116 protein-coding genes, 1 tRNA gene and 1 riboswitch (2 of these 118 only partly in view) are annotated in these 111,492 nt (G+C 56.9%); of the genes, 59 read left to right on the plus strand and 58 right to left on the minus strand.

Annotation, left to right across the window (positions count from 1 at the left end):
* From BFG58_RS13160 to BFG58_RS13200, 9 genes are all read right to left on the minus strand, one after another.
* Positions 1 to 28, minus strand: the 5' end (the start) of a protein-coding gene (locus BFG58_RS13160; RefSeq protein ID WP_023309292.1) for a DoxX family protein. The gene continues 365 nt to the left of window position 1, outside the view; only the first 28 of its 393 coding nucleotides appear in the window; it begins with the start codon at positions 26 to 28; its stop codon lies beyond the left edge, outside the window.
* A gap of 252 nt (positions 29 to 280) precedes the next feature.
* The gene (locus BFG58_RS13165) at positions 281 to 577 is read right to left on the minus strand and encodes a YqjK-like family protein (protein ID WP_008503139.1); all 297 of its coding nucleotides are present in this window, start codon (positions 575 to 577) and stop codon (positions 281 to 283) included.
* On the minus strand, positions 574 to 972 hold the full coding sequence (locus BFG58_RS13170; RefSeq protein ID WP_014885329.1) for a phage holin family protein: 399 nt from the start codon (positions 970 to 972) through the stop codon (positions 574 to 576). Before BFG58_RS13170 ends, BFG58_RS13165 begins: the two co-directional genes overlap by 4 nt.
* A gap of 1 nt (position 973) precedes the next feature.
* Entirely contained in the window at positions 974 to 1,279 is a 306-nt protein-coding gene (locus BFG58_RS13175) for a YqjD family protein (protein ID WP_008503141.1), read from the minus strand.
* 29 nt (positions 1,280 to 1,308) lie between these two features.
* A complete protein-coding gene (locus tag BFG58_RS13180; protein WP_008503142.1) occupies positions 1,309 to 1,677 on the minus strand; it encodes a DUF1090 domain-containing protein in 369 nt (122 codons plus the stop codon).
* 143 nt (positions 1,678 to 1,820) lie between these two features.
* Positions 1,821 to 2,204 carry an EnvZ/OmpR regulon moderator MzrA gene (gene mzrA / locus BFG58_RS13185; protein WP_045910066.1) on the minus strand — a complete coding sequence of 128 codons (384 nt, stop codon included), beginning with the start codon at positions 2,202 to 2,204 and terminating at the stop codon, positions 1,821 to 1,823.
* Between the two features lie 2 nt (positions 2,205 to 2,206).
* Positions 2,207 to 2,869: a DedA family general envelope maintenance protein YqjA gene (gene yqjA / locus BFG58_RS13190; RefSeq protein WP_023309289.1), complete on the minus strand. Its 663-nt coding sequence runs from the start codon at positions 2,867 to 2,869 to the stop codon at positions 2,207 to 2,209.
* A 344-nt stretch (positions 2,870 to 3,213) separates the two neighbouring features.
* Complete coding sequence (exuR, locus tag BFG58_RS13195) at positions 3,214 to 3,990, minus strand: transcriptional regulator ExuR (RefSeq protein ID WP_023615584.1); 777 nt, start codon at positions 3,988 to 3,990, stop codon at positions 3,214 to 3,216.
* Between the two features lie 183 nt (positions 3,991 to 4,173).
* On the minus strand, positions 4,174 to 5,472 hold the full coding sequence (locus BFG58_RS13200) for an MFS transporter (protein WP_045910065.1): 1,299 nt from the start codon (positions 5,470 to 5,472) through the stop codon (positions 4,174 to 4,176).
* A 476-nt stretch (positions 5,473 to 5,948) separates the two neighbouring features.
* Between BFG58_RS13200 and uxaC the strand changes: the two genes are divergently transcribed.
* On the plus strand, positions 5,949 to 7,361 hold the full coding sequence (uxaC, locus tag BFG58_RS13205; RefSeq protein ID WP_048225037.1) for a glucuronate isomerase: 1,413 nt from the start codon (positions 5,949 to 5,951) through the stop codon (positions 7,359 to 7,361).
* Between the two features lie 17 nt (positions 7,362 to 7,378).
* Positions 7,379 to 8,866 carry a UxaA family hydrolase gene (locus tag BFG58_RS13210; RefSeq protein WP_069719926.1) on the plus strand — a complete coding sequence of 496 codons (1,488 nt, stop codon included), beginning with the start codon at positions 7,379 to 7,381 and terminating at the stop codon, positions 8,864 to 8,866.
* An 86-nt stretch (positions 8,867 to 8,952) separates the two neighbouring features.
* On the opposite strand, the gene sstT is transcribed toward BFG58_RS13210, so the two are convergent.
* The 4 genes from sstT to BFG58_RS13230 form a co-directional block, all read right to left on the minus strand.
* Positions 8,953 to 10,194 carry a serine/threonine transporter SstT gene (gene sstT, locus BFG58_RS13215; protein WP_048225031.1) on the minus strand — a complete coding sequence of 414 codons (1,242 nt, stop codon included), beginning with the start codon at positions 10,192 to 10,194 and terminating at the stop codon, positions 8,953 to 8,955.
* 255 nt (positions 10,195 to 10,449) lie between these two features.
* Positions 10,450 to 11,415 carry a TerC family protein gene (locus tag BFG58_RS13220; RefSeq protein ID WP_021242367.1) on the minus strand — a complete coding sequence of 322 codons (966 nt, stop codon included), beginning with the start codon at positions 11,413 to 11,415 and terminating at the stop codon, positions 10,450 to 10,452.
* 251 nt (positions 11,416 to 11,666) lie between these two features.
* Positions 11,667 to 12,665 carry a Gfo/Idh/MocA family protein gene (locus BFG58_RS13225; RefSeq protein ID WP_069719927.1) on the minus strand — a complete coding sequence of 333 codons (999 nt, stop codon included), beginning with the start codon at positions 12,663 to 12,665 and terminating at the stop codon, positions 11,667 to 11,669.
* 70 nt (positions 12,666 to 12,735) lie between these two features.
* Positions 12,736 to 13,239, minus strand: a complete 504-nt coding sequence (locus BFG58_RS13230) for a YgjP-like metallopeptidase domain-containing protein (protein ID WP_048225025.1) — start codon at positions 13,237 to 13,239, stop codon at positions 12,736 to 12,738.
* Between the two features lie 83 nt (positions 13,240 to 13,322).
* Here BFG58_RS13230 and rlmG point away from each other — a divergent pair, with 83 nt between their 5' ends.
* Positions 13,323 to 14,459 carry a 23S rRNA (guanine(1835)-N(2))-methyltransferase RlmG gene (rlmG, locus tag BFG58_RS13235; RefSeq protein WP_063622490.1) on the plus strand — a complete coding sequence of 379 codons (1,137 nt, stop codon included), beginning with the start codon at positions 13,323 to 13,325 and terminating at the stop codon, positions 14,457 to 14,459.
* A 90-nt stretch (positions 14,460 to 14,549) separates the two neighbouring features.
* On the opposite strand, the gene BFG58_RS13240 is transcribed toward rlmG, so the two are convergent.
* The 3 genes from BFG58_RS13240 to lsrR form a co-directional block, all read right to left on the minus strand.
* Positions 14,550 to 16,571, minus strand: coding sequence for an NADPH-dependent 2,4-dienoyl-CoA reductase (locus BFG58_RS13240; protein ID WP_069719928.1), 2,022 nt, complete (start codon positions 16,569 to 16,571; stop codon positions 14,550 to 14,552).
* Between the two features lie 175 nt (positions 16,572 to 16,746).
* A complete protein-coding gene (lsrK, locus tag BFG58_RS13245) occupies positions 16,747 to 18,363 on the minus strand; it encodes an autoinducer-2 kinase (protein ID WP_063622486.1) in 1,617 nt (538 codons plus the stop codon).
* A gap of 33 nt (positions 18,364 to 18,396) precedes the next feature.
* The gene (lsrR, locus tag BFG58_RS13250) at positions 18,397 to 19,368 is read right to left on the minus strand and encodes a transcriptional regulator LsrR (protein ID WP_003862617.1); all 972 of its coding nucleotides are present in this window, start codon (positions 19,366 to 19,368) and stop codon (positions 18,397 to 18,399) included.
* 215 nt (positions 19,369 to 19,583) lie between these two features.
* Here lsrR and lsrA point away from each other — a divergent pair, with 215 nt between their 5' ends.
* The 6 genes from lsrA to lsrG are packed head-to-tail and all read left to right on the plus strand — an operon-like array spanning position 19,584 to position 25,269.
* Positions 19,584 to 21,071 carry an autoinducer 2 ABC transporter ATP-binding protein LsrA gene (lsrA, locus tag BFG58_RS13255; protein ID WP_069719929.1) on the plus strand — a complete coding sequence of 496 codons (1,488 nt, stop codon included), beginning with the start codon at positions 19,584 to 19,586 and terminating at the stop codon, positions 21,069 to 21,071.
* Positions 21,068 to 22,099, plus strand: a complete 1,032-nt coding sequence (gene lsrC / locus BFG58_RS13260; protein ID WP_069719930.1) for an autoinducer 2 ABC transporter permease LsrC — start codon at positions 21,068 to 21,070, stop codon at positions 22,097 to 22,099. Before lsrA ends, lsrC begins: the two co-directional genes overlap by 4 nt.
* A complete protein-coding gene (gene lsrD / locus BFG58_RS13265; RefSeq protein WP_069719931.1) occupies positions 22,100 to 23,077 on the plus strand; it encodes an autoinducer 2 ABC transporter permease LsrD in 978 nt (325 codons plus the stop codon). It begins immediately after the preceding gene.
* A 1-nt stretch (position 23,078) separates the two neighbouring features.
* Positions 23,079 to 24,080, plus strand: a complete 1,002-nt coding sequence (lsrB, locus tag BFG58_RS13270; protein ID WP_069719932.1) for an autoinducer 2 ABC transporter substrate-binding protein LsrB — start codon at positions 23,079 to 23,081, stop codon at positions 24,078 to 24,080.
* An 11-nt stretch (positions 24,081 to 24,091) separates the two neighbouring features.
* Positions 24,092 to 24,979 (plus strand): 3-hydroxy-5-phosphonooxypentane-2,4-dione thiolase, encoded by an 888-nt coding sequence (lsrF, locus tag BFG58_RS13275; protein ID WP_069719933.1) that lies wholly within the window; start codon positions 24,092 to 24,094, stop codon positions 24,977 to 24,979.
* Positions 24,976 to 25,269, plus strand: a complete 294-nt coding sequence (gene lsrG / locus BFG58_RS13280) for a (4S)-4-hydroxy-5-phosphonooxypentane-2,3-dione isomerase (RefSeq protein ID WP_069719934.1) — start codon at positions 24,976 to 24,978, stop codon at positions 25,267 to 25,269. Before lsrF ends, lsrG begins: the two co-directional genes overlap by 4 nt.
* A 53-nt stretch (positions 25,270 to 25,322) precedes the next feature.
* Here lsrG and BFG58_RS13285 read toward each other — a convergent pair whose 3' ends face one another.
* The 9 genes from BFG58_RS13285 to ygjG form a co-directional block, all read right to left on the minus strand.
* Positions 25,323 to 25,949: a hypothetical protein gene (locus tag BFG58_RS13285; RefSeq protein ID WP_069719935.1), complete on the minus strand. Its 627-nt coding sequence runs from the start codon at positions 25,947 to 25,949 to the stop codon at positions 25,323 to 25,325.
* 32 nt (positions 25,950 to 25,981) lie between these two features.
* Positions 25,982 to 26,719 carry a molecular chaperone gene (locus BFG58_RS13290; protein ID WP_254665202.1) on the minus strand — a complete coding sequence of 246 codons (738 nt, stop codon included), beginning with the start codon at positions 26,717 to 26,719 and terminating at the stop codon, positions 25,982 to 25,984.
* Complete coding sequence (locus BFG58_RS13295) at positions 26,685 to 27,215, minus strand: fimbrial protein (RefSeq protein ID WP_080474243.1); 531 nt, start codon at positions 27,213 to 27,215, stop codon at positions 26,685 to 26,687. Before BFG58_RS13295 ends, BFG58_RS13290 begins: the two co-directional genes overlap by 35 nt.
* Positions 27,216 to 27,224: 9 nt before the next feature.
* Positions 27,225 to 27,767, minus strand: a complete 543-nt coding sequence (locus tag BFG58_RS13300; RefSeq protein ID WP_069719937.1) for a fimbrial protein — start codon at positions 27,765 to 27,767, stop codon at positions 27,225 to 27,227.
* Positions 27,768 to 27,777: 10 nt separating this feature from the next.
* Positions 27,778 to 28,794 carry a fimbrial protein gene (locus BFG58_RS13305; RefSeq protein WP_045910051.1) on the minus strand — a complete coding sequence of 339 codons (1,017 nt, stop codon included), beginning with the start codon at positions 28,792 to 28,794 and terminating at the stop codon, positions 27,778 to 27,780.
* On the minus strand, positions 28,795 to 31,413 hold the full coding sequence (locus tag BFG58_RS13310; RefSeq protein ID WP_045910050.1) for a fimbrial biogenesis usher protein: 2,619 nt from the start codon (positions 31,411 to 31,413) through the stop codon (positions 28,795 to 28,797).
* A gap of 47 nt (positions 31,414 to 31,460) precedes the next feature.
* A complete protein-coding gene (locus BFG58_RS13315) occupies positions 31,461 to 32,099 on the minus strand; it encodes a fimbria/pilus periplasmic chaperone (protein WP_223540593.1) in 639 nt (212 codons plus the stop codon).
* A gap of 223 nt (positions 32,100 to 32,322) precedes the next feature.
* The gene (locus tag BFG58_RS13320; RefSeq protein WP_048028925.1) at positions 32,323 to 32,871 is read right to left on the minus strand and encodes a fimbrial protein BcfA; all 549 of its coding nucleotides are present in this window, start codon (positions 32,869 to 32,871) and stop codon (positions 32,323 to 32,325) included.
* A gap of 546 nt (positions 32,872 to 33,417) precedes the next feature.
* A complete protein-coding gene (gene ygjG, locus BFG58_RS13325; RefSeq protein WP_048224989.1) occupies positions 33,418 to 34,797 on the minus strand; it encodes a putrescine aminotransferase in 1,380 nt (459 codons plus the stop codon).
* 435 nt (positions 34,798 to 35,232) lie between these two features.
* Here ygjG and BFG58_RS13330 point away from each other — a divergent pair, with 435 nt between their 5' ends.
* Both BFG58_RS13330 and BFG58_RS13335 read left to right on the plus strand, forming a co-directional pair.
* On the plus strand, positions 35,233 to 36,753 hold the full coding sequence (locus tag BFG58_RS13330; RefSeq protein WP_047072884.1) for a PAS domain-containing methyl-accepting chemotaxis protein: 1,521 nt from the start codon (positions 35,233 to 35,235) through the stop codon (positions 36,751 to 36,753).
* A 337-nt stretch (positions 36,754 to 37,090) separates the two neighbouring features.
* Entirely contained in the window at positions 37,091 to 38,650 is a 1,560-nt protein-coding gene (locus BFG58_RS13335) for a methyl-accepting chemotaxis protein (RefSeq protein ID WP_045910045.1), read from the plus strand.
* On the opposite strand, the gene BFG58_RS13340 is transcribed toward BFG58_RS13335, so the two are convergent.
* Positions 38,647 to 39,141, minus strand: coding sequence for a PadR family transcriptional regulator (locus BFG58_RS13340; RefSeq protein WP_045910044.1), 495 nt, complete (start codon positions 39,139 to 39,141; stop codon positions 38,647 to 38,649). The two genes, BFG58_RS13335 and BFG58_RS13340, sit on opposite strands and share 4 nt — an antisense overlap.
* Positions 39,142 to 39,288: 147 nt before the next feature.
* On the opposite strand from BFG58_RS13340, the gene BFG58_RS13345 reads away from it, so the two are divergent.
* On the plus strand, positions 39,289 to 40,053 hold the full coding sequence (locus BFG58_RS13345) for a siderophore-interacting protein (protein WP_069719938.1): 765 nt from the start codon (positions 39,289 to 39,291) through the stop codon (positions 40,051 to 40,053).
* Here BFG58_RS13345 and BFG58_RS13350 read toward each other — a convergent pair whose 3' ends face one another.
* Positions 40,054 to 41,223 carry a DNA repair protein gene (locus tag BFG58_RS13350; protein WP_045910042.1) on the minus strand — a complete coding sequence of 390 codons (1,170 nt, stop codon included), beginning with the start codon at positions 41,221 to 41,223 and terminating at the stop codon, positions 40,054 to 40,056.
* 397 nt (positions 41,224 to 41,620) lie between these two features.
* Between BFG58_RS13350 and BFG58_RS13355 the strand changes: the two genes are divergently transcribed.
* Both BFG58_RS13355 and BFG58_RS13360 read left to right on the plus strand, forming a co-directional pair.
* Positions 41,621 to 42,124: a hypothetical protein gene (locus BFG58_RS13355; protein WP_080347321.1), complete on the plus strand. Its 504-nt coding sequence runs from the start codon at positions 41,621 to 41,623 to the stop codon at positions 42,122 to 42,124.
* Positions 42,121 to 42,468: a hypothetical protein gene (locus BFG58_RS13360; protein WP_048028933.1), complete on the plus strand. Its 348-nt coding sequence runs from the start codon at positions 42,121 to 42,123 to the stop codon at positions 42,466 to 42,468. The genes BFG58_RS13355 and BFG58_RS13360 overlap by 4 nt, the downstream gene beginning before the upstream one ends.
* Positions 42,469 to 42,523: 55 nt before the next feature.
* Here BFG58_RS13360 and BFG58_RS13365 read toward each other — a convergent pair whose 3' ends face one another.
* Entirely contained in the window at positions 42,524 to 43,099 is a 576-nt protein-coding gene (locus tag BFG58_RS13365; RefSeq protein WP_045910040.1) for a phage repressor protein CI, read from the minus strand.
* A gap of 227 nt (positions 43,100 to 43,326) precedes the next feature.
* Between BFG58_RS13365 and BFG58_RS13370 the strand changes: the two genes are divergently transcribed.
* The 25 genes from BFG58_RS13370 (at position 43,327) to BFG58_RS13485 (ending at position 60,292) form a co-directional block, all read left to right on the plus strand.
* Positions 43,327 to 43,665: a DUF5347 domain-containing protein gene (locus BFG58_RS13370; protein WP_023616298.1), complete on the plus strand. Its 339-nt coding sequence runs from the start codon at positions 43,327 to 43,329 to the stop codon at positions 43,663 to 43,665.
* Between the two features lie 68 nt (positions 43,666 to 43,733).
* Positions 43,734 to 43,961 carry a DUF2732 family protein gene (locus BFG58_RS13375; RefSeq protein ID WP_023616297.1) on the plus strand — a complete coding sequence of 76 codons (228 nt, stop codon included), beginning with the start codon at positions 43,734 to 43,736 and terminating at the stop codon, positions 43,959 to 43,961.
* Positions 43,961 to 44,182: a TraR/DksA family transcriptional regulator gene (locus BFG58_RS13380; RefSeq protein WP_048028939.1), complete on the plus strand. Its 222-nt coding sequence runs from the start codon at positions 43,961 to 43,963 to the stop codon at positions 44,180 to 44,182. Before BFG58_RS13375 ends, BFG58_RS13380 begins: the two co-directional genes overlap by 1 nt.
* A 1-nt stretch (position 44,183) precedes the next feature.
* Entirely contained in the window at positions 44,184 to 46,373 is a 2,190-nt protein-coding gene (locus tag BFG58_RS13385) for a replication endonuclease (protein ID WP_069719939.1), read from the plus strand.
* 109 nt (positions 46,374 to 46,482) lie between these two features.
* Positions 46,483 to 46,923, plus strand: coding sequence for a DinI-like family protein (locus BFG58_RS13390; RefSeq protein WP_023616189.1), 441 nt, complete (start codon positions 46,483 to 46,485; stop codon positions 46,921 to 46,923).
* Between the two features lie 178 nt (positions 46,924 to 47,101).
* The gene (locus BFG58_RS13395) at positions 47,102 to 47,305 is read left to right on the plus strand and encodes a tail protein X (RefSeq protein ID WP_024906438.1); all 204 of its coding nucleotides are present in this window, start codon (positions 47,102 to 47,104) and stop codon (positions 47,303 to 47,305) included.
* On the plus strand, positions 47,296 to 47,517 hold the full coding sequence (locus tag BFG58_RS13400; protein WP_023616187.1) for an HP1 family phage holin: 222 nt from the start codon (positions 47,296 to 47,298) through the stop codon (positions 47,515 to 47,517). The genes BFG58_RS13395 and BFG58_RS13400 overlap by 10 nt, the downstream gene beginning before the upstream one ends.
* Positions 47,501 to 48,010 carry a lysozyme gene (locus BFG58_RS13405; protein WP_045910035.1) on the plus strand — a complete coding sequence of 170 codons (510 nt, stop codon included), beginning with the start codon at positions 47,501 to 47,503 and terminating at the stop codon, positions 48,008 to 48,010. Before BFG58_RS13400 ends, BFG58_RS13405 begins: the two co-directional genes overlap by 17 nt.
* Positions 48,007 to 48,432, plus strand: a complete 426-nt coding sequence (gene lysB, locus BFG58_RS24335; protein WP_069719940.1) for an Rz-like lysis system protein LysB — start codon at positions 48,007 to 48,009, stop codon at positions 48,430 to 48,432. The genes BFG58_RS13405 and lysB overlap by 4 nt, the downstream gene beginning before the upstream one ends.
* Positions 48,320 to 48,565 carry an Rz1-like lysis system protein LysC gene (gene lysC, locus BFG58_RS24200; RefSeq protein WP_229226321.1) on the plus strand — a complete coding sequence of 82 codons (246 nt, stop codon included), beginning with the start codon at positions 48,320 to 48,322 and terminating at the stop codon, positions 48,563 to 48,565. The genes lysB and lysC overlap by 113 nt, the downstream gene beginning before the upstream one ends.
* The gene (locus BFG58_RS13415) at positions 48,528 to 48,995 is read left to right on the plus strand and encodes a phage tail protein (protein WP_069719941.1); all 468 of its coding nucleotides are present in this window, start codon (positions 48,528 to 48,530) and stop codon (positions 48,993 to 48,995) included. Before lysC ends, BFG58_RS13415 begins: the two co-directional genes overlap by 38 nt.
* 112 nt (positions 48,996 to 49,107) lie before the next feature.
* Positions 49,108 to 49,749: a phage baseplate assembly protein V gene (locus tag BFG58_RS13420; protein WP_069719942.1), complete on the plus strand. Its 642-nt coding sequence runs from the start codon at positions 49,108 to 49,110 to the stop codon at positions 49,747 to 49,749.
* The gene (locus BFG58_RS13425; RefSeq protein ID WP_069719943.1) at positions 49,746 to 50,096 is read left to right on the plus strand and encodes a GPW/gp25 family protein; all 351 of its coding nucleotides are present in this window, start codon (positions 49,746 to 49,748) and stop codon (positions 50,094 to 50,096) included. The genes BFG58_RS13420 and BFG58_RS13425 overlap by 4 nt, the downstream gene beginning before the upstream one ends.
* 5 nt (positions 50,097 to 50,101) lie before the next feature.
* Complete coding sequence (locus tag BFG58_RS13430) at positions 50,102 to 51,010, plus strand: baseplate assembly protein (RefSeq protein ID WP_048224966.1); 909 nt, start codon at positions 50,102 to 50,104, stop codon at positions 51,008 to 51,010.
* Positions 51,003 to 51,533: a phage tail protein I gene (locus BFG58_RS13435; protein WP_023616181.1), complete on the plus strand. Its 531-nt coding sequence runs from the start codon at positions 51,003 to 51,005 to the stop codon at positions 51,531 to 51,533. The genes BFG58_RS13430 and BFG58_RS13435 overlap by 8 nt, the downstream gene beginning before the upstream one ends.
* Positions 51,534 to 51,544: 11 nt before the next feature.
* A complete protein-coding gene (locus BFG58_RS24340) occupies positions 51,545 to 53,272 on the plus strand; it encodes a phage tail protein (RefSeq protein WP_254665203.1) in 1,728 nt (575 codons plus the stop codon).
* The gene (locus BFG58_RS13445) at positions 53,269 to 53,790 is read left to right on the plus strand and encodes a tail fiber assembly protein (RefSeq protein WP_063439547.1); all 522 of its coding nucleotides are present in this window, start codon (positions 53,269 to 53,271) and stop codon (positions 53,788 to 53,790) included. Before BFG58_RS24340 ends, BFG58_RS13445 begins: the two co-directional genes overlap by 4 nt.
* Positions 53,791 to 53,914: 124 nt before the next feature.
* Positions 53,915 to 55,102: a phage tail sheath protein gene (locus BFG58_RS13450; RefSeq protein ID WP_069719944.1), complete on the plus strand. Its 1,188-nt coding sequence runs from the start codon at positions 53,915 to 53,917 to the stop codon at positions 55,100 to 55,102.
* Between the two features lie 11 nt (positions 55,103 to 55,113).
* Positions 55,114 to 55,632, plus strand: a complete 519-nt coding sequence (locus BFG58_RS13455; protein ID WP_045910027.1) for a phage major tail tube protein — start codon at positions 55,114 to 55,116, stop codon at positions 55,630 to 55,632.
* A gap of 56 nt (positions 55,633 to 55,688) precedes the next feature.
* Positions 55,689 to 55,991 carry a phage tail assembly protein gene (locus tag BFG58_RS13460; protein ID WP_023616177.1) on the plus strand — a complete coding sequence of 101 codons (303 nt, stop codon included), beginning with the start codon at positions 55,689 to 55,691 and terminating at the stop codon, positions 55,989 to 55,991.
* A gap of 32 nt (positions 55,992 to 56,023) precedes the next feature.
* Entirely contained in the window at positions 56,024 to 56,143 is a 120-nt protein-coding gene (locus BFG58_RS13465) for a GpE family phage tail protein (RefSeq protein ID WP_023616176.1), read from the plus strand.
* Entirely contained in the window at positions 56,136 to 58,397 is a 2,262-nt protein-coding gene (locus tag BFG58_RS13470; RefSeq protein WP_069719945.1) for a phage tail tape measure protein, read from the plus strand. The genes BFG58_RS13465 and BFG58_RS13470 overlap by 8 nt, the downstream gene beginning before the upstream one ends.
* An 11-nt stretch (positions 58,398 to 58,408) precedes the next feature.
* A complete protein-coding gene (locus tag BFG58_RS13475; RefSeq protein ID WP_045910024.1) occupies positions 58,409 to 58,873 on the plus strand; it encodes a phage tail protein in 465 nt (154 codons plus the stop codon).
* On the plus strand, positions 58,870 to 60,024 hold the full coding sequence (locus BFG58_RS13480; RefSeq protein WP_069719946.1) for a phage late control D family protein: 1,155 nt from the start codon (positions 58,870 to 58,872) through the stop codon (positions 60,022 to 60,024). The genes BFG58_RS13475 and BFG58_RS13480 overlap by 4 nt, the downstream gene beginning before the upstream one ends.
* A gap of 67 nt (positions 60,025 to 60,091) precedes the next feature.
* A complete protein-coding gene (locus tag BFG58_RS13485; protein ID WP_048224951.1) occupies positions 60,092 to 60,292 on the plus strand; it encodes an ogr/Delta-like zinc finger family protein in 201 nt (66 codons plus the stop codon).
* 71 nt (positions 60,293 to 60,363) lie between these two features.
* Here the strand turns inward: BFG58_RS13485 and BFG58_RS13490 are convergent.
* Positions 60,364 to 60,439: transfer RNA gene (locus tag BFG58_RS13490), tRNA-Ile, on the minus strand.
* A gap of 124 nt (positions 60,440 to 60,563) precedes the next feature.
* Here BFG58_RS13490 and mug point away from each other — a divergent pair.
* Positions 60,564 to 61,070, plus strand: coding sequence for a G/U mismatch-specific DNA glycosylase (gene mug / locus BFG58_RS13495; protein WP_008503183.1), 507 nt, complete (start codon positions 60,564 to 60,566; stop codon positions 61,068 to 61,070).
* Positions 61,071 to 61,508: 438 nt separating this feature from the next.
* On the opposite strand, the gene rpoD is transcribed toward mug, so the two are convergent.
* The 3 genes from rpoD to rpsU form a co-directional block, all read right to left on the minus strand.
* Positions 61,509 to 63,356, minus strand: a complete 1,848-nt coding sequence (gene rpoD / locus BFG58_RS13500; RefSeq protein WP_025758549.1) for an RNA polymerase sigma factor RpoD — start codon at positions 63,354 to 63,356, stop codon at positions 61,509 to 61,511.
* 274 nt (positions 63,357 to 63,630) lie between these two features.
* Positions 63,631 to 65,376 (minus strand): DNA primase, encoded by a 1,746-nt coding sequence (gene dnaG / locus BFG58_RS13505; protein WP_048028960.1) that lies wholly within the window; start codon positions 65,374 to 65,376, stop codon positions 63,631 to 63,633.
* A gap of 114 nt (positions 65,377 to 65,490) precedes the next feature.
* Positions 65,491 to 65,706 carry a 30S ribosomal protein S21 gene (rpsU, locus tag BFG58_RS13510; RefSeq protein ID WP_001144069.1) on the minus strand — a complete coding sequence of 72 codons (216 nt, stop codon included), beginning with the start codon at positions 65,704 to 65,706 and terminating at the stop codon, positions 65,491 to 65,493.
* 236 nt (positions 65,707 to 65,942) lie between these two features.
* Here rpsU and tsaD point away from each other — a divergent pair, with 236 nt between their 5' ends.
* Positions 65,943 to 66,956 (plus strand): tRNA (adenosine(37)-N6)-threonylcarbamoyltransferase complex transferase subunit TsaD, encoded by a 1,014-nt coding sequence (gene tsaD / locus BFG58_RS13515; RefSeq protein WP_045909996.1) that lies wholly within the window; start codon positions 65,943 to 65,945, stop codon positions 66,954 to 66,956.
* Positions 66,957 to 67,041: 85 nt separating this feature from the next.
* Here tsaD and ureG read toward each other — a convergent pair whose 3' ends face one another.
* The 9 genes from ureG to BFG58_RS13560 all read right to left on the minus strand — a co-directional run bounded on the left by ureG (position 67,042) and on the right by BFG58_RS13560 (position 73,688).
* Entirely contained in the window at positions 67,042 to 67,659 is a 618-nt protein-coding gene (ureG, locus tag BFG58_RS13520) for an urease accessory protein UreG (RefSeq protein WP_069719947.1), read from the minus strand.
* A 9-nt stretch (positions 67,660 to 67,668) separates the two neighbouring features.
* Complete coding sequence (locus tag BFG58_RS13525) at positions 67,669 to 68,343, minus strand: urease accessory protein UreF (RefSeq protein ID WP_024906474.1); 675 nt, start codon at positions 68,341 to 68,343, stop codon at positions 67,669 to 67,671.
* The gene (locus tag BFG58_RS13530; RefSeq protein ID WP_069719948.1) at positions 68,343 to 68,882 is read right to left on the minus strand and encodes a HupE/UreJ family protein; all 540 of its coding nucleotides are present in this window, start codon (positions 68,880 to 68,882) and stop codon (positions 68,343 to 68,345) included. Before BFG58_RS13530 ends, BFG58_RS13525 begins: the two co-directional genes overlap by 1 nt.
* Positions 68,883 to 68,891: 9 nt before the next feature.
* Positions 68,892 to 69,356 carry an urease accessory protein UreE gene (gene ureE, locus BFG58_RS13535; protein ID WP_045909994.1) on the minus strand — a complete coding sequence of 155 codons (465 nt, stop codon included), beginning with the start codon at positions 69,354 to 69,356 and terminating at the stop codon, positions 68,892 to 68,894.
* A 9-nt stretch (positions 69,357 to 69,365) separates the two neighbouring features.
* The gene (ureC, locus tag BFG58_RS13540; protein WP_024906477.1) at positions 69,366 to 71,069 is read right to left on the minus strand and encodes an urease subunit alpha; all 1,704 of its coding nucleotides are present in this window, start codon (positions 71,067 to 71,069) and stop codon (positions 69,366 to 69,368) included.
* Complete coding sequence (locus BFG58_RS13545; RefSeq protein ID WP_069719949.1) at positions 71,062 to 71,376, minus strand: urease subunit beta; 315 nt, start codon at positions 71,374 to 71,376, stop codon at positions 71,062 to 71,064. Before BFG58_RS13545 ends, ureC begins: the two co-directional genes overlap by 8 nt.
* A gap of 10 nt (positions 71,377 to 71,386) precedes the next feature.
* On the minus strand, positions 71,387 to 71,689 hold the full coding sequence (locus BFG58_RS13550) for an urease subunit gamma (RefSeq protein WP_003862556.1): 303 nt from the start codon (positions 71,687 to 71,689) through the stop codon (positions 71,387 to 71,389).
* A gap of 10 nt (positions 71,690 to 71,699) precedes the next feature.
* Positions 71,700 to 72,527, minus strand: a complete 828-nt coding sequence (locus tag BFG58_RS13555; RefSeq protein WP_069719950.1) for an urease accessory protein UreD — start codon at positions 72,525 to 72,527, stop codon at positions 71,700 to 71,702.
* 147 nt (positions 72,528 to 72,674) lie between these two features.
* Entirely contained in the window at positions 72,675 to 73,688 is a 1,014-nt protein-coding gene (locus BFG58_RS13560) for an alpha/beta hydrolase (RefSeq protein WP_023617354.1), read from the minus strand.
* Between the two features lie 148 nt (positions 73,689 to 73,836).
* Between BFG58_RS13560 and BFG58_RS13565 the strand changes: the two genes are divergently transcribed.
* Positions 73,837 to 74,259 carry a MarR family winged helix-turn-helix transcriptional regulator gene (locus BFG58_RS13565; protein WP_023617355.1) on the plus strand — a complete coding sequence of 141 codons (423 nt, stop codon included), beginning with the start codon at positions 73,837 to 73,839 and terminating at the stop codon, positions 74,257 to 74,259.
* Positions 74,260 to 74,297: 38 nt separating this feature from the next.
* Here the strand turns inward: BFG58_RS13565 and BFG58_RS13570 are convergent, their stop codons facing one another.
* Positions 74,298 to 75,764 (minus strand): MFS transporter, encoded by a 1,467-nt coding sequence (locus BFG58_RS13570; protein ID WP_045909990.1) that lies wholly within the window; start codon positions 75,762 to 75,764, stop codon positions 74,298 to 74,300.
* Positions 75,765 to 75,854: 90 nt separating this feature from the next.
* Positions 75,855 to 76,469 carry a glycerol-3-phosphate 1-O-acyltransferase PlsY gene (gene plsY / locus BFG58_RS13575; protein ID WP_008502955.1) on the minus strand — a complete coding sequence of 205 codons (615 nt, stop codon included), beginning with the start codon at positions 76,467 to 76,469 and terminating at the stop codon, positions 75,855 to 75,857.
* A 107-nt stretch (positions 76,470 to 76,576) separates the two neighbouring features.
* Here plsY and folB point away from each other — a divergent pair, with 107 nt between their 5' ends.
* Both folB and bacA read left to right on the plus strand, forming a co-directional pair.
* A complete protein-coding gene (folB, locus tag BFG58_RS13580) occupies positions 76,577 to 76,945 on the plus strand; it encodes a bifunctional dihydroneopterin aldolase/7,8-dihydroneopterin epimerase (protein WP_023309215.1) in 369 nt (122 codons plus the stop codon).
* 106 nt (positions 76,946 to 77,051) lie between these two features.
* Positions 77,052 to 77,873, plus strand: coding sequence for an undecaprenyl-diphosphate phosphatase (bacA, locus tag BFG58_RS13585; protein WP_023617357.1), 822 nt, complete (start codon positions 77,052 to 77,054; stop codon positions 77,871 to 77,873).
* A gap of 10 nt (positions 77,874 to 77,883) precedes the next feature.
* Here bacA and BFG58_RS13590 read toward each other — a convergent pair whose 3' ends face one another.
* On the minus strand, positions 77,884 to 79,125 hold the full coding sequence (locus BFG58_RS13590; protein ID WP_063622599.1) for a multifunctional CCA addition/repair protein: 1,242 nt from the start codon (positions 79,123 to 79,125) through the stop codon (positions 77,884 to 77,886).
* A 60-nt stretch (positions 79,126 to 79,185) separates the two neighbouring features.
* Entirely contained in the window at positions 79,186 to 79,806 is a 621-nt protein-coding gene (locus tag BFG58_RS13595; protein ID WP_025912514.1) for a TIGR04211 family SH3 domain-containing protein, read from the minus strand.
* Positions 79,807 to 80,035: 229 nt separating this feature from the next.
* Here BFG58_RS13595 and BFG58_RS13600 point away from each other — a divergent pair, with 229 nt between their 5' ends.
* The 3 genes from BFG58_RS13600 to hldE are packed head-to-tail and all read left to right on the plus strand — an operon-like array spanning position 80,036 to position 85,685.
* On the plus strand, positions 80,036 to 81,337 hold the full coding sequence (locus tag BFG58_RS13600; protein ID WP_069719951.1) for an inorganic triphosphatase: 1,302 nt from the start codon (positions 80,036 to 80,038) through the stop codon (positions 81,335 to 81,337).
* 21 nt (positions 81,338 to 81,358) lie between these two features.
* Entirely contained in the window at positions 81,359 to 84,214 is a 2,856-nt protein-coding gene (gene glnE, locus BFG58_RS13605; protein ID WP_069719952.1) for a bifunctional [glutamate--ammonia ligase]-adenylyl-L-tyrosine phosphorylase/[glutamate--ammonia-ligase] adenylyltransferase, read from the plus strand.
* Between the two features lie 40 nt (positions 84,215 to 84,254).
* Positions 84,255 to 85,685 (plus strand): bifunctional D-glycero-beta-D-manno-heptose-7-phosphate kinase/D-glycero-beta-D-manno-heptose 1-phosphate adenylyltransferase HldE, encoded by a 1,431-nt coding sequence (gene hldE / locus BFG58_RS13610; protein ID WP_048028982.1) that lies wholly within the window; start codon positions 84,255 to 84,257, stop codon positions 85,683 to 85,685.
* A 117-nt stretch (positions 85,686 to 85,802) separates the two neighbouring features.
* On the opposite strand, the gene ubiK is transcribed toward hldE, so the two are convergent.
* The gene (gene ubiK / locus BFG58_RS13615; protein WP_014071796.1) at positions 85,803 to 86,099 is read right to left on the minus strand and encodes a ubiquinone biosynthesis accessory factor UbiK; all 297 of its coding nucleotides are present in this window, start codon (positions 86,097 to 86,099) and stop codon (positions 85,803 to 85,805) included.
* 119 nt (positions 86,100 to 86,218) lie between these two features.
* A riboswitch (FMN riboswitch) is annotated at positions 86,219 to 86,369 on the plus strand.
* A 106-nt stretch (positions 86,370 to 86,475) separates the two neighbouring features.
* On the opposite strand from ubiK, the gene ribB reads away from it, so the two are divergent.
* Positions 86,476 to 87,129, plus strand: a complete 654-nt coding sequence (gene ribB / locus BFG58_RS13620) for a 3,4-dihydroxy-2-butanone-4-phosphate synthase (RefSeq protein ID WP_028017147.1) — start codon at positions 86,476 to 86,478, stop codon at positions 87,127 to 87,129.
* Positions 87,130 to 87,173: 44 nt separating this feature from the next.
* On the opposite strand, the gene BFG58_RS13625 is transcribed toward ribB, so the two are convergent.
* The 5 genes from BFG58_RS13625 to zupT form a co-directional block, all read right to left on the minus strand.
* Entirely contained in the window at positions 87,174 to 88,235 is a 1,062-nt protein-coding gene (locus BFG58_RS13625) for a type 1 fimbrial protein (protein ID WP_069719953.1), read from the minus strand.
* Positions 88,219 to 88,977: a molecular chaperone gene (locus BFG58_RS13630; RefSeq protein ID WP_069719954.1), complete on the minus strand. Its 759-nt coding sequence runs from the start codon at positions 88,975 to 88,977 to the stop codon at positions 88,219 to 88,221. The genes BFG58_RS13625 and BFG58_RS13630 overlap by 17 nt, the downstream gene beginning before the upstream one ends.
* A 9-nt stretch (positions 88,978 to 88,986) precedes the next feature.
* On the minus strand, positions 88,987 to 91,428 hold the full coding sequence (locus BFG58_RS13635; protein ID WP_069720041.1) for a fimbria/pilus outer membrane usher protein: 2,442 nt from the start codon (positions 91,426 to 91,428) through the stop codon (positions 88,987 to 88,989).
* Between the two features lie 77 nt (positions 91,429 to 91,505).
* On the minus strand, positions 91,506 to 92,066 hold the full coding sequence (locus tag BFG58_RS13640) for a fimbrial protein (protein WP_045909983.1): 561 nt from the start codon (positions 92,064 to 92,066) through the stop codon (positions 91,506 to 91,508).
* Between the two features lie 331 nt (positions 92,067 to 92,397).
* Positions 92,398 to 93,171 (minus strand): zinc transporter ZupT, encoded by a 774-nt coding sequence (zupT, locus tag BFG58_RS13645; RefSeq protein WP_045909982.1) that lies wholly within the window; start codon positions 93,169 to 93,171, stop codon positions 92,398 to 92,400.
* A 196-nt stretch (positions 93,172 to 93,367) separates the two neighbouring features.
* On the opposite strand from zupT, the gene ygiD reads away from it, so the two are divergent.
* Positions 93,368 to 94,156 (plus strand): 4,5-DOPA dioxygenase extradiol, encoded by a 789-nt coding sequence (ygiD, locus tag BFG58_RS13650; RefSeq protein WP_032653440.1) that lies wholly within the window; start codon positions 93,368 to 93,370, stop codon positions 94,154 to 94,156.
* 79 nt (positions 94,157 to 94,235) lie between these two features.
* Here the strand turns inward: ygiD and BFG58_RS13655 are convergent, their stop codons facing one another.
* From BFG58_RS13655 to tolC, 3 genes are all read right to left on the minus strand, one after another.
* Positions 94,236 to 95,396, minus strand: coding sequence for a glutathionylspermidine synthase family protein (locus BFG58_RS13655; RefSeq protein WP_069719955.1), 1,161 nt, complete (start codon positions 95,394 to 95,396; stop codon positions 94,236 to 94,238).
* A gap of 2 nt (positions 95,397 to 95,398) precedes the next feature.
* On the minus strand, positions 95,399 to 96,067 hold the full coding sequence (locus BFG58_RS13660) for a DUF1190 family protein (RefSeq protein WP_069719956.1): 669 nt from the start codon (positions 96,065 to 96,067) through the stop codon (positions 95,399 to 95,401).
* Positions 96,068 to 96,261: 194 nt separating this feature from the next.
* Positions 96,262 to 97,749, minus strand: coding sequence for an outer membrane channel protein TolC (tolC, locus tag BFG58_RS13665; RefSeq protein WP_069719957.1), 1,488 nt, complete (start codon positions 97,747 to 97,749; stop codon positions 96,262 to 96,264).
* Positions 97,750 to 97,953: 204 nt separating this feature from the next.
* On the opposite strand from tolC, the gene nudF reads away from it, so the two are divergent.
* From nudF to parE, 5 genes are read left to right on the plus strand one after another with little or no spacing between them, the layout of a single operon-like run.
* Entirely contained in the window at positions 97,954 to 98,586 is a 633-nt protein-coding gene (gene nudF / locus BFG58_RS13670; RefSeq protein ID WP_024906492.1) for an ADP-ribose diphosphatase, read from the plus strand.
* A complete protein-coding gene (locus BFG58_RS13675) occupies positions 98,583 to 99,005 on the plus strand; it encodes a DUF1249 family protein (protein WP_003862516.1) in 423 nt (140 codons plus the stop codon). The genes nudF and BFG58_RS13675 overlap by 4 nt, the downstream gene beginning before the upstream one ends.
* A 27-nt stretch (positions 99,006 to 99,032) precedes the next feature.
* Positions 99,033 to 99,860, plus strand: a complete 828-nt coding sequence (gene cpdA / locus BFG58_RS13680) for a 3',5'-cyclic-AMP phosphodiesterase (protein WP_045909978.1) — start codon at positions 99,033 to 99,035, stop codon at positions 99,858 to 99,860.
* Positions 99,860 to 100,441, plus strand: a complete 582-nt coding sequence (gene yqiA / locus BFG58_RS13685; RefSeq protein ID WP_008502976.1) for an esterase YqiA — start codon at positions 99,860 to 99,862, stop codon at positions 100,439 to 100,441. Before cpdA ends, yqiA begins: the two co-directional genes overlap by 1 nt.
* A 28-nt stretch (positions 100,442 to 100,469) precedes the next feature.
* Positions 100,470 to 102,362: a DNA topoisomerase IV subunit B gene (gene parE, locus BFG58_RS13690; protein WP_014833290.1), complete on the plus strand. Its 1,893-nt coding sequence runs from the start codon at positions 100,470 to 100,472 to the stop codon at positions 102,360 to 102,362.
* 126 nt (positions 102,363 to 102,488) lie between these two features.
* Here the strand turns inward: parE and BFG58_RS13695 are convergent, their stop codons facing one another.
* Positions 102,489 to 104,630 (minus strand): TonB-dependent siderophore receptor, encoded by a 2,142-nt coding sequence (locus BFG58_RS13695; RefSeq protein WP_069719958.1) that lies wholly within the window; start codon positions 104,628 to 104,630, stop codon positions 102,489 to 102,491.
* Between the two features lie 382 nt (positions 104,631 to 105,012).
* Here BFG58_RS13695 and BFG58_RS13700 point away from each other — a divergent pair, with 382 nt between their 5' ends.
* The 5 genes from BFG58_RS13700 to BFG58_RS13720 are packed head-to-tail and all read left to right on the plus strand — an operon-like array spanning position 105,013 to position 109,686.
* Positions 105,013 to 105,825 (plus strand): ABC transporter ATP-binding protein, encoded by an 813-nt coding sequence (locus BFG58_RS13700; RefSeq protein ID WP_069720042.1) that lies wholly within the window; start codon positions 105,013 to 105,015, stop codon positions 105,823 to 105,825.
* Entirely contained in the window at positions 105,822 to 106,805 is a 984-nt protein-coding gene (locus BFG58_RS13705; protein ID WP_069719959.1) for an iron ABC transporter permease, read from the plus strand. Before BFG58_RS13700 ends, BFG58_RS13705 begins: the two co-directional genes overlap by 4 nt.
* Positions 106,802 to 107,842, plus strand: coding sequence for an iron ABC transporter permease (locus tag BFG58_RS13710; RefSeq protein WP_032675504.1), 1,041 nt, complete (start codon positions 106,802 to 106,804; stop codon positions 107,840 to 107,842). Before BFG58_RS13705 ends, BFG58_RS13710 begins: the two co-directional genes overlap by 4 nt.
* A 9-nt stretch (positions 107,843 to 107,851) precedes the next feature.
* Positions 107,852 to 108,802, plus strand: a complete 951-nt coding sequence (locus tag BFG58_RS13715) for an iron-siderophore ABC transporter substrate-binding protein (protein WP_063622595.1) — start codon at positions 107,852 to 107,854, stop codon at positions 108,800 to 108,802.
* Complete coding sequence (locus tag BFG58_RS13720; protein ID WP_039025548.1) at positions 108,799 to 109,686, plus strand: MurR/RpiR family transcriptional regulator; 888 nt, start codon at positions 108,799 to 108,801, stop codon at positions 109,684 to 109,686. The genes BFG58_RS13715 and BFG58_RS13720 overlap by 4 nt, the downstream gene beginning before the upstream one ends.
* Positions 109,687 to 109,782: 96 nt before the next feature.
* Here the strand turns inward: BFG58_RS13720 and BFG58_RS13725 are convergent, their stop codons facing one another.
* The 3 genes from BFG58_RS13725 to qseC all read right to left on the minus strand — a co-directional run.
* Positions 109,783 to 110,097 carry a putative quinol monooxygenase gene (locus BFG58_RS13725; protein WP_008502984.1) on the minus strand — a complete coding sequence of 105 codons (315 nt, stop codon included), beginning with the start codon at positions 110,095 to 110,097 and terminating at the stop codon, positions 109,783 to 109,785.
* 31 nt (positions 110,098 to 110,128) lie between these two features.
* Complete coding sequence (locus tag BFG58_RS13730; RefSeq protein WP_024906501.1) at positions 110,129 to 110,710, minus strand: NAD(P)H-dependent oxidoreductase; 582 nt, start codon at positions 110,708 to 110,710, stop codon at positions 110,129 to 110,131.
* A gap of 105 nt (positions 110,711 to 110,815) precedes the next feature.
* A protein-coding gene (gene qseC, locus BFG58_RS13735) for a quorum sensing histidine kinase QseC (RefSeq protein ID WP_069719960.1) crosses the window boundary here: on the minus strand, positions 110,816 to 111,492 show its 3' portion. Its footprint extends 673 nt past the window's final position; only the last 677 of its 1,350 coding nucleotides appear in the window; the start codon falls outside the window, past its right edge; it ends in the stop codon at positions 110,816 to 110,818.

A 111,492-nucleotide genomic window follows, 5' to 3' on the forward strand; every position in this document is an offset into this window, starting at 1 on the left:
GTACACCAACATCTTCTAATTTTTTCATTTTACTCTCCAGGAAACCACATCAGCGGCTGAACGTTATTTGTCTGCAATTCCGGGTAGATACCGCGTCGTTGCTGTCGATGGAGAGCATCATAAACGTGACGGTGGGCGATTGTTAGCAAGGAAAACTGTCAATCTTCTTCAAAGATATTGAGTAAGGGAGGGGAGAGGATTTTGCCGGGAGGCGCTGCGCTTACCCGGCCTACGCGTGCAAGTAGGCCGGGTAAGGCGTAGCCGCCACCCGGCGAGAAGGCTACCGCAACTGCTGCTGACGAATCGTGGCTTTCACCAGACGCCAGGCGCTCCAGGCACCAAATCCACGGCGCGCCCAGCGGATCAGCATATTTGGATGACGAACCGTCCAGATAGCCATCACGCTGCTGCCGACCAGCGCCCATGAACGCAGGCTCAGGAAGGTGTTCCAGCCCCGGTCAAACCGTCGCGTCGCGTCAATCCAGTCGCGGCGGCTCGCCGACAGATCCAGCCGTTGCTGCTGGATCTGGCTTAGCAGGTACGCTTTTCGCTTTTGACGTTCGGCTTTACCGCTCACGGCTTGTCATCCTCCAGCAGGGCGCGATCGTTAGCCAGCTCCTGACGCGTATGACGCAGGAACGTGGATTTACGCGCTTTCCGCAGCGTCCAGATACCGCCAATCAACGCGGCGACCAGCAGAACGACGGTGGTGGCAATCATCGCGTTAAGACGATACTGCGGGTCAATGGCCCAGATGATTAACACCATCAGGCTCATCAGACCAAACGCGGCGAAGAGCATGGTAAGTCCGAGCATCAGCAGCATCTGGAAGAGGTTGGCTTTCTCCTCTTCCAGCTCGACCACTGCCAGCCGGACGCGCGTTTCGGCAATCCCGACCAGCGTCGTTAAAATACGCTGGCCGATGCCGAGGACGTTGTTAGCAGGCCCTTGTGCGTGACGAGGATCTTCCATATCAACGACGCGTCAGCAGGACACCCAGTACCACACCGACTGCGGCACCAATCCCTACGCCTGTCCATGGATTATCACGCACGTATTCGTCCGCACGCGCGGCCGCTTCGCGGGTCTGTTTTGCCAGTGCATCACCGGTTTCACCCAGGCGATAGCGGCTCTCTTTCAGCGCCTGCTCCGCTTTGCTGCGCAGCTTGCTGACCTCTTCTTTTGACTTGTCAGCAGAGGAGTTCAGCACCTCTTCAAGGGTATCGGCCAGGGATTTCAGTTCAGCGCGCAGATGTTCAGACGTCGTATCTTTTGACATGATTCTCTCCTGTTGAGATTTCCGTTAACTCAATAATCGCGAGCTTCCAGCGCTTTCAGGTCGTCCTGCGCTTCTTTCAACTTCTTCTCGCGCTTAGCAATTTTTTCCGCATCCCCTTTCTCTTTCGCTTCCTGCAGGTCGCGACGGCGCTCGGCTATCTCGTCCTTCTGTTCAGCGATTTTCTTCTGGTGGTCGGCACGAAGCTTGCTGTCTGAACAGTTCGCTTTCACTTCGCTCAGCGCTTTTTTGAGACCATCAACACGGTGCTGATTGTTATGCTTTTCGGCATAACCGATCTCACGCTGAATATCCTGTTCTTTCTCCTGACAGAGAGAATTGGCGAAGGATGCTGTGCTTAAAGAAAAAAGGGCCAGAGCCAGAGTCATGCGGAATTTCATTATCGAAACCTTCCATTGTGTTGCGGCGTAAGCCGCTATCCAAAGTTATGCGGAGTACAGTCGAGGGGTGCTCCGCGTACTTAAGCATAGTAAGTAAACGGGGGATTCACCAAAGTGAGTGAAAAGATTCGGAATCCTGGTAATTATCCAAATCGATGCGACGTATCGCGAATCAGCGACAGCCAGGCTGCTGGCTGGCTGTCATCTTCCTGCTGAGCAATGATATAACCCTGCGGCAGCGTACGGTCGAGAACCACTTTTGCGGCGGCACTTTGCGCACGGGAATCAAACTTGATCAGTAAAACATCGTCCTGCGGGGTGATGCTCTTAAAACGTATCCCGTTCGCATCCAGATGATGCCAGACAGAAAAACCGTCAGGCACGCTGGCACCCTGGTTCACCGGGCGAATGGCCAGCGTGGATTCCTGGTGCGAAAGCGCGCTCCATACCAGCAGCATGGCGCTGAGCACCACCAGCGTCATCACGGCACAGGCAAAACGGCGCAGGGCGAGCGGTGAGATAGCCATCGTTAGCCTCTGGCTCCGTATTTCTTTTTCCACAGCACGACCAGGGAGCCGATCAGGCCGAAGACCAGCAGCACAACGGGCAGCAGCATCAGGCAGGACATCAGTTGGTCTTCATATTTCATAAAGACCGGCGTTTTACCCAGGGCATAGCCGAGCGTTGTCAGAATAAGCACCCATAACAGACCGCTCATCCAGTTAAAGAACTGGAAGCGCGCGCTGCTCAGCCCCGACAGACCGGCAATGGTCGGCAACAGGGTACGTACAAACGCGATAAAGCGACCAATCAGCAGGGCGGAAAGCCCGTGCTTATGGAAAAGGTGGTGCGCCCGCTGATGATAATGTGCAGGCAGGTGCGAGAGCCAGTTCTGGACGATCCGGGTATTGCCCAGCCATCTTCCCTGTATGTAGCTCACCCAGCAGCCGAGGCTGGCTGCGACGGTCAGTAATAAAATGGTGTGCGGAAACGCCATCGCCCCTTTGGCACACAGCACGCCGACGAGCACCAGCAAACTGTCACCGGGCAGGAAGGCTGCAGGCAGCAAACCGTTCTCAAGGAACAGGATCATAAACAAGACGAAATAGAGCATGCCAATCATGGAAGGGTTGGCCAGCGTTTCAAAGTCCTGCGCCCAGAGGGCATGCAGTAGTTGGGTCAAAAGTTCCATTCAGTGTTCCTGGAAATCGGTTAACGTCACGCCTGTTATCCGGGGCAAACAGCACGGCGACATTGTTGTGATTTCATTATGGTCGCTCGCGGACACATTGCGGTGTGGCCAACACGGTTCCCTGTTAATTGGCTGGTTAGCAAGCACTAACTTACAAAATAACGAAGTGAATCCAATTGTAACAAAGCCCAACGTTCTGCGTCACAGAATTTGCAGGCGTGAGTTGATTTTGGCGTAAGCCCAGGAAGTGAGCGAGGGGATTTACAAAGGCTGACACTATATATGTTTTGCTTACCCACTGAAGCCAGAAGGCGCAGCGAGGCGCCTGCCAGCGGGAAGGTCATCTATTTTGCGGCACTGGGGGCCGTATCGAGATGAACAACGGGATTATCGGCGAAAAGATAGCGGTCAGCGTTAAATTCGAAGTCGTCACTGGTTTCATTGAACAGCATCTGCTTGGTGTTCTCCAGGTGCTGCCACATCGCCAGTTTAGCGGCATGCGGATCTTTACGAATCAGCGCCTTAAGGATTTGGTCGTGATCGTCACACCAGTTGTCGACGGTTCGGGAATCGATATGGTCGTGCAGTTTTTTCCAGTACGGGTTGTGAACGCGCTGAGTCCACATTTTCTCAACGATTGCCGCCAGCGCCGTATTCTGGGTTGCCAGGGCGACCTGGACGTGGAACTGCAGATCCCACTCTGAATCGCGGAAACATTTTTCCTTCCGGGCATTCTCCTGGATTTCCATCAGCTTCATGATGTCCTGCTTGGTCACCTGCGTCGCCGCAAATTCGGCAATGTTGCTTTCAATCAGCTGGCGAGCCTGGAGCAGCTCAAACGGACCATAGCTGGCAAATTCCAGACTTTCGTCCGCGACGGGCGAGTGTTTCGGCAGATTGGAAATGACGTGAATGCCGGAGCCTTTGCGTACCTCAACGTAGCCTTCCACTTCCAGCATGATGATCGCTTCGCGCACCACGGTGCGGCTGACGCTTTTTTCATCCGCGATGAAGCGCTCGGCGGGCAGTTTATCACCGACAAGATAGACCCCTTGCTCGATGCGATCTTTCAGCTCCGCAGCAAGTTGTTGATATAAACGACGTGGTTCGGTGATTTCCATATGCGCTCCAGGCAGGGTACGGCAGATGATTTGTTATACCACTTTTGCGTGCCACTCTCCAGATTTGCCATTAAAAAAGCCGCTACTGAGCGGCCTTTAAATGCCCGGCGGCGCTTCGCTTGCACGGGCCTACGGGTTTTGTAGGCCGGGTAAGCGTAGCGCCACCCGGCGGAAAAATGGTTGCTAACTCTGCGTCGCCGGTTTCCCGAGCGACTCTTTCGCCAGCTCCTCTGCCGATTTGCTCTTCAGCACCGTCCAGATCACCACCGCGCCCAGCAGGTCGAAGATAGCCAGCACGGCGAACAGCGGGCTGAAGCCGATGGTATCTGCCAGCGCGCCGACGACCAGCGCAAACATCGTACTCGCGGTCCAGGCGGCCATCCCGGTCAGGCCGTTGGCGGTGGCCACTTCGTTACGACCAAAGACGTCAGACGAGAGCGTAATCAGCGCGCCGGACAGGGACTGATGCGCAAAGCCACCGATGCACAGCAGGGCAATCGCGACGTACGGGCTGGTGAACAGGCCGATCATGCCCGGGCCAATCATCAGCAGGGCGCCCATGGTGACTACCATCTTACGGGAAACAATCAGGTTCACCCCAAACCAGCGCTGGAACAGCGGTGGCAGGTAGCCGCCCACGATACAGCCCAGGTCAGCGAACAGCATGGGCATCCAGGCGAACATCGCGATCTCTTTCAGGTTAAAGCCGTAGACTTTAAACATGAACAGCGGGATCCACGCGTTAAAGGTTCCCCAGGCCGGTTCTGCCAGGAAGCGCGGCAGGGCGATACCCCAGAACTGACGGGTGCCCAGGATCTGCCAGACGGTCATTTTCTTGCCGTTGTTGGTCTGATGCTGTGCTTCCTGACCACCAATGATGTACTCGCGTTCTTCTTCGGAAAGTTTTTTCTGATCGCGTGGGTGCTTATAGAAAACCAGCCACGCGATTGCCCAGGCGAAGCTCAGCACGCCGGAGATGATGAAGGCCATCTGCCAGCTGTGCATCACGATAGCCCACACCACCAGCGGTGGCGCAATCATTGCCCCGATGGACGAGCCCACGTTGAAGTAGCCAACAGCGATAGAGCGCTCTTTTGCCGGGAACCACTCGGAGCTGGCTTTCAGGCCCGCCGGGATCATCGCAGCTTCTGCCGCACCGACCGCACCGCGCGCCAGCGCCAGGCCGCCCCAGCTTCCCGCCAGCGCGGTGGCTCCGCAGAACACCGCCCAGGCGATGGCGAAGAAGGCATAACCGATTTTGGTACCGAGGATATCCAGCACATAGCCTGCAACTGGCTGCATGATGGTATACGCCGCGGAATAGGCGGCAATGATGTAGGAGTATTGCTGTGTGGAGATATGCAGCTCTTCCATTAACGTCGGCGCTGCGGCTGCCACGGTGTTACGTGTCAGGTAGCCCAGCACGGTGCCTAACGTCACCAGTGCGATCATATACCAACGTAACCCTTTAATTTTACGCATCTAAAACCTCATCGTTATGTTATGTCCGCGCCAGAGCACGGCAACTTCTCAACCGTTTCCGGGAGCAGTTGTGTAACGGGAGGGGCGTAGCCGGAAGCATGTCCCGGAACGGCCCGAACCTTGCCATAAGTAAGCGTGCATAAGTCGGTATCCGTACCGTTAAACCCGATGCCTCTCACACCGGTAATGCATTCCGTCGGCTTAGCGTTTGCGACGGCGAAAAGATAACTTGTCATACAACTTTAAAAGGTGAGTGACATCACAAATGCATGATTCTTTGTAGGGACATTAATAGCTGCGCGCAAAGCCAGTAATGGCGCGGCCTGTAGAAGGATTTACGCCTTAGAGGGTAATTTATTTGTTAGCGTTTATTGATCTCACTCACGAAAAAAGCTTCGGTGGCTGGAAATTGGTGTGATAACTTTGCAGCATATGAACATACGCTTTCTGACGCTCCCGTAATGAGGAAGACGATAATGACGCCGTTTATGACCGACGATTTTCTGTTAGATACCGAATTTGCTCGCCGCCTGTACCACGACTACGCAAAAGATCAGCCAATTTTCGACTACCACTGCCATCTGCCGCCGCAGCAGGTTGCCGAAAATTATCGTTTCAAAAACCTGTATGATATCTGGCTGAAGGGTGACCACTACAAATGGCGCGCCATGCGCACCAACGGCGTGGCGGAACGCCTGTGTACCGGTGACGCTACCGACCGCGAGAAGTTTGATGCCTGGGCGGCGACCGTCCCGCACACCATCGGTAACCCGCTCTACCACTGGACGCACCTTGAGCTGCGTCGCCCGTTTGGCATCACCGGCAAACTGCTCTCCCCAACGACCGCCGATGAAATCTGGGAGCGGTGCAATGCGCTGCTGGCTGAGGAGAACTTCTCCGCGCGCGGCATCATGAAGCAGATGAACGTGAAGATGGTGGGCACCACCGACGATCCAATTGACTCCCTGGAGCATCATGCCGTTGTCGCCAAAGACACTTCTTTTGATATCAAAGTGCTGCCAAGCTGGCGCCCGGACAAAGCCTTCAACATTGAGCAGGCCACGTTTAACGACTACATGGCGAAGCTGGCGGAAGTGTCCGATACCGACATCCGTCGTTTCACCGATCTCCAGGCCGCGCTGACCAAACGTCTGGATCACTTCGCGGCGCATGGCTGTAAAGTCTCTGACCACGCGTTGGACGTCGTGCTGTTCGCGGAATCAAACGAGGCCGAGCTGGACAGCATTCTGGCGCGTCGCCTGTCCGGTGAATCGCTTAGCGAGCACGAAGTGGCGCAGTTCAAAACGGCGGTGCTGGTGTTCCTCGGCGCGGAATACGCGCGTCGCGGCTGGGTACAGCAGTACCACATCGGTGCGCTGCGCAATAACAACCAGCGTCAGTTTAAGCTGCTGGGCGCGGATGTGGGCTTTGACTCCATCAACGACCGTCCGCTGGCGGAAGAGCTGTCAAAACTGCTGAGCAAACAGAACGAACAAAACCTGCTGCCGAAAACCATTCTCTACTGCCTGAACCCGCGCGATAACGAAGTGCTGGGCACCATGGTGGGCAACTTCCAGGGCGAAGGGATGCCGGGCAAGATGCAGTTCGGTTCCGGCTGGTGGTTCAACGATCAGAAAGACGGCATGGAGCGTCAGATGACGCAGCTGGCGCAGCTTGGTCTGTTGAGCCGCTTTGTCGGCATGCTGACCGACAGCCGCAGCTTCCTGTCCTATACCCGTCATGAATATTTCCGCCGCATTCTGTGCCAGATGATTGGCCGCTGGGTGCACGCAGGCGAAGCGCCGGCGGATATCCAGCTGCTGGGCGACATGGTGAGAAACATCTGCTTTAACAATGCGCGTGACTACTTCGGCATTGAACTGAACTAAGGCCGTTTGAGGTTGATATGCAATACATCAAAATCCATTCGCTGGATAACGTGGCCGTCGCGCTGACGGATCTCGCTGAAGGCGACGTGGTGACCGTTGATAACCAGAGCGTCACCCTGCGTCAGGCGATTGCACGCGGACACAAGTTTGCCGTGAAGCCTCTCGCGAAAGGGGACAACGTCATTAAGTACGGTCTTCCGATTGGGCATGCGCTGGCGGATATCGTGCCGGGTGAACATCTTCATTCCCATAATACCCGCACCAATCTGAGCGATCTGGACGAGTACAGCTATCAACCTGATTTACCTGGGACACAAGAGCAGGCGGCGGATCGTGACGTGCAGATCTACCGCCGCGCCAGCGGCGACGTGGGGATCCGCAACGAGCTGTGGATCCTCCCGACCGTCGGCTGCGTGAACGGGATTGCGCGTCAGATCCAGACGCGCTTCCTGAAAGAGACCCACGATGCCGAAGGCACCGACGGCGTGCATCTGTTCAGCCACACCTACGGCTGCTCCCAACTGGGGGATGACCACATTAACACCCGCACCATGCTGCAAAACATGGTGCGTCACCCGAACGCGGGCGCGGTGCTGGTGATTGGCCTGGGCTGCGAGAACAACCAGGTTGATGCCTTCCGCGACACGCTGGGCGAGTTTGACCCTGAGCGCGTGCATTTTATGGTGTGTCAGCACCAGGATGACGAAGTGGAGGCGGGCGTTGAACAGCTTCACCAGCTGTATAATGTGATGCGCCATGACAAGCGCGAGCCGGGCAAGCTGAGCGAGCTGAAGTTTGGGCTGGAGTGCGGCGGGTCTGACGGCCTGTCCGGTATCACCGCCAACCCGATGCTGGGCCGCTTCTCGGACTATGTGATCGCTAACGGCGGCACGACGGTGTTGACCGAGGTGCCGGAGATGTTCGGCGCGGAACGTATTCTGATGAGCCACTGCCGCGACGAGGAGACGTTTGAAAAAACCGTCACCATGGTGAACGACTTCAAACAGTACTTCATTGCCCACAATCAGCCCATTTATGAGAACCCGTCTCCGGGTAACAAAGCGGGTGGGATCACCACGCTGGAAGAGAAATCTCTCGGCTGCACCCAGAAAGCGGGTGCGAGCCAGGTGGTTGACGTTCTGCGTTACGGCGAGCGCCTGAAAACGCACGGTCTGAACCTGCTGAGCGCGCCGGGTAACGATGCTGTCGCCACCAGCGCGCTGGCGGGAGCTGGCTGCCATATGGTGCTGTTCAGCACCGGTCGCGGCACGCCGTACGGCGGTTTTGTGCCGACGGTGAAAATCGCCACCAACAGCGAGCTGGCGGCGAAGAAAAAACACTGGATAGACTTTGATGCCGGGCAGCTTATCCACGGCAAGGCGATGCCGCAGTTGCTGACGGAATTCGTGGACGCGATTGTGGAATTTGCCAACGGCAGGCAGACCTGCAACGAGAAGAACGATTTCCGCGAGCTGGCGATCTTTAAGAGTGGTGTGACGCTTTAAGTACTTTGTCGGGTGGCGCTGGCGCTTACCCGACCTACTGAACCCTGTAGGCCCGGTAAGGCGTAGCCGCCACCGGGCTTTTCTTTTTAACTGCGCAGGGCGTTCTTCGCTAAACGCGCGTCTTCCGCCTGGCACACGGCGGCGGTAAACATCACGTCGGTGGAGGAGTTGATCGCGGTTTCGCAGGAATCCTGCAGCACGCCGATGATAAAGCCTACCGCAACCACCTGCATGGCGATCTCGTTCGGGATGCCGAACATATTACATGCCAGCGGGATCAGCAGCAGGGAACCGCCCGCCACGCCGGATGCGCCGCAGGCACACAGCGAGGCCACCACGCTCAGCAGCAGCGCAGTTGGCAGATCCACCGGAATACCCAGCGTATTGACCGCCGCCAGCGTCAGCACCGTGATGGTGATGGCCGCTCCCGCCATATTGACGGTCGCACCCAGCGGAATGGATACGGAGTAGGTATCGCGGTCCAGATTCAGCTTCTCACACAGGGACATGTTGACCGGAATATTTGCCGCCGAGCTGCGGGTGAAGAAGGCGGTCACGCCGCTTTCGCGCAGGCACATCAGCACCAGGGGGTACGGGTTACGACGGGTCTGCAGAAACACCAGCAGCGGATTAATCACCAGAGCCACGACGGCCATACAGCCAATAAGCACCAGCAGCAGCTGCGCATAGCCCCACAGCGCGCCGAAACCGGTGGTTGCCAGGGTGGATGCCACGAGGCCAAAAATACCAATCGGCGCAAAGCGGATGACCACCGTCACGATAAAGGTTACGGCGTGAGAAAGGTCGTTAACCAGGTTCTTGGTCGTGTCGTTGCTGTGGCGCAGAGCGAAGCCCAGACCGACGGCCCATACCAGAATCCCGATGTAGTTCGCGTTAATCAGCGCATGGATCGGGTTGGCGACAATGCTCATCAGCAGGCCGTGCATCACCTCAACAATACCTGCGGGCGGCGTAATGTCGGTCGCGCCGGTGGTCAGTTGCAGTGTGGACGGGAAGATAAAGCTCACGACAACCGCCGTCAGCGCAGCCGAGAACGTCCCCAGTAGATACATCCACAGAATCGGGCGAATATTGGTTTTCTGCCCCTGCTGGTGGTTGGCGATTGAGGCCATCACCAGCGTCAAAACCAGAACCGGCGCGACCGCTTTCAGTGCGCCGACGAACAGTGTGCCGAGCAGGCCAGTGGCCTCGGCGGCAGGTTTTGAGATCAGTGCCAGCGCGACGCCGAGCACCAGTCCAACCAGTATTTGCTTAACAAGGCTGCCGCGCGACAGGCGCGCAAGCAGGCCCGATGAGGTTGTCGTCATGAGTGTTCCTTAAGTGAAATTGCGTTCCATCCCGGATGTGCTCTTAGTCACATTTATGTCCGGATGTAAGTAAATGTTTGCCTGGTCGAGTATAGGGAAAGCGTCTGCGGAGGGAAGCGTAAAATGCTGGATTTTACGTGTTGCGTCATGTTTTTTAACTATTGATTAACGAAAGTGCCGGGTGGCGTTGCGCTTACCCGGCCCACGAGGTGTCGTTGTAGGCCCGGTAAGCGCAGCGCCACCGGGCAAAACGCACTAAGCCTGCTGCTTCTTATCGTGCTGGCGGTTAACCCAGGTATTGATAATCAGCGTCACGATCAGAATGCCAAACACCACGCCGAGCGAAATGGCGATCGGGATATGGTAGAAATCGACGATCAGCATTTTAATACCGATAAACACCAGGATCACCGACAGGCCGTACTTCAGCATTGAGAAGCGCTCCGCCGCGCCTGCCAGCAGGAAATACATGGCGCGCAGGCCGAGGATGGCGAACAGGTTAGAGGTCAGGACGATGAACGGGTCGGTGGTCACCGCAAAAATGGCCGGAATGCTGTCCACGGCGAAAATCACGTCGCTCAGCTCAACCAGGATCAGCACCAGCAGCAGCGGGGTGGCAAACAGCAGGCCGTTCTTGCGTACGAAGAAATGCTCGCTCTCGATCTTGTCGGTCATGCGCAGATGGCCGCGGATCCACTTCACCAGCGGGCGATCGCCAATCGCAGAGCCGTCCTCTTTCGCCAGCGCCATTTTGACCCCGGTGAACAGCAGGAACGCGCCGAAGACGTACAGCAGCCATTCGAACTGGGTTATCAGCCAGCTGCCAGCGAAGATCATGATGGTACGCAGGATAATCGCGCCCAGCACGCCGTAGACCAGCACGCGGCGCTGCAGGGCCGCAGGTACGGCGAAGTAGCTGAACAGCATCAGCCAGACGAAGACGTTATCGACCGCCAGGGCTTTTTCAATCAGATAGCCAGTGAGGAAGGCGAGGGCCTGAGGATCGGCCACCGCACGGCCTTCGGTCGAAGCCAGATACCACCAGAAGGCGGCACAGAAGAGCAGGGAGAGGGTGACCCACACCAGCGACCAGGCCGCAGCCTGTTTCATGGTCATGCCGTGCGCGCCGCGACGCCCCTGTAAAAAGAGGTCGATCGCCAGCATGATGAGCACGACAACCGCGAATCCGCCCCACAACATGGGAGTGCCGACAGAATGCATACTATTTTCCTTACACATAAAAAACAAAAACGGCCATGGTCAGAAGACGATAGCCGTTAGCTTTTTATGCATAGACCTCGCCTTCCGGCAAGGTCTCACTTACAACCACGAGGGTTGCCCGGCGACCGGATGCGGTATTGCACGCATCGTAATGACGATCCACCGGCGAAGAAGTTACTCCCCTTTGCAGGTAACAAAATATGTCAGACCATTGGTTTCGTCAATGGTCTGCGCCGTTTCATTACACAGCTTTACGCGATAACTTCCGCGCTCACGCCGTCTGCCGGGAATACCACGCCGGTCTGACGGCGGATCTCCGTTTGCAGCTTCGCCGTGGTGCGGCTCACCGCAAGGCCTGGGTGATTCACTTCGTTGTCTTCCACCAGACGGGCGAAGACCTCTGCCTCATAGAGCATAGTGTTAATATGCTGAGGCTGCGTCAGCTCCTGAGCTTTGCCGCCGCGCGGCACAAAGCTCACCTTCTGGCACTCGGAGATCTTCTCGATGACCAGCGAGCCCGCTTCGCCCTGAATTTCGCTCGGCAGGACAGAGTCGCTCACCTTGGAGTGCTGCAGCGTCACGCTGAAATCACCGTAATCCAGCACCGCGACACCGTGCGCATCCACGCCGCTCTCCAGCAGGCTGGCGGTGGCCGTGACGCCGTGCGGCTCGCTCCAGAGGGCCACGGCAGAGGCCAGGCAATAGAAACCGATATCCATAATCGAGCCGTTAGAGAAGGCCGGATTAAAGGTGTTCGGGTTCTCGCCGTCGAGATAGCGCTGGTAGCGCGACGAGTACTGGCAGTAGTTGATAAACGCTTTGCGCACTTTGCCCACCTTCGGCAGGGACTGCTGCAGCAGCAGGAAGTTCGGCAGGCTGGCGGTTTTGAAGGCTTCGAACAGCACCACCTGGTTTTCGCGGGCAAGCGCAATGGCGGCTTCGACTTCATCGATGTTCGACGCCAGCGGCTTCTCGCAAATCACATGCTTTTTATGGCTGAGGAACAGCTTCGTTTGCGGGAAGTGCAGGGAGTTCGGGCTGGCGATATAGACCGCGTCAATGGCGTCACTTTGCGCCATCTCATCAAGCGAGGTGAAGAGATGCTCGACGAGGTAATCGTTGGCAAAACTCTGCGCCTGCTCAAGGCTGCGGGAATAGACTGCGGTAAGTTTCAGTTTGCCGGTTTCGTGGGCGGCGTCGACGAACTGGCGCGTAATCCAGTTCGTTCCAATGACTGCGAAACGTATCATAAACGTTTACGTACTCCGTAGCGGGGAACCTTTAGCCACTGTAGCACGTCATCATGACAATTCGCGTGCGCTATTCCGCATTACCTTTTAACGATAAATGCGTAAGCCACAGACGGGTATCAAACTCCAGCTGGTGGTACTGCGGCTCCATGTGGCAGCACAGGGAATAGAACGCTTTGTCGTGCTCTTTCTCTTTCAGGTGTGCGAGCTCATGGACGACGATCATCCGCAGAAAGGCTTCCGGCGCGTTGCGGAAAACCGTCGCGACGCGGATTTCGGCCTTCGCCTTCAGCTTGCCGCCCTGCACGCGGGAGACGGCGGTGTGCAGGCCGAGCGCGTTTTTCAGCACGTGGATCTTGTTGTCGTACATCACCTTATTGATCGGCGGGGCGCTCTTCAGATACCGGCTTTTCAGATCCTGCGTATACTGCCAGAGGGCCTTATCGGTCGCGAAATCGTGCGTGCCCGGGTAGCGTTTTTCCAGCACCGCGCCCAGCTTCTGCTCGGCAATCAGGCTGCGAACCTGAGTCAGTAAATGCTCCGGGTAGCCCTGGAGATAAGTAAGTTGGTTCATCAACGCCCCAAATCGACAATAAAACGGGTATACTCACGCACCCTTTTCAGGGATACGCCAAATTTTACCATTCAGGAGGGCCGATGAGCCACTTAGACAACGGTTTCCGTTCACTCAACCTTAAACGTTTCCCGGAGACGGACGACGTTAACCCGCTTCAGGCGTGGGAAGCGGCGGATGAATATCTGCTGCAGCAGTTGGATGACACTGAAATCCGCGGCCCGGTTTTGATCCTGAATGACGCGTTTGGCGCCCTGGGCTGTGCGCTGGCGGAACACACGCCGTACAGTATCGGCGACTCCTACCTGAGCGAGCTGGCGACGCGTGAAAACCTTCGCCATAACGACATCGAAGAGTCCAGCGTGAAGTTCCTCGACAGCACCGCGGACTACCCGCAGGCGCCGGGCGTGGTGCTGATCAAAGTGCCAAAAACCATGGCGCTGCTGGAGCAGCAGCTGCGCGCGCTGCGTAAGGTCGTCACGCCAGAAACCCGCATCATCGCGGGTGCCAAAGCGCGCGATATTCATACTTCGACGCTGGAGCTGTTCGAGAAAGTCCTTGGCCCGACCACCACCACGCTGGCCTGGAAAAAAGCGCGCCTGATCAACTGTACGTTCGCCGCCCCTGAGCTGGCCGACGCGCCAGAAACGCTGAGCTGGAAGCTGGAAGGGACCGACTGGACCATCCATAACCACGCGAACGTCTTCTCCCGCACCGGTCTGGATATCGGCGCGCGCTTCTTTATGGAACATTTGCCGGAAAATCTGGAAGGTGAGATTGTCGATCTTGGCTGCGGCAACGGCGTGATTGGCCTGACGCTGCTGGCGAAGAACCCGGAAGCCAGCGTGGTGTTCAGCGACGAATCGCCGATGGCGGTGGCCTCCAGCCGTCTAAACGTAGAAACCAACCTGCCGGACGCGCTGGACCGCTGCGAGTTTATGATCAACAACGCGCTGTCGGGGGTAGAGCCGTTCCGCTTCAACGCCGTGTTCTGTAACCCGCCGTTCCACCAGAAGCACGCCCTGACGGATAACGTCGCCTGGGAGATGTTCCACCACGCGCGCCGCTGCCTGAAAATCAACGGCGAGCTGTACATCGTGGCAAACCGCCACCTGGACTACTTCCACAAGCTGAAGAAGATTTTCGGTAACTGCGTCACCATTGCGACGAATAACAAGTTTGTGGTGCTGAAGTCGGTGAAGCTGGGACGTCGTCGTTAAGATTGTTTTGCCCGGTGGCGCTTCGCTTACCGGGCCTACAATGGCCTCGAACCCGTAGGCCGGGCAAGCGCAGCGCCGCCCGGCAATGTTCTAGATCATCAGAGCTAATTTCGTCCCCTGCGCAATCGCGCGCCGCGCATCCAGCTCCATCGCCACGTCACACCCGCCAATCAGATGCACCGTTTTACCGGCCTCGCGCAGCGGATCGGCCAGATCGCGCTTTGGCTCCTGCCCGGCACATAAAATGACATGATCCACGCGCAGCAGCTGCGGCTCGCCGCCGATCGTGACGTGCAGCCCCTCGTCGTCGATCTTCTGATAGCTGACCGCCGGGATCATCTTCACCCCGCGCGACAGCAGGGTAGCGCGGTGGATCCAGCCGGTGGTTTTGCCCAGCCCTTCGCCCGGCTTGCTGGCTTTACGCTGCAGCATCACGATCTGGCGCGGGCTTTTTGGCAGCTGCGGCCCTTCGGGGCGCAGGCCGCCGGACTGGCTGAGGCTGGTATCAATGCCCCATTCGACGCAAAACTCGGCAATGTTCTGGCTGGTCGCCTCGCCCGGCTGGCTCAAATACATAGCGGTATCAAAGCCGATCCCGCCGCAGCCGATAATCGCCACCTTCTCGCCAACCGGTACTTTGTCACGCAGCACGTCGAGATAGCTCAGTACTTTTGGATGATCGATACCCTCGATCGCAGGCGTGCGCGGTACGATCCCGCTCGCCAGGATCACCTCATCGAAATCAGTCAGATCCGCCGCGTGGACAAACTGGTTAAGCCGCAGCTCGACGCCCGTCAGCTCGATCATCCGGCGGTAGTAGCGCAGCGTTTCGTAGAACTCCTCTTTGCCGGGGATCTGTTTGGCGATATTAAACTGCCCGCCAATCTCCCCCAGCGCATCAAACAGCGTCACGCTGTGGCCGCGCGAGGCGGCATTGACCGCAAACGCCAGGCCCGCAGGCCCTGCGCCGACAACCGCCAGGCGTTTTTTCGCTGTCGCCGGGATCACCGGCATTTTGGTCTCGTGACAGGCGCGCGGGTTGACGAGGCAGGAGGTCACTTTCCCGACGAAGATCTGATCCAGGCACGCCTGATTACAGCCGATGCAGGTGTTGATCTCATCCGCACGGCCGCTTTGTGCTTTGGACAGCAGCTCGGCATCGGCCAGGAACGGGCGCGCCATCGAGACCATGTCGGCATCGCCGCGTGAAATCACATCGTCCGCCACCTGCGGATCGTTAATGCGGTTGGTGGTGACCAGCGGAACAGACACTTTCCCTTTCAGCCTGCGCGTTACCCAGCTGAACGCCGCGCGCGGCACCGGCGTGGCGATGGTCGGAATGCGCGCCTCGTGCCAGCCGATGCCGGTGTTGATAATGGTGGCCCCCGCGGCTTCTATCGCCTGCGCCAGCTGCACGGTTTCGTCAAACGTGCCGCCGCCCTCCACCAGGTCGAGCATCGACAGGCGGAAGATGATAATAAAATCCGCGCCCGCACGTTCGCGCACGGCGCGCACGACTTCTACAGCAAAGCGCATCCGGCGGGCATAGTCGCCGCCCCATTCGTCGTCGCGCTGGTTGGTGCGGGCGGCCAGAAACTCGTTAATCAGATAGCCTTCAGATCCCATCACCTCAACGCCGTCGTAGCCCGCTTCACGCGCCAGCGCCGCGCAGCGGGCGAAGTCGTCAATCAGCGCCAGGATCTCGTCGTGGCTCAGGGCATGCGGAGTGAAGCGGTTAATCGGCGCCTGAATGGCCGATGGCGCGACCAGATTCGGCTGATAGCTGTAGCGTCCGGTGTGCAGAATTTGCAGGGCGATTTTACCGCCCTCGCTGTGTACCGCGTCGGTCACAATGCGGTGGTGCGGCAGCTGTGACGCATCGTTCAGCACCGCGCCGCCCTCCATGCCGACGCCGGAAGGGGCAGGGGCCACGCCGCCGGTGACGATCAGCGCCACCCCATGGCGGGCGCGTTCGGCATAGAAGGCGGCCAGACGCTCGGCCCCGTCCGGATGCTCCTCCAGCCCGGTGTGCATCGAGCCCATCAACACGCGGTTTTTGAGTGTGGTGAACCCCAGATCGAGGGGAGCGAATAACGACGGGTAGCGGCTCATAGTCTCTTCCAGTGTAAAATTATTGTTATGTGGTCGGATGAGTTACTAATTTAGCCAGCGGCAGCGGAAAGGTAAAAGCGGGATCGAATGATTGTGATAGATCTCAAAGAACTTCCCCTCACCCTAACCCTCTCCCCGGAGGGGAGAGGGGACTGGCCGGTGCGGCCTTAAAGAATCAGCTCGATCTGGTTTTTTCCCTCTCCCCTATGGGGAGAGGGGGATGGGTTTTTACTAACCCCGGCGCCTGCCACATCGACGTCGTCAGCCCGCTGTCCACCAGCCCGAGCTGGTCCGCATATACCGCCTGCCATTTCTGCATCATGCCGTCGTACAGTTCGCGATGTACCGGGTTTGGCGTGAACTCGCGGCTCCATTTCACCAGCCGCTCGCCCGTCGAGGCCATATCGGCAAACAGCCCCGCGCCAGCACCTGCCGCGATGGCGCAGCCGAGCGCCGTCGCCTCTTTCACTTCCGGCACGCGCACCGGCAGGCCGGTGACGTCGCTTAAAATCTGACTCCACAGCGCACCTTTCGAGCCCCCGCCCGCAAAGACCAGGCTTTCAAACGTCACGCCGGAGAAGTGGGAAATCTGCGCCAGGTTACAGGCCGAGACGATCGCCGCGTTCTCCTCCAGGGCGCGGAACAGCGTCGCTTTATTGCATTTTTCCGGGTCGATGGAGAGATTAATAAACGACGGCGCGGCGTGGTACCACTGCTTAAAATGCATGGCGTCGGAGAAGATTGGCATCACCCCGTGGGAGCCCGCCGGCACCCGGCTGGCCATCTCTTCCAGCAGAGAATAGGTATCCATCCCCATCCGCTCGGCAATCAGCTTTTCCTCGGCGCAGAAGGCGTCGCGGAACCAGCGCATGGTCAGCCCGGTAAAGAAGCTGATCGACTCCGCCTGCGCCATGCCAGGAATCACGTGCGGGTTCACCCGAATGTTCATGCCAGGGTCGGTGCGCACCTGCGGCAGGTTCACCACCTGCTGCCAGAAGGTCCCGCCCAGCACCGCCGTTTGTCCGGCGCGGACTACCCCCAGACCCAGACAGCCCAGCTGCACGTCGCCGCCGCCCATGACGACCGGCGTGCCTTCGCGCAGGCCGCTTTGCTGTGCGGCCTCTCGGGTGATAGCGCCCAGCACGGTGCCGGTCTCTTTTACCGGGGAGAGAATATCGGCGCGCAGCCCGGCCATGTCCAGCAGCGCCGGACGCCAGTCGCGGGAGAAGAGATCCAGCATGCCGGTGGTGCCCGCGTTAGACGGGTCGACCGCCAGCTCGCCGGAGAGCTTCGCTGCCAGCCAGTCGCTGATCATGGTGATGGTGGCGGCGCTGCGGTAAATATCCGGACGATGGTGTGCCAGCCACAGCAGGCGCGGCATCGCGCTCAGCGCCAGCGTCTGGCCGGAGACGTCATACACTTCGGATTCAAAATGGTTGTCGTGGATCTCTTTGAGTTCGGCCACCTCGCGGCTGGCGCGGGCGTCAACGTTGGCGCAGGCCCAGATGGCCTCGCCGTTGCGGTCGTAAAGCACTATCCCTTCGCGCATGGAGCAGCAGGCGACGGACTGAATATCCGCCGCGCCCAGATTCGCGCGCGTCAGCGCCTGATGAATGCACTGGCAGGCCAGCCGCCAGTTGGTGTCGAGGTCGAACTCCATCGAGCCCGGCACGTTCTCCACGCTCAGGTGCTTCCACTCGGCCTGGCCGACGGCAATCTGGTTGCCCTGCAAATCGAAAATCACGGCGCGAACGCTGCCGGTCCCTGCATCTAACGCTAAAAGGTAACTCATGAGCTTGCCTCGCTGTTAGCGCAGGGCGGGCTCTCACTTGGCCAGAGCCAGCACCGCGCGGGCTGTCGTCTCCTCCGTCACCAGGCCATTGATACGGCGACCCTTCAGTGCGGCATAAATCGCATCGGCTTTCTCTTCCCCTCCGGCCACGCCAACGATGGTGGGCAGTTGCGCCAGCTCATCAAGCGAGACGCCGAGTAATTCTTTATGGATCTCCAGCTCCTCGACGCACTCCCCTTCGGCATTGAGGAAATAACCGAGAATATCGCCGACCGCGCCTTTGCGGGCGTACATCAGCTGTTCACCTTCGCTGATGTAGCCGGAGCGCAGGATCGTGGCATCACGGCGCTGGTTCACTGAACCAATACCCACCACCGCGACGTCGGCGGCGGTGGCCGCGAGGATCACGTCCCGCACGCTGGTTTCGCGTTTTAAGATCCCGGCCACCTCTGCGGATGACACGCGAAGCGGGGCGGGGATCATGCTGACGCTGCAGGCCGCATCCAGCTGGCCGATACCGGTCATGTACGGCCCGACGCCGCCGGACAGCGTCACGAGGCGGATCTGCTGTGAGCTGATAAATCCGCTCAGGTGCTGCAGGCTGCTCATGGTGGTTTCACCGAACCCCACCGCCAGCAGCTGGCCGGGTTCCAGTACGCCCATCAGCGACTGCGCTGCGCCAATGCCCAGCCGCACGTTCATCGGCGGCGTATTTAAGGCAGGCATCACGCGCACCAGCTTCAGGCCAAAGCGCTGCTGCAGCTCGGTTTCCAGCGCCAGACAGCCCTCGTAGCGGGAGTTGATCTGCACGCGGATCACTCCGGACTGACGGCCTTTCTCCAGCAGACGGGAGATTTTTAATCGCGGCAGCCCGAGGCGTTCGCCGATATCGTTCTGGGTCAGCCCGTCGTGGTAGTAACACCAGGCCACGCGCGCCACCAGCTCCTCTTCCGCCAGCGCCAGCCCGGCAAACCGTCCTTCTTCCGCAGTGCGTTTATCGCTCATAGTTGAACTCTTATAAAAATTTAGATCATATGTTCGTGATGGCGCGAAGGGAAAGTGTGAGCCACGCGACAAAACGGATCATTTCGATCGTTTCTGGTTTATCTGAATCTCAATCGATAAAACTGTGATCCCTGCACGGTTGTAAATATAGTTCACCGTCTACGCTTTTGAACATTATTAAATCTAAAAATCATTTGTTCAATAGCGGAGCGATGATGACCTCACTTCTCGACGCGCGGAATATCAGCAAGCAGTTCTCAGGCGTGCCGGTTCTAAAAGGCATTGATTTCACGCTGCTTGCGGGCCAGGTGCACGCGCTGATGGGCGGAAACGGCGCGGGAAAATCGACGCTGATGAAGATCATCGCCGGGGTCGAGACGCCGGACGGCGGTGAACTTTCCGTCGAGGGGCAGTCATATGCGCGGCTGACGCCCGTGCAGGCGCACAGGCTCGGTATTTACCTGGTGCCGCAGGAGCCGCTGCTGTTCCCTAACCTGACGGTGCGGGAAAATATCCTGTTCCGCCTGCCGCGCGAGCGCGATCGGGAAAAGCGGCTGGCGGAAAAACTTGAGCAGCTGCAGTGCCAGCTCAACCTCGACGCCGCCGCCAGCACCCTGGAAGTGGCGGATCAGCAGATGGTGGAGATCCTGCGCGGATTAATGCGCAACGCCCGGATCCTGATCCTCGACGAACCTACGGCCTCTCTCACGCCGGGCGAAACCGAACGGCTGTTTCGTCAGATCCGCGCCCTGCAGGCACTCGGCGTCGGGATCGTGTTTATCTCGCATAAGCTGCCGGAAATTCGCGTGCTGTCGAGCCACGTCTCGGTGATGCGCGACGGCGCGGTGGTGCTGAGCGGTGAAACCGCGCAGTTCGACGATAACGCCCTGATCGCCGCCATGACGCCGGTGAGCCGGGAGAAATCCCTGAGCGATACGCAAAAGCTGTGGCTGGCGCTGCCGGGCAACCGTCGCACCCAGCTGCAGGACTTTCCGGTGCTGCGGGTGGAGGATCTCACCGGAGAAGGCTTTATCGATCTGAGCCTTGAGATCTACGCCGGAGAGATCGTCGGCCTTGCAGGGCTGGTGGGATCCGGACGTACCGAGTTTGCCGAAACCCTCTACGGCCTGCGGCCGGTACGCGGGGGACGCATCTGGCTGGAGAACCAGGAGATCGCCAACGAGCCGGTGCGCTCGCGACTAAACAGAGGCCTGGTCTACCTGCCGGAAGACAGGCAGGTGTCCGGCCTGTTCCTCGACGCGCCGATCCGCTGGAACACCGTGGCGCTGAACGAGCCGTCGCTCTGGCAGCAGCGCAAGCGGGAGTCTGCGGTCGTGGAGCGCTATCACCGGGCGCTGGGGATCAAGCTCAACCATGCGGATCAAACCGTGCGCACGCTCTCCGGCGGCAACCAGCAGAAAGTGCTGCTGGCGCGCTGTCTGGAGGCCAATCCTTTACTGCTGATCGTCGATGAACCGACGCGCGGCGTGGACGTCTCGGCGCGCGCCGATATCTACCAGCTCATCAAAAGCGTGGCGGCGCAGAACGTGGCGGTACTGATGATCTCAAGCGATCTTGATGAGTTTCCGGGCCTCGCGGACCGCGTGTTGGTGATGCACCAGGGCGTGCTCAGCGGCGAGCTGCCGCGCCATGCCGTCAGCCTCGATCGCATGATGGCGCTGGCGTTTGGAGGGCAAGCATGAAGATCTTACTGAAAAACCGCGAGCTGAGCGCGTTTCTCGCCATTCTGGCGCTGTTCGCCGTGCTGGTGGCGCTTAATCCCTCTTACTTCAGCCTGCAAACGCTGGGGATGATTTTCGCCAGCTCGCAGATCCTGATCCTGCTGGCTATCGGCGCGTCGCTGGTAATGCTGACCCGCAATATCGATGTCTCCGTGGGGTCGACCGTCGGGCTGTCCGCCATTGCCGTCGGCGTGGCGCTCAACAGCGGCTACAGCCTGCCCGTTTCCATTCTCTTCGCGCTCATGGTTGGCGCGCTGGCCGGGGCGTTCAACGGGTTGCTGGTGGTGGGGCTGCGCATCCCGGCGATTGTCGCCACCCTCGGCACGCTGGGGCTGTACCGTGGAGCGATGCTGCTCTGGACCGGCGGGAAGTGGATTGAGGGGCTGCCGCCGGGGCTGAAATCGCTCTCTGAGCCTGCGGCCATCGGCGTGTCGCCCCTTGGCATGGTGGTGTTGATGATCGTGGTCACCGGCGCGTGGACGCTGTCGCGCACCGCGTTCGGGCGTGATTTCTACGCGGTGGGGGATAACCTCGCCGCCGCGCGGCAGCTGGGCGTAGCGGTGAACCGCACCCGCATGATCGCCTTTACCCTCAACGGCATGCTGGCGGCCTGCGCCGGGATTGTCTTTGCCGCACAGATTGGTTTTGTGCCCAACCAGACCGGCAGCGGGCTGGAAATGAAGGCCATCGCCGCCTGCGTCCTCGGCGGCATTTCGCTGTTGGGCGGCACGGGCACGCTGATCGGCGCGTTGCTCGGTGCGTTCTTCCTCACCCAAATCGACACCGTGCTGGTGCTGTTCAGGCTTCCTGCCTGGTGGAATGACTTTATCGCCGGGCTGGTGCTGCTGGGCGTGCTGGTGCTCGACGGGCGTCTGCGCCAGGCGCTGGCGCGGCATCAGCGGGCGCTGAAGTATGGTCGCTTCCAGCCGGGTAACAGAGGGGGAAAGCACGTCACCCCCTTTCCCAAACGCAAAAAAGAGGTGGCGTAAATGAGGCTTAACTGGGAAAGCGCGCTGCTCATTTTGCTGGTGCTGGAGATCCTGCTTTTCGGCGCCATCAACCCGCGCATGCTCGACATCAACATGCTGTTGTTCAGCACCAGCGATTTTATCTGCATTGGCATCGTGGCGCTGCCGCTGACGCTGGTGATTATCAGCGGCGGGATCGATATCTCCCTCGGCTCGACCATCGGCCTGTGCGCGATTGCGCTGGGGGTGATGATGCAGGCCGGGTGGCCGATGGCGGTTGCCATTCCGCTGACGCTGCTGCTGGGACTGCTGTGCGGGCTGGTAAACGCGGCACTGATCCACTACACCGGCATCAGCCCGCTGGTGATCACCCTCGGCACGCTCTACCTCTACGGCGGCGGGGCGCTGCTGCTCTCCGGCATGGCGGGGGCCACGGGCTACGAGGGCATCGGCGGCTTCCCGGACAGCTTTACCGCCTTCGCTAACCTCACGGTATTTGGCCTGCCGATCCCATTGGTCTTGTTCGCGGCTATCACCTTCTTCTTCTGGCTCATTACCCACCGCGGGCGCTTTGGGCGCCATCTGTTCCTGATTGGGCAGAACCCGCGCGCGGCGCGCTATGCGGCGCTGTCGGTGAACGGCATGCCCTACGTGCTGTACGGCCTGGTAGGCGTAGCCTCGGCGATTGCCGCGCTGGTAATGGTCTCCTATTTCGGCTCCGCGCGTTCGGATCTGGGGCGCGATTTACTGATGCCTGCGCTCACCGCCGCCGTGCTCGGCGGGGCCAATATCTACGGCGGGTCAGGTTCGGTTGTCGGTACGGCGCTGGCGGCGCTGCTGGTGGGGTATCTGCAGCAGGGTTTACAGATGGTCGGCATCCCCAACCAGGTGTCGAGCGCGCTGTCAGGGGCGCTGCTGGTTGTGGTGGTGATGGGACGTTCGCTGAGTCTGCACCGCGAATGGGTGCGATCTCTCTTTAGAAAACTATCCGGAGCGTAAGATGAAAACAAAACTGCTCGTCCTGGCAATGGCCCTCAGCTTCGCCTCGGCGCAGGCGGCGGACCGCATTGCCTTTATCCCGAAGCTGGTGGGCGTCGGCTTCTTCACCAGCGGCGGCAACGGCGCGAAAGAGGCGGGGAAAGATCTTGGCGTGGACGTCACCTATGACGGTCCGACCGAGCCGAGCGTCTCCGGCCAGGTGCAGCTCATCAATAACTTCGTCAACCAGGGCTATAACGCCATCATCGTCTCCGCCGTGTCGCCGGACGGATTGTGTCCGGCGTTGAAGCGTGCGATGCAGCGCGGCGTTAAGGTTCTGACCTGGGACTCCGACACCAAACCGGAGTGTCGCAGCATCTACATCAACCAGGGGACGCCGGAACAGCTGGGTGGCCTGCTGGTGGAAATGGCGGGCAAGCAGGTCACTAAACCGAATGCCAAAGTGGCGTTCTTCTACTCCAGCCCGACCGTGACTGACCAGAACCAGTGGGTGAAAGAGGCGAAGGCCAAAATCGAGAAAGATCATCCGCAGTGGCAGGTCGTCACCACCCAGTTTGGCTATAACGACGCCACCAAATCGTTGCAAACCGCCGAGGGGATCTTAAAAGCGTATCCGGATCTGGATGCGATCATCGCCCCGGACGCCAACGCCCTGCCTGCCGCGGCGCAGGCGGCGGAAAACCTGAAGCGGGAAGGGGTGGCGATTGTCGGGTTCAGCACGCCAAACGTGATGCGTCCGTACGTTGAGCGCGGCACGGTGAAGGCCTTTGGCCTCTGGGATGTGGTGCAACAGGGCAAAATTGCGGTCAATGTCGCCGATCGTTTGCTGAAAAAAGGCGATCTTAACGTCGGCGACAGCGTGGACGTAAAAAACATCGGGGCGCTGAAGGTCGAGCCGAACAGCGTGCAGGGCTACCCGTATGAGGCGAAGGGCAACGGCATCGTGCTGCTGCCGGAGCGGGTGGTGTTCACCAAAGAGAACATCAACAAATACGATTTCTGACGGGGGAGCAAATGGCTGATTTAGACGATATCAAAGACGGTAAGGATTTTGGCATCGGCACGCCGCAGCAGAATGTGCCGTTCACGCTGAAGGGCTGTGGCTCGCTGGACTGGGGCATGCAGTCCCGCCTGGCGCGCATCTTTAACCCGCAGAGTAACCGTACGGTGATGCTGGCCTTTGACCATGGCTACTTTCAGGGGCCGACCACCGGCCTTGAGCGTATCGATCTCTCCATTGCGCCGCTGTTTGGTGAAACCGACGTGCTGATGTGTACCCGCGGCATCCTCAGGAGCCAGGTGCCTGCTGCGACCAATAAACCGGTCGTGCTGCGCGCCTCCGGCGGTAACTCAATCCTGGGGGAACTGTCCAACGAGTGCGTGGCGGTGGCGATGGAAGATGCCCTGCGCCTGAACGTCTGCGCGGTGGCGGCGCAGGTCTATATCGGCAGCGAGTTTGAGCATCAGTCGATTAATAACATCATCAAGCTGGTGGACGCGGGGGCGCGCTACGGCATGCCGACGCTGGCGGTGACGGGCGTGGGGAAAGAGATGGCGCGGGACGCGCGCTATTTCTCGCTGGCCAGCCGCATCGCCGCCGAAATGGGGGCGCAGTTCGTCAAAACCTACTACGTGGATGAAGGCTTTGAAAAGGTGACTGCCAGCTGCCCGGTGCCGATTGTCATCGCCGGGGGCAAAAAGCTGCCGGAGCACGAGGCGCTGGAGATGTGCTGGCGGGCGATTGACCAGGGCGCGTCGGGCGTGGACATGGGGCGCAACATCTTCCAGTCCAGCGCGCCGCTCGCCATGCTGAAGGCGGTGAAAAAAGTGGTTCACGAGAACTGGAATGTCCGCGATGCGTTCCAGTTCTGGCAGGAAGAGAAACAGGGAGAAGCAAAATGAATGTGACGCTGGTGGAGATCAACATTAAGCCCGAGCGGGTAGACGAGTTTCTGGAGGTGTTTCGCGCCAACCACGAAGGCGCAATCAAGGAGCCGGGGAACCTGCGCTTTGACGTGCTGCAGGACCCACGCGTGAAAACCCGGTTCTTTATCTACGAGGCCTACAAAGACGAAGAGGCGGTGCTGGCGCATAAGCAAACCCCGCACTACCTGGCGTGCGTGGACAAGCTTGAGGAGCTGATGTCGAAGCCGCGCAAAAAACGCAGCTTCGTCGGGCTGTTGCCGGAGTAACCTCGTGTCCGATGACGTGCTTTTGCGCGTCATCGGAAAGAAAAGCGTTCGGGCTATCCTTTGGCTTTCTGAATCGCCATGATTAATGCATCAGCAGAAACATTGCCGGACATAACGCTAATGCGCTGAATGACAGGATCTTTTTCCTGAGGCAAAACGACAAACGCTGGCATGTTGGTAAAACCGATCTGCTTCACTAGCGTCACGTTTTCCTGTAATGCTTTGTTTGCCGACCCGGCGGAAGGCAATTTTTTAAAGATAAAACGCACATCCGGATTGGCATGGATAAGATCTTGTGTGATGTTGCAGTTCACACAGTTTTCCTCCACGAAAGCCACCACGGCGGCTTTTGCGTCAACGGGGCCGACGACGGGATCGCCGGCGGCAAGTAACCGATCGCGATGGATCACGGCATTTTGCACCATGGCTTGCTGCTGGGCTATCTGTTGACGCTGGCGAAGGCTTTCGCCCGCCGCAACCAAAAACTCAGGATGCTCGGCAAGATAGGTCGAGACAATTTCCCCTAATTTTTCAGGGTGTGCAGCGAAATAGGCTTCTGCCGCTTTTCCTGTTTGCTCGATCTGCTGGGGCGTGGCGGGCTCTGCCTGCGTTGCGGTGGAGAAAACAAGTGCCGCAGCAAGGGGGACTGAGAGGCGACAAAGGACGGTAGGGACTTTCATACTATTATTCCGTAAAAAGAGTAAGAACTGGACTACGACAAAAGTGTTTGCATTCGAACAGGCATAATGCGGCCATAGTCATTAATCGTTTGCCAGCGTACCTGGCACAGCGCGGCGTCTTTACAGCCTTCGAGCTCGCGCTTGCTAAAAGGGGCGACAACGCCGCCGTCGGGTATGTTTTTTCCCCCGAGGCTGAGCTGATAAAGCGTGATGTAATAAGGCGTCGGGTTATACACGACGACCTTACTTTTGCTTCGCGACCAGCGTAGAGCCTGATAAGCATCATCAGGATTACCGGTGAGCCCGGCGGGGCGATAAAAAAGTTTAAAGCGTGAACGCACTGCAGTCTGAACGCCTGCGGAGTGCTTGTTCGCAGAAGGAATGGCCGAAACGCTTAACGTGAACAGCGTTTCGCGATCTTCAGGTATGACGCCTCCCGTAAATATCAGGCGAACCGTGTTTTCACGTTCAGGATGCAATGAAAACAGCTGTGGCGTGGCGACAAATGCCGATTGCAACCCGGGCGGCGTTTCAGAGCCTGCCCAAAGGCCGCCTGGCTCGACTTTGGTGTAGATCAGGTAAGAAGCGTCAGAAGGGTTACGGACAGAAAAACTGATTGATTTCTCTCGTTCCGGATAGACAAAACGTGTTCCACCGATCGTGACCCCAGCCCTTGCCTGGGGCACGGTCATCGAGAATAAAAAGAGAAGCAGCATCGTCGCCGGGAATAAACGTTCACGCATAATTAAGAATAAATGTCGTCGTCGCATTTGCCGTCCCCGTGGTGACGGTACTGGCAGTGGCAATGTAGCGGGCGTAAAAATGCAGAATGGCGTCGCTTTGATGAGGGATAATCAAGACGTCCTGGCTTTTACTTCCGATGGAAATCAGCGATTTGTCCTGATTGTAAATACCTACACCGATGCCCGTCGCATAGCCTTCACCGCCGATGAGCGTTAGCAAATCGGGGTTTGCCGTGTCGGGTGTGCCATCAAAGGTAATACTGACGGAGCCTTCTGTTCCGGCACAGTTTTCCACATTAATGGCAAACGGGTGATAATCGGCCCCCATACCCGGTTGGGTGAAGTAGAGGCTTTGAACGCTGTCCATTGGGACCGTCAGCGTCTGTGAGTCAGGCGCGATAGTGCACGTCTTTTTATGGATAACGCCAGTGATATAAATTGTACCGTCGTGCGCCAGTGTACATTCAGAAAACAATGCCACCAGAAAAAGCGCGGTGAATATCATTGTTAATTTTTTTTTCATTTCCGCATCCTACTGATAGAGCAAATCAAAATACATAATGGCCGTTGCATTCCCAGGCGTAACCGCTGGCAGAGTAGATTTATACCGTAAATTAAACGTCAGGCTATTATCGCCTTGCTTTAACGGATAGATTGCTGATTCCACATTATTTATCTTGATTGGATTCAGTTCGGCATTGAGAAGCTCCACGCCAACGCCGGTCGCCATTTCGGTGGCCGTGCCTTTACCCGTGTCGCTCAGGGCTAACAGATCGGAATTATTACTATCGGGCGTACCGCTGAACCAGACTTTTGTTCCCTGGATGGCACGTGAACAATTATTCAGGTCGATGGTAAACGCTTTTTCTGGCGACGTTGTTCCAGGTACTGGAAATTCCGATGCGTCAAAGTCGCCCAGATCAACCGTTTGTTCTTTACTGTTCACATCAACATCACAGGACTCACCAATAATGGTGCCGAATATCTGGAGGTTAATTGACGCGCCATCATCCGCATAGGTGACCGGCATTCCGGAAAACAGCATCGCCAGCGGGAAAAAATAAACGATTTTCATTATTCACCCCTTACGCAAAATCGATACGTAAACATGCCAGAGCTGTGAAAACACCTTCTGCTGGAGCATTGCCTGTGGTGCTGATAGGGTAGGTTTTTAACGTTACATCGGCATGGCCCGTATCATCAGTAATAAAATCAGCGACACTGGACGTGTCGTTAGGGATCATGACGGTGCCATTTTCGTTGGTTACCACGACGCCAACATCTTTATTATCGGTTGCAAGCGCCTGGCTAACGTGCGTGTCTGCTGTTGCCACCAGTCGAAGCGTGAGATGCGCGGGTGATATCACGTCCGCATTACATTCGACAGGAACGTTAAAGGTTTTTACCGGCGCGTTATACGGCTTCTCACCGACGGTCGTGAATGAAGAACTGTTTAGTTTTCCCAGATCAACAGTGATCACCTGTCCCGCATTAATGACGCAGTTTTGCGGCACGGTTACGGCGCCGTTGTACGTAATTTGATAAACAATAGTATTCAGCGGGTCGGTGTTCGTTGTTGTAACATAAACATTGAACATCACTTTATTGGGGATAATCACCGTGCCAATAAACGGTTTGACAATTTTTATTCTGAACACCAGATTGGAATCATATACTGAAAAGGGTTCGTTAAGATCTTCTTTATCGACCCTCCAGTCTTTCCCCATATGGATGTAATCCGCAGGGGGATAATAATCACCAATATCAGAGTCGGTAATGCGCATCGCGCCCGCGATATAGGTTGGATCGAGGCTCATATATTTCCACTGATCTTCTGTGAAGATAACCGGAAAGGGGCTTCGGTATGAACGATAGGTTCGAGAATCCCCGTCAGGATGTTGTGCGCATATGGCTTCGACGCCCACATCCTGTGACTTAATCAGTTCAACAGCCTTTCCCAGCTGGTTTTCTTCTTTGGTCAACGTCGTTGACAGATCGTAATTTACAATCGTAATGCTATTTGAAAAATTATGGCAGATCACCGCCAGGCTTTTCGCTGACGTGACAAGACTCAGTAATAAAATAAAAATACGTAATTTCACCTATCGGCACTCCGCTTTTAAACGCACGAGGGACTGCTTTGTTTCAGTTAGCTTATAGATCGCAATACATTTTTTATCGCGGGTGTCGCCCCATTGCGCCGTCAGGGTGCCTGTTGAGCCTAGCCCTGACAGATAAGCTTCGCCGTTCTCGCCTACAATCGTGTCTCCCCCTTCATCACCGCGCGTGACAATGGCACCAAAGGGCACCGGTTGACCGTTATGAATTAATGAGATCATGGCACGATTGCCGGAGCGGGCTTTGAAGGTCGCGCGTACAAGGGCACCCTGGGTGGGAACAACCTGGGTAACGGCCTCGTCAATGTCCAGGTCGTCGCTCAGGGAGTTGGTATTCAGCGCCATACGGTTACGGTGGTATGCGCTGGCGTACGGCACAACGGCATAGCCTCGCCAGTCAGTGTGGATCCCGGGTCCGTCTTCAACCTTAACGTTGCTTGCGCCTGGCGCTGCGATCAGGACATTGGTATCGCCTAACGGCTGGCTCAAGGTAATGCCATTGCGGTGGGCGACAATACCGCCGCTGAGGCCATAGTTTATCTGTTGGTAATCGCCGTTATTACTGTAGTTGTACCCCAGGTTCGCATTACCGTAGGCGCTATCATATTCCGTACTGACGCTACCGCTGGCACCGGCATGCTGATTTTGATAACCCTGCTGAACGCTGTAGCTCAGGTTATTATCCTCAAGCAGCGTTCCGTTAATGCCCGCTGTGTTGGTAACCCTACCATTATCATCGGCGCTCATGCCGTAAGTGGTATAAATGCTGTTTAAACGTTTGGTCACGTCTCCACCCGGGTGGAGCCAGAGATTAAGCGGGAATGAGAGCGTTAACGAATAAATGCGATCGCTGTTGCTCATGCCTGGCGCTTTATTGTAGTTATACGTCAGGTTATAGCTCACGCCTGCTGCCGTTCCGCTATAGCCTAGCTGCAGAAGCGTGTTTTTTTCATCGGTATGCCAGTATGTTTGCTGACTGCCGTTGAGGAAAATCGACCCGGCCTGACCCAATTGCTGGGAAATATTGGCCTGTAACTTACCGCGTTTGGTGTAGTAGAGATTGTAATAATCAGTCCACACGGGCTCATGGTCTTCGGTGCCGTTATTCGGATCGTCCTGGCCGATATACCCTTTCATCTGCTTATAGGTGGTTTCATCCAGCGTATAAAAACCGGATGTTGAGTAGCGATAACCTAACAGCTGAAAGTTGGTTCCAACGTTGTTCAGCGATTTTGCATATAAAAAACGTATTGATTGCCCGCTGTGTGAGCTACCGTCGCTCAGTTCGCTTTGGGCATGGGTGAAATCGGCCGAGACAGCACCAAAGTTACCCAGGTTTACGCCGGAACCGGCGGCAAAGGCGGCGTATTTTTCCGTCAGCTGAGAACCGCCATAAACCGTAAACCCTTTGGGTAAACCCCAGATGAGCGTTCCCTGGACAAAGTTCACGTCCTCTTGCTGATCGCTGCTACTGCGATAACGGGCAGCGGTAGCGGAATATTTTACGCTACCTTCACGCTGTAAAACCGGAACCGCAGAATAGGGTACGGAGTAACTGTTGATCGTACCGTCAGATTCTTTTACCTCGACATTCAAATCGCCGCTGGATGAGGTGGGGTAAAGATCGGTAATCGCAAATGCGCCTGGCGGGACATAGCTTTGATAGATGGTGTAACCGTTTTGTTTAACCGTCACCTGCGCATTGGATTTCGCGATCCCGCGAATGGTGGGGGCAAAACCCTTCATGCTATCCGGCAGCATGTTTTCATCCGAATTGATCTGCACTCCCCGAAACGGCAGGCTATCGAAAATATCCGACGTTGTGTAATTTTCACCTATTGTGAGCTTGCTCTTCAGTGGGATAACGGCACGTTCGACGTAGGTTTTAATGTGCTGCCAGTCTGTGTAAGTCTCTGAACCGCTGCTGCTGTAGTTCCATGTGGAAAAATCCCGCAGTCGCCAGGGACCCAGGTTAAACCCGCTGTTCATTCCTAAAAAGTAGTTGTCGGTTGTCGAACCATGATCGCCGCTATTACGGCTGTGTGAACCCGTAAAGTCGTAATTCAGCAACAGGGCATTGATCCCTTCATCCCATTGTTCTGGAGGAATATAACCACGTGCGTTATTACGCAGCGCAGCTTGCGGGATGCTGATATCCAGGCGTTGCCGTTCAAAATCAAAAAGGGTGCTGGCCGCAGGGATGGCAGAAGGTAAGTCTGCACACTGGCTCTCTTTTTCGTCTTTCAAGCCTGGGAATGCATCGACATTAACGCCCATTGCATCCAGTGATTTGAGCGATAAACAGGGCGCGAGCCCCGTATCATCATCTGTGGGTTTTGACACCTTACGAATATTAAAGGTGATGTCGCGCGTGGCGATAAAATTGTCATTCAGCCAGACGTCTACGCGGTAAACCCCGGGCGCCTGACCTGAAGTACTAAAACGGGATAAATCCGCAACCGCAGCAGGATCGCTTGAGAGGAAGGCAGGGTTGAAATAATAGTTTGCATCCGCGCTAACGGATGATAAGGCACCGAGCATGGCCAGTGTGAGAGGGGCCAAACGATGAATGACAATCCTTGTCTGATACTTACGACACTTCATTTTTCCTGCCTGCTTCAACGCGCTATGTTCGTGTTTTTTCGGGAACGTTATGCTCCAGGGCATGACTGAACAGGTGTGGTAGCACCAAAATCATTAACCGTCTGGAAACTCACCTGGCTCCCGCTTCCTGCCGGGAGATCAATGACCAGACTGTTCATGGGCGAAACCATTGTGTTTGTTAATTTCGCGCTTCCGACTTTGAGTTGAACCAGAGAAACGTAATAAGGCGATGGGTTTTTGATGGTCAGTTTGCCGTTAGCCAGCGCGCAACGCAGCGTCTTTGGCGCATCAATGGACGGCGTCGGTAACTTTTTAGGACGAATAAAAAGCTTAATAACGCTTTGGGTCGCAATCTGCAGCGTATTTCCCTGCAACTTGCTTTTATCGACCGCCGGGATGGCTTTACTGTTGAAAAAAAAGACGCTTTCTCTGTCCGTAGGCAGATCCGGTCCAGCGTACATTATTCGCACAGTGTTTTCTTTTTTTGGATGCATCACAAAAAGTGGGGGAGTAACAATAAAATCCTGAGATTTAGACTGGTCAGCATTTGCTACCCAGGATTGCACTAAGAAGGCATTGTTCTCGGAAGTATTCGTAACAGGCAACGAAATCTGCTTATCACCCTGCGGATAAATGATTCGCGTTGCGCCAAGGCCGATACCACCAGCGTGAGCCATAGTCAGCATTGAAGCGGCTAATAAGAAACAATGAGTAATCAGCTGGCTGATAAAAGTTGCTGGAGTAATTCGTGTCATTTATATTTCACTTTCTTAAATATATAACTGAATACACAGGACACCGTATTTCGTTTAATCCTCTGTATTCAATACATATAAAAATGCGTGTTTACATTGAAAAAACCTCCTTCACACCGGGGCGTGAAGGAGGTTCAACAACCTTCCGTCCAGATCAGGAATAAACCATCTGGAAGGTTGCCGTAGACGCTACGTTACCCGGTGTTGCCGCGCCAGTTGCGATATAGTCAACGCTCAGTGGAATGATATTTTCACCGTTAATCAGACCGATCGCTGAAGACGTGGTTCCCAGGTCAAGTTTTTTACCGTCAGGGCCAAACAGTTGCAGAGCAACGTTCAGCGCAGACCCTGCACCCGCAGTATTCGCCATCGCACCCGGCTGAGTTGCATCCTGCTGGGCGTTAAAAATGACGGCAGCATTTTGGCTCACGGACGTGTCGCAGTCTTCCAGCTTGATGTGGAAATCTTCTTTCTGATTGGCCAGCATTCCGCTTTCAGTCAGTTTTACGGTACGAACCTGGCTAAGAATTACGGTCTGGTCGACGGAGTCTGCAGCGACTGAACACGCTGCATTCACAACCTGACCTACGAAGTTAACGGTACCGCCACTTACCGTTACCGTTGTGCTTTCCGCTTGTGCATTCATGGTTACAGCGCTTGCCATTGTGGCAGCAACAACCATTGCTAAGACATGCTTTTTCATACAAATCCTTTTAAATAAACAGTTCTCTGTCAAGTTGAAACAAAATTGTAAATACCTGAATAAAATAATGCTGGTTTAAAAAGCCTTGATATACAGCATTATACAATAAATATGTTTCGCACATTCTCATGATGTTCCGGGGAATTATTTTATGCGCTGATAAATATTATATCAATCTGTTGATTTCTCATTTTAAATTAGAAATTCTAAATGTATTTTTAACTTTATCTTTATTAATTTTTAGTATGAATTAGTACAGTAAACACTCGCCGCGGTGAAATTTTGCGGGTTTGTATCGCTGAGATTGATAATTGGAGTGTATTATTAAGTGTTGTCTTACAGTAAAGATTAAATATTTAATTTCGGGCTGAAATTACACGTCAAGGGAAGAGGCTATTCATTTTCATTATGGAATACTTGATTACAAATTGAAATGATTCGCGTCGGCGCTAACGTCACCTCTTCTTGCGAAAGCTGTACGGTCCGGGAATGAAGTCAATATCTGTCAACTCTGTTCCCGGACCGTACAAAAGAAAAGAGGAATAATTATATTTCTTCCACTTTTACCCGCAGCGCCACCAGCGCTTTACGCGCCGCTTTCAGCACCTGCTCACACTGCTCAATCGTCAACGTCAGCGGGGGTTCCACGCGGATGGTTTTTGAGTTGTTGAGCGTGCCGGCCACCAGCACCCGCTGGCGGAACATCTCGCTCGCGAAGCTGTAGCCGATTTCGTTGTCAACAAACTCAATGGCCATCAGCAACCCTTTGCCGCGCGCATCCTGGATCAAATCCGGGAATTCACGGCCCAGCTGGCGGAAGCCATCCAGCAGCATGTCGCCTTTTTGCTCCGCCTGCGCAGGCAGGTTTTGCTCCAGCAGCACGTTGATGGTCGCCAGCGCCGCCGCACAGGCCAGCGGGTTACCGCCAAAGGTGGTGGTATGCAGGAACGGATTGTCGAACAGCACCGAGAACACCTCTTCGGTAGCCACCGTTGCGCCAATCGGCATGACGCCGCCGCCCAACGCTTTCGCCAGGCACAGAATGTCCGGTTGAACGTTCTCGTGCTCGCAGGCAAACATCTTGCCGGTGCGCCCCATTCCGGTCTGGACTTCGTCGAGGATCAGCAGCGCGCCAAACTCATCGCACAGCTGACGCACGGCTGGCAGATAGCCCTGCGGAGGGAGGATGACGCCGCCTTCACCCTGAATCGGCTCCAGGATCACCGCCGCCACGTCATCGCCGGTTTTACGGCATTCGCTCAGTGCGGTGCGCATGGCGTTAATGTCACCGAACGGCACGTGGCGGAAGCCCGGCAGCAGTGGCATAAACGGTTTGCGGAACGTGGATTTCGCGGTCGCCGACAGTGCGCCCAGGGATTTACCGTGGAACGCGCCGCTGGTGGCGATGAAGGTGAATTTCCCGCGCGGCGACTGGTACGCTTTGGCGAGCTTAATCGCCGCTTCGACCGATTCCGTGCCGCTGTTGCTAAAGAAGCTGTATTTCAGTTTGCCGGGCGTTAAGGCCGCCAGCGTTTTCGCGAGCATGGCGCGAAGCGGGTCGAGCAGTTCCTGGCTATGGAGAGGTTGTTTCGCAAGTTGATTCTGTACGGCGGAAACCACAACTGGATTACGGTGCCCCACGTTGAAAATTCCAAAACCTCCCAGGCAATCGATAAACTCCTGTCCCTGGGTGTCGACAAGCGTGTTCAGACTTCCCGCTTGCCACTCTACGGCTCCGTAATCCCCGCCGGCGGTAACAGATTTGCGATACTCCAGAAACCCTGGATTGACGTGCTCTTTAAAGTAATCGATGACCTCTCGGTTAAGTTGTTTCATCTCCTCATGATCAAGCGTTCGTTTCTCAATGAGATTCAGTGCGTGCGCGGTACAGGCAAGAGCCGAGGCGCTGGAAGGTAACCTGTTCAAAATGTGCTCCCGGGGATCGCGTATCACATGATACTGGTTTAAGTATTGCAGGGATTACGCCACTTCAGATGCCTTAACGAAAATCGGGATAAACGCCAGGTTAAAATAATGTTGCACAATATTTAATCATGCCGATAGAAGCCAAACGAGATTTAGCGGTACGGGGCAGAGAATATAAAGAAGGGGGTAAAAGCGCCGCTGCACTAAAGAAGTGCATACGCTGCGACTTAAGCGGGCATTAACGAGTCATGCTTTGTGGGTAATTTCTCTGCGAAAGTATTTGAAATCAATGGATTAAAAAATCGTACAAAAAGTATGGTTTAAGTCAAATCTGCGATCTCCATCAAGTTTAACAACTAAAGATAAATTGTTTACCGCCGAAAAAACAATGACCCACAAAATTAACATTCAAATAACCTGCAAGGGATGCACGCCATGTCCTCTCCAACCTATGTCACCCAGAATGAATATCCTCTGGACGATGACACCACCTTAATGTCTACCACAGACATCCACAGCTACATTACCCACGCCAACGACACCTTTGTGCAGGTGAGCGGTTACCAGCTCGATGAGCTGACGGGCCAGCCGCACAATATGGTGCGCCATCCCGATATGCCAAAAGCCGCGTTTGCCGATATGTGGTACACGCTGCAGCAGGGCGAGCCGTGGAGCGGGATTGTCAAAAACCGGCGCAAAAACGGTGACCACTACTGGGTGCGTGCTAACGCGGTGCCGATGGTGCGCCGTGGGCAGGTGACGGGCTATATGTCGATTCGCACCAGAGCCACAGCGGAAGAGATCGCCGCCGTGGAGCCGCTCTACCGGGCGCTGAACGACGGGCGCTGTAAAAAACGTATTCACAAAGGGCTGGTGGTGGGAAAGGGCTGGCTGGGCAAACTGCCGGCCATGCCGCTGCGCTGGCGCGTGCGCAGCGTGATGGCGGTGCTCTTTGCCGTACTCGCCGCCACGCTGGCCGCAACCTCCGCCGGATGGACGCCGCTCGCCGCTGCCGCGGTGGTGATGCTGCTGGGAACGCTGCTGTTTGAGCAACAGATTGTCCGCCCGATCGAGAATGTGGCGCGACAGGCGCTGAAGGTCGCCACCGGCGAGCGCAATAGCGTGCAGCACCTGAACCGCAGCGACGAGCTGGGCCTGACGCTGCGCGCGGTAGGGCAGCTTGGCTTGATGTGCCGCTGGTTGATCAATGACGTGTCGAGCCAGGTGGTGAGCGTCCGTGACGGCAGCGACAGGCTGGCGCAGGGAAATGAAGATCTGAACGATCGTACGCGTCAGACCGTCGCGAACGTGCAGCAGACCGTCGCGACAATGAACCAGATGGCCGCGTCCGTTCAGAGTAACTCCGAAACCGCCGCCGAGGTGGACAAACTCTCCGTGGCCGCGAGCAGCGCGGCAACGAAAGGGGGCAATGCGATGCAGACCGTCGTTAAAACGATGGATGACATTGCCGACAGCACGCAGCGAATTGGCTCGATTACCTCTCTGATTAACGATATCGCTTTCCAGACTAATATTCTGGCGCTGAACGCGGCGGTTGAAGCGGCAAGGGCAGGCGAGCAGGGTAAAGGGTTTGCTGTGGTCGCGGGCGAAGTCCGCCATCTTGCCAGCCGCAGCGCCAGTGCGGCTAATGATATTCGTAAACTCATTGATGCCAGCGCCAGCAAGGTGCAGTCCGGCTCTGAGCAGGTACACGCTGCGGGCCGTACGATGGATGATATCGTTGTGCAGGTGAAAAACGTGACGCAGCTTATCGCCCAGATCAGCCACGCGACCTCCGAGCAGGCAACCGGGTTATCAGAGTTAACCCGTGCGGTGGCTGAACTTGACAGCATCACGCAGAAAAACGCCGACCTGGTGGAGGAGAGCGCGCACATTTCTGCCATGGTGAAGCATCGCGCCGGACGTCTTAAGGATGCGGTGACCGTGCTCCATTGAGTCAGTCATGTTCCAAAAAAGCCGTTTATACCATAAGGAATAAACGGCTTTTTATTTTTCCCATTGTGACTATTAATGTGGTTTATTGTTAATTTAATATTAAATAACTAAAGAAAGTGCCTCAGTTATTTATTCCTGCCTAAGTCAGTTCTTCAGAATCCTGTTTCAAAAATACCCCGTTTGACGGTCTGGTAACGATCGATGAAGCAATATTAATAGCCTACACCTATGCATTGTGAGGGTTATGAAATAAAAAAACGATCAAAGTCATAAAGTTAGCCAATCCGTTACCGATAACAGCGATCGTCTGAGAAATAATCACATCGATGGAGTAAATATGTTCTTACATGACGTAAAGATCGGCACGAAATTATTTCTGGCGTTTGGGTTCTTTATTGTCCTGATGGCGATCAGCGCAAGTGTGTCTTTGCTGAGCCTGAATCGGGCAAATAATGGGATGCAATCCATTATTACCCATGACTATCCGACCACGGTAAAAGCGAACCAGTTAATCGATAACTTCCAGGAATTTATTAGCACTCAACAGCTGATGCTGCTGGACGAGCAGGGTACTTACACGGGGCAATCTCAGCAGCGCCTGAAAGAGATCAGCGAGCATATTACGGTGATTCTGGGCGAGCTGAACAACGCCTTGCAGGATCAAAAGTCTCAGCAGGTGTTGGCGGATATCCGCAGCGTGCGCCAGCAGTATCTGGATTCGCGCTATCGTATTTTGCAGGCAGTGCAGAACAACAACCGTGCGGGCGCCATTCAGGAGATGATGACCACCACCCTTGCCGTGCAGCAGGCTTATAAAGCGAAGGTGAAGGAGTTGATTGCCATTCAGAACAGCGAGATGCAGCGTGCGGGTACGCAGGTGGAAGGGGATTTCAGGTCTAACCGTCTGCTGCTGATCCTGCTCACGCTCTTTAGCGTTGCGGCAGGCAGCCTGATTGGCTGGTTTATCGTGCGCGCTATCACCCGCCCGCTCGGTGAGGCGGTGAATTTTGCAAAAGCGATTTCAGAGGGCGATCTGACGGGCAGCATCACGCCGCACGGCAAAGACGAAACGGGCCTGTTGCTGCATGCGCTGATGGAGATGAAGACGCGTCTGCTGGACATTGTGCAGCAGGTGCAGACCGGCTCGGAGAATATCTCCAGCGCAGCCGCGCAGATTGTCGCCGGTAACCAGGATCTGGCCGCACGCACGGAAGAGCAGGCCAGCTCCGTTGAACAGACTGCCGCCTCGATGGAGCAGATCACCGCGACGGTGAAAAATACCGCCTCGCATACCGGTGAAGCGACCAATCTTTCTGCCGATGCCGCCACGGTGGTCAAAAACAACGGTGAGATGATGAAGCAGGTGACCAGCAAAATGCGCCTGATTAACGAGACCTCCAACCGGATGTCCGACATTATCGACCTGATCGACGCCATTGCATTCCAGACCAACATTCTGGCGCTGAACGCGGCGGTGGAAGCGGCGCGCGCCGGTGAGCATGGCCGCGGCTTTGCGGTGGTCGCCGGAGAGGTGCGCCAGCTTGCCCAGAAGAGCGCGTCGTCTGCCAGCGAAATCCGGGAGCTGATTGAGAGCTCCACCAGCCAGACCCAGGACGGGATGAACCTGGTCGAAAAAGCGAGTGGGCTGATTAACGGCATGGTCGGCAACGTGGAGGAGATGGATGCGATCCTGCGTGAGATCCGTCAGGCCAGCCATGAGCAGACGGAGGGGATCTCGCAGATCAACAGCGCGATTGGTCTGATTGACGCCACCACCCAGCAAAACTCCGCGCTGGTGGAGGAGTCCGTCGCGGCGGCGGCATCGCTTAATGAACAGGCGATGCACCTTAAAGAGCTGGTACGCGTCTTCCGCGTGAGCGAGCACGCACCGGCTTAATCCAGTTGGGAGATCTCCAGCGCCGCGCGGTCAATCACGCCGATAATCTGCTTAAGCTGCGCGTCGCTGAGCTCTCCCTGATTTACCTTCAGGTCCAGTACCGCTTTGAAGTTATCCAGAGCCCGCTTCATCTGCGGGTTTTTGCGTAGCTGAAAGCCGACGCTGCGCGCTTTGATACGCACCTGGATCTGTTCCAGCTGTTCCTGGTTTTCATCCAGCCAGCGTTGTCCTTCAGCGGTAATCGCAATGCGCTTACGCCCGTTTTCTTCTTCCGTAATGGTGATAAACGTCTGATCCTGAAGATAATCCAGGGTGGGATAGATGACGCCCGGGCTCGGGGTGTAGTTTCCCTGCGTCAGGTTCTCGATCTCTTTGATCAGCTCGTAGCCGTGGCTTGCGCTACGGGTCAGGATATCCAGAATCACCAGCCGCAGATCGCCGTGGCCAAAAAAGCGCGGTCGACGCCCGCCGCCATCGTGTTCGTGTCGCATAATATGCCCTTCATTTTGATATATCTAAACTATATCTAAGATATATTCAGATGCAATCTAAAAAATCTTGCATTTTTCCTTATTAGTAATCATTATCATTTGGAAATTGATTTAGATATATCGTATTCACCAGAAAAGGGTCTAAAAATGGCATCTACCCGTTATCCACAGCGTGTTCGTAATGACCTGCGTTTTCGCGAACTGACGGTGCTCCGCGTTGAGCGCGTCAACGCGGGTTTCCAGCGCATTGTGCTAGGCGGCGAGGCGCTGGAGGGCTTTAGCTCCCGCGGTTTCGACGACCATACCAAAGTCTTTTTCCCGGCACCCGGGACGACGTTTACGCCGCCGGTGGTCACCGATGAAGGCATCGACTGGGGTGACGGCGTGCGTCCGCAGGCGCGCGACTATACGCCGCTCTACGATGAGGCCCGTCTTGAACTGGCGTTGGATTTCTTCATTCATGACGGCGGCATAGCCAGCGGATGGGCGCTACAAGCGAAGGTAGGCGATAAGCTGACCATCGGCGGCCCGCGCGGTTCGCTGGTGGTGCCGGAGGATTACGCCTGGCAGCTGTACGTGTGCGACGAGTCCGGCATGCCCGCGCTGCGTCGACGCTTAGAGAGCATTGCGCAACTGCCGGTTCGCCCGGACGTGCAGGCGATCGTGACGGTTGGGGATGAATCGTATAAGGACTATCTGGCGCACCTGAGCGCGTTCAACATCACCTGGGTGGTGGGCCACAGCGAGCAGGCAGTCGCGGACCATCTGGCGACGCTGACCGTTCCGGGGGACGATTACTTTATCTGGCTGACCGGGGAAGGGAAGGTGGTGAAAAGCCTGAGCCGTCAGTTTGAAGCCGACGCCATTGACCCGCAGCTGGTGCGTGCCAGCGCATACTGGCACGCCAAATAATCAGGCTGCCGAATCCAACTGCGCTTCGCTCACCTGATGTTCGAGCGAGGCGCGGACCTCGTGCAGCGCTTTCTCCTGCTGAGCAAAGTACGCTTCCATATTGCTCAGCGAGGAGACCAGCAGCCAGGACTCCTCTTTCTCCAGCTCCGCCAGCTCGTTCACTAAGGTGTCGATCTGCTCGCGGACCTGCGCCATTTTTTTGCGGATACGTTCCAGATCGTTCAGCCTGTCGCTGGCCATCAATGGCTCGAAGCCCTGCTGCAGGCGGGCCACCAGCGAGCGAATGGCTTTCACGTCGCCGCGCTGCTTCGCCTGGTTAAGCTGCACCATCATGTTGTTGGCTTCTTCTTTCAGATCGTCCGCCACCAGATCCGGGTGGCAGAGCTTGCTCGCCTGCCGCCAGAGACGCTTGAGTTCGTTCTGGTCCTCTTGCGAAAGATGCTTACCTTTGCGCAGCCGCACTTCGGCATCGTGATGCTGTTCGCGATACTTCTCGTACTCTTCGTTGGCCTCGTCGCGAGCCTGACGCGCAGGCTCCTCTTCGCGCGTTAAGCCGCTCTCCAGCTCCTGCGCTTCGGCCAACAGGTTGGCAATCAGATTGCTTTGCTGCTCCAGATGCTTACGTGCCTCGGCGGCCTGGACGGAGTCAGCCGGGAGATCGCGCCAGCGCTGGGTGAGCGTCGCCAGCACCTCTACCGCCTGGGCCATATAGTGCTGGCAGCGACGGTAATCCTCCTCGCGACGACGCGCTTCCGCCTGCTGACGACGCAGGTTCAGCTCCGCCAGCGTTTTTCGCAGGGCGAGGATCTGCTGCATCAGCGGCCCGAGGCGGGAGAAATAGAGATCGTTGAACTCATCAAGCTGCTGCACCCGCGCGTTGCGGCGGTCAATCAGATCGCGCAGACGCTCTTCCAGCGCCTTCAGCTCCAGCTTGCTGGCCGCCACCTGCGGATCGCGCCACGGGGTCACGGCGCGCTGGCCCTGCAGCCAGGCGGTAATGGCCGCCATGGCCGCGGTGTAGTTCTTCTCCTCAAGCGCCACGACGATTGCCTGTAGCTCATCGTCAAACGCTTCATTTTTCAGGCGTGTCAGCTGGCTCTGGATGATGTCATCATCTTCCAGCTCAATGGCATTTTTAATGATTTCTAGCCGTTTGATCGGTGTGCTCATGATGCCTTTCGCTTTGGCGCTTAAGTATTTGAGTTAAGGTTAGTTGTTGTAAAAGCTACAGGAAATAATACACACGGATGATGATCGGCGCGATGGGGGATTTCTTTAGTTTTGCAGTTTGTGAGTAAAGGAACTGGAGGGGTTGAGTTTACGGTTCCCGCTCTGCCAGTGTTACCACGCTTGAAGAGTGAGCCAACATTGGCGATTCGTTGTTCAAAGAGTATTAATAAACTCCTCAAAATCCAACGGCACGCGCATTTTTATTACACTAAACCTAAATTTATTTTTTTTAGTTGACCTTTATATCTATGAGTGATTTGTTAATAACATTCAGGGATGTTAATGCCTCGGGGTGTCTCTCTGAAAAATAAGCAAGGATATATATAAAGGTAACGGTATGCGATTTTTAAAATATATAATTATTCCAGCAATAGTGAGTCTTTCTGGCTGCAGTACTTTCTTTCCTGAGCCGAAAATGTACACGCCACCGCCGAGTAGCGAGGATGTCGCTAAGCTTCGTCTCATTGGGCCGCCGATGAGTTATGGCATCTATCAGTATGATAAATCTGGTAAAGAAACAGGTGGGTGGGTACTTAAGCACAATCGTTATTTGAACCCTTTCCTTGGGTCGACGAAAGATATTGGTCTCCCTAAAGTCACGGGGAAGAAATACGACAAAGACTATTTCGAAACGTTGATTGTGCCAGATGAAAAAACCACTATCCAGCACGCTTTATATCAGGGATGTAATGTATCGCTGACTTTCACGCCAGAAAAGAAAAAGATCTACGAAGGGCATATTAGCTATAGCGATAAAACGGGATATTGCGTGCTTTATATGAAAGAAGTCGCGCTTGATACCGTCAATGGCATTTATGTTGAAAAGGATTTTGTACAGTGAAAGCCATTAACTTTTTAGGTGTGGCGTTAGCCTGTCTCCTGAGCGCCTCATGTGCATCGAACTACGACGGAACCAAGGCGACAAGCCTGGCTCAGTATTCGGAAAAAGAGATAAAGCAGAAGCTGATCCCAGAGGTCACGACCCGCAAAGATGTGCTGATTGCTTTTGGCGTACCAGCAAATACGGCTGACTACAATAATACGCGCCACTGGGAGTATACGTCGCAGATCATCGATCGTCGTATCTATCTCATCATTCCTCTTAATCTGGATCGCAAGCAGCACCTGTCCGTCGATTTTTCTGACAAAGGAATTCTGACTTCTTACAACTACATCGAAAAATAGCATTTAAAATCAACCAAAAGGCTGGCGAATCTCGTCAGCCTTGAATTTAGTATCCTCAGCTTACTTCGCTATAGATCCCCACCACGCGTCCCACCGTTTTTATCTCGTCGATACCGCATTCAAAGGGAACCTTGCCGCCCGCCACGTGAAGTTTTTTCCCCGGCAGCAGCGTCAGATCGCGGATGCTGGCGGTGCCTTCAATCTCAACCAGCCACAGGCCGTCGGTTAACGACGCCTCTTTTTCGATAAAGTGCAGCTTCCCCTCTGCCCGGACGGCGATGCCGCGCGTCAGCGGTTTGCTAAAGAAAGCAGCGTCGATACTCAAAATGGAATTTTCTTCCAGCCTCCCGTCACTGAGTGTGAATGTCGCAACCGAAACGGGATCGCCCGGGGCGGGGTTTCCTGCAAACTGCGCACCCTGGCCGGTCATCAGCCAGCGAAGGCTGGCGCCGGTGTCCAGCGCACACTGAACCGCAAAGTCGTAAGAGATGGTACCGCGCGCGTAGCGGTTCTGAAGCGAGCTGGCGGCGATATTAAAGTGTCGGGCCAGCTGGATTTTCTGCGTGAAACCATATACCTGACAGATTCTATCGAGCAATTCTTCATTATTCACTTGAGAATCTAGTATCAAAATATATTCCTTTGGGTGTTTACTAATACTCATTTGGGTATTAGTATCATTACAAATTCGGGCAATCAGCGGCAGACGTTGGCAAACTGAGGCTAATGATTGCAGGCATTATCAAAATGGGAATCATGCAGCATGGCTTCCGAAATCGCAATCCTTAAACGGCGGAAAAAGCCGTGCTCTGCCCGTTTTGAACGCATTAGCGTGCATACATTTACGCGAGGGGAGATATGGCGATAGAAGCTGCCCGTGCAAGGGTTCCACTAAGCGTGGGGGCGCGTCTTAGCGGGCTTAACCACATCGCTGAACTGCGCGCCCGCTACGGGAGCGATAGCGGGAAAGAGCTGGCACGGTTTATGGCTGACATGCGCGATAAGCGCGATCCCTTTTTTGAGGAGAACAGCAGGGCGCTGGCCGCTCTCTTTTTCCTGGCGAGATTACCCGTCGCCCGTCATGAGTGCGATATCAGCGAGCTGACCACAGAGGAGAAAAGAGCGCTAATTACCGCGATGAATCATTTTCGTGCTGTTGTGAGTTTATTTCCTGAACGGCTGACCATGCCGTTGTAACCCAACCCAAAAACGAATGGCGTAAACCCGCCGGGCACCCTGTTGCCTGAATTTAAGGAGAACGCGTAATGCGACACAGTGAAAACCGCCCTTATCCGATCGGAAGTGAAGAACTGCAACGCCTGCTGATGGAGGCAAAAACAGAGGAACGATGCGCGCGCGCCCTTGCGGTCTCCCTGCGTCTGGAGGCGCTGGCGAGCCAGATCTACAAAACCGGCATGAGCGGGGAAGACGTTGCCGAACTGCTGTGCCACGAAGCGGCCCGCTACGAGCGTGAATCCCAGGAGCTGCACTGATGGCCGATTTTATCGATCTTGCCCAGGCGCGCGAGCAGGAAGACAGAGAGCGCCACATTAATAGCGCCCGCAGACGACCCGCATCGCCTTCACGTTTCTTCTGCGAGGAGTGTGAGGCTCCAATACCGCAGGCGCGCCGTATGGCGGTGCCCGGCGTGGCCCTGTGCGTCACCTGTCAGGAGATCGCGGAGATGAAAAATAAACACGTCCGGGGAGGGTGAGTTGGCTACGTCATTCGCTTATCCGTGGAATGCACCGCGGTCGGCCATTGCCAGCCCTTATCTTACCCATGCCCAGCAGCAGCGTCGCGATCGCTTCTTCGCGACGCTGCTGCAGGCAAGAATGGCCCTCTCACAGCAGCCTGACTGCGTGCGTTTTGAGGTCTGGCGCGCCGTTGACGCCCTCGAACTGCATCGGGGCAATCCCCAGGCCAATGCCTTTTTTATCCGCTTCTGCAACAGGATATTGCCCCGCCTGCGGCGGGTCTCTGAACGCTATGCCTGCGCAGGTTTGCATGATGCAGTCTCCCGAGCCGTGTTTAAAGGCCATTTCGATACCCAGCTTCTGCAGTACCTTGCCTCGCGAATGGTTGAACTGGTTGCCCGCTATAACCGTCTGCCGGATATGTCCCGCGCGGATATCGACCTGCTGGCCGCCGATATCGCCAGCTTTATTCGCGGCGAGCTGGCGAATATTAACGATGCTGAGATGGGTGAATACCAGACGCTGTACGTCTGGTATCAGCGCGCCGGACTGATCGCCCGACAGTTCAACGTGTCGCCTCCGCACTGGGAGCGGGTGTCGAAGACATTTTTCAACAAAGACGATGTTGCCGCTGCGGTGATGCGGATGTTTTCCGAGGCGTGGTGGCGCGGGCGTTTACGTCGGATCGCGGCTGCCTGGCGCGAGCATTTGCAGATTGCCCTCGGCAACGTCAGCAAAAAGAGAATGGCGTACGCGAGCAAACGCTGCGTGACCGAGTGGCGCGAGCAGAAGCGCCGCACCCGTGAATTTCTCAAGGGCATGGAGCTGGAAGATGAAGAGGGCAACCGCATTAGCCTGATTGAAAAATACGATAGCTCGGTGGCCAACCCGGCGATACGTCGCTGTGAGCTCATGACCCGCATTCGCGGGTTTGAAAATATCTGCCAGGCGCTGGGCTATGTGGGCGAATTCTATACCTTAACCGCCCCCGCGCAGTATCACGCCACCGTGAAATCGGGCTACCCCAACGCGAAGTGGAACGGGGCCAGCCCGGCGGATACGCAAGGCTACCTCACCCGGGTGTGGGCGCGCATCCGCGCAAAGCTGCACCGGGAAGGTCGCCGTATCTTTGGTATCCGCGTCGCGGAACCCCATCACGACGGTACGCCCCACTGGCACATGCTGATGTTTATGCGGCCGGAAGACGTCGAATGCGTTCGCCGGATTATAGGGGACTACGCCCGGGAGGAGGATGCCGCTGAGCTGCAGAGCGAAAGCGCCAGACAGGCTCGCTTTCACGCGGACGCGATCGATCCGCAGAAAGGCAGCGCTACCGGCTATATCGCCAAATACATCTCAAAGAATATCGACGGCTATGCGCTCGATGGCGAGACCGATAACGAAAGCGGCGGCCTGCTGAAGGAGACGGCGTCCGCCGTATCGGCCTGGGCAGGGCGCTGGCACATTCGCCAGTTTCAGTTCATCGGCGGCGCGCCGGTAACGGTCTACCGCGAGCTGCGCCGACTGGCAGACGCAGAGACCGCGCGTGGTCTGAGCGTCGAGTTTGCTGCCGTCCATGAAGCTGCCGACGCCGGTGACTGGGCGGGTTACGTCACTGCACAGGGCGGCCCGTTTGTGCGTCGCGATGATTTACAGGTGCGCACGCTGTATGAGCCGGGTACCGGGTTTAACCAGTACGGCGAAGAAACGGTCCGCATCCGCGGCGTGTACGATTCCGCCGTCGGCGCGGGCAGCCCGGTTTTAACCCGGCTCACGCAGTGGAAAATTGTGCCGAAGCGGGCCCTGGAGCCTGAGAATGTAACTGCGCCTTCTCGGAGTTCTGTCAATAACTGTACGCTAAGCGATCTCTCTCAACCCCTCAACCGGCGTGCGAGACGGGCATTAACCGAGCGTATTAAGCGCATCCGGCCCGGCGCAGCGGCGCCCTTTGTCTTCGAGCGGGATCCGCAGAACGGGGTCCCGGAGAAGGTGATTGATGAAGTTCGGCTCGCCACCGGAATCGCCATCAGCCGCGCAGAGGCCCTGCATCTTATGGCGGGCGGCGTAAGCCGCTTTAACGACAAATGGTGCAGAGGCGCAGCTGACGGATCGCTCTTTCCGGCAGCGCTTTCTTATCAGCACAAGGCGCGGAAAATCCTTGAACGTATTGGGCATTTATCGGATCTGTTCGCTCTGAGAGCACGCTAATCTCCATCGATATCATGCACATACCGTGAAGAGTTCTGATTTTTCGCTTCACTCTTTTTATGAATACGTGCTACTGTATGTTTATACAGTATCTCGTGGTGGAGGTTGTGTGGACAGAGAGTTGAACGAGCAGGTCATGATTGAACGCGTCGAGATGATTGCTCGACTGACGACAGAAGGAACATGTCAGGAAAGAGATCGTGAGATTGCCCTGAATTTGATTGCTGAGATTGCGCGGGGAAATTTAATCAAAAACAACGCGTTTACCGTTGTTTTCTCAGCATCGCCTGTTCCGGAACGCATCAAAAAAGAGGGTAACGTTCGGGTGAACATTACGCTCGATAAAGACCAGCAGATTGGCCATGGCGTCGTCGAGGCCTTCCAGAACGAACTGACCCGCCGAATAAGATCCCTGTTCCCGTCATCGCGGGTGACCGTGAAAATAGGATCGATGACGGGAGTAGAGCTCCAGGGGCTCGAAGGAGAAGCCGATCGCGAGATGCTGGATAATATTCTCCGGGAAGTCTGGGAAGACGAGAGCTGGCGCTAGCCCAGCGTCATTACCCGAACGCACGCCCTCATTCAGATTTTGCGCTTTCGTTGACCCACGCTTCGCTGCATGTGGACGGTCTGTTGTGTCCGCGATTGTCCATCCGTCAGCGATAGCGAAAAGGCCGCCAGCCCGGGAAACTCTACAGTACCTGGTAACCGGATGTTGGGAGCGTCTGATGAAGATCTATGCAATGCAGGGGGACACGCTTGATGCCGTTTGCGCCCGTTATTATGGGCGCACGGCTGGCGTCGTAGAAGCCGTTCTGAAGGCCAATCCTGGCCTCGCGGAGTCAGGCGTTATCTTGCCTCACGGCACGCCGGTAGAGATGCCGGAGGTAAATAGCGCCCCCACCAAAGAATCCGTAAATCTATGGGACTGAGCCTGGAGAAAATCACCACGTTTATCGCCTACTGGCTGGCCGTGGCGCTGGCCTGGTTCGGGGCGATGTCGCCTGAAAAGGTCGCGCTGTACGTGGGGAGTGTTTGCGCCATTTTTACCGCGCTGACGAACTACTGGTTTAAGCGAAAAACCTGGCGCTATCTCCAGTCGCTGGGCCTCGATAAGAAGAGCATTCGTGAACTCAATCATTAAGCGTTGCAGCGTCGCCGGCGTGCTGGCCCTGGCGGTGCTGATGCCCGATTTTCGATTACTGAAAACGTCCCCTGAGGGGCTGGCGCTGATTGCCGATCTCGAAGGTTGTCGCCTCTCGCCCTATCGGTGCAGCGCTGGGGTATGGACGTCAGGCATTGGCCACACGGCAAACGTTGTGCCGACGCGGGACATTACCGAGCGTGAGGCCGCGGTAAATCTGGTTGCTGATGTGCTCAACGTTGAGCGACGGCTGACGGCGTGCGCGCCGGTGGAGATGCCGCCGCGTGTCTACGACGCGCTGGTGAGTTTTACCTTTAATGTTGGCGCAGGCGCCGCCTGCCGTTCGACTCTGGTGTCTTTTATTAAGCGTAAACAGTGGTCGCAGGCATGCGGCGAGCTTACCCGCTGGGTGTACGTCAACGGCGTCAAAAATACCGGTCTGGAAAACCGCCGTGTCCGCGAGAAGGCCTGGTGCATGAAGGGGCTGCCATGAGAGTCCTCATGCTGATGCTGGCCGGGCTGCTGGCGATCGCGCTGTGGCTTCGTCATGACAACCTGACCCTGTCCCGTTCCTTAGCCACGGCCAACCGGGTCGCCAGCGAACAAAAAAATGCCCTCGCTACGCTCAACCATCAGCTGTCCCAGTCGCAACGGATGGCCAGAGCAAACGAAAACGCCCAGGTCAGGCTCCGTGAAGAGCTTGTCGCTGCGGGCGAGGAGAGGGTAAGACGGGAAGCGACTATCGGGAGATTACTCAATGAAAATGAAGCGTTACGCCGCTGGTATACCGCTCAGCTGCCTGATGCTGTCCGCAGGTTGCACACCCGCACCGCCTGCGCCTCCGCAGCCCATTGTTTACAACGCCTGCCCGAAGGTGAGTCGCTGCCCGATGCCGGGAAGCGAACCCGCCACTAACGGCGATCTCAGCGCCGATATTCGCAGGCTTGAGTACGCCCTTATCGCCTGCGCGCTGCAGGTTGAAACCATTAAAGACTGTCAGGATAAACTCGATGCACAAACTCAAGAGCCTGCGTCAGGCATTAATTGACGCGATCCCCCAACTGAATGCCAACCCGGAGCGCCTGCAGATGTCGGTCGGCAGTGGCAATATAGACGCCCGCCTTGCCTCCTCGCTCTCCTTTGAAAAACGGTATGTGCTAAACGCGAAGGTTAGCGGTTTCACGGGCGACAGCGAGGGATTTTTTGTTCCGGTACTGGCCTGGCTGCGGGAAAACCAGCCGGACATTTTTACCCTCGATGAGGGACGCAAAAACGGATACACCTTCGCGATCGTCTTAAACGATGACGCTACGATGGATATCAGCATCAGCATGCAATTAACCGAGCGCATTCTTGTTTCCGAGGAACAGGGCGTTCTGCACACGACCTATTCCCCGGAGCCGCCGCTGCCGGAGCCCGTCACGCGTCCGAAGGCGTTGTACATCAACGGTGAGCTGGTCAGCCAGTGGGAGGACTAAGCTCCCCACGCTGAAGGCCGCCAGCCGCCAGCTGTCTGGACCGCTTGTTGTATCATCCCGCAGAAAACCCCGTCTCGTTGCTGCCGTTCCTCCTGAACGGCATTCTCTTCTCATGAGTACATTAACTTCCATGCACGGTATCGCTCGCGCGATCCGCAATCTGATTCGTATCGGTGTTGTGACCGACGTTGACCTCAACAGAGGGCTTTGTCGTGTCCAGACCGGCGGGATGAAAACCACCTGGCTGAACTGGCTAACCTGCCGTGCGGGACGTTCGCGCGTGTGGTGGGCCCCTTCCGAGGGAGAGCAGGTGCTGCTGCTGGCCATCGGCGGTGAGCTGGATACCGCCTTTGTGCTGCCCGGCATTTTCTCTGATGACCATCCGGCGCCGTCCGGGTCGCCTGACGCGTTCCACGTCGCGTTCCCTGACGGCGCGGTGATCGAGTATGAACCCGGACGCGGGGCGCTGACGGTTTCAGGTATTAAAACGGCCGACATTTCCGCTTCTGAATCGCTGACCGCCACCGTGCCGGAAGTGCGGGTGATCTCAACGTCCCGCATCACGCTGGATACGCCTGAAGTGGTGTGTACCAACAAGTTAATTACCGCCTCGCTGGAAGTGCAGAAGGGCGGGGTGATGACCGGAAATATTGAGCACTCCGGCGGTAAATTGACCTCCAACGGGGTGCAGGTGGACAACCACGCGCACGGCAGTGTGCAAAGCGGCGGAAGCTGGACTAAGGGGACACAATGACGGTGCGTTACAGGGGAATGAACAGGCAGACCGGGCTAAGCCTTTCAGAGGCTGACCACATCCGGCAGAGCGTGCGCGACATTCTGGTTACGCCGATTGGCTCGCGGGTCATGCGCCGGGATTACGGCTCACTGCTGGCGGCGATGATAGACAGGCCGCAGAGCCCGGCGCTGCGCCTGCAGATCATGGCCGCCTGTTATTCCGCCATCCAGAAATGGGAGCCGCGGATAAGCCTGACGGCCATCACTTTCGAACGTTCGGAGAACGACGGGACGTTGTATGCCGATATCACCGGCACGCGCCCGACCTCCGGACAATCCTTTTCTATCACCATTTCACTGAGTTAAACGCTATGGCTATTGTTGATCTGAGCCAGCTCGCCGCGCCTGATGTCGTGGAGGAGGTGGATTATGAAACGCTGTTGGCAGAACGAAAGGCCACCTTTGTCTCCCTCTATCCGGAAGAGGAGCGAGAGGCGATTGCACGGACGCTGACGCTGGAATCCGAGCCGATTGTGAAGCTGCTGCAGGAGAATGCCTACCGGGAAGTCATCTGGCGCCAGCGCGTAAACGAGGCTGCACGGGCGGTCATGTTGGCCTATGCGGCAGGCCACGACCTGGACCAGATCGGGGCAAACGCGAACCTTGCGCGTCTTACGATTACCCCTGCCGACGACACCACGTTACCGCCCACTCCGGCTGTGATGGAGTCCGATACCGACTTTCGTCTGCGCATCCAGCAAGCGCCGGAAGGGCTGAGCGTGGCCGGTTCGACGGGCGCGTATCAGTTCCATGGCCGCAGTGCAGATGGTCGGGTGGCTGACATTTCCGTCATTAGCCCACAGCCCGCAAACGTCACGGTTTCCGTGCTCTCCCGGGAGAATAACGGCGTAGCGTCTGAGGAACTGCTCGCCGTTGTTCGCAATGCGCTGAACGATGAGGACGTCAGGCCCGTCGCCGACCGCGTGACCGTCCAGTCGGCCAACATTGTCGACTACAGCATTGAAGCATCGCTTTTCCTTTTTCCCGGCCCCGAAAGTGAACCAGTACTCAATGCGGCAAGAGCCCGATTACAGACCTACATCACGGCTCAGCATCGGCTGGGACGCGATATCCGCAAGTCAGCCATTTACGCTGCCCTTCACGTGGAAGGGGTGCAGCGGGTGGAACTGACCGCACCCGCGGCTGACATCGTGCTTGATGAAACTCAGGCCTCCTGGTGCAGCCACTACAGCGTAACCGTGGGGGGAAACGATGAGTAATGCCCGCCTTTTACCGGTCGGCTCATCGGCGCTTGAGGTCGCCGCGGCGCGCGCCTGTGCGGACATCGAAAATACGCCGGTTCCGCTGCGCCATCTCTGGAATGCGGACACCTGTCCGGCGAATTTGCTGCCCTGGCTGGCGTGGGCGTTTTCGGTTGACCGCTGGGATGAGAACTGGCCGGAGGCCACCAAACGGGAGGTGATCCGCGCCGCGTGGTTTATTCATGCCCACAAGGGAACGATAGGCGCTGTACGTCGCGTGGTGGAGCCGCTTGGCTATCTGATTAATGTTACCGAGTGGTGGCAAACCAACGATCCGCCCGGCACCTTCCGCCTTGATATCGGCGTACTGGACACGGGCATCACCGAGGAAATGTATTACGAAATGGAGAGGCTTATTGCTGATGCAAAGCCTGCCAGCCGCCACCTTATTGGCCTGAATATCATCCAGGACATACCGGGTTATCTCTATACCGGCGCCCTGAGCTATGACGGCGACATCATCACGGTTTATCCCGGATAAGTGAGAGCACAATGACAGTAAAATATAAAACGGTTATCACCAAAGCCGGTGCCGAAAAACTGGCTGCCGCGACCGTCCCGAACGGCAAGAAAGTCAATTTTACGGCGATGGCCGTGGGTGACGGTGGCGGCACATTGCCGGTTCCTGATGCCGGGCAGACGAAGCTGGTTAATGAAGTCTGGCGCCATGGGCTGAATAAAATTAGCCAGGACAATAAAAAGCTTAACTATGTAATCGCGGAGCTTCTCATTCCTCCCGAAGCGGGTGGTTTCTGGATGCGTGAGATGGGGCTTTACGATGACACCGGTACGCTGATTGCCGTCGGCAACATGGCGGAAAGTTACAAACCATTACTGGAGGAGGGATCGGGCCGTGCACAGACCGTGAGAATGGTGATCATGGTCAGTGATATCGCCTCGGTCGAGCTCTCGATAGATACGTCTACGGTGATGGCGACCCAGGAGTACGTTGATGAGAAGCTTGAAGAGCATGAGCAGTCTCGCCGTCATCCCGATGCCACGCTAACGGCTAAAGGATTTACGCAGCTCAGTAGTGCGACTGATAGTGTGTCTGAAACGCTGGCCGCAACGCCGAAAGCGGTTAAGGCTGCCTACGATCTTGCCCGTGGTAAGTATACGGCTCAGGATGCGACTACCGGACAAAAGGGGATTGTTCAGCTTAGCAGTGCGACCGATAGTGCGTCTGAGGCCCTTGCTGCGACACCCAAGGCTGTGAAAACGGTTAGTGATGACCTCATTAAACTCAGGAATAGCCAGGGTACCGCTGCGACCAAAAATGCCCAGGAGGCGCCTGACGATATAACTCCTGGTCGGCTGCTGGTTAATGGTGGTGCAGTAGCTATCAGATCTGTATCTGCAAGAGCCGGTACGGGACTTTCAAATGCCGATGCTCTGCCGCCCAACTCGGTGAGTTTTTGTTATTCGAATGCAACCAATTCGCCAGGTTATGAGGCGACGATTCTTGATGTCGGCGGGCTGGGTGGTTACCGGGTTCAATACGCTGCATCTTATAGCGATGGTGGGAAACAGCTTAAATTCCGTGCGCTTAATGGTGATAATAGTACGTGGGGAGGTTGGCAGACGATTTATCATACCGGTAATAAGCCCAATGCTGTCGATGTTAATGCGGTATCAGCCTTTGGCGGAGATTATAACGGTACCTTCAGATTTGGCAGGGTAGGAACGGTACCTACTGAAAGGAACTCTTCAGTGCTTATTAGCGCTCAGCCAGGAGGACCCGGCGGGATTGTTTCTGGCGCTATATTCGAATGGTACGATAATTCGATGGCTATCGGCCTGACGAGGGGGGGGGGCACCGATGCTACTGGATTTGCTATATGGCTCAACAATCGTCTTCTGGCAACAGTTGCTCCAGATGGAGCGATTGCGAGTAGTGGAAATATCTACTCAGGACAAGGAGTATTTGAATCAGGCGGAGCGGTTCGAGTTTATTCATCAAATAACCCACCCCCACAACAAGATTTAAGCCCTTATGCACGACAGGACTGGACACTGCAATACTTTGTCCGTGATGTTGCTATGGGGGCTGAGGGGGCATTCACGATAGTAAGAAATGCCTGGCAGCGTGTGCCTCCAGGATGTGCCATGACAGGCTATAACTTTGAAGGCGATAACCCAGGCGGCGATACGATTTTCTACCGCCCAATTCAGAAGTACCTGTCTAATATCGGATGGATTACTGTAGGTCATACAGCATGATTACACTTAAAAATTTCGTTCAATATGAACCAGAATATAAAGACTTTATGTTTAACGCAATTTTCCTTCAGTCAGAAGAAGGGCTGGATTGGTATTATCATATGTCCCGCTTTCAGCCCGATAGTTTGAAAATATGCTACGACAAAAATAATGTCATTCGTTCTTTTAGCGAACAGGTAGATCGGCTTTTTCCGCTGGGTATGTCAGTTTCAGAAGTTGACCTAACAGACGTGCCTGAAGGTCTTAATATATACGGCGAGTGGATGTGGAATGGCACTGAAATTATTCCACGCCAGTTGAGTCGTGAGGAATTGATTCAACAGGCGGAAACCAGAAGAAGTGAATTACTTGCCGAAACTTCAGATATTATTGCCCCACTCCAGGATGCCTCCGATCTTGGCATTGTAACAGATGAGGAAGCTGCCTCGCTGTTACTCTGGAAGCGCTATCGGGTGATGCTAAACCGGCTGGATCTCAGTACTGCCCCAGCTATCGAGTGGCCCGAACGCCCAGCCTGACCCCAAACCCTCCATCCGGAGGGTTTTTCGTTTGTTGTGTAATCCTTTCCCCAACCCCAATACGTCGCATCAATCACGCACTCCACAGACAATAGCCTCACCACTAAACGAAGGAGTTAACCGGATGGGCGACTATCACCACGGCGTGGAAGTTATCGAAATCAACGATGGCACCCGCACCATTTCCACCGTCTCGACGGCAATCATCGGTATGGTCTGTACGGCCAACGATGCTGACGACAAGACATTTCCTTTAAACGAGCCCGTGCTCATTACCAACGTGCAAACTGCGATTGCGAAAGCCGGCAAGGCGGGGACGCTGTCCGCTTCTCTGCAGGCGATTGCTGACCAGTGTAAACCGGTTGTCGTTGTTGTTCGCGTGGCTGAAGGCACCGCAGAAACCCCGGAGGAGGCGCGCAAACAGACCGTTTCCAACATCATCGGTACCACCGATGAAAACGGTAAATATACCGGCCTGAAGGCGCTTCTCACGGCGAAAACGGTAACCGGCGTTAAGCCACGTATTCTCGGCGTGCCGGGGCTGGATTCTCAGGAAGTGGCAACCGCGCTGGCCGCGATGTGCCAGAGCCTGCGCGCGTTCGGCTATGTCAGCGCATGGGAATGTAAAACCATTTCTGAGGCGATCGACTACCGCAAAAACTTCAGCCAGCGCGAGCTGATGGTTATCCACCCTGATTTTCTGGCATGGGATACCACCACGAACGCAACGACGACGGCCTGGGCAACCGCTCGCGCGCTTGGCCTGCGCGCCAAAATCGACCAGACCATCGGTTGGCATAAAACCCTGTCAAACGTTGGCGTCAACGGCGTCACCGGCGTAAGCGCCTCAGTGTCCTGGGATCTGCAGGAACAGGCTACCGATGCGAACCTGCTTAACCAGGCGGGCGTCACAACGCTGATTCGCAACGACGGCTTCAAATTCTGGGGTAACCGTACCTGCTCTGACGACCCGTTATTCGTCTTTGAAAACTACACCCGTACCGCGCAGGTGCTGGCCGATACCATGGCGGAAGCGCACGCGTGGGCGATGGATAAACCCATCACCCCAACGCTTATCCGCGACATCGTTTCCGGTATTAATGCCAAGTTCCGCGAGCTGAAAACCAACGGCTATATCGTCGACGGCTCCTGCTGGTATGACCCTGAGTCGAACGACGCAACCACCCTGAAAGCGGGGAAACTGTATATCGATTACGACTACACCCCTGTCCCGCCGCTGGAAAATCTGACCCTGCGCCAGCGCATCACCGATACCTATCTGGCAGACCTGTCAGATTCGGTTAATAGCTAAGGAGCTGAAGCATGGCGTTACCACGCAAACTTAAATACCTGAATATGTTCAACGATGGCCTGAGCTATATGGGCGTTGTTGAGTCAGTGACCCTACCGAAGCTTACCCGCAAGCTGGAGAAGTATCGTGGCGGCGGTATGCCGGGCTCGGTCTCTGTCGATCTCGGTCTGGACGATGATGCCCTGGCGCTGGAGTGGACTGTTGGCGGTCTGCCGGACGCCGCACTGTGGGCGCAGTACGCTTCTCCGGGCGCGGACAGCGTGCCGCTGCGCTTTACCGGCTCTTTCCAGCGTGATGATACCGGCGAAATCTCCGCCGTCGAAATCGTCATGCGCGGCCGTCATAAAGAGTTTGATGGCGGCGAGAACAAGCAGGGCGAAAGCGGCACCACCAAGATGTCCACCGAGTGCGCGTACTACCAGCTGACCATTGATGGCAAAGAGATCATCGAGATCGACATCATCAACATGGTGCTGAAAGTCGACGGCGTCGATCGTCTGGCTGAACACCGTAAGGCCATCGGCCTGTAACCCTTTAACCGGCCCGGATAGCCGGCCGGTAAGCTAACTTTCAGAAGAGTAATGAAATGGAAAATAGCAACGAGAACGCCATGAACAACAGCTCATACATTGTCACGCTTGATAGTCCCGTTCTGCGCGGTGAGCAAAAAATTGAACAGGTGACGGTCTCCAAACCGAATGCCGGGACTCTGCGTGGGATCTCGCTGGCCTCGCTGGCGCAATCCGACGTTGATGCCCTGATCAAGGTGCTGCCGCGAATGACCTCGCCGGCTCTGACCGAGCATGAAGTTGCGCGTCTGGATGCCTGCGATCTGCTCTCCTTTGCCGGTAAGGTGATCGGTTTTTTGTCACCGGCTTCGGCTCGCTGAGATTTCCTGAAAACCTGTCGGTCGACGATCTGATGGCGGATATCGCGGTGATTTTTCACTGGCCGCCGTCAGAACTGTACTCCCTTAGCGTGACCGAACTCCTCTTATGGCGCGAAAAAGCGCTGCAGCGAAGCGGAAACCACCATGAGTAATAATGTCAGTCTTCAGGAACTGCTTAAGGCAGTTGATCGTGCAAGCCGACCGCTTAACGCTCTTCAGAACGCCAGCCTGACTCTCGCGAGCGATATCCATGATTCGCAGACGGCGCTGGGGGCGCTCGACGAACAGGCGGGGCGCATTAACGGCTTCAGAAAAGCAAATGCCCAGCTCGCCACGACGGAGCAGTCGCTTGCTCAGGCGAAACAGCAGGCGGCGGCGCTGGCGTTGCAGTTTAAAAACACACAAAACCCTACTCAGGCACAGGCTGATGCGCTGTCCGCAGCCCGAAAATCGGCAGCCAACCTCAAGCTTGAGTACAACAGCTTACGTTACTCGGTACAGCGTCAGCGGACTGAACTCGCTCAGGCGGGAATCAACACGCGAACGCTTTCGTCGGATGAGCGTCGTTTAAAAAGTCAGATCGGCGAAAAAACGCAGCAGCTTAACCGACAGCGGGATGCGCTGGCCCGCGTCAATCAGCAGCAGGCGCAACTGAGTACCGTTCAGAATCGCTACGAGTCAGGCAAACGCGTTGCCACGCGGGTGCATCAACTGGCTAACGCGGGCGTGGGCATGGCCAAAGCGGGCTTTGATCAGACGTCCCAGTTTATGGCGCCTGGCATCAGTTTTGAAAAACAGATGTCGACTATTCAGGCAAGCCTTGGTCTGGAGAAGGGCGACGCCCGGCTTGAGGCCATTCGCCAGCAGGCGCGGGAGGTCAGTGCCAGGACCGGAGTCCCCGCAGATACGGTCGTCCGTGCACAAACCGAACTGGCTCGTTCAGGCTACGACGCCGATGGGGTTATTGCTGCCACTGTACCCACGGTTAACCTCAGCCTGGCGGGGAATGTCGACGCGGCAAAAGCAGCCGATATTCTCAGCAGCACGCAGGCCGCCTATAACCTGGCCGATACGGATGCGGGACTCATCGCAGATTTACTTACCCGCGGGTTTACCTCTTCGAACACCAGTCTCGTTGAGATGGCGGCGGCCGTCACCTCTGCTGCGCCCGCTGCGGATGCGACCGGTATGGGTCTTGAAGAGACAATCGCGCAGCTTGGCGTTCTGACGGAAAAGGGAATGAACGGTGCTGCCGCCGGGGACGCGCTCAGCGCGATGCTGCGACAGCCACAGGCTCCGGATGCACTGCGTTCAGCCGCGGGTAACGGCGCGCTTGATAAAAAACGCCAGCAGTTGCAGGGGGCAACAGGCAGTGCCGCGCTCGTGGCTTCCGTGCAGACCGACAATCTTGACGGCGATATCAGCAAATTCCAGGCCGCGTGGAGCGGGCTGAAGATTGACGTATTTGATAAAGCAGATGGCGCTTTGCGCAACCTGATAACAACCGCAACCGGCTGGCTTGGCACGGCCTCCCTGTGGGTGAATGCCAACCCTGAGCTGACGCAGACCCTTGCCAGCATTGTTGTCGGCGCGCAGGCATTTGCTGGGGTACTGGGTGGCGTAGGCACGGTTATTGGTCCGGTTCTGACGGGCATCAATATGGTTATTACCGCGGCCGGGATGTTAGGAACGGTATTCAGCGTGGTGGGCGGCGCCATCATGACGGTGCTGGGCGCCCTTAGCTGGCCGGTGATAGCCCTTGGCGCGGCGATTGCCGCCGGTGCTTTGCTGATTTTCAAATACTGGGAGCCCATCAGCGCCTTCTTTGGCGGGGTGATGGAAGGGCTTTCAACGGCTTTCGCACCGCTGGGTGCGCTGTTCTCACCGGTGATGGCGGTATTTGACGCTATCTCGGAGAAGCTGGGCGGTATCTGGCAATGGTTCACCGACTTGATTACGCCGATCAAGGCGACGCAGGAAACGCTGGATGGCTGTAAAAACGCTGGCGTGATTTTTGGACAGGCGCTGGGTGATGCGTTAATGGCACCGCTTAATCTCTTTAACAGCCTGAGCGGCAAGGCCAGCTGGCTGCTGGAGAAACTCGGTCTTATCAAAAACGAGTCGGGTAATCTCGATGCCGCGGCGGCAAAAGCAGACGCGACATCCTCTCCTGCGGGCAGTTCGTCCATTCCGGTGGCGGGGATCTCTGGCGTCGGCCAGGGGTATCAGCCAACCCTCGTGCCGGGAGGACGCTCTTACGTCGATCAGAGTAAAAGCGAATATCACATCACGCTGCAGGGGGGCACGGCCTCCGCAACGGATCTGACGCGTCAAATCCGGGAGACAATAGATAGCATTGAACAGGATAAAGCGAGACGGCAGCAATCCAGCTTAATGTATGGTTGAGGAGAGATAAAATGTTAATGGTGCTGGGTCTGTTTGTCTTTGAACGACGAACCTTACCCTATCAGACAATGCAGTTTACAAAGGATTACCGCTGGGCGTCCAACGATCGGATCGGGAAACCTAAAGCCTGGCAGTACCTTGGCGAAGGCGAGACATCTTTTACCCTCTCCGGACTGCTTTACCCGGAACTCACGGGAGGGCGGCTTTCCCTTAAGGCGGTCGAGCTGATGGCGAATGAGGGGAGGGCATGGCCGTTGATAGACGGAACCGGCATCATTCACGGCATGTTTATCATTGAGAAAGTCACGCATACGCATTCGGATTTTTACAGTGACGGTACCGCCCGAAAAATTAATTTTACGCTGGAACTGAAACGCGTGGACGAATCGCTGGTGACGATGTTTGGCGATCTGAGAACCCAGGCCGAAGAGCTGGTGACGAGTGCACGTAATAGCATTGGAGGGCTGGTGGGATGATCACCGAAATGAATATCCGGGCGGGTGGAAAAATCGCCCCTGATTTTATGCTTAAGCTTGACGATCGCGATGTCACACAGAATTTCAGCCACCGTCTTATCAGCCTGAGCATGATCGACAAACGTGGGCTGGAAGCCGATCAGCTGGATATTCAACTGGATGATTCCGACGGGCTACTAGACTTGCCGGCCCGGGGGGCAAGGCTGTCCTTATGGCTGGGATGGGAGGGAATCCCGCTCCAGCCGAAAGGGAGCTTTACGATCGATACGATTGAATTTCGGGGCGCACCGGACACGCTGACGATTCGGGGATGCAGCGCGGATTTTCGTGGAAAGCTAAACGTGCGGCGCGAACAGTCATGGCATGACACGACGATCGGCGCGATAGTCAACACTATTGCTCAGCGTAACCAGTTATCTGCCAGCGTTGGGGCTGGGCTTTCATCGATTGCCATTTCTCATATCGATCAGTCTCAGGAGACCGACGCTGCGTTTCTCTCCCGACTGGCCGAACGTAATGGCGCCTTTGTTTCAATCAAAGCCGGGAAGGTTATTTTTATGAAGGCGGGCCATGCCGTGACGGCCAGCGGCACGCCGATTCCCTTAATGATGATTGAGCGTGGGGATGGTGATAAGCACCTTTTTTCCGTCGCTGACCGCGAAAACTATTCCGGCGTGACGGCCAAATGGCTGCAAACGCGCGACCCAAAGCAACAAAATCCTCAATTGAGTATTTCACGTCAATCAGGGGGGCAGCCGACAGAAGCACTGCAGCACCCGGATGCCGTCGCACCAGTAGCGGAAACAGGAGGCAAGGAGCAGAAGCCGCAAGAGAGGCTGGTGGGATCGGCGGAAAACGTATTTGAGCTTACCACGGTTTATGCCTCTGAAGAGCAGGCGCTCAGGGCCGCAGAGGCGAAGTGGCGCGCGCTTCAGCGGGGAACCGTAGAGTTTTCCATCCAGCTTGCCCTGGGACGCGCCGATCTGTTCCCAGAAACGCCGGTGCTGGTAAACGGTTTTAAACGCGTCATCGACGAGCAGGCGTGGATCATCAGCGAAGTGGTGCATACCCTCAACGATAGCGGATTTACCACGCAGCTTAAGCTTGAGCTGAACGTCAGCGACGAAAAATTTACTGTTGATAGTGAGTAATGTAGTTGCTATTGGTTTTATTTTGGGTATTATTGATTCACAAAATGTGAATTAAGTGGAGGGGTACATGTTTCATTGTCCTAAGTGCAAGCACTCTGCGCATGCGCGTACCAGTCGCTATCTAAGTGAAAATACCAAAGAGCGCTATCACCAGTGCACCAATGTGGACTGCAGCTGTACGTTCGTGACGATGGAGTCCGTGGAGCGCCTGATTGCGACCCCTGGTGCCTCTGGACGTGTCCAAGCGGCTTCGTTGAGCCAGGGTTAGCGGACTTTAAAAAACAACAAAAAAAGCCACTCAATCGAGTGGCTTAATTATTTGATTCTAAAGCTAAAATTTGGTGGCCCCTGCTGGACTTGAACCAGCGACCAAGCGATTATGAGTCGCCTGCTCTAACCACTGAGCTAAGGGGCCGTGGCGGTGAATTATAAAGTAACTCCCCGCAGCAATCCAGCCATTCACACCTGCCTGCTGTTTTTATAAACAACGCATAATCAATCCTTTATACTTCCCTGACGATGTATCAGCGGGAGTAAAGATGATCAACGATATTCTGGCCCCTGGCCTGCGGGTGGTGTTCTGCGGAATTAACCCTGGCAAGTCCTCGGCGCACACCGGTTTTCACTTTGCCCACCCGGGCAATCGCTTCTGGAAGGTGATCTACCAGGCCGGGTTTACCGACAGGTTACTCAAGCCTGAAGAGGAGCAGCACCTGCTGGACACGCGCTGCGGCATAACCATGCTGGTCGAGCGGCCGACGGTGCAGGCAAGCGAGGTCAACCTGCATGAGCTGCGCAGCGGCGGGCGGGAGCTGGTGAAGAAGATTGAAGACTACCAGCCTGCCGCGCTGGCGATCCTCGGCAAGCAGGCTTACGAGCAGGCATTTAGCCAGCGCGGGGCTAAGTGGGGTAAGCAGAGCATCATGATTGGCGTGACGCAGGTGTGGGTGTTGCCGAACCCGAGCGGGCTCAACAGGGCGACGCTGGATAAGCTGGTAGAGGCGTATCGGGAGCTCGATGAGGCGCTGATGGTGCGGGGGCTTTAATCCTCTGCGGCCTGATGCCTTCACCCTCTCCCCACATGACTGAGGGATCCCCACAACGTTATGGCAGCACGGAACAGTCCCCTCGCCCCTCCGGGGAGAGGGTTAGGGTGAGGGGAATATACGGCCGTGGTGGTCATTCCGTTCACTTTATGTTCCTTGCTACTCTGTCACGACATGACCTGTGAACGTGCCAGGATGGCTCAGTCGCCACCACCCTGGCGACCCGCCCTCTCGGCGCATCCATGCGCCTCGCCCCGGCCTGCAGGAAACGCCTCAGCGATTTACAGCCGGACCAGAGCATCGCTGAAAGTCTTCACTCGTTCTGAAACAAGGTTATTGCTTCTGCTTATAAATTACTGGGGAGCCCACAGTCCAAAGGGAGAGGGAATAAACAAAAAAAAAGCTCCCGATTGGGAGCTTTTTCACGGTCAGGACAGGTTAGTCGTCCAGGAAGCTACGCAGTACTTCAGAGCGGCTTGGATGACGCAGCTTACGCAGCGCCTTCGCTTCGATCTGACGGATACGTTCGCGGGTAACGTCGAACTGTTTACCCACTTCTTCCAGCGTGTGGTCGGTGTTCATATCGATACCGAAACGCATACGCAGGACTTTCGCTTCACGGGCGGTCAGGCCAGCCAGGACGTCGTGCGTTGCCGCACGCAGGCTCTCGGTGGTGGCAGAGTCCAGCGGCAGCTCGAGGGTGGTATCCTCGATGAAATCACCCAGATGCGAATCTTCATCATCACCGATTGGTGTTTCCATGGAGATTGGCTCTTTGGCGATCTTCAGCACTTTACGGATCTTGTCTTCCGGCATCAGCATGCGCTCGGCCAGCTCTTCTGGCGTCGGCTCGCGGCCCATCTCCTGCAGCATCTGGCGGGAGATACGGTTGAGCTTGTTGATGGTCTCAATCATATGCACCGGAATACGGATAGTGCGCGCCTGATCCGCGATAGAGCGGGTGATAGCCTGACGGATCCACCAGGTTGCGTAGGTGGAGAACTTGTAACCACGACGGTATTCAAACTTATCTACCGCTTTCATCAGACCGATGTTGCCTTCCTGAATCAGATCCAGGAACTGCAAACCACGGTTGGTGTATTTCTTGGCGATAGAGATAACCAGACGCAAGTTCGCTTCAACCATCTCTTTCTTCGCACGGCGGGCTTTCGCTTCACCGATGGACATGCGACGGTTGATGTCTTTGACCTGCTCGATGGTCAGGCCGGTCTCTTCTTCAATCTGCTGCAGCTTCTGCAGGCCGCGATACACGTCTTCTTTCACGTCGTGCAGTTTTTCAGACCACGGCTTGTTCATCGCAATAGCCGCGTTGAACCAGGTTTCGCTGGTTTCGTTGCCGGTGAAGAGGGTGATGAAGTTCTTCTTCGGCATTTTGCACTGCTCAACGCACAGCTTCATGATGATGCGTTCCTGGGTACGTACGCGATCCATCATCACGCGCATGCTGTTCACCAGGTAGTCGAACTGTTTTGGCACCAGGCGGAACTGTTTGAACACTTCAGACAGCTTCAGGATCTCTTCCTGAGCGGCAGCGTGGCTGCGGCCTTTCGCTTTGATGGTGTCACGCGTCACTTCGTACTGGGTACGCAGCTCGGCAAACTTCTCGCGCGCCAGTTCCGGATCGATGCTGTTGTCATCGTCCGCGGTGTCGTCGTCGCTCTCTTCCTCATCTTCGTCTTCGTCGTCATCCATCTCTTCCTGAGACAGCTCAGAACCGACGTGAGTGGCGGTAGGCGCCATATCTTCTTCAGCGTTCGGGTCGACAAAACCGGTGATCAGGTCAGACAGGCGCGCTTCTTCCGCTTCAACGCGATCGTACTGCTCCAGCAGATAGGTGATCGCTTCCGGGTATTCGGCAACAGAGCACTGAACCTGGTTGATCCCGTCTTCGATGCGTTTTGCGATGTCAATTTCGCCTTCGCGGGTCAACAGTTCAACGGTACCCATTTCGCGCATGTACATGCGGACCGGGTCAGTGGTACGCCCGATTTCAGATTCCACGCTGGACAGTACCTGTGCAGCAGCTTCTTCCGCATCTTCGTCAGTGTTGTTGGAGGTTTCAGCCAGCAACAGATCATCGGCATCCGGTGCTTCTTCCATCACCTGAATGCCCATGTCATTGATCATTTGGATGATGTCTTCGATTTGATCTGAATCGACGATATCTTCCGGCAGATGGTCATTGACCTCGGCATAGGTCAGATAGCCTTGCTCCTTACCACGTTGGACAAGAAGTTTCAGCTGTGACTGCGGGTTTTGCTCCATAAGACGGTATCCACACTTAATTCGTTTGATTGGTGTCGGCGATGGGGCTGCCAACCTTTAAAGCGAGGGCGTACTTATATTTTTGCCGCTGCCTCTCAGTGCGGCTGCCGGGGGCTTCCCGATCGATATTCGGCACTTAAGCCGTTAAATACTTCATCCTTCACGTTGTCTCTGCGTTAGCTGCGTTCTCTCATCCTGGTCATGTACTTATGTACACTCCCAGGACTTCGTTCGCTTGCTGCCTTGATACAACGCGAATGATTTTGTCTTTCACTTATTTTCTTGCCAGTTCCTGGTTAATCATCCAGAGCTCCCGGCGTTCTTCGCTGCTTAAACCGTGTGTGCGCTCGCGAGCTATCAACTCTTCCTGGCGCAGCTCAAGCATCGAATCAAACATATGGTTGAGTGAGTCGGTGAACGTTTTTTCTGCAATGTCCTTATCTGCTATATCGTCCCACATCGACAATTTTTCAAGGGTAGCGGCCTCTTTTGTGCCGCGATAATGCTCTAAAAGTTGTCCGGTGGTCAGACCTGGCTGAGACAAACACGTGTTGACCAGTTCTGAAAATAAGCCAAGTCCGGGCAATTTTTCGTGGTTCAAACCCGCCAGCGACGGCACCTGTGGCGCCAGCTCGGGGTTTTGGACCAGTAACCCTATCAGTATACGCATGGTTGTGCGTTTTAGCTGAGGCGCGGGGCGAACCGTGCCGTTTTCAGCCTGTTTAGGCATTAAACGTTCAAGCTGGCTGTCATCCAGAATGCCGAGCTTGTTGCCTAGCTCCTGACGCAGGTAGATGCGCAGCGTTTCGCCGGGCACCTGACTGATTAACGGCAGCGCCAGCGTGCTGAGCTGCGCGCGCCCGTCAGGGGTACTCAAATCGACCTGCGGCATCAGGCTGTTAAACAAAAACGTTGAGAGTGGCTGAGCCTGCTCCATCCGCGCTTCAAACGCCGCTTTACCCTCTTTACGCACCAGCGTATCCGGGTCTTCACCGTCGGGCAGGAACATAAAGCGCAACTGACGCCCGTCGGTCATATAGGGTAGCGCGGTTTCCAGCGCGCGCCAGGCGGCATCGCGTCCGGCGCGGTCTCCGTCGTAACAACAAATCACGTTGTTGGTCACGCGGAACAGCAGCTGAATGTGATCCGCTGTCGTGGACGTTCCTAACGACGCCACCGCGTAGTTGATGTCGTACTGCGCCAGCGCAACGACGTCCATATAGCCTTCGACGACCAGAAGACGCGGAGGTTCCGCGTTATCCTGCTGCGCCTCATAAAGACCATAAAGCTGGCGGCCTTTATGGAAAATATCGGTTTCCGGGGAGTTGAGGTACTTCGGCAGGGCATCACCCAGCACGCGACCACCAAAACCAATTACCCGGCCTCGCTTGTCGCGGATTGGGAACATCACCCGTTCGCGGAAGCGGTCGTAGCTTCGTCCCTGGTCGTTGGTGACCAGCATGCCTGCATCGATGAGAGATTTACGATCTTCGCTATTGCCGCCAAAACGCTTTAACACGTTGTCCCAGCCGGGCGGGGCGTAGCCAATAGCGAAACGCGCAATGACATCGTCGCTCAGTCCGCGCTTGTTCAGATACTGACGCGCAGGCTCAGCCGCAGAGTGCTTAAGAGACTGTTGGTAAAACGAATTCAGGCCATCCATCAGTTGATACAGCGTTTGCCGTTGATGGCGCTCGATCTGACTTGGCCCACTGCCTGCTTCATACGGCACTTCAAGGTTATGCATTGCCGCCAGCTCTTCGACGGTTTCAACGAACTCGAGCTTGTCGTAGTTCATTAAAAAATCAACGGCATTACCGTGAGCACCACAGCCGAAGCAATGGTAAAACTGCTTTTCACCGTTTACGGTGAAGGAGGGGGTTTTTTCGTTATGGAACGGACAGCACGCATGGTAATTCTTGCCCTGCTTTTTCAGCTTTACCCGCGCGTCGATGAGATCGACGATGTCGGTTCTGGCGAGCAGGTCATTGATGAAAACGCGTGGGATTCTTCCGGCCATATGCCCCAAAATTTAAGCGACTTATAAACGAAAACAAGCCGCGCATTCCTTCCGGAAGCACGGCCTTACGACTATTACTCTGTCTGTCAATTGAGGGCTGAGGCCCTCAACCAATTAGTACAGACGAGTACGGCGTGCGTTTTCGCGAGCCAGTTTCTTCGCGTGACGTTTCACAGCGGAAGCTTTAGCGCGCTTACGTTCGGTCGTTGGTTTTTCATAAAACTCACGACGACGAACTTCAGCCAGAACACCTGCTTTCTCGCATGAACGTTTGAAGCGACGCAGTGCTACGTCGAACGGCTCGTTTTCACGTACTTTAATTACCGGCATGTAACTCTCACCTTTAATAAATTCGGTTTGCCGCTGGCATCAACGCCAGCTTATTTCAAAATGGTGCGGAATTTTACTGCAAATGCTGCTGCTTTGTAAAGCACCGATGCGATTTTGAAAGGGACTTTAATAAGGGTGAGGAGTATACACGAGCCTTCTTCCTGGGGCGAACAAAGTTTTACATCAACCCGCCCAGGCTCTACACTGCGCGGTATTGAAACGAGGTAAAACAAGTCATGCGTGTACTGGGTATTGAAACATCCTGCGATGAAACCGGCATCGCCATTTACGACGACGAAAAAGGGCTTCTGGCCAACCAACTGTATAGTCAGGTGAAATTGCACGCTGACTACGGCGGCGTCGTGCCTGAACTGGCCTCTCGTGACCACGTGCGTAAAACGGTTCCCCTGATCCAGGCGGCGCTGAAAGAGGCCGGGTTAAGTTCAACCGATATTGATGCCGTAGCCTATACCGCCGGTCCGGGCTTGGTCGGTGCGCTGCTGGTCGGCGCAACGGTTGGCCGTTCGCTGGCCTTCGCGTGGGACGTGCCGGCCATCCCGGTTCACCATATGGAAGGGCACCTTCTGGCGCCGATGCTGGAAGAGAATCCGCCTGAATTCCCGTTTGTGGCGTTGCTGGTCTCCGGCGGCCATACGCAGTTGATTAGCGTCACGGGCATTGGCAAGTACGAACTGCTGGGCGAGTCGATCGACGACGCCGCCGGTGAAGCGTTCGACAAAACCGCCAAGCTGCTGGGGCTGGATTACCCAGGCGGCCCGATGCTGTCCAAAATGGCGGCGCAGGGAACGGAAGGGCGCTTTGTCTTCCCGCGTCCGATGACTGATCGTCCGGGGCTGGACTTCAGCTTCTCCGGGCTGAAAACCTTCGCGGCCAACACGATCCGCAATAACGACGACAGCGATCAGACCCGCGCCGATATCGCCCGCGCGTTTGAAGATGCAGTGGTGGATACGCTGATGATCAAGTGCAAGCGCGCGCTGGATCAGACCGGCTTCAAGCGTCTGGTGATGGCGGGCGGCGTCAGCGCCAACCGCACGCTGCGCGCGAAGCTCGCCGAGATGATGCAAAAGCGTCGCGGAGAAGTGTTCTACGCGCGTCCGGAATTCTGCACCGATAACGGGGCGATGATCGCCTACGCCGGGATGGTGCGCCTGAACGCTGGCGCAACGTCTGACCTGAGCGTGTCCGTGCGTCCGCGCTGGCCGCTGGCGGAACTGCCTGAGGCGTGAGTTTTTTTGCCGGGCGGCACTTCGTTTGCCCGGCCTACGGTTTTGTAGGCCCGGTAAGCACAGCGCCACCGGACAACAAACCGCACTACACCCGCAGCATCCCTTTCTCTTCCAGAAACGCAATAATCGTCCCCAGGCCGTCACCCGCCTTCAGGTTGGTAAACGTCCACGGACGATCGCCGCGCATGCGGTTGGTATCGCGTTCCATCACCTCCAGCGAGGCGCCGACGTACGGCGCGAGATCGGTTTTGTTGATCACCAGAAAATCGGATTTGGTGATCCCCGGTCCGCCCTTGCGCGGAATTTTTTCCCCTTCGGCCACGTCGATCACGTAGATGGTCAGATCCGCCAGCTCCGGGCTGAACGTCGCGCTCAGGTTGTCCCCGCCGCTTTCCACGAAGATCAGATCCAGATTACCGAATTTCTCGCTGAGCGCTTCCACCGCCGCAAGGTTCATTGAGGCATCTTCGCGGATGGCGGTATGCGGGCAGCCGCCGGTCTCCACGCCCACAATGCGCTCCGGCGCCAGCGCGCCCGCTTCGGTCAGGATGCGCTGATCCTCTTTGGTATAGATATCGTTGGTCACCACCGCCAGGTGATACGTGTCGCGCATCACCTTGCAGAGCGCTTCCAGCAGCGCGGTTTTGCCCGACCCTACCGGGCCACCCACGCCCACGCGCAGGGGATGTTTGTAATCAGCCATGTTGACTCCTCAGGAACGGAATAGTCGTGAATATTGGGTTTCGTGGCGCGCGGAGGCGATGGCGGACAGCGGCGTTGCTGCCCCCAGCGCGTCGTCGCGACGTAAAAAGGCCTGTTCAAGCCCGGCGGCAAAATGGTCGCTCAGTTCGATAATCAACTGCTGCGCGGCCTGCTGCCCAAACGGCACCAGCTTGACGCCCGCCATGACCGCGCTCTCAATCCAGCTGTATCCCAGGCTCAACGCCAGCTCGCGCACGTCAATGCCCCATCGCACGCCGAGCCACGCCATGCCGCAGAGCTGGCTTTGCCTGCACAGCGCCAGCCATTCTGCCGGGCAGTCCGGCTCCCAGCTTTTAATCAGGCGCGTAAAGGCCGCCCCGCGGTTGCGTTCTTCTTCACGCAGCTCTCGCGTTTCCCGGCAGGCGAGCAGGTATGCCGTCCAGCGTCTGGCCGTTGCCAGATCGTGCCGATCGCAGGCCTGACAGAGACGGTGAAACAGCGGCAGATCGACGCAGAAAAAACTCTGCTCCATCTGCTGGATCTGCCAGCGTTTAAAGGCGTCGGCGTCCGTGACCCAGCCCGCCTCAACGGCCCACTCCAACCCCTGCGACCAGGTAAACGACCCGACCGGCAGGCTGCTGCTGGAGAGCTGCATCAGGCGCAGCCTCTGACGGGCGTGCTCCATCAGCTCATCAGCGCCAGCAGGGCGGACACAATCAGCCCGCCGCCAAAGGTTTTACGCAGCCCGTCGTGACGGCGCAGCAGCAATCCTGCGGCGAAACTGGCGCACAGCACCGTGGCGCTGGCGAACATAAACCCGCTGGTGAAGAGCCAGAAGTTATGGCCGGACATCTCCACGCCGTGCGCCCAGCCGTGGAACATCGCCAGGGCAGGCACCGCCAGCAGCAGGCGATTTTTGGTTTTAAACATCATCACGCCGCTGACCGCCAGCGAGGCGATAATCAGTATCTCCATGCCGCTAAAGCCGCCGAGCAGGCTGCCCGCAACGGCGCCGACAAGCATCATCCCGAGGGTGGCAAACGGCAGCAGGAGCTTGCGGCCGCTCAGCGCCGACAGCACGCCTGCACCGGTCAGCATCAGGAGATGATCGAGCCCGGTCAGCGGATGGAAAAAACCGGCCTGAAAGCTGTCGGCGCCGTGGCCGGGATGCGCGAGCGCGGGAACGGAAAAGGCCAGCAGTAACAGGGGGAGTAACTTGCGCATGATGGATCCTTAATGTGAATGGGTATGAGCGTGGCTATGGCTGTGGGCATCGCTGGCGTACGCGCCCGCTTCCGGTTCAAACGGCAGGCTGGCGTAGGTTACCTCCAGCCCAAACTGGCGCAGCATGTCGTCGAGAACGTGATCGTGGTGATAGCGCAGTTCGCCGGGCATAACCTGCAGCGGCACGTGGCGGTTGCCCAGGTGGTAGCAGGCGCGGGCGAGCAGGAACGGATCGGCGCAGCGCACCACGGAGACCGACTCCGGGGCGGCGATCACTTCGATCACTTCGCTGCCGTCGTCGGTGGTCAGCAGGTCGCCCCCGCGCAGCAGCAGGCCGCGCGGCAGCATCAGCCCGGCTTCGCGGCCGTCGTTAAGCGCCACGCGGGCGCGGCTTTTCACCCGCACGTCAATCGGCAGCGTGACGCTGGCGGTAGTTTGATGCGCATGGTCCAGGCGTTGGGTCAGATAAATCATCATCACTCCTCAAAACAGGAAATAGCGTTGCGCCATCGGCAGAACGTCAGCCGGTTCGCTGGTAATCAGTTCGCCGTCGACGCGCACCTCGTAGGTTTGCGAATCGACGGTGATGTTCGGCTGCAGAGCGTTGTGGATCATGTCGGCCTTTTTCACCGTCCGGCAGCCTTTCACCACCGCCGTGGCGCTCTGCAGGTTGAGCTGCTGGGGGATGCCGTTCGCGTGAGCCGCCTGCGAGACAAACGTCAGTCTTGTGGCGTGGCGCGCGGCGCCCAGCGCGCCAAACATCGGGCGGTAATGGACCGGCTGCGGCGTGGGGATTGAAGCGTTGATGTCACCCATCGGCGCGCAGGCGATCATCCCGCCTTTGACGATGGTGGCGGGTTTTACGCCGAAGAACGCCGGGGACCAGACCACCAGATCTGCCAGCTTGCCCGCCTCAATCGAGCCCACTTCATGGGCGATACCGTGGGTCAGCGCCGGGTTAATGGTGTATTTGGCGACGTAGCGCTTCACGCGGAAATTGTCGTTCTCGCCGGTCTCTTCCGGCAGCGCGCCGCGCTGGACCTTCATGCGGTGCGCCACCTGCCAGGTACGGATAATCACTTCCCCGACGCGGCCCATGGCCTGCGAATCTGACGACGTGAGCGAGAACGCGCCGATGTCATGCAGCACGTCTTCGGCGGCGATGGTCTCCCGACGAATGCGGGATTCGGCAAACGCCACGTCCTCGGCGATATCCGGGTCGAGGTGATGACAAACCATCAGCATGTCGAGATGCTCGTCGATGGTATTGACCGTGTAGGGCAGCGTCGGGTTGGTGGAGGAGGGCAGAATATTCGGGTGTGCGCAGGCGGTGATGATATCCGGCGCGTGGCCGCCGCCCGCCCCTTCGGTGTGGAAGGTGTGGATGGTGCGCCCGCCAATGGCGGCCAGTGTATCTTCGACAAACCCTGACTCGTTCAGCGTGTCGCTGTGCAGCGCCACCTGAATGTCCATCTCTTCGGCCACCTCCAGCGAGCAGTTGATCGCCGCAGGCGTCGCGCCCCAGTCTTCGTGGATCTTAAGCCCGATGGCGCCTGCGGCAATCTGCTCGCGCAGGGCGTCCGGATTGGATCCGTTACCTTTGCCGAGCAGGCCGATATTCACCGGCAGCGTATCGGCGGCCTGCAGCATGCGGGCGATATACCACGGCCCTGGCGTGCAGGTGGTGGCGTTGGTGCCCGCTGCGGGTCCGGTGCCGCCGCCGATCATGGTGGTGACGCCGGAGACCAGCGCCTCCTCCGCCTGCTGCGGGCAGATCCAGTGGATGTGGGTGTCGATCCCGCCTGCGGTGACGATCTTCCCTTCGGCGGCGATGACTTCGGTTGCGGCACCAATCGGGATCGTTACGCCGGGCTGAATGTCCGGGTTGCCGGCTTTGCCGACGGCAAAAATCCGCCCGTTCTTGACGCCGATATCGGCTTTCACGATCCCCCAGTGATCGACGATCAGCGCGTTGGTCAGCACCAGATCCACGCAGTCGTCTGCGGTCATCTGCCCCTGGCCCATGCCGTCGCGGATCACCTTCCCGCCGCCGAACTTGACCTCTTCGCCGTAGATCGTGAGATCGTCTTCCACTTCAATCCACAGCTCGCTGTCGGCCAGCCGCACTTTATCGCCGGTAGTGGGGCCGAACATATCGGCATAGGCCTGGCGCGAAATCTCAGCCATGTTTCACCTCACCCATTACCTCGCCGCGAAAGCCGACAATGCGCTGCGCACCCGTGACCTGAACCAGCGTCACTTCGCGCTTCTGGCCGGGCTCAAAGCGCACGGCGGTGCCTGCCGGGATGTTCAGCCGGTAGCCCCGGGTGACCTCACGGTCAAACTTCAGCGCCGGGTTGACCTCGTAAAAGTGATAGTGCGATCCGACCTGGATCGGCCTGTCGCCGTGATTTTCGACAATCACGGTTTGGGTTTCGCGCCTGACGTTGATCGCAATCGTGCCGGGCTGGATCTGGTATTCGCCAGGGATCATCACGCGCTCCTTAGACGATCGGGTTGTGGACGGTGACGAGCTTGGATCCGTCCGGGAAGGTGGCTTCTACCTGGATATCCGGGATCATCTCCGGCACGCCCTCCATCACCTGGTCGCGGGTCAGGACGTGGCGGCCTGCCTCCATCAGCGAGGCGACGGTTTCACCATCGCGCGCGCCTTCCATGATGAAGGCGCTGATCAGCGCGACCGATTCCGGGTAATTGAGCTTTACCCCGCGCGCAAGGCGGCGTTCGGCAACCAGCGCGGCGGTGAACAGCAACAACTTGTCTTTTTCTCTGGGGGTCAGTTCCATAACGTTTCTCTTATGTCTGCCAGATACGCGGCGAACAGGCGGTTTTGGTGGTGAGAAGCGGGCGAAGCGACTGCCAGATGTCGCGCATCACCCGCTGACAAATCAGGTTATCGTGGGAGAGAAAGCGCACCGACATGAGATCGTCTGCGAGCGTGGCGCCCGCAAACGTATCCAGCGGTGCGAGCAGCGCACGCGCCGCGTCGAGATGTTCTTCTCTGGCCGGGTAGAACAGCAGCGTGCCAATCCACGGATGCCCGGCGACGGGCGTGAGATCGCCGTCGGCAAGGTGCTGACGTTCAATCAGGCGTGGCTCGTCCTCAACCCAGACTTCAAGGCGGCTTTCCAGCGTGCCGTGGCTGAAGGTCTCATTGATTACCGGTCGTCCCAGGCAGTACAGTTCCCACGCCAGCAGCGTGCTGGAGGCCTTCAGGTGGAAGACGGAGCGCAGCGCGGCATTCGCACCGGGGAAGATAATGGTGTCCTGCGGCAGCCACTCCAGCGTGGATCCCTCATCGAGATAAAAGTGCTGATGCAGGCGAGCCTGCGGGCCGCTGCTACGATAGAACTTGCTGGCGCCGGGCATGGTGATAAGCGCATGGCTTTTGGCGTCCAGACGCACGGTGATATCCAGCGTATCGCCGCCCACAACCCCGCCCGGCGGGTGCAGAAGATAGAGATGGCAGGTCTCGCCTTCGGGATAAAATGGACGCTGAACGGTAAGCGGCCCGACGTGATGAGCGGAGTGTAGGAGGGTTTTCTCAGGGGTGTGACAAAACTGCAGGGCAAGCGACGCCTGCCAGCCTTTGTATGAATTATCAGTGACCTGAGCTGCTAACATGCTGCATCCATCTGCTCATCATCGGGTCGTTTCAGTATGCCCTGGCAGAAATGAAGGCTGTCATATGAGTCGCTTATGGATAGCGGTTAAGACGAAACAAAAAAGCACGCCCGGAGGGCGTGCTGTCTGACAAACATCGCGATGCCGTTATTTCAGGTGCTCATGCAGCGCTGCGCCAGCCTGCTCCAGGGCAACCTTGACCGTAGGCTCTTCGCTCAGTGGATTGAGCAGGCCGTAATCGTGGATCATGCCGTTATAGCGCGTGACGGTCACCGGGACGCCAGCCGCATCCAGCTTACGCCCGAATGCTTCACCTTCATCCCGCAGAACATCCAGCTCTGCTGTCTGAATCAGCGTCTCCGGGAAGCCTTTCAACTGCGCGGCGCTGGCGCGAAGCGGAGAGGCAAGGATATTGTTGCGATCGGCCGCGTTGGTGGTGTAGTTATCCCAGAACCATTTCATCATGTTTTTCGACAGGAAATAGCCGTTCTCGAACTGATTATACGAGGCAGTATCAAAATTCGCATCGGTCACAGGCCAGAGCATGACGTTGTAGCGAATTTTTGGCCCATTAAATTGTTTTGCCTGCAGCGCCACGGAAGCCACCATATTGCCGCCCACGCTGTTACCGACCAGACCCAGACGGCTACCGTCCACGCCAATTTCCTGACCGTGCTCGGCTACCCATTTTGTCGCTTCAAAGGCCTGATGAATGGCCACCGGGAAATGGGCCTCAGGTGACGGCGTGTAATCAACGTAAACCGCTGCGGCACCTGACGCGCGAACCAGATCTCGGATTAAGCGTTCGTGGGTTGGGAAATCACCCAGCACCCAGCCGCCGCCGTGGAAGAACATAAATGCCGGGAGCGTGCCGGTCGCGTTTTCAGGTTTCACTATTTTCAGTTTGATCGCCTGACCATTTACCTGGATCGTTTTTTCTGAAACCTGAGCGGGCGGCAGTTTTGCGCCTTGCTGCGCGCCGATCAGTACCTGGCGGGCCTCCTGCGGGGTCATCTGTTCCATTGGCTTACCCTTGCCCGAATTCAGAACATTAAGAAATGCCTGTACGCCTGCGGTCGGGGTAGGGGTATTGGTGGTGTGGGCGGATGCTGCAGCAGACGCGAATACGGAAGAAACCAGGATGGCGGCTAATGTTTTCATGGTAGTACCTCTTTAAGCGAGTGTTAGATAGTGATGTTAATTAAGTAGTGCGCTATTAAGTTTTTGTTATAATACTTGCGCGCAAGATACTTTTAGTCAAACTTTATTTATAATTTTTTTATAAAACTGGCTAAGGGTTGAAAGAGAAATGAAAGAAAACAAGACGTTAGATGATTTACTTTGCTTCTCACTGTACTCGGTCACCAACGCGTTCGTTCGGCAATATCGTCCCTTATTGCAGGAAATGGATCTTACCTATCCGCAATTTGTTGTTTTGATGGCGCTTTATGAGAAAGACAACATCCCACTTCGCGATCTCAGCGATAAGACGTTTTTTGATTCGGGCACATTGACCCCGCTGGTGCAAAAGCTTGAGGCAAAAGGGTTTCTCAACCGTATCGCGGTTGTGGGTGACGAAAGAATGAAAAATGTCGTTCTGACGGAGAAGGCTAACGCACTGAAAAAGCAGGTGATGGCGCTGCCGGACCAGATACGTTGCAGCATGCGGATGAATGATGAAGAGCTTGAGATGCTGAAAAAACTTTCCCGAACGCTGCTGGATGATTTGTAAGAATCCTTCGGTGGGGTTAACCCACCGAAGCGAGGTCATTAGCGGTAATCCTCCGCATCCACATCATACCCCGATGGCTCCCAGCGGATCGCCAGCAGCGAGGCCAGGCCGATAAACGGCGCCAGTGCAATTACCCAGAACACGGCGGTATCCAGCGAGGCGACCAGCAGCGGGAACAGGAACAGCGACAGCGTCGAGCTGCTGCGCATCAGCGTCTGGTTAAGGCCCACGCCAACGCCGCGCAGCGAGGTCGGGTAGCTCAGCGAGGCAAACGTCATGGTATGCGCGCCCGGGCCGAAGCCCTGGCCGAACAGGAAGAGCGCCAGCATCGCCACGGCAAGCACGCCTTCGGTGGCGCCTTCCGGACGACCAATCAACCCCAGGCCCAGCAGCGCGACCAGCTGGCAGGCGTAACCCGCCAGCGACATCCGCCAGGCGCCGAAGCGCGGCACGTAGCGTACCGCCAGCAGTCCGCCAACGAAGGCAAACAGAAGGTTAAGCGCCAGAGATATCAGGATGGTGGTCAGCATCGACTGGACAAAGAAGCTGGAGATGATCACCGGCAGACCAAACGCCACCGCGTTATAGGCGAACGAGGAGACGACGGACAGCAGCGTGGCGAGCGTGGTGCGCCGCAGATAGATCCCGCGGAACAGGTTCAGGTAATTGGACCATTTCGCTTTATTCACGACGGGGGCTGGCTGGCTCAGCGCATCCTGCGGCACGTGGGCATTGATGTTGTATGAGTGGCGTAAAATGGACGCTGCCTCCTTCAGGTTGCCCTGATTTGCCGCCCAGACCGGCGATTCGCTCATATAGCGACTGCGGATGGCAATAATCACCAGCGCCGGCACGGCACCAAAGCCGAGAATCAAACGCCACAGCCAGTCGCTGTGGCTTTCCGGCAGCACGGCGTAGAAGAAAAGCACCAGCAGGTAGGAGATACTGATGGCGGCATACCAGGTGGGGCACCACATGGCGACGCTGGAGGCCTTATTGCCGGGGCCTTTCAGCCTGGCGAACTCGCTTAAAAACGCCATCGCCACGGGAAGGTCGATCCCGACGCCAAGCCCCATGACAAAGCGGGCACCCGCCAGCACATATTCGTTCGGAGCCAGCGCACAGGCAATAGCCGCTACGACGAAGAACACCATATCAGCCATAAAGACGCGATAGCGCCCGATTTTATCCGTGAGATAACCGCCGAGCAGCGCCCCGACAATGGCGCCAAAGGTAATGGCCGAGGCCACCATGCCGGTACCGGCGGGCGTCAGGTTAAATTCGCGGGTGATGTCTTTAATGCCGAAGGCCAGCGCGCCCAGATCGTAGGCATCGAGGAAAATCCCGCCCAGCGCGATACCGACCACGATACGGGCGTTGGCCCGACCCTGAGAACCGTCATTAACGAGGCGTGAGACATCCGAGGCGCTGCGCACCCACTGGATGTCGCCATCGGGGTGTTTTCCTGCCGTTGAAAGGGGAGTGGTTTCTGTGATTTCTGCCATTTTCTTCTGATGTGGTTGTGTTGTGTCATTAACAGTTACCACAGGCAGAAGGTGACCAAAATCACATTTGGCTATAAGGCATAACTAACCTTACGGGGCGTCTTTTTTCTTCCTCTTGAGCTTCGTCCAGATTTTTGTCTCCTGACGACGCCACAGGCGCTGAATATTATCGTGATGACGCAGCAAGATAAGGCAGGAGAGCATCGACACCGGGAAGGTAAACTGGGGCTTGAACCACCAGACGTAGAACGGCGCGATAAGCGCGCTGACGATGGCGCCCAACGACGAATAGCCGCTCAGCAGAATGGTCAGTAGCCAGGTCCCGGCCATCACGCCGGTCAGGTCCCAGCCGATAGGCGCAATGGCACCAAAGGCGGTCGCCACACCTTTGCCGCCTTTAAAACCGAAGAATACGGGCCAGATGTGGCCGACACAGGCAGCAATCGCAATAAGCCCCAGCCAGAACGGCGTGACGCCCAGCGCATACGCGCCCCAGACGGGCAACATCCCTTTCAGAACATCAAAAATCAAAACCGCTACGGCTGCTCCCTTGCCGCCAATTCGTAGTACGTTGGTCGCTCCCGGATTCCCGGAACCACTTTCACGCGGGTCAGGTAACCCGGCGATGCGGCAGACCAGAATGGCGCTGGAGATTGAGCCGCAAAGATAGGCGAGGAGGATCATTCCAGGCGCGATTGCACTCATAACGCTGTTCCGTTTTGAAAATGTATCTGTATTCTCAGCATCTGTGGATAATACGCATAATTCGCCGGAAGTGGTATCCGGTTTAGCCAAAAAGCAGGCAGGTCGTGATGGATATTGTATTTATAGAGCAACTTTCGGTAATCACCACTATTGGTGTTTACGACTGGGAACAGACCATCGAGCAGAAGCTGGTGTTCGATATCGAAATGGGCTGGGATAACCGCAAGTCGGCAAAAAGTGATGACGTGAATGACTGTCTGAGCTACGCCGATATCAGTGAAACGGTCATCGCCCACGTTGAAGGGCAACGTTTTGCGCTGGTCGAACGGGTGGCGGAAGAAGTCGCAGAACTGCTGCTGAAAAAATTCAACTCACCGTGGGTGCGCATCAAGCTGAGCAAGCCGGGCGCGGTGGCGCGCGCCGCCAACGTTGGCGTCATCATCGAGCGTGGCACAAATCTGAAAGGCAAGATTTAACGTCATAATAGCTAAACCCTTTTAGGTTATATCTGTCTTATAGCTGTATCTTTCACGGTAGCCGTTGGGGCGACCGTTTTTTTTATATTTTTTTAGGGGTTTATAGATGAGCGATATGCACTCGCTGCTGGTGGCGGCAATACTGGGTGTGGTCGAAGGATTGACGGAGTTTTTACCGGTTTCCAGTACCGGCCATATGATTATCGTTGGCCATCTGCTGGGTTTTGAAGGCGATACCGCCAAAACGTTCGAAGTGGTTATCCAGCTGGGTTCGATTCTGGCGGTGGTGGTGATGTTCTGGCGCCGTCTGTTTGGCCTGATCGGTATCCATTTTGGCCGTCCGCCGCAGCACGAAGGGATGAGTAAAGGCCGCCTGTCGCTGATCCATATTCTGCTCGGGATGGTCCCGGCAGTGGTGCTGGGTCTGGTTTTCCACGACGCCATCAAATCGCTGTTTAACCCGATTAACGTGATGTACGCGCTGGTGGTGGGCGGCTTCCTGCTGATCGCCGCGGAAGTGCTGAAGCCAAAAACGCCGCGCGCGGAAGGGCTGGACGATATGACGTATCGTCAGGCGTTTATCATTGGCTGCTTCCAGTGTCTGGCGCTGTGGCCGGGCTTCTCGCGTTCAGGCGCAACCATCTCCGGCGGGATGCTGATGGGCGTAAGCCGTTACGCCGCGTCAGAGTTCTCTTTCCTGCTGGCGGTGCCGATGATGATGGGTGCCACCGCGCTTGACCTCTATAAAAGCATCGGTTTCCTCACCACGGGCGACATTCCCATGTTCGCCGTTGGCTTCATCACCGCGTTTATCGTGGCGCTGATTGCCATCAAAACCTTCCTGCAGCTGATTAAGCGTATCTCGTTCATTCCGTTCGCGATCTATCGCTTCATCGTTGCCGCTGCGGTATACGTGGTCTTCTTCTGACCGATGGCCCTCAGTCTTTTGGCTGAGGGCAATGCTTTTCCTTCCAGTCAGAGACCGCCTGAATTCGCCGTTTCGTGAGTTCTTCGCGAATTTCCGGTCCTTTGAATCCCGCCTCGACGACGTCCTTCGTCGGCACCGCTTTCGCTACCTCCCAGGCTTTACGCAGTAAACGTCCCTGCGGGTAGTCGCACGCTTCAAACCCGGTACGTCCGCGCACGTCAGCTTCGCTGGTCAGCGCGATTTGCTCCACGCGCTGGGGTTTGCGCCAGGCGTCGATGTTATCGAAAAGCTTAACGATGGTGGCCGGTTTCAGGATGGGGAAGGTGTGGATCAGATCGTGGAATTCGGCCACCAGTTTCGCCAGATCGCGGATTTCGTTCGGCACGCGCAGACGCTGGCACAGCCCCTCGACCAGCTTCACCCCGGCCGGACCGTGCCCGTGGTGCCGTGGCCAGAGCTCTTTTGGCGTTAAGCCTTTGCCCAGATCGTGGCACAGGGTGGAAAAACGCACGTCCACGTCAGGGCTGAGCATGGCCGCCATGCTCAGGGTCATCAGCGTGTGCACGCCGGTATCAATTTCCGGGTGCCATTTCGCCGGAGCCGGGACGCCAAACAGCGCGTCTATTTCCGGGAACAGCACCTTCAGCGCGCCACAGTCGCGCAGGACCTGGAAAAAGACCTGCGGGTTACGCGTGGTGAGGGCATTCTCCGTCTCTTTCCAGACGCGCTCTGGCGTCAGGTGTTCAAGCTCGCCCGCCCCGGTCATGGCGGTCATCAGCGCCATTGTCTCATCGGCAATACGGAAGCTGAGATGGGCGTAACGCGCGGCAAAACGCGCCACGCGCAGCACGCGGAGCGGATCTTCAGAAAACGCCGGGGAGACGTGGCGTAAAAGACGGTTGCGCAGATCGTCCTGGCCGCCATAAGCGTCAACAATCTGGCCGTGCTCGTCCTGCGCCAGCGCGTTAATAGTCAGATCGCGACGCAGGAGATCTTCCTCCAGCGTGACGTCAGGCGCGGCATAGCAGGTGAAGCCCGTATAGCCCGAACCTGATTTCCGCTCGGTACGCGCCAGGGCATACTCTTCGCGGCTTTTCGGGTGCAGGAACACGGGAAAATCGCGGCCTACCTGCTGGTAGCCCGCGTCGAGCATCTCTTCCGGGGTGGCGCCCACCACCACCCAGTCTTTATCTTTGACCGGCAGACCTAACAACGCATCACGAACCGCACCACCGACCAGATAACTCTTCACGCCTGACACTCCCGTTTTCTCTTTTCCAGAATGATACGTAAGTCTGGCAGAGAAGACGAATTAGTTCATCCAGCGATCTTTACGCTTACGGCTTGGGATCAGGTGCGGCAGAACCAGACCCAGCACCAGACCGACGCCCAGCACGCCGCCGCCATACATAAACCACTGCATGATGATGGTGCGCTGTTTGTCATCGAGCTGCAGGTTGGCGGCATTCACTTTCTTCTGCGCGACAATCAGCTCGTTTTTCAGCTTCTGGTTCTCTTCTTTCAGCCCGTTAATCACACCGTCGCTCTGCGCCACTTTCTGCTGCATTTCGGCGGTACGCTGGTTCCAGGTTCCGTCGATGTTGTTCAGCTTGTCGGTCAGGGTTTTCACCTGATTTTCCAGATCCGGCACGCGGGTGCGCAGGCTTGGCACGGTGCTCAGCTCTTTCAGCGGGATCCAGGACGTACGGCCAGAACTGTCTCGAACCTGACCGTAGTTGGTGTCCGCGTTGGTCTGTAACAGGGTGACTTCCTCGCCGGCATTGACCGTGCCCACGAGGCGATAATTATCTCCGGGGCCACTGCGTACCCAGGTGTTCAGTTCGTCAGAAACGTAACGCTTCTCTTCAGCGTGCACGGCTGTTGCGGCGCTAAAAGCGAGTAAAGTAAGTCCAATCAGGCGTAATTTAAGCATCATTAGTCGTTATTTTCATAAATAGTGGAACGATAGTAGTGGCAACAGTGTCTCTACGCAAAGCATTCGTCAGCAATCAGAATCATCTGTGTCACGACTCTGGACATTTACGCCCGACAAATTGCTCATTGCATGGCAATTTGGCGCAAAATACTATGTACTGACAAACAAATGGCGAGGAAGTTCGCCCTCATTGACGCGTCTGTGACGCCCGCAAAAGTACAAGGCTATGGCTCAGGAAATCGAATTAAAATTTATCGTCGAAAAAGACAGCGTTGACGCACTCCGCCAGCATCTGCATACGCTCTCCGGCGAACACCATGCACCGGTACAACTGCTTAATATCTATTACGAAACGCCGGACAACTGGCTGCGCCGTCACGATATGGGGCTGCGCATCCGTGGCGCGAGCGGGCGCTACGAGATGACGATGAAAATTGCCGGCCGCGTGGTCGGCGGGTTACATCAGCGTCCGGAATACAATATCGACATCAGTCAGCCAGAACTTGAGCTCGAACGCTTCCCGACGGACGTCTGGCCGGAAGGCGAGCTGCCTGCCACGCTGGCAGAACAGGTGCAGCCGCTGTTCAGCACCGATTTCTGGCGCGAGAAATGGCTGGTGACGGAAGGTAAAAGCCGCATCGAAATCGCTCTCGATCTCGGTGAGGTGAAGGCGGGGGAGTTCCAGGAACCCATTTGTGAACTGGAGCTTGAACTGCTGGAAGGGGACGCGAATGACGTGCTGAAGCTGGCGCGCAGGCTGGTGAGCCAGTCCGGACTGCGTCAGGGAAGCCTGAGTAAAGCCGCGCGGGGTTACCATCTGGCGGCCGGAAATGCGCCGCGCGTCCTGAAAGAGACGACCATTTTGCGCGTTGCGCCGAAAGCCAGCGTTGAGCAGGGGCTGGAAGCCGCGCTGGAGCTGGCGCTTTCGCAGTGGCAGTACCACGAAGAGCTGTGGGTGCGAAATGTGAAAAACGCCAAATCCCACGTGCTCGCGGCGATTGCCCTGGTGCGCCATACCCTGGCGCTGTTCGGCGGTATCGTTCCTCGCAAAGCGAGCGCTCACTTACGTGATCTGCTGACGCAAACCGAAACGCTGATGCTCTCGGACGTCTCGGCGCAAACGGCGATTTACAGCCCGCAAGCCGCTTCGGCAAAACTGGCGCTGACCGAGTTTCTGGTCACGCGCGGCTGGCGCGCCTTCCTGGATGCGAAAGCCGAGGCCAAAATCGCGGAAAACTTTAAGCGTTTCGCGGACATTCATCTTTCCCGTCATGCCGCTGAACTGAAGAGCACCTTTGCGTATCCGCTCGGCGATAAGTATGGCGATCAGCTTCCCCGTCTTTCGCGCAACATCGACAGCATGCTGCTCCTTTCCGGTGCCTACGACGGGCCACAGGCGCAGGCGTGGCTGGAAAACTGGCAGGGGCTGAAGCATGCCATCGAAACCCGTCAGCATATTGAAATTGAGCATTTCCGTAATGAGGCCATTTCGCAGGAGCCGTACTGGCTGCACAGCGGAAAACGTTAACTCTGGCAAGGAACCCCTAGAATGCCGCTTTCTTCACCGTTACAGCAGCAGTGGCAGACCGTTTGCGAACGTCTGCCTGAGTCATTACCGGCGTCATCGTTAAGCGAGCAGGCGAAAAGCGTGCTCACCTTCAGTGATTTTGTGCAGGAAAGCATCGCCGTCTACCCGGACTGGCTGGCGGAGCTTGAGAACGCACCGCCGCAGGCGGACGAGTGGCGGCACTATGCCGGCTGGCTGCAGGCCGCGCTTGAAGACGTCGCGGATGAGGCGACGCTGATGCGCGTCCTGCGTCAGTTCCGCCGTCGTGTGATGGTGCGCATTGCCTGGGCGCAGGCGCTAGAGCTGGTGAGTGAAGAGAGTACGCTGCAGCAGTTAAGCGAGCTGGCGCAGACGTTGATTGTCGCCGCGCGCGACTGGCTCTACGCCGCCTGCTGTAAAGAGTGGGGCACGCCGTGCAGCGAGGAAGGGGTTCCTCAGCCGCTGTTGATTCTGGGGATGGGCAAGCTGGGCGGTTGCGAGCTGAACTTTTCCTCCGATATCGATCTGATTTTCGCCTGGCCTGAGAACGGCTCCACACGCGGCGGCCGTCGCGAGCTGGACAACGCCCAGTTCTTTACCCGTCTCGGTCAGCGTCTGATTAAGGCGCTGGATCAGCCGACGCAGGATGGTTTTGTCTACCGCGTGGACATGCGCCTGCGTCCGTTCGGCGATAGCGGGCCGCTGGTGCTGAGCTTTGCCGCGCTGGAGGATTACTACCAGGAGCAGGGGCGCGACTGGGAGCGTTATGCGATGGTCAAAGCGCGGATCATGGGCGACAGCGATGACGCCTACGCCAACGAACTGCGTGCCATGCTGCGCCCGTTCGTGTTCCGTCGCTATATCGACTTCAGCGTCATCCAGTCCCTGCGCAATATGAAAGGGATGATTGCCCGTGAGGTTCGCCGTCGTGGGCTGAAGGACAACATCAAGCTTGGCGCGGGTGGTATTCGCGAAATCGAATTTATCGTCCAGGTCTTCCAGCTGATTCGCGGCGGGCGCGAGCCGTCGCTGCAATCCCGCTCGCTGCTCCCGACGCTGAGCGCCATCGAGCAGCTTCACCTGCTGCCGGACGGCGACGCGCAAACCCTGCGCGAGACCTATCTGTTCCTGCGTCGTCTGGAAAACCTGCTGCAAAGCATCAACGACGAACAGACCCAGACCCTGCCGGGGGATGACCTTAACCGGGCGCGTCTGGCCTGGGGCATGCGCGTGGATGACTGGTCAACGCTGACCGAACGGCTCGATGCCCATATGGCAGGCGTGCGCCGCATCTTTAACGAACTGATTGGTGATGATGAAAGTGAATCGCAGGACGATGCGCTTTCCGAGCACTGGCGCGAGCTGTGGCAGGACGCGCTCCAGGAAGATGACACCACGCCGGTGCTGACGCATTTAACCGACGACGCGCGCCATCGCGTGGTGGCGCTGATTGCCGATTTCCGTCTTGAGCTGAACAAGCGCGCCATCGGCCCGCGTGGTCGACAGGTGCTTGATCACCTGATGCCGCACCTGCTGAGCGAGGTCTGCTCGCGGGCGGATGCGCCGGTGCCGCTGTCGCGCATGATGCCGCTGCTGAGCGGGATCATCACGCGTACCACGTACCTTGAACTTTTGAGCGAGTTTCCGGGGGCACTCAAGCACCTGATTACGCTCTGCGCCGCCTCCCCTATGGTGGCCAACAAGCTGGCGCGCTATCCGCTGCTGCTGGATGAACTGCTCGATCCGAATACCCTGTATCAACCCACGGCGACGGATGCCTACCGGGACGAGCTGCGTCAGTATCTGCTGCGCGTGCCGGAAGAGGACGAAGAGCAGCAACTGGAGGCGCTGCGCCAGTTTAAGCAGGCCCAGATGCTGCGCGTGGCGGCGGCGGACATCGCCGGAACGCTGCCGGTGATGAAAGTGAGCGATCACTTAACCTGGCTCGCGGAGGCGATCATCGACGCGGTCGTGCAGCAGGCGTGGGTGCAGATGGTGGCCCGCTACGGCCAGCCGAAGCACCTTGCTGATCGTGAGGGGCGAGGCTTTGCCGTGGTCGGTTACGGCAAGCTCGGCGGCTGGGAGCTGGGATACAGCTCCGATCTGGATTTAATCTTCCTGCACGACTGCCCGGTTGACGTGATGACCGACGGCGAGCGCGAGATTGACGGGCGTCAGTTCTATCTGCGCCTGGCCCAGCGCATTATGCACCTGTTCAGCACCCGCACCTCGTCGGGCATTTTGTATGAAGTCGATGCGCGCCTGCGTCCGTCCGGCGCGGCGGGCATGCTGGTCACCTCAACGGAATCCTTCGCCGATTACCAGAAGAATGAAGCCTGGACGTGGGAGCATCAGGCGCTGGTGCGCGCCCGCGTGGTGTATGGCGATCCGCAACTCAAAACGCAGTTCGATGCCATTCGTAAGGACGTCATGACCACCCCGCGCGAGGGCAGTACGCTGCAGACCGAAGTGCGCGAGATGCGCGAGAAAATGCGCGCGCACCTGGGTAATAAACACCGTGATCGCTTTGATATCAAAGCCGACGAGGGCGGGATTACCGATATTGAGTTCATTACCCAGTATCTGGTGCTGCTCCACGCGCACGACAAGCCGAAGCTGACCCGCTGGTCCGATAACGTGCGCATTCTGGAACTGCTGGCGCAAAACGACATCATGGACGAGCAGGAGGCGCAGGCCTTAACCCGCGCCTACACGACGCTGCGTGACGAGCTTCATCACCTGGCGCTGCAGGAGCAGCCGGGCCACGTGGCGCTGGACTGTTTTGTCGCAGAACGCGCTCAGGTAACGGCCAGCTGGCAGAAGTGGCTGGTGGAACCGTGCGTAACAAATCAAGTGTGATATTATCGCGCGCAAATTGTGAATCTTTCTGGAGTCAGGAATGAAAGTAACACTGCCAGAGTTTGAACGTGCTGGAGTAATGGTTGTTGGGGATGTGATGCTGGATCGCTACTGGTATGGACCGACCAGCCGCATCTCTCCGGAAGCACCGGTACCGGTGGTTAAGGTCGACACCATTGAAGAGCGTCCCGGCGGCGCGGCAAACGTGGCGATGAACATAGCCTCTCTGGGCGCGCACTCGCGTCTGGTTGGCCTGACCGGTATCGACGATGCGGCGCGCGCGCTGAGCAAGTCGCTGGCGGACGTGAACGTGAAGTGCGACTTCGTTTCGGTTCCGACCCACCCAACCATCACCAAGCTGCGCGTGCTGTCACGCAACCAGCAGCTGATCCGCCTCGACTTTGAAGAAGGATTCGAAGGCGTTGATCCCGAACCGCTGCACGAGCGCATTAACCAGGCGCTGGGCAATATCGGCGCGCTGGTGCTGTCCGACTACGCGAAAGGCGCGCTGGCCAGCGTGCAGACGATGATCCAGCTGGCGCGTAAGGCCAGCGTACCGGTGCTGATCGACCCGAAAGGCACCGACTTTGAGCGCTATCGCGGCGCAACCCTGCTGACGCCAAACCTCTCCGAGTTTGAAGCGGTGGCGGGCAAATGCAAAACCGAGGAAGAGCTGGTTGAGCGCGGCATGAAGATCATTGCTGACTTCGAGCTCTCTGCGCTGCTGGTGACCCGCTCCGAGCAGGGGATGACGCTGCTGCAGCCGGGCAAGGCGCCGCTGCATATGCCAACCCAGGCGCAGGAAGTGTACGACGTGACCGGTGCCGGTGATACGGTGATCGGCGTGCTGGCGGCGACGCTGGCCGCGGGTAACACCCTGGAAGAGGCGTGCTACTTCGCTAACGCCGCGGCGGGTGTGGTCGTCGGTAAACTCGGTACCTCAACCGTGTCCCCAATCGAGCTGGAAAACGCGGTGCGCGGCCGTGCTGACACCGGTTTCGGTGTGATGACCGAAGACGAGCTTAAAGTGGCCGTCGCCGCCGCGCGCAAGCGCGGTGAGAAAGTGGTAATGACCAACGGCGTATTCGACATTCTGCACGCGGGCCATGTCTCCTATCTGGCGAATGCGCGCAAGCTGGGCGATCGTCTGATTGTGGCAGTGAACAGCGATGCGTCGACCAAACGTCTGAAGGGGGAAACCCGTCCGGTGAACCCGCTGGAGCAGCGTATGATCGTGCTCGGCGCGCTGGAAGCCGTGGACTGGGTGGTGTCGTTTGAAGAAGACACGCCGCAGCGCCTGATTGCCGGTATTCTGCCGGACCTGCTGGTGAAAGGCGGGGATTACAAGCCGGAGCAAATCGCAGGCAGCGAAGAAGTCTGGGCCAACGGCGGCGAGGTGATGGTGCTCAACTTTGAGGACGGGTGTTCCACCACCAACATCATCAAGAAGATCCAGAAAGACAGTCAGTAAAAAAAACGGGCCAGTTGGCCCGTTTTTTTATGTCGGGTGGCGGCTGCGCCTTACCCGACCTACGCGTTCATGTAGGCCCGGTAAGGCGTAGCCGCCACCGGGCACAACAGGCCGCACTTACTCCTGGTCGTCCACCGGTGGAATAGCCGGTGCCGGCTTCACTTCTTCCGGCGCATTGCGGTTTTCCAGCTCGGTCAGACGCTGTTCCAGCAGTGCCAGCTTCTCGCGGGTGCGCAGCAGAACCTGCGTCTGCACGTCAAACTCTTCGCGGCTGACTAGATCAAGGCGAACCAACTGCGCCTGCAGCGTCTGGCGGATTTTCTTCTCAACGTCATCACCAAATTCACGAATGCCTTTCGGCATGGATTCATGAACCTGACGCGCAATTTGCTCAATTTTCTTCGGGTCAATCATTGTCGTTTCCCTTGATGGAAAGGTGTCAGTGTCCATTGTAGCGCGTCATGCCCGGGGTAAACAAAATTGTTTGATGCTTATGCATTGCCCAGGATAATCAATAGCGTTATAGTTATCTCGCTTATTCTCAGGGCGGGGCGAAATTCCCCACCGGCGGTAAATCAGCTTAACGCTGAAAGCCCGCGAGCGCTTTGGGTGAATTCTCAAAGGTCAGCAGATCCGGTGTAATTCCGGGGCCGACGGTTAGAGTCCGGATGGGAGAGAGTAACGATCCAGTCGGGCATGGGCCCGCTCACGTTATCTTTTTGCCGCTTATACGGCGCTCCTAAGACTGCCCTGATTCTGGTAACCATAATGTTAATGAGGTTTTTTTACCATGAATCAGACGCTACTTTCCTCTTTTGGCACTTCAACTCAACGTGTTGAACATGCACTGGATGCACTGCGCGAAGGCCGCGGTGTGATGGTGCTTGACGATGAAAACCGTGAAAACGAAGGCGACATGATTTTCGCCGCCGAAAACATGACCGTTGAACAGATGGCGCTGACCATCCGTCACGGCAGCGGCATCGTATGCCTGTGTATTACCGAAGATCGTCGTAAGCAGCTTGAGCTGCCAATGATGGTCGAAAACAACACCAGCGCCTTTGGGACCGGTTTTACCGTGACCATTGAAGCGGCGCATGGCGTGACCACCGGTGTGTCTGCGGCTGACCGTCTGACCACCGTACGTGCCGCCATTGCTGATGATGCGAAGCCCTCCGATCTGCATCGTCCAGGCCACGTCTTCCCACTGCGCGCGCAGGCGGGCGGCGTCCTGACCCGCGGCGGCCACACCGAAGCGACCATCGATCTGGTGACGCTGGCGGGCTTCAAACCTGCGGGCGTGCTGTGTGAACTGACCAACGATGACGGCACCATGGCGCGCGCGCCAGAGTGCATCACCTTTGCGCGTCTGCACAACATGCCGGTGGTCACGATTGAAGATCTTGTCGAGTACCGCCAGGCGCACGAGCGCAAAGCCAGCTGAAACTGCTGATGTGAAAAAGCCGGGGAAACCCGGCTTTTTTTCGTTTAGTGGTAGTTAATTTTGAACAGCACCACGGTTTCAAACGGTCCGGACTGGATCGCTTTTCCCGGCACCGGCGTCAGCTCAGCGGTATAGGTCTGTTCGTACTGCAACGTACTGCCGGTAAAATCGGCATACTCTTCGTATCGGTTAAAGGTGTAGGGCTGCGTTCCGTTCAGGATGCGTAATTTCAGGCCGTTACCGATGAGCAGGGCGGTATCTTCTTCGCTCAGCGTCTCGTTCGTATAGAACGACGAATCCATTTTAAACCCATCGGAACACTCGGCGTCCTGTATCTTGGTCGTTCTGACCGAGAACGTGCGCGTTCGCTTTCCCTGATTCATTATGTCGCGAGCGCTGAACGTACCAAAATCAATCTCCTGATTTTCCGGATAGATGCTGAAGGTCGCCCCGCAGTCCAGCACGGTGATATTGTTCAGGCCATTAATATGATACTTCAGGTTTTTCGCGTCGGACATCTGGTTGACGCCGCCCTTGCCGTCGAACTGCACCACGATATAGTCCCCGAGCGTGCTGACGTAGCCGTGCGGCGGCATGACCTTGATTCTGACGTACAGACGAAAGCGCACGATGAACGTGCGTGAGGTGTGAATGTCGTTCGCATTGCCGGAACAGATGCGGTTCTCCCAGCCCATTTGCTGGATTTGGGCGGGGGTATAGATAGTGATCTGTTTGTTATCAAGGCACTGGGAGGTATCAACCCCGTTGGGTTGCCCCGTCGCATCGTAGTCAATCCCTTCATAGGTTACGCCGAGCTCGTAGTAGGGATCGGACGCTGACGGGTAGGGGTTAACCCAGGCGTAGATGTCCTCTTTTTCAAAATTACTGGTGGTGTTGTGGTCGCAGGTCACAGGGACTTTGATATCGTCAGATTCCCATATCTTTTCCCCCACCTGCGCGTTGCTGGGAATGGCAAAAGGGGAGATCGTTTTTGTCTCCTCGACGGGCCCGCCGGAAACGCCGAGATAGCAGTCAAGCGCCAGCGCCTCTCTGACGGGCAGCAGGGTGAACAGCAGCAAAAACAGACAATTAACGAGCTTGCGCATTGTTTTGACCCTTCCGCTCGCTGAGCTGGCATGGCGCCTTACCCGCACAGGTAACGTCCACTTTTTTCAGCGCGCCGTAATCATCAATGTAACCCACGCTGTAGTAGCTCCCGTGGTAGTCGCCGGTAGAGGTGGACGCCGTGGCAAACGGAGCAATCATCAGGCTGTCGAAGCCCGGCAGCTGGGTTTTCGCATTTTTACTCAGCCACGCGAGGGTGATGTAATAGGGCGTGGGGTTATGTACGCTGAGCCCCGTTGCGGTGGCGGTAATTTCCATGCGCATTTCGCTTTGATCACCCGGCTTTTTGGTGATGGCTTTTGGCCGCCAGAACAGCTTAATGCGGCTCTGCATGGCCACCTGCATAACGCTGCGCGCCTCGCTGGCGCCGCTTTTGGGCGGAACTTCGCGCAGGTTGAAGTAAAACAGCGACTCTCTGTCCTTCGGCAACTGCCCAACCGCCGCCTGCTTCACAATCCTGACCTGCGATGACGCGCCCGCTTCAATACGCTGAATGGGCGGCAGCGCCATGAAGTGGCTGTCCTCTTTGCGCCCGTTTTCGTCTTCAATCCAGGAAAGCGCCAGGTAGGGTAAGGTTTTGCTCTGGTTATCGACTTTCAGGCTGCTTGCCTTGTCCCCTTCGGGAAAAACGATCCGCGTGCGGTCCAGGTTAATGGCGGCATGCGCGTTCAATGCGGTGCCGAGCAACATCAGGCTCAGGGCCTTGAGTGGGGTGAGTTTCATCATGGTTTCTTACTGGCAAGGCAGCATGAGCTGCATACTGTTTTCAAGGTGAGAAGGTAACGAGAAGTGACACTGATGGTTGTCTCCCCACGTGACCAGGAACTGTTGCTCAGGCTGGACGGCGCCCAGCCAGACGCGGCCCTCCTCGGCGACCATGCCGACCTGCAGGCCGTTATCCTGCAGGCGTACCAGGGCGCCGAGCGGCGGTGTCCCGGAAGGCGTTCGCAAAATGCCGGCAATATCGTTACCGGCTCGGGTCGCGATTTGTCGATAGCCGATGGCGCCTTCTGTCCAGGTGGAAGTGACCACCCGCGTATCGACGTCAACGCCGTCAGGCAAATTGTTCATGTTGACCCGCACGCTGGCCGGGGTATAGCTGGAAAACGACGGCAGAACGCCAATACCCGACGCGTTGGTTTCGTCATGCGATACGTTCAGCGGGATATGGCCCACGCCGTCAGTGCTGACCATGACGCGTGGCTCATTGCCGTAGCTGCGACGGTGCAGGGCAAACCCTTTCGCCGTCCCGGTAAACGATCCGTTCCAGCTGGCGCTCATTGAGTTGTACTCATTCGCCTTATAGCTGCCCGAGACGTTGAGATCCCCCAGCGAAGAATAGTGCTGATAGTTTCCGCTGAACTGTGCGCCCGCATCGGCTTTTTCGCTCTCGGTGCCAGCAGAGACGCCCCAGGTATTGTTCCGGTCAGAGGTATCGTACCAGGAGACGCTCTGGCTCAGGCTGTCGCCGTTGCGCAGGTCGTAGTTCAGGCGATGGTCAGGATCGAGCGGCACGCTCAGCGAGAGATAAAACTGGTTATCGTCCTCTTCATCATCTTCGTAATGGGTTCTGCTCAGCGACAGGGTCAGGCCAAGGTTTTTCCAGCGGCCAAGGTCGAAGTTATAGCCTGCGGTGACGCTGCCGGTCGTGGAAGGCGAGTCGTCCCACCAGGTTTGGCGCAGCATGCTCAGATAAAGGTTTAGCGAGAGGGCCGATATGTACTGACTGGCGGTGACGCTGAGGGTCTGTTTTTCCGTCTGGCTGTCGCTGTTGTCGTCATCCAGATAGCGCGCATAGCTCAGGAACTGACGGTCCGAGTAGCGGTAGCTCGCCAGCGTAAGCTGGCTACCGGTGGTGTCGAACCGTTTACTGTAGTTAAAACGGTAGCTGTAGCCCGCCTGCGGATCCGCGCCCGGCAGCTGGCTGGTGGCCCGGGTGATATCAAACGAGAGCGCGCCCAGATACGCCATGTTTTGTCCCAGCCCGGCGGCCAGGGCTCGGTAGTGGTCACCATCGGCCAGCGTTCCGCCATAGAGCGAGGTTTGCGACAGCATACCCCAGGAAAACTCGCCGCTCATGAAGGTGCTGTCCTCAACGTCATGCGATGCGTCCTTTCGCGGCTTGCCTGCCGCCAGCTTGTAGCGAACCTGGCCCTGACGCGTCAGGAAGGGGACGGATTCGGCGGAGACCTGGAACGTACTCACCCGGCCATCTTCTTCCGTCACCTTCACGTCGAGCGTGCCCTGCACCGACTGGTTGAGATCCTGAATGATGAACGGGCCCGGCGGGACTTTTGTTTGATAGATGACCCTGTCGGCGAGGCTTACGGTGACCGTCGCGTTGGTTTGGGCAATACCGGAGATTTGTGGCGCATAGCCGCGCAGTGACCACGGCAGCATGCGCTCATCGCTGATAAGCGACGCGCCGGTGTAGGTGAAGGCGTCGAAAATCGACGACTGGAAATCCGTCTCGCCGAGCGTCAGCTTTGCGCCCATGGTGGGGAGGGGGCGGAACATATAAACGCGCGAGAAGCGCCCGTTATGCTCTGAACCGCCGTCCGCGTGCGTCTGGTTGTATTGATAATCGCTGCGCAGCCGCCAGGCGCCGACGTTCGCGCCCGCCGTGCCGTAAGTGTTGGCATTGTCTGAACTGCTGCCGCTGTTGGGCTGGTAGTGGCTGGCAAAAAGATTGTAGTCCAGCAGGACGCCCGCCACGCCGTTATCCCAGGTTGACGGGGGCATCCAGTCGGCAGAACGGTACTGCAGCCACGCCTGGGGAATGGACACGTTTAGCGTCTGGCTTGCTTGTTCAAAGGTAAAATGAATGTCCGGCAGCGGGGCGAAGTCTATACAGCCCTCTTTTTCAGTGAGCGATTCCCGTATTTTATCCTGCAGGCCGAACGTGTCGGCCAGTTCGGCGGGAATACAGACCTGAACTGCATCATTCACTTTTTTCCACGTTAACTGCCAGCCGTTTGCTAAGGGGGTGTCATTAATTGAAACCGTAACAAAATAACGACCGGGGACGACGGAGGCGCGATCTTTAAACTGTGTTAAATCGACGCTGTTGCGCTGATCTTTATCGATGGCATTAATATTAAATTCGGTACCAGAGGCGACTTTCGTCATTAACAGGGCGGTAATGATGATTATGCATTTTGATTTATGTTTCATCATCCTGTTGCTCAAGGTAAATATAAAATGCCGACTGGCATAACGAGCCAGTCGGTAGATAACGAGGTAAATTCGAATTATTTATATGCCAGCACATAGTTTGCGGTGGCTTCAACCTGACCCGGCGTTGCCGTTTTGCCGCTCAGCACTTCCATCTGCGCCTTAAAGTGCAGCGTCTGGGTGGCGGAGCCTGCCAGCAGGGTAACTTCACTGGCGCTACCCAGGGTGATGTTCGCTTCCGCATTATCCAGCAGACGGACGCCCACGTTCTGCGCACCGCTGGCATACGTGTTGGTCATCAGGCTGGTATCCGTTGTATCCGTGGCGGAGCTGGTGAACGTGACGTCAACTTTGGTGATTGGGGTATCGGTTTCATCGCCTGGATCGTCCAGCTGGCAGTTTTCCAGGTTGATATCTACCGCAACGGGTGACGATTTTTTATTGGCATTAATAACGGCAGTCGTAATTTCACCCAGATCGACTTCTTTATCAACGCTATCAGGAGCAATGCTGCACGGCGCATCAATCACCACCCCTTTGAATTTGATCTTGCCTGAGCCTTGTTCTGCAGCCAATGCCGAGCCAGAAATAAGCGTGGCCATTGCCACGGCTAAAAGCGCTTTTTTTCCTGTAAACATGAAAATATCCTTTTTCAGTTGAATTCATATCCTGAATATTAATCAGAATATTGCCAGGAAAGTATACCGATCTCCGGATGGGCAATGCGATTAACCACGCTTAAAAATCATTGTAGATATAATTAAAATATAAATATGGGTTATTGTAACTGGATGAATTTCAAGAAGTGTAAATTATAATGCCGGATGCATTGTTTAGTGTTATTACGCACAGTAATGTTCAATAAAAAACTTGATTTTTTTATAAGGAAGGAGGCGGGGTGTATATTCCGTAAAAAGTTATTCCTTTAACAAATAATAGGCGCCTCCGTTTCAGGAGGCGCCCGTCACGTCAGCCAATGCCTGCGGCCTGAAGTAAGACCAGACTTAGCCCCATCACCGACATCCCGCACAGGACGCCATAGCTTGGGTTGTTGTTTGGATCGATCTCTTTCGCCAGCGGCATCAGCTCGTCTACCGACAGCGCAACCATAATCCCCGCAACCGCTGCCATAATGGCAGCCATGACGACCGGCGAAACCAGGCTACCGAGGATGAGCCAGGCCAGCACGCCGCCGAGAATTTCCGCCATGCCGGAGATTCCGGCCCAGAAGATTGCCGTGCGCTTTGAGCCCGTAGCGGCATAGACCGGACCGGCCACCGCGAGTCCTTCAGGAATATTGTGCAACGCCACCGCCAGGGCGATGCCGAGGCCCATTTCCAGGTTGCTGCTGGCGGTGACATACGTCGCCACGCCTTCCGGGAAGTTGTGCAGGCTTATGCCCAGCGTCAGCAAAATGGCGGTGCGCTTAATGTTGCGCGGCGCGGGCGCTACGTTTTTTTGCATTAAGTCCTGAGGGTGCGCGTGGGGCAACATGCGGTCGAGCGCGAAGTATCCCAGCAGGCCAACGACAAACATGCCGTAGCCCAGCAGCGGAGACATGCCTTCCGTGCCCAGCGCCGCAGGGAGCATCTCCATCAGGGAGATGAGCAGCATGATCCCGGCAGCAAAGCCCAGCGAGAAGGCCAGCACGCGGTTTGATGGCTTTTGACCAAGCACGCCGAGGATCGCGCCGATGAACGTCGCGGCGCCCGCCAGTATGGTCAGGATCAGAGGGACTGACATGCATTGCTCCTTATGATAATGATTCTCATTAATATAAATGATTCATTTCTGGCAAAGCGAGGGGCCAACCCCGGCTTTACACATTCCTTACATTCAAATTTCCTGATGATGATCTTCACGCTTATCTGCGTTCATCTTTGCCGGATTGCGCGTAATGTAGCACCATTAAATTGACACCTTCTGTAAGGATATCATCATGACTTCTTCCCGTATGCCAGCCCTGTTTTTAGGCCACGGCAGCCCAATGAACGTTCTGGAAGACAACGTCTATACCCGCGCATGGCGTAGCCTGGGCGAGACGCTGCCGCGTCCAAAAGCGATTGTGGTGGTATCCGCGCACTGGTTCACCCGCGGCACGGGCGTGACCGCCATGGAGGCGCCAAAGACCATTCATGATTTTGGCGGCTTCCCGCAGGCGCTATATGACACGCACTATCCGGCCCCCGGCTCGCCTGAGCTGGCACAAAGGCTGGTGGAACTGCTGGCGCCTGTTCCGGTTGCGCTGGATAAAGAAGCCTGGGGTTTTGACCACGGCTCGTGGGGCGTGCTGATTAAAATGTATCCTGATGCGGATATCCCGATGGTGCAACTGAGCATCGACAGCACCAAACCGGCCGCCTGGCATCTGGAGATGGGCCGTAAGCTGGCAACGCTTCGTGATGAAGGCATCATGCTGGTGGCAAGCGGCAACGTGGTGCACAACCTGCGTACGGCGCGCTGGCACGGTGAGAATACGCCTTACCCGTGGGCGACCGCTTTTAACGACTACGTTAAAGCGAACCTGACCTGGCAGGGTCCGGCTGAGGCACATCCGCTGGTGAACTATCTGGATCATGAGGGCGGTTCGCTCTCTAACCCGACGCCGGAGCATTTCCTGCCGCTGCTGTACGTGCTTGGCGCGTGGGATGGCCAGGAGCCGGTGACGATCCCGGTCGACGGGATTGAGATGGGAAGCCTGAGTATGCTGTCGGTGCAGGTAGGGTGAAAACATGCCCGGTGGCGCTACGCTTACCGGGCCTACAAAACCGTAGGCCGGGTCAGGCGAAGCCGCCACCCGGCAGATCTTACTCCACAAAAATATGCGGATAGAACCGTGACAGATCCTGCGTGATCAGCGCGCGATCTTCGCGAATGCCAATTCCGGCAGGCAGATCGTTGATGAGCCAGCTGCCAATCAGCGTATAGCTGTCGCCAAATTTCGGCAGTTGATAGAACTCCTGGACGATCATCCCTTCTTCGCCGTACGGCCCTTCAACCGCTTCCAGCGTTTTACCGTTTTCGATAATCGACACGTTCGCGCCTTCGCGGGAGAAGATCGGCTTAACGACGTATTTCTCCATCTGCGGATAATTATCTTCCGCAAAGTACGCTGGCAGCAGGTTCGGGTGATTCGGGAACATTTCCCACAGCATCGGCAGCAGGGCCTTGTTGGAGATAATGCTTTTCCAGGCCGGTTCCAGCCAGCGTACGCCCGCGTCTTCCAGCTTGGTGGAGAACATCTCGCGCAGCATGTACTCCCACGGGTAGAGCTTGAACAGGTTGCTGATCACCTGATCCTGCATGTCCGTGAACTGACCTTTTTCACCCAGGCCGATATCCTCGATATAGAGGAACTCGGTCGCCACCTCCGCTTCGGCGGCGCAATCCTGCAGATACTGAACCGTGCCACGGTCTTCTTCCGTGTCGCGGCAGCAGGCGAGATGCAGCAGGTTAAAGCCAAACTGCTCGCGTAGCTCGGCGAAGCGCTCGATCAGCTTCTCCTGCAGGCTGTTGAACTGGTCGCTGCCTTCCGGCAGGTTGCCAGCATTGGCCTGGTCTTCCAGCCAGATCCACTGGAAGAACGCCGCCTCGTACAGGGACGTTGGGGTATCGGCGTTGTTTTCCAGCAGCTTAAGCTCGCCTTTGCCGTCCCACGCCAGATCCAGGCGAGAGTAAAGCGAAGGCTGATTCATTTTCCACGACTGGCGGACAAAGCTCCAGGTGTGCTTTGGAATGCGGAACTTGGCCATCAGCTCGTCGCTGTCGATGACTTTTTCCACCACCTTAAGGCACATCTGGTGCAGCTCGGCCGTTACCTCTTCCAGCTTCTCAACCTGGGCCAGCGTGAGCTTGTAGTAAGCGTCTTCACACCAGTACGGCTCGCCGTACATGGTGTGGAAGTTAAAGCCGTACTCGGTGGCTTTTTCGCGCCAGTCCGGACGCTCGGTAATACTGACTCGTTCCATGATCAGCCGCCCATTGAGCGAGTAGAAGAGGAGCCTGTCGCGCTGCGCTGCATGCTGGTCTGTTTCGCCACAGACTCACCGAACCCGCCGCGGGTGATGGTGCTGGTGGTCGCAGGCTTCGGCGCCATCGCCGTTTTCGGTACCGTCACGGTGCGGCCAGGGGTGGCTGCGCCGTAGCCTTTGCCGCTGGCATCGGTATATTGACCATAAGCCGGGCTGGCCGGGTTTTTCGAGCTAAACAGCGGCTGCTGCTGGTAGCCTGCACCGCCGCCCATCAGACGACCCATCATGTAACCGGCCATCAGCGGCATCCAGAAGCTGCCGCTGGACTGCGCCTGCGCCTGATTTTCTGGCGCAGTGCTGGCCTGAGCCGGTGCCTGCTGGCATTGACCTTCGCCAAACTCCGCTACGCAGTCTTCGCGTGAGGCATATTTCGGCGCGGTGCGTTCCGCTTCTTTCAGCGCGCTGGTGTAGGCCGTTTTACATTCGGCCGCTTTACCGGTGGCGGCAGAGCAGTCGTCCGCGTTTTGATACAGCGAAACCGTTTCATCGTTTTTTTCACAGCCTGCCAGCATAAAGACAGCGGTAACCGCCAGCGCAACAGGGGTGAGGTGACGTGCGTTCCAGCTCTTGCGGAACGACGCGTGATTGATCGTTTTTGTCCGTTTCATATTTGTCTTCCAGGACCCAGTGGTAATAACGCTCAGGATAGAGGATGAGTGGTTGAAAATGAAGCGAAGAGGGGCGGAATCAGGGGGATCTTTACGTTGGCTTACGTTCGGATGTGATTTTGCGCCGGGTGGCGCTGCGCTTACCCGGCCTACGATTCAGTAGGCCCGATAAGCGAAGCGCCATCGGGCAATGCTTAGTTACGGAACGGATTATTGCTCTTGCTGGCAGGCGCGGTAGTGCGCGCGGCAGCAGGCTGTGCAGCAGGGGTCGTGCCGTTAGCGTTGAAGTTATCAACCGCGGCAACCTGCTCCGGGTTCTCCGGCGCAACGCTGTCAGGAGAGGTGGAGACCGGCTTGCCCAGTGCGCTGTTCAGCATCTGCAGGTCTTGCTCGTTCAGCGTACCCAGAGCCTGCTTAATGTTCAGCTGGTTAATCAGGTACTGATAACGCGCGCTGGAGAGCTGCTGTTTCGCGTTGTACAGCGTGGTGGTCGCGTCGAGCACGTCAACGATAGTACGGGTACCGACGGAGTAGCCGGCTTCCATCGCGTCCAGGGAGCTCTGTGCCGACACAACGGCCTGTTTGTAGGCGTTGATGCTGCTGATTGAGGCGTTCACGTTGTTGAAGGATGAACGTACGGTCTGCACCACGTTACGATGCGCGCTTTCCAGCTGCTCGCTCGCGCCAACAAAGTTGTACTGCGCCTGTTTCACCTGGGAGTTGACCTGACCGCCCTGATACAGCGGCAGGGAGAAGCTCAGGCCCACCTTGTTCTGGCCCATATTGCTGTCATTATAACCCTGCGAATTGGCACCATTCGTTTTAGAGCCACTGTAGGTGGTGTCAGAGATGCCGGTAGAGGCGCTCAGGCTCAGGGTTGGCAGATGCCCATCCTGCGCCTGACGAATTTGCTCGCGGGCCAGGTCCTGGCTTAGACGCGCCTGCAGCAACGTCAGGTTGCGGTTTTCCGCCTCTTTCAGCAGGGCGTTAACGGCCTGCGGCTTATCCGTTTTGAAGCTGTCGACGTTCAGGGAGGCCAGCTCAGGATAGTAATTTCCGGTAACCTGACGCAGGGATTCCAGCGCGTTGTCGAGGTTGTTACGCGCGGTCACTTCGTTGGCCAGCACGGTGTCGTACTGTGAACGGGCGTTCTGCACGTCGGTGATCGCCACCAGACCCACGTTAAAGCGCTGGGTGGTTTGATCTAACTGACGGTAAATGGCCTGTTTCTGCGCTTCGGTGTAGGAGAGCGCGTCAATGGCGCTCAGCACGTTGAAGTACGCCGTGGCCGTGTTCAGGATCAGCGTCTGCTGGTCGGTCTGATAGGTCACATCCTGGATGCCTGCGCTTTTTTCCTGCAGGGTCAGGGCACGCCATTTGGACATATCAAACAGCGTCTGTGTTAATTGCAGTGAGGCGCTGGTAGCATTGGAGTTTACGCCGTTAGCGTCGCGGAAACCGTTGCTGTAGGTATAATCTGCACCTAACCCTAACTGTGGCAGCAAGGGGCTACGCGCTTCGTTAATCTTTTCAAACGCAGCATCACGATCGGCCGCTGATTTACGTAAATCAGGGTTGCCCAGACGTGCCTGCTGGTAGACCTGTAACAGGTTTTCCGCCTGGCTCATTGCACTGAAGCCCGTCAGGCTCAGGCCGATAAGGATGGGGAGCAATTTCTTCATTTGCATTCCTTGTTGTGAAGCAGTATTAGCGCTGATCTAATTAAAAAATAATTGCCGATTCTAACAGAATCATCCACACCAAAAGGTTGGCGTTACGTGCCATCTGGCGGTAATTTGCACCAATCTACCATATAGCCTTACAAACGGCAGCCAAACAGCCTTGAAATTCACAATTTCATCACCATTGCTACCAGGACTCGACTCATGCAAAAACCAGATAAGTTGCCCGTGACTTTCGCCAAAAACGATGTAGAAATTATTGCACGAGAAACGCTTTATAGCGGTTTTTTTTCAATGGATCTTTACCGTTTCAGGCATCGCCTGTTTAACGGGGAAATGAGCGGCGAAATCAGACGCGAAATTTTTGAGCGCGGGCATGCGGCAGTCTTGCTACCCTTTGACCCAGTGCGTGACGAAGTTGTGCTGGTGGAGCAGATCCGCATCGCCGCTTATGACGTCAGTGAGAGCCCGTGGCTGCTGGAGATGGTGGCCGGGATGATCGAAGAAGGCGAGTCGGTTGAGGACGTCGCCCGGCGCGAGGCGCTGGAAGAGGCGGGGCTGGTGGTCGGCCGTACCAAACCGGTGCTGAGCTATCTGGCAAGCCCGGGAGGCACCAGCGAACGCTTATCCATAATGGTGGGCGAAGTGGACGCCACGACCGCAGAAGGCATTCACGGTCTGGCTGATGAAAACGAAGATATTCGGGTTCATGTGGTAAGCCGGGAACAGGCTTACCAGTGGGTAGAAGAGGGGAAAATCGACAACGCAGCGTCTGTCATCGCCCTGCAATGGCTGCAGCTGCATTATCAGACATTACGAAACGAGTGGAAAAAATGAAGCGCTATACGCCTGACTTCCCAGAAATGATGCGCCTGTGCGAAACCAATTTCGCACAATTGCGCCGCCTGCTGCCGAGAAACGACGCACCCGGCGAAACGGTAAGCTATCAGGTGAGCAACGCGCAGTATCGATTAACGATAACAGAATCAACGCGCTACACTACGCTGGTGGAAATTGAGCAAACGGCTCCCAGCATTAGCTACTGGAGCCTGCCGTCGATGACGGTACGCCTCTATCACGACGCGATGGTCGCTGAAGTGTGTTCAAGCCAGCAGATCTTTCGCTTCAAGGCGCGGTATGATTACCCGAATAAAAAGTTGCATCAACGCGACGAAAAGCATCAAATTAACCAGTTTTTAGCCGACTGGCTAAGATATTGTTTAGCACATGGAGCAATGGCGATTCCGGTTTGTTAGCGTCATAAACCTACCTAAGGACACCATTTGGAAAGCCTGTTGAACCTGACTGTTGCTGGTGGGGCGCCAGTCAGGATATTACAAATCACCGATACCCACCTTTTTGCCGAAAAGCATGAAACGCTGCTGGGGGTGAACACCTGGGAGAGTTATCAGGCGGTACTGAGCGCCATTCACGCTGAAAACCGTGCATGCGATCTGATTGTCGCAACGGGCGATCTGGCACAGGACCAATCTTCCGCGGCCTACCAGCATTTTGCTGAAGGCATCGCGAGCTTTAGCGTGCCCTGCGTCTGGCTGCCAGGCAACCACGATTTCCAGCCAGCCATGTACAGTTCTCTTCAGGATGCGGGGATTTCTCCGGCGAAATGTGTTTTTGCGGGTGACCAGTGGCAGATCCTGCTGTTGGACAGCCAGGTGTTTGGCGTCCCGCACGGTGAGTTAAGCGAGTTTCAGCTCGACTGGCTGGAGACCAAACTGGCTGCTGAACCTGAACGTCACACGCTGCTGTTGCTTCATCATCATCCTCTGCCGGCGGGCTGCAGCTGGCTCGATCAGCACAGTCTGCGCAACTCCGCGGCGCTAGATCGCGTGCTGGCGAAGTTCCCGCGGGTGAAAAATCTGCTGTGTGGGCATATTCACCAGGAGCAGGATCTCGACTGGAACGGGCGCCGCATGCTGGCGACGCCGTCGACCTGCGTTCAGTTTAAGCCGCACTGCGCCAACTTTACGCTGGATACCATCGCGCCAGGCTGGCGCTGGCTGGAACTGCATGCCGACGGCACGCTGACCACGGAAGTCTGCCGTTTGACTGGTGCACAATTCCGCCCGGATACCGCTTCAGAAGGCTATTGATGTCTACGCTCCTTTATCTGCACGGATTCAACAGCTCGCCGCGCTCCGCAAAAGCGACACAGTTTCGCCAGTGGCTGAGCGAGCATCACCCCGACGTTGAGATGATTATTCCTCAGCTGCCGCCTTACCCGGCAGAAGCCGCGGAGATGCTGGAATCCATTGTGCTTGCGCACGGCGGCGAAACCTTCGGTGTGGTCGGTTCATCGCTGGGCGGGTATTACGCCACCTGGCTCTCGCAATGCTTTATGCTGCCCGCCGTGGTGGTTAATCCGGCGGTACGGCCATTTGAGCTGCTGCGGGACTTTCTTGGCGAAAACGAGAACCCCTACACCGGCCAGCAATATGTGCTAGAGTCACGCCATATTTACGATCTCAAAGTTATGCAGGTCGACCCGCTCGAGGCGCCGGATCTCATCTGGCTGCTGCAGCAGACGGGAGATGAAGTGCTGGATTACCGCCAGGCAGTGGCGTATTACGCCTCCTGCCGCCAGACTATAGAAGAGGGCGGAAACCATGCTTTCACGGGCTTTGAGAATCATTTCACCCAGATTGTCGATTTTCTTGGACTGCACAGCCACTGACAATCAATGCGAATTGCTAGTTTAAATCATGACGCAAACCTATAACGCTGATGCCATTGAGGTCCTCACCGGGCTTGAGCCGGTTCGCCGCCGCCCGGGGATGTACACCGATACGACGCGCCCAAACCATCTGGGCCAGGAAGTTATTGATAACAGTGTGGACGAAGCGCTGGCGGGCCATGCCAAACGCGTTGACGTCATCCTGCACGCCGATCAGTCGCTCGAAGTCATTGACGACGGGCGCGGCATGCCGGTGGATATCCACCCGGAAGAGGGCGTCCCGGCCGTTGAGCTGATTCTCTGTCGTCTGCATGCGGGCGGTAAGTTCTCCAACAAAAACTACCAGTTCTCCGGCGGCCTGCACGGCGTGGGGATTTCCGTCGTCAACGCCCTGTCCAAACGCGTGGAAGTGAACGTCCGTCGCGATGGTCAGGTGTACAACATCGCGTTTGAAAACGGCGAGAAGGTGCAGGATCTGCAGGTTGTCGGGACGTGCGGCAAACGCAACACCGGCACCAGCGTTCACTTCTGGCCTGACGAGAGTTTCTTCGACAGCCCGCGCTTTTCCGTTTCCCGCCTGACGCACCTGCTGAAAGCCAAAGCGGTGCTGTGTCCGGGCGTGGAAATTACCTTTAAGGATAACGTCAACAACACCGAGCAGACCTGGCGCTACGAAGATGGCCTTAATGACTATCTGTGCGAAGCGGTAAACGGCCTGCCGACGCTGCCGGAAAAACCGTTCGTCGGCAATTTCACCGGCGACACCGAAGCGGTGGACTGGGCGCTGCTGTGGCTGCCGGAAGGCGGCGAGCTGCTGACCGAAAGCTACGTTAACCTGATCCCCACCATGCTCGGCGGTACCCACGTCAACGGCCTGCGTCAGGGGCTGCTGGATGCGATGCGCGAATTCTGTGAATACCGCAATATCCTGCCGCGCGGCGTGAAGCTGTCGGCGGAAGATATCTGGGACCGCTGCGCTTATGTGCTCTCCGTGAAGATGCAGGATCCGCAGTTTGCCGGTCAGACCAAAGAGCGCCTGTCGTCACGCCAGTGCGCGGCGTTCGTTTCCGGCGTGGTGAAAGATGCGTTTACCCTGTGGCTGAACCAGAACGTTCAGGCGGCAGAAATGCTGGCTGAAATGGCGATTTCCAGCGCCCAGCGTCGTCTGCGTGCCGCGAAGAAAGTGGTGCGTAAAAAGCTGACCAGCGGCCCTGCGTTGCCGGGCAAGCTGGCAGACTGTACCGCGCAGGATCTCAACCGTACCGAACTGTTCCTCGTGGAAGGGGACTCGGCGGGCGGGTCGGCCAAGCAGGCGCGCGATCGTGAATATCAGGCGATCATGCCGCTCAAGGGTAAGATCCTGAACACCTGGGAAGTCTCGTCTGATGAAGTGCTGGCCTCGCAGGAAGTCCACGATATCTCGGTCGCGATTGGCATCGATCCGGACAGCGACGATCTGAGCCAGCTGCGCTACGGCAAGATCTGTATCCTCGCGGATGCGGACTCCGATGGTCTTCACATCGCCACGCTGCTGTGCGCGCTGTTTGTGAAGCACTTCCGCACACTGGTGAAAAACGGTCACGTCTACGTGGCGCTGCCGCCGCTGTACCGTATCGATCTCGGCAAAGAGGTGTACTACGCGCTGACGGAAGAAGAGAAAGCGGGCGTGCTGGAGCAGCTGAAGCGTAAGAAGGGCAAGCCTAACGTGCAGCGCTTTAAAGGGCTGGGCGAGATGAACCCGATGCAGCTGCGCGAAACGACGCTGGATCCGAACACGCGCCGTCTGGTGCAGCTGACGATCAGCGACGAAGACGAACAGCAGACCAACGCTATGATGGATATGCTCCTTGCCAAGAAACGTTCGGAAGACCGTCGTAACTGGCTGCAGGAGAAAGGCGATATGGCGGATATTGAGGCCTGATGCTGAAAAAGCCCTGCGATGCAGGGCTTTTTTTTGCCCGGTGGCGCTGCGCTTACCGGGCCTACGATCGATCCCCTCGCCCCTTTGGGGAGAGGGTTAGGGTGAGGGGAACACCCCGGACTGACATCAAAACTCCATCTTCACCGTAAACTGCACTTCGCGCGGGTCGCCAATCTGGTTGCCCAGGTTGTTGGTCGCAATGGACGACGTGTAGTAGGTCTTATCAAACAGGTTCTTCACGTTCACCTGCAGCGTCACCGGATACTGCAGCTTCATTTTATACGCCGCAAATGCATCCGCCACAAAATAGCCCGGCAGATAGTAATCCGCACCGTTGGTTGCGGAACGACGGCTCACGCCGTGCCCGCCGCCGCCCAGCGTCAGGGTATTCCCGGCAAACGCATTATGAATGTCGTAGGTCAGGAACAGTGAGCCGGTATGGCGCGGCACGTTCGGCAACGGTTTGCCCGCGTAGTCCGGGTCTTCCAGCACCTTCGCGTCGGTATACCCGTAGCTGGCGATAATATTGGTGTTCTCGGTCAGCGATCCGGCAAGATCCACCTCCACGCCCTGGGAGCGCACGCGGCCCGCGGTTTTGGCGATGGTTTCACCCCCCACGCTTTCGTTGTACAGCACGTTGCGTTTGTGAATATCAAACAGCGCGATATTGGCCGTAACCCCGTCGAACAGGTCGAACTTCGCGCCCACTTCGTAGGCATTTGAGGTTTCCGGGGGCAGGTCGCCGATGTAGCTCGCAATGGACGACTGCGGCATAAACGTCTGCGAGTAGTTGGCAAACAGTGAGACGGATGGCGTGAGCTTATAGACCAGCCCCAGCTTCGGCGTCCACTGTTCGTCGCGGCTGTCAGTGTTGACGTTGAACGGGCGGCCTTTGCCCGCGTACTGGGTGTAATACTGATAGCGCATCCCGGCGACGGCGATCCACTTATCGGTCAGGTACAGGGCATCCTGCGCGTACGCAGAGTAGCTTTCCTGCTTGAGCGTCTGGTCGCTGTCGGACGCCGACACGGTGGTGCATTTGCCGAGATGGCCATACGTCGGGTGATAGATATTGAAATCCTTGACGTTTTTACAGCGCATCATGTCCGTGCGCAACAGATCGTAATTCTCATACGACACGCCGGTCAGGATCTCATTGTAAAAGCCCGCAATATCCACATTCCCCTGCAGATCCGCGCGGGTGCTGTGCATGCGCTGGGTCGAGCCCTGAGTCGCATCCACGCGGCGGGTCAGGTTGCCGGTTTTTGCATCGTAGGCCATCACGCGGGCCTGGTTATCGCTGTATTTGTCCTGGCTGTAGCTGTAGTCGAACTTCGCGGTCCACTGGCTGTTAAGACGGTATTCCGCGTTGAGCTGAGCGAGGTCGGACTGCCCGTCGGTGATGTTAAACGGTTCGTCAAAGCGGGTTTTGCGATCGACATCAACGGCCTTTTTGGTGTTGAGATCGAAGATCGTACCGCGATCGAACGGCGTCTTATAATCGCGATGTGAATAGAGCACGGTCACGGTGGCATCGTCGCCGAACCAGGTGAGCGACGGGGCGATAAAGGTGCTGCGTTCGTTGCCAAAATTACGCCAGTAATCTTCGTCCTGATACTCACCCGTGAGGCGATACGCCAGGCGCGTGCCGTCGATCGGGCCGGTCACATCGACCTGTCCGGTGCCGCCGCCAAAGCTGGAAGAGGTGGCGGAAAGGGAACCGCCGAAGGTCTTCTCCGGGCGTTTGGTGACGACGTTAATCAGGCCGCCCGGATCGAGAATGCCGTACAGCGTGGAGGCCGGGCCTTTCAGCACCTCCACGCGCTCGGTGGCGGCGTTAAAGCTGCGCGGCAGGACGGTGCGCAGGCCGTTGGTCATGATTGACCCGTCGCGGTTCGCGCCAAACCCGCGGCGCACAAAGGCATCCTGCGTACCGCCGAGGGTATTGGTCTGCACCACGTTGCTGACGTTATAGAGCGCTTCATCCAGCGTGGTGGCGTGCTGATCCTCCAGCACGTTATCGCTGACGGTATTGACCACCTGCGGGATATCCAGCATCGGCATGTTGGTCAGCGTTGCGGTGGAGGTGTTCAGCGGCTGGTAGCCGTTGGTGGCTTCCGCCGGAGTATTTGGATCGGCAGTGACGGTAAGCGTTTCGCCGTCTTTAGCCGCGGTGGTGTCTGCTGCCTGCGCCAGCGGCGCCATAAACAGCAGTGAAAAGAGCGCGCGCCCTTTTATCCCTGAGAGTGAAGGTGTGAACGTAGCCATTACATCTGTTATCCCGAAATATTCCGCGAATGCGTTCGCGGCAAACTGTGTGAGTCATTGCCCTTTATGGTCTGTCCGTTAGCCGGAAGTGGCATCGGACATGTAATTGAGAATCATTCAATCATGAGGGAATGTAGTAGTAAATGGAAAAAAGAAAAAATAGACTACAGCAGTTAACCGCGTGCGTAAGCGCAGCGGGTTGATATTTAACTCTTTGAAATAAATGTTTTTATCAGCCTTGCTGGATTCATTTTTTCTCAGGTTTGACCCTGGTTTTTTCAGGGTTTTTCTTCGCTTGACTACTACATGGTGCGGCGTCAAACTCTCAAAAGAGAATGAGTTTTATTTTTATTTGTTGGTTTTTCATTACGTTGGCGTTCACGTGGCTCACAACACACACAAACCGGGTCTGGTTCTGGAGAACCTCTCTGCGGGCTATCAGAAAAAAATCATCGTTGATGATATCTCCCTTGCGATCCCTCAGCAGAAAATGACGGTGCTGGTCGGGGCGAACGGCTGTGGAAAATCCACGCTGTTGAGCACTATCGCGCGGCTGCTGCAGCCGATTGGGGGAACGGCGCTGCTGGACGGTAAAGCCATTCATGAGCAGCCTACCAAAGCGGTCGCCCGTCAGCTTGGCATTCTCCCGCAGTCGCCGCTGCTGCCGGAAGGGTTAACCGTTTTTGAGCTGGTCTCGCGCGGGCGCTTTCCCTGGCAAAACGTTATGCGCCAGTGGAGCGACGAGGACGAGCGGGCGGTGGAAGAGGCCCTGCGGCTGACCGGCACGGCAGAGTTTGCCCATATGCCGGTGGAAAGCTTATCCGGCGGCCAGCGTCAGCGCTGCTGGATCGCCATGGCGCTGGCGCAGCAAACGCCGTATATCCTGCTTGACGAGCCGACGACGTACCTCGATCTTCGCTATCAGGTGGAGATCCTCGAGCTTCTGCATACGCTGACGCGTGAGCACGGGCGTACCGTGGTGGTGGTGCTGCACGATCTCAACTTTGCCGTGAACTACGGTGATTCACTGGTCTTTTTACGCCAGGGAAAAGTCGAGGGGGTGTTACATGAAGGCGACGCCTGTACGCCGGAACTGATCAAAGCGGTGTTTGATGTGGACGTGCATATGTCCATCAACCCCTTGACCGGCAAACCGTTCTTTATGCCGTTTCGCCAGAGCCTTGAACACCCATGATGCGCGCTTCTCTCGCCTTCCTGATTTTTACATTACTGCTGGCGCTGGGCGCGATTGTGCATCTTGGCATCGGGGCGCGGTTTATCCCTCCTCGGACGGTAGTCGAGGCATTCTTTCACTTCGATCCGCGCAATTTCGACCATAACATCATCATCAGACTACGGTTGCTGCGCCTCTGCGCCGCAATGGTGACAGGCGCCGCGCTCGGCGTGGCGGGCGTGCTGCTGCAGTCCGTGATCCGCAACCCGCTCGGTGAGCCGCATATTCTGGGGCTCAACGCCGGGGCAGCGCTGGCTGTGGTGATCGCCAGCGCGCTTGGGCTTTCGCTGCCGTTTGGTCGCCCGCTGATTGCGGCCGCCGGTGCCGCCGCGCTGTTTCTGCTGGTGCTGATGTTCTCCTCGACCGGTCGCACCGGGCTCACGCCGATGAAGGTCACCCTGTGTGGCGTGGCGATGTCGGCATTTGCCTCGTCGATTACCGCCGCGGTGTTAATCCTGGATGAACAGACGCTGCTCTCTTTGCGAACCTGGCTTGCAGGTGATATCGCCGGAGTCAACGCGCAGATGCTCCAGAGTGCCCTGTGGGCTGCAGCAGCCGGTTTTATTCTTGCTATCGGGCTGTCGCCCTCGCTCAACATGCTGGCGCTGGGCGACAGAATGGCGCAGGGGCTTGGCGTGTCGCTGCTGAAAACCCGCCTCCTTGCCCTGCTGGCCATCGCGCTGCTCTGCGGCGCGGCCGTCTCCCTCGCCGGACCGATTGGCTTTATCGGCCTTGTGGTGCCGCAGCTCATCCGCCGTCTGGTGTCGGTCGATTTGCGCGTGATGGTGCCGCTGTCGGCCCTGTGCGGCGCGCTGGTGTTGCTGCTGGCGGATATCGCTGCCCGTACGCTGTTTACCCCCTGGGAGCTGGCAACCGGCATCATGACGGCCCTGGTCGGCGCGCCCGTGTTCATCTTTATGGCGTCGAGGATGTTCAAATGAACCGGGCCGGACTCCGCGCGATCCGCGTTGGCCACCTGTCGGCGCTGATTCGCCCGAAAGCGCTGGCGTACCTGTCGCTTTTCGCGCTGGCGGCGCTAAGCCTGCTGGGCTTTGGCCTGACGCACGGTTCTCTGCCCATTCCAACCTCCGCCATCGGGCGCGCGCTGTTTTCGCCTGAAAGTCTGACGACGGAGACGCGCTACGTCGTGATGGATATCCGCCTGCCGCGCCTGCTGATGGCGGTGCTGTGCGGCGCGATGCTCGGCATGGCGGGGGCGGCGATGCAGTCCATCACCCGCAACGGTCTGGCTGACCCGGGGCTTATCGGCGTGAAGGAGGGCTGTAGCGCGGCGGTACTGCTGCTGATTTTTCAGTTCCCGGCGCTGAGCCTGGCCTGGCGTCCGCTGGTCGGCATGGCCGGTGGGCTGCTTACCGCGCTGCTGGTGATCGTCCTGGCGCGCGATATCTCGCGCCCGCGGTTCATCCTGATCGGCATCGGCGTGTCGTGGGCGTTTGCCGCGGCGATGGGCGTCTTTATGACCACCGCCGACGTGCGTGACGTACAGACGGCGATGCTGTGGCTGGCGGGAAGCCTGCATGCGGCAAACTGGACGCTGGTAGGCCTGGCTGCGCTCTGGGCCGCCCCCGCGTTTGCGCTGCTGCTGTTTACCGCCCGGGCCGCGGACGTGGCGTTGCTCGGCAATCAGGCCGCTACGGGCCTTGGCGTGCGCACAACCCGGCTGGCGCTGCTGCGGGTTCTCGCTCCGGTGGTGCTGACGGCGGCCTGCGTCTCCTGCGTGGGCAGCATTGGCTTCGTGGGGCTGATTGCCCCGCACATGGCGCGCCTGCTGCTGCGCGGCGGGCAAACCGCGCTCCTGACGGGAAGCGCCGTGCTGGGGGCGCTGCTGGTGCTGCTGGCGGATAACGTCGGACGTCTGGCATTCCTCCCGCTGCAGCTGCCGGCGGGGATTGTGATTTCATTAATTGGCGGACCGTTTTTCCTGCTGCTGCTCTGGCAGCGTCGGGACAGATTTTAGGGGACTATGATGCGCGTACTGTTTTCGATGCTGTTGCTGGTGGGGTTCGCAGTGAGCGCGGCGGAGCCGACGCAGGTATTTACCGACGATCTGGGACGCAAGGTCGTTGTGCCGGTTCATCCGAAGCGAATTGTTTCATTACACGATCTGGATATCACCATTCCGCTGATTGAGCTTGGCGTGCCGCCGGTGGCGAGCCATGGCCGCACGCGGCCGGACGGCAGCCATTTTCTGCGCTCCAGCGGCATGTTGACCGGCGTCGACTTCGATAATTCCGATATCAAATTTATCGGCACGGCGGATATCGACATCGAAGCCATCGCCGCCGCAAAACCTGACCTGATCGTTACCGAGCCGACCCGCAACACCCCGGTGGAACAGCTGGCGAAAATTGCCCCGACGGTGAGCATCGATCATCTCGACGGCGGCGCGCCGGAAATCTACCGCAAGCTGGCGCAGCTCACGGGCACGCAGGCAAGGCTAAACATTCTGGAACGCCGCTATCAGGAGCAAATCAAGGCTCTGAAGGCGACCATCGACACGCGCAAAATCACCGTGTCGGTGATTCAGGCCAATCAGGGGAAAATCAACGCCATGCACAGCTACCACTCGCTGGGCCGCGTTCTGCGCGACGCCGGATTCAAATTCCCGCCACTGATTGAGGCCATCCCGGAAGGGGGGCGCATCGACGTCAGCGCCGAGCGCCTGCCGGAGCTGGATGCCGATTTCGTCTTCGCGACCTGGCGCGGGGATACGGGCGGTAAACCGCAGGACGAGCTGGCGGCAATGGAGGCTGTCATGCCGGGCTGGTGTCAGTTCCTGACTGCCTGCCGAACCGGGCACTACGTGCTGATCTCGCGTGAAGAGGCGATCTCGAATTCGTTCGCGTCATTAGGGCTGATGGCCGCGCAGGTGCAGTCGCAGATTGCCGGGCGTCCGCTGCCGGAGGCGTCACGGTGATCCGCAAAGAGAAAGGGCGCGTGGATGTCTATGGCGACCGTTTTCGCGCGCGGGCGCATCAGCTGACGCCGCGTCTGCTGCAGGTCGCACGCTATATCCATGACAACCGCGAGGCGGTGATGGAGCAAACTGCCATGGAGATTGCTGCCGTAGTGAAAACCTCGGATGCCACGGTGGTCCGCGCCATACAGGCGCTGGGTTTCGCCGGGCTGCGCGATCTCAAGCAGACGCTGGAGCAGTGGTTTGGCCCGGTGGTCACCTCCAGCGAAAAGATGTCCACCACGGTGAACACGCTCGCCAGCGACGTCAACGCGAGCATTGATTTCGTGCTGGAGGGACATCAGCACACCTGCGAGGTGTTATCCGAGCCCCACAACCGCTACGCGATGGCGCAGGCGGTCTCACTGCTGGCACAGGCAAGACAGGTCGCCATATTTGGCATTGGCGCCTCGGGCATTCTGGCCGAGTACACCGCCAGGCTGTTCAGCCGTATGGGGTTACCCGCCACGCCGCTCAACCGTACCGGGATAGGGCTTGCCGAGCAGCTGATTGCGCTTCAGCGCGGCGACGTGCTGGTGATGATGGCGCAGAAATCCGCGCACCGGGAGGGGCAAACCACCCTGCGTGAAGCAAAACGTCTGGGCATTCCCACCATCCTGCTGACTAACGCCCTTGATTCGCGTTTCAGTAAGGAGGCCAGCGTGGTGATCCACGTTCCACGCGGCGGCGAAAAGGGCAAAATCCCGCTCCATGGCACGGTGCTGCTCTGTCTGGAGATGATCATTTTGTCCGTCGCTTCTACCGAGCCGCAGCGCACCATCAAGTCCATGAAGCGCATCAACGAGCTCCATCGTGGGTTAAAACCGGGGAAGAAAAGCAGCTAAAAACAACAAAGCCCGGTGGCGCTAGCGCTTACCGGGCCTACGGTTCAGGTTTTGTAGGCCGGGTAAACGCAGTGCCACCCGGCAAATTCCACGAACTTAAACCCCTTGCTCCAGGATGCGGATGTGGGTTTCCAGCACGTCGCCCTTCACCGCGTCGCTCCACGCTTTCATGTGCGCGGTCTGCAGATGCGCTTCAAGATGCGCGACGGTTTCCCACTGCTCAACCATGATGATCGAGTCCGGCGCGGTCGCCTGGAAGCTGGCATCAGTGGCGGCATCCACCATCGGCGCGTAGCCGTGGCAGCCTTCTTCTTTCAGTACGGTCGGGATAATTTTCGCGAACTGATCCAGCACCGCCTGGCGGTGATGTTGACCTGGACGAGTACGGATTTCTGCGATAACGGTAAGCATGTTTACTACTCCTTTAATTCCAGGCTACCAGTTAAGCAAAAATTTTCGCGAGATGCTTGCGATATTCTGCGATATAGCTCGGGACATCAGGCATTTTAATCACGTCGTTGACGATAAAGGTCGGCAGCGGATCCATGCCCAGGAACTGATTCGCCTTGTGGAACGGCAGGTACGCGCCGTCTACACCCACGCCTTCGAAGAACTGATCTTTCTCGGTGAAGGCTTCCAGCGGTGCGTTCCAGGTCAGTGACAGCATATATTTTTTGCCCTGAATCAGGCCGCCTGAACCGTATTTTTTGGATGCGTCAGAGCGGGTGCGGCCATCGCTGGCATACAGAGAGCCATGACCTTCCGTGAACACGTCGTCCATGTATTTTTTCACGGTCCACGGCGCGCCCATCCACCAGCCTGGCATCTGCCAGATCACCACGTCAGCCCACAGGAAGTTCTGCACTTCGGCTTTCACGTCGTAGTTGCTGTCTGCGCGCACGACCTTAACATCATGCCCGGCGTCGCGCAGGAAACCATCCGCGACCTCGGTCAGGGTGTCATTCAGCTGGCCTTTAGAATGCGCAAATTCTTTTGCACCGTTAATAATCAGAATGTTGCTCATTTTTTGTCCTCGACGATGAGAGTATGCCGGGTATTCTACGCGCGAGGACGGAGCGGAAAAATGAGCAAAATGTGCAAAGTCTTTTGCTGGAGATGCAATAATCCGTTACCAGCTGACCTTCACCTCAAAGCCGCCTTCCGCCGCATTGCTCAGCGAGACGCGCATTCCGTGCAGCGCGGCAATGCGCCTGACGATAGAGAGTCCCAGCCCGCTGCCCGTGGCGTTCTGGCCCGGTGGACGATAAAAACGCTCGCCGATGCGCGCCAGCACCTCGGGGTCAACGCCGGGACCGTTGTCCTGCACGCTAAAGCTACGCGCGTCCAGCGTAACGTCCACCACGCTGCCGCGCGGACTGTAGCGGATGGCATTGTCCAGCAGGTTGCGCACCAGCAGGCTGAGCAGCAGGGGCTGTCCCTGACGCTTGACCTGCGGGGCATGGTTGTTGAGGCGAATATCAATTCCTGCCTGCTGCGCCGGATGCCAGATATCCAGCACCGCCGACTGCAGTAAATCGGCAAGCGTTATCGGTTCGACATCGTCCAGGTTGTCCAGCGAGTCCAGACGCGACAGCGTGAGGAGTTGGTCCACCAGCCGGGAAGCGCGGTCGATTCCCGCATGCAGCTGCGCCAGCGCTCTTTCCCGCGCCTGCGGATCGTCCTGCGAGAGCTGCGCCACGTCAGTTTGCACCTTCAGGGCCGCCAGCGGGCTGCGCAGCTCGTGGGCCGCGTCGGACGTAAATCGGCGCTCGCGTGTCATCATCTCCTGGGTACGCGCGAAGAGGT

The sequence above is a fragment of the Enterobacter sp. ku-bf2 genome, from assembly GCF_001742765.1.
Classification (GTDB): Bacteria; Pseudomonadota; Gammaproteobacteria; order Enterobacterales; family Enterobacteriaceae; genus Enterobacter; species Enterobacter quasiroggenkampii.

What these genes read in the sequence shown, in the direction of transcription:
- ureG (WP_069719947.1), bottom strand. Translation starts at nt 67,659, where the DNA reads ATGGCTGATTACAAACATCCCCTGCGCGTGGGCGTGGGTGGCCCGGTA.
- lsrA (WP_069719929.1), top strand. Translation starts at nt 19,584, where the DNA reads ATGACCTCACTTCTCGACGCGCGGAATATCAGCAAGCAGTTCTCAGGC.
- BFG58_RS13230 (WP_048225025.1), bottom strand. Translation starts at nt 13,239, where the DNA reads ATGAACCAACTTACTTATCTCCAGGGCTACCCGGAGCATTTACTGACT.
- BFG58_RS13715 (WP_063622595.1), top strand. Translation starts at nt 107,852, where the DNA reads ATGCGCGTACTGTTTTCGATGCTGTTGCTGGTGGGGTTCGCAGTGAGC.
- rlmG (WP_063622490.1), top strand. Translation starts at nt 13,323, where the DNA reads ATGAGCCACTTAGACAACGGTTTCCGTTCACTCAACCTTAAACGTTTC.
- BFG58_RS13545 (WP_069719949.1), bottom strand. Translation starts at nt 71,376, where the DNA reads ATGATCCCTGGCGAATACCAGATCCAGCCCGGCACGATTGCGATCAAC.
- lsrK (WP_063622486.1), bottom strand. Translation starts at nt 18,363, where the DNA reads ATGAGTTACCTTTTAGCGTTAGATGCAGGGACCGGCAGCGTTCGCGCC.
- BFG58_RS13600 (WP_069719951.1), top strand. Translation starts at nt 80,036, where the DNA reads ATGGCTCAGGAAATCGAATTAAAATTTATCGTCGAAAAAGACAGCGTT.
- BFG58_RS13445 (WP_063439547.1), top strand. Translation starts at nt 53,269, where the DNA reads ATGATTACACTTAAAAATTTCGTTCAATATGAACCAGAATATAAAGAC.
- exuR (WP_023615584.1), bottom strand. Translation starts at nt 3,990, where the DNA reads ATGGAAATCACCGAACCACGTCGTTTATATCAACAACTTGCTGCGGAG.
- BFG58_RS13335 (WP_045910045.1), top strand. Translation starts at nt 37,091, where the DNA reads ATGTTCTTACATGACGTAAAGATCGGCACGAAATTATTTCTGGCGTTT.
- BFG58_RS13340 (WP_045910044.1), bottom strand. Translation starts at nt 39,141, where the DNA reads ATGCGACACGAACACGATGGCGGCGGGCGTCGACCGCGCTTTTTTGGC.
- BFG58_RS13170 (WP_014885329.1), bottom strand. Translation starts at nt 972, where the DNA reads ATGGAAGATCCTCGTCACGCACAAGGGCCTGCTAACAACGTCCTCGGC.
- BFG58_RS13210 (WP_069719926.1), top strand. Translation starts at nt 7,379, where the DNA reads ATGCAATACATCAAAATCCATTCGCTGGATAACGTGGCCGTCGCGCTG.
- ygiD (WP_032653440.1), top strand. Translation starts at nt 93,368, where the DNA reads ATGACTTCTTCCCGTATGCCAGCCCTGTTTTTAGGCCACGGCAGCCCA.
- BFG58_RS13350 (WP_045910042.1), bottom strand. Translation starts at nt 41,223, where the DNA reads ATGAGCACACCGATCAAACGGCTAGAAATCATTAAAAATGCCATTGAG.
- lsrC (WP_069719930.1), top strand. Translation starts at nt 21,068, where the DNA reads ATGAAGATCTTACTGAAAAACCGCGAGCTGAGCGCGTTTCTCGCCATT.
- BFG58_RS13200 (WP_045910065.1), bottom strand. Translation starts at nt 5,472, where the DNA reads ATGCGTAAAATTAAAGGGTTACGTTGGTATATGATCGCACTGGTGACG.
- ubiK (WP_014071796.1), bottom strand. Translation starts at nt 86,099, where the DNA reads ATGATTGACCCGAAGAAAATTGAGCAAATTGCGCGTCAGGTTCATGAA.
- lsrD (WP_069719931.1), top strand. Translation starts at nt 22,100, where the DNA reads ATGAGGCTTAACTGGGAAAGCGCGCTGCTCATTTTGCTGGTGCTGGAG.
- BFG58_RS13420 (WP_069719942.1), top strand. Translation starts at nt 49,108, where the DNA reads ATGAGTACATTAACTTCCATGCACGGTATCGCTCGCGCGATCCGCAAT.
- tsaD (WP_045909996.1), top strand. Translation starts at nt 65,943, where the DNA reads ATGCGTGTACTGGGTATTGAAACATCCTGCGATGAAACCGGCATCGCC.
- BFG58_RS13555 (WP_069719950.1), bottom strand. Translation starts at nt 72,527, where the DNA reads ATGTTAGCAGCTCAGGTCACTGATAATTCATACAAAGGCTGGCAGGCG.
- BFG58_RS13295 (WP_080474243.1), bottom strand. Translation starts at nt 27,215, where the DNA reads ATGAAAAAAAAATTAACAATGATATTCACCGCGCTTTTTCTGGTGGCA.
- ureC (WP_024906477.1), bottom strand. Translation starts at nt 71,069, where the DNA reads ATGGCTGAGATTTCGCGCCAGGCCTATGCCGATATGTTCGGCCCCACT.
- BFG58_RS13640 (WP_045909983.1), bottom strand. Translation starts at nt 92,066, where the DNA reads ATGTTTACAGGAAAAAAAGCGCTTTTAGCCGTGGCAATGGCCACGCTT.
- BFG58_RS13450 (WP_069719944.1), top strand. Translation starts at nt 53,915, where the DNA reads ATGGGCGACTATCACCACGGCGTGGAAGTTATCGAAATCAACGATGGC.
- BFG58_RS13460 (WP_023616177.1), top strand. Translation starts at nt 55,689, where the DNA reads ATGGAAAATAGCAACGAGAACGCCATGAACAACAGCTCATACATTGTC.
- uxaC (WP_048225037.1), top strand. Translation starts at nt 5,949, where the DNA reads ATGACGCCGTTTATGACCGACGATTTTCTGTTAGATACCGAATTTGCT.
- BFG58_RS13395 (WP_024906438.1), top strand. Translation starts at nt 47,102, where the DNA reads ATGAAGATCTATGCAATGCAGGGGGACACGCTTGATGCCGTTTGCGCC.
- BFG58_RS13705 (WP_069719959.1), top strand. Translation starts at nt 105,822, where the DNA reads ATGATGCGCGCTTCTCTCGCCTTCCTGATTTTTACATTACTGCTGGCG.
- BFG58_RS13475 (WP_045910024.1), top strand. Translation starts at nt 58,409, where the DNA reads ATGTTAATGGTGCTGGGTCTGTTTGTCTTTGAACGACGAACCTTACCC.
- BFG58_RS13695 (WP_069719958.1), bottom strand. Translation starts at nt 104,630, where the DNA reads ATGGCTACGTTCACACCTTCACTCTCAGGGATAAAAGGGCGCGCGCTC.
- BFG58_RS13330 (WP_047072884.1), top strand. Translation starts at nt 35,233, where the DNA reads ATGTCCTCTCCAACCTATGTCACCCAGAATGAATATCCTCTGGACGAT.
- BFG58_RS13380 (WP_048028939.1), top strand. Translation starts at nt 43,961, where the DNA reads ATGGCCGATTTTATCGATCTTGCCCAGGCGCGCGAGCAGGAAGACAGA.
- BFG58_RS13345 (WP_069719938.1), top strand. Translation starts at nt 39,289, where the DNA reads ATGGCATCTACCCGTTATCCACAGCGTGTTCGTAATGACCTGCGTTTT.
- BFG58_RS13730 (WP_024906501.1), bottom strand. Translation starts at nt 110,710, where the DNA reads ATGAGCAACATTCTGATTATTAACGGTGCAAAAGAATTTGCGCATTCT.
- hldE (WP_048028982.1), top strand. Translation starts at nt 84,255, where the DNA reads ATGAAAGTAACACTGCCAGAGTTTGAACGTGCTGGAGTAATGGTTGTT.
- mug (WP_008503183.1), top strand. Translation starts at nt 60,564, where the DNA reads ATGATCAACGATATTCTGGCCCCTGGCCTGCGGGTGGTGTTCTGCGGA.
- BFG58_RS13320 (WP_048028925.1), bottom strand. Translation starts at nt 32,871, where the DNA reads ATGAAAAAGCATGTCTTAGCAATGGTTGTTGCTGCCACAATGGCAAGC.
- glnE (WP_069719952.1), top strand. Translation starts at nt 81,359, where the DNA reads ATGCCGCTTTCTTCACCGTTACAGCAGCAGTGGCAGACCGTTTGCGAA.
- BFG58_RS13660 (WP_069719956.1), bottom strand. Translation starts at nt 96,067, where the DNA reads ATGAAACGGACAAAAACGATCAATCACGCGTCGTTCCGCAAGAGCTGG.
- BFG58_RS13285 (WP_069719935.1), bottom strand. Translation starts at nt 25,949, where the DNA reads ATGAAAGTCCCTACCGTCCTTTGTCGCCTCTCAGTCCCCCTTGCTGCG.
- lsrG (WP_069719934.1), top strand. Translation starts at nt 24,976, where the DNA reads ATGAATGTGACGCTGGTGGAGATCAACATTAAGCCCGAGCGGGTAGAC.
- ureE (WP_045909994.1), bottom strand. Translation starts at nt 69,356, where the DNA reads ATGATTTATCTGACCCAACGCCTGGACCATGCGCATCAAACTACCGCC.
- BFG58_RS13470 (WP_069719945.1), top strand. Translation starts at nt 56,136, where the DNA reads ATGAGTAATAATGTCAGTCTTCAGGAACTGCTTAAGGCAGTTGATCGT.
- BFG58_RS13375 (WP_023616297.1), top strand. Translation starts at nt 43,734, where the DNA reads ATGCGACACAGTGAAAACCGCCCTTATCCGATCGGAAGTGAAGAACTG.
- parE (WP_014833290.1), top strand. Translation starts at nt 100,470, where the DNA reads ATGACGCAAACCTATAACGCTGATGCCATTGAGGTCCTCACCGGGCTT.
- BFG58_RS13565 (WP_023617355.1), top strand. Translation starts at nt 73,837, where the DNA reads ATGAAAGAAAACAAGACGTTAGATGATTTACTTTGCTTCTCACTGTAC.
- BFG58_RS13635 (WP_069720041.1), bottom strand. Translation starts at nt 91,428, where the DNA reads ATGAAACATAAATCAAAATGCATAATCATCATTACCGCCCTGTTAATG.
- BFG58_RS13310 (WP_045910050.1), bottom strand. Translation starts at nt 31,413, where the DNA reads ATGAAGTGTCGTAAGTATCAGACAAGGATTGTCATTCATCGTTTGGCC.
- zupT (WP_045909982.1), bottom strand. Translation starts at nt 93,171, where the DNA reads ATGTCAGTCCCTCTGATCCTGACCATACTGGCGGGCGCCGCGACGTTC.
- BFG58_RS13435 (WP_023616181.1), top strand. Translation starts at nt 51,003, where the DNA reads ATGAGTAATGCCCGCCTTTTACCGGTCGGCTCATCGGCGCTTGAGGTC.
- lsrF (WP_069719933.1), top strand. Translation starts at nt 24,092, where the DNA reads ATGGCTGATTTAGACGATATCAAAGACGGTAAGGATTTTGGCATCGGC.
- folB (WP_023309215.1), top strand. Translation starts at nt 76,577, where the DNA reads ATGGATATTGTATTTATAGAGCAACTTTCGGTAATCACCACTATTGGT.
- BFG58_RS13710 (WP_032675504.1), top strand. Translation starts at nt 106,802, where the DNA reads ATGAACCGGGCCGGACTCCGCGCGATCCGCGTTGGCCACCTGTCGGCG.
- BFG58_RS13355 (WP_080347321.1), top strand. Translation starts at nt 41,621, where the DNA reads ATGCGATTTTTAAAATATATAATTATTCCAGCAATAGTGAGTCTTTCT.
- BFG58_RS13315 (WP_223540593.1), bottom strand. Translation starts at nt 32,099, where the DNA reads ATGCTGACTATGGCTCACGCTGGTGGTATCGGCCTTGGCGCAACGCGA.
- mzrA (WP_045910066.1), bottom strand. Translation starts at nt 2,204, where the DNA reads ATGGCTATCTCACCGCTCGCCCTGCGCCGTTTTGCCTGTGCCGTGATG.
- BFG58_RS13525 (WP_024906474.1), bottom strand. Translation starts at nt 68,343, where the DNA reads ATGGAGCACGCCCGTCAGAGGCTGCGCCTGATGCAGCTCTCCAGCAGC.
- BFG58_RS13630 (WP_069719954.1), bottom strand. Translation starts at nt 88,977, where the DNA reads ATGAAACTCACCCCACTCAAGGCCCTGAGCCTGATGTTGCTCGGCACC.
- BFG58_RS13300 (WP_069719937.1), bottom strand. Translation starts at nt 27,767, where the DNA reads ATGAAAATCGTTTATTTTTTCCCGCTGGCGATGCTGTTTTCCGGAATG.
- lsrR (WP_003862617.1), bottom strand. Translation starts at nt 19,368, where the DNA reads ATGAGCGATAAACGCACTGCGGAAGAAGGACGGTTTGCCGGGCTGGCG.
- BFG58_RS13240 (WP_069719928.1), bottom strand. Translation starts at nt 16,571, where the DNA reads ATGAGCCGCTACCCGTCGTTATTCGCTCCCCTCGATCTGGGGTTCACC.
- nudF (WP_024906492.1), top strand. Translation starts at nt 97,954, where the DNA reads ATGCAAAAACCAGATAAGTTGCCCGTGACTTTCGCCAAAAACGATGTA.
- rpoD (WP_025758549.1), bottom strand. Translation starts at nt 63,356, where the DNA reads ATGGAGCAAAACCCGCAGTCACAGCTGAAACTTCTTGTCCAACGTGGT.
- dnaG (WP_048028960.1), bottom strand. Translation starts at nt 65,376, where the DNA reads ATGGCCGGAAGAATCCCACGCGTTTTCATCAATGACCTGCTCGCCAGA.
- BFG58_RS13225 (WP_069719927.1), bottom strand. Translation starts at nt 12,665, where the DNA reads ATGATACGTTTCGCAGTCATTGGAACGAACTGGATTACGCGCCAGTTC.
- lsrB (WP_069719932.1), top strand. Translation starts at nt 23,079, where the DNA reads ATGAAAACAAAACTGCTCGTCCTGGCAATGGCCCTCAGCTTCGCCTCG.
- BFG58_RS13570 (WP_045909990.1), bottom strand. Translation starts at nt 75,764, where the DNA reads ATGGCAGAAATCACAGAAACCACTCCCCTTTCAACGGCAGGAAAACAC.
- BFG58_RS13455 (WP_045910027.1), top strand. Translation starts at nt 55,114, where the DNA reads ATGGCGTTACCACGCAAACTTAAATACCTGAATATGTTCAACGATGGC.
- BFG58_RS13400 (WP_023616187.1), top strand. Translation starts at nt 47,296, where the DNA reads ATGGGACTGAGCCTGGAGAAAATCACCACGTTTATCGCCTACTGGCTG.
- BFG58_RS13485 (WP_048224951.1), top strand. Translation starts at nt 60,092, where the DNA reads ATGTTTCATTGTCCTAAGTGCAAGCACTCTGCGCATGCGCGTACCAGT.
- BFG58_RS13595 (WP_025912514.1), bottom strand. Translation starts at nt 79,806, where the DNA reads ATGCTTAAATTACGCCTGATTGGACTTACTTTACTCGCTTTTAGCGCC.
- BFG58_RS13655 (WP_069719955.1), bottom strand. Translation starts at nt 95,396, where the DNA reads ATGGAACGAGTCAGTATTACCGAGCGTCCGGACTGGCGCGAAAAAGCC.
- tolC (WP_069719957.1), bottom strand. Translation starts at nt 97,749, where the DNA reads ATGAAGAAATTGCTCCCCATCCTTATCGGCCTGAGCCTGACGGGCTTC.
- BFG58_RS13290 (WP_254665202.1), bottom strand. Translation starts at nt 26,719, where the DNA reads ATGCGACGACGACATTTATTCTTAATTATGCGTGAACGTTTATTCCCG.
- BFG58_RS13430 (WP_048224966.1), top strand. Translation starts at nt 50,102, where the DNA reads ATGGCTATTGTTGATCTGAGCCAGCTCGCCGCGCCTGATGTCGTGGAG.
- BFG58_RS13725 (WP_008502984.1), bottom strand. Translation starts at nt 110,097, where the DNA reads ATGCTTACCGTTATCGCAGAAATCCGTACTCGTCCAGGTCAACATCAC.
- BFG58_RS13220 (WP_021242367.1), bottom strand. Translation starts at nt 11,415, where the DNA reads ATGCATTCTGTCGGCACTCCCATGTTGTGGGGCGGATTCGCGGTTGTC.
- BFG58_RS13465 (WP_023616176.1), top strand. Translation starts at nt 56,024, where the DNA reads ATGGCGGATATCGCGGTGATTTTTCACTGGCCGCCGTCAGAACTGTAC.
- BFG58_RS13675 (WP_003862516.1), top strand. Translation starts at nt 98,583, where the DNA reads ATGAAGCGCTATACGCCTGACTTCCCAGAAATGATGCGCCTGTGCGAA.
- plsY (WP_008502955.1), bottom strand. Translation starts at nt 76,469, where the DNA reads ATGAGTGCAATCGCGCCTGGAATGATCCTCCTCGCCTATCTTTGCGGC.
- BFG58_RS13425 (WP_069719943.1), top strand. Translation starts at nt 49,746, where the DNA reads ATGACGGTGCGTTACAGGGGAATGAACAGGCAGACCGGGCTAAGCCTT.
- bacA (WP_023617357.1), top strand. Translation starts at nt 77,052, where the DNA reads ATGAGCGATATGCACTCGCTGCTGGTGGCGGCAATACTGGGTGTGGTC.
- BFG58_RS13415 (WP_069719941.1), top strand. Translation starts at nt 48,528, where the DNA reads ATGCACAAACTCAAGAGCCTGCGTCAGGCATTAATTGACGCGATCCCC.
- lysB (WP_069719940.1), top strand. Translation starts at nt 48,007, where the DNA reads ATGAGAGTCCTCATGCTGATGCTGGCCGGGCTGCTGGCGATCGCGCTG.
- BFG58_RS13480 (WP_069719946.1), top strand. Translation starts at nt 58,870, where the DNA reads ATGATCACCGAAATGAATATCCGGGCGGGTGGAAAAATCGCCCCTGAT.
- BFG58_RS13560 (WP_023617354.1), bottom strand. Translation starts at nt 73,688, where the DNA reads ATGAAAACATTAGCCGCCATCCTGGTTTCTTCCGTATTCGCGTCTGCT.
- BFG58_RS13625 (WP_069719953.1), bottom strand. Translation starts at nt 88,235, where the DNA reads ATGCGCAAGCTCGTTAATTGTCTGTTTTTGCTGCTGTTCACCCTGCTG.
- BFG58_RS13370 (WP_023616298.1), top strand. Translation starts at nt 43,327, where the DNA reads ATGGCGATAGAAGCTGCCCGTGCAAGGGTTCCACTAAGCGTGGGGGCG.
- sstT (WP_048225031.1), bottom strand. Translation starts at nt 10,194, where the DNA reads ATGACGACAACCTCATCGGGCCTGCTTGCGCGCCTGTCGCGCGGCAGC.
- yqjA (WP_023309289.1), bottom strand. Translation starts at nt 2,869, where the DNA reads ATGGAACTTTTGACCCAACTACTGCATGCCCTCTGGGCGCAGGACTTT.
- BFG58_RS13550 (WP_003862556.1), bottom strand. Translation starts at nt 71,689, where the DNA reads ATGGAACTGACCCCCAGAGAAAAAGACAAGTTGTTGCTGTTCACCGCC.
- BFG58_RS24340 (WP_254665203.1), top strand. Translation starts at nt 51,545, where the DNA reads ATGACAGTAAAATATAAAACGGTTATCACCAAAGCCGGTGCCGAAAAA.
- ribB (WP_028017147.1), top strand. Translation starts at nt 86,476, where the DNA reads ATGAATCAGACGCTACTTTCCTCTTTTGGCACTTCAACTCAACGTGTT.
- BFG58_RS13180 (WP_008503142.1), bottom strand. Translation starts at nt 1,677, where the DNA reads ATGAAATTCCGCATGACTCTGGCTCTGGCCCTTTTTTCTTTAAGCACA.
- BFG58_RS13175 (WP_008503141.1), bottom strand. Translation starts at nt 1,279, where the DNA reads ATGTCAAAAGATACGACGTCTGAACATCTGCGCGCTGAACTGAAATCC.
- yqiA (WP_008502976.1), top strand. Translation starts at nt 99,860, where the DNA reads ATGTCTACGCTCCTTTATCTGCACGGATTCAACAGCTCGCCGCGCTCC.
- lysC (WP_229226321.1), top strand. Translation starts at nt 48,320, where the DNA reads ATGCTGTCCGCAGGTTGCACACCCGCACCGCCTGCGCCTCCGCAGCCC.
- rpsU (WP_001144069.1), bottom strand. Translation starts at nt 65,706, where the DNA reads ATGCCGGTAATTAAAGTACGTGAAAACGAGCCGTTCGACGTAGCACTG.
- BFG58_RS13530 (WP_069719948.1), bottom strand. Translation starts at nt 68,882, where the DNA reads ATGCGCAAGTTACTCCCCCTGTTACTGCTGGCCTTTTCCGTTCCCGCG.